The organism is Tropicibacter oceani, assembly GCF_029958925.1.
Classification (GTDB): domain Bacteria; phylum Pseudomonadota; class Alphaproteobacteria; order Rhodobacterales; family Rhodobacteraceae; genus Pacificoceanicola; species Pacificoceanicola oceani.
Genome location: NZ_CP124616.1, coordinates 3486868 through 3602210, shown reverse-complemented (window position 1 = coordinate 3602210; position 115343 = coordinate 3486868). Strand labels below are relative to the sequence as shown.

Below are 115343 nucleotides of genomic sequence, written 5' to 3'. Positions count from 1 at the left end.
ACGGGGCAGGGCCCATAGCCATCCCGCAGGCGCTGCGCGGCTGGCGCTATGCGGCGCAACGACTGGATGTGCACAAGGTCCAGGGCAGCCACGGTCAGTATTTCGTGCCCGAAAACGTCGCCAGCCTGGCCCGCGCCATCCTGTCCCCCGCGCCGCCTGCCGCAGCGGCGCCCCTGCCGATGCCCAGTCCCCGCTGGCGGATCGCGCGGCTGGACACCGCGGCCGTCACGCTGCAGGCCGCGGCCCCGGTTGCTCAGGGCGATCTGGCGGTCGTGCCGGTCTGGCGCAAGGAAGACGGCGCGATCTTTCGTATCGAGGGGGGCGACTGGGTCTTGCCTCTGGACAACGCCCCGACATGGACCTGCCGCATCCCCAGACCGGACAGCCCCGGCCCCTGGGGGCTTTGGCCTGTGCTGTGCGCCATGGACAGCGGCCCGCTGCAATGGCCGCAGCCCCCACAGGACCGCATGGTTTTTCGTTGATTTCCCGGGCTTCAACTGGTTAATTTCCGGTTAACACTTGCGCCACGCCCCGTTTTTTCGACTCCGTCAACAAGGAACAGACCCATGAAAATTGACCTGAGCAAACTTCTGTCGCTGAAAGTTCCCGCTGCGGGTGCCGCCAAGGTTGGCGATCCTGAGCCCCCCAGCCCGGCCCGCGACAAGTAATCCAGACCGACAGCGCCGGGGCGTGTCATCGCCCCGGCCACCTTGGACGCGCCGGGGCGCAAGCCCCTGACGCCCCGCAGCCTGCCTCGTGCTGCGCCGTAGCCCATCCTTCAAGGTAGCCGCCCCGTGCCCGATCACCCCATGATGACGCCCGATCCGGTGGTCTGCGCGGCCATGGATGAGCAGGTCAACGCGCGCCTCATCGCCGCGATCGACTATGTGATGCGCGATGTGCTGGACCAGGGCGGCGCACCGCCGGGCATGGTCGCGACCCCCATGCTGCACGCCTTGCAGGCCTTGATCCGCGAGGCGGCGGTATCGGGCGACACGAACAGGATCGCGGCGCTGTTGCGGGCCAATGGCCCGGCGCTGCGCGGGCAGGGGGTTCCAACCCGCTGCCATGTCGTCCCCTGGGGCGCGCCGGATCTGCCGGCGACGGATTTCGCCCTGCTGCAATCGGCGTTTCAGGATGATATCGGCCTGACTGCCCGCCTCGCGCCGCCGACGCCCGCGCATCTTGACCGGGCTCGCGCGAATTTCGCCGTGCTGCGCGCCTGTCTGCCCGTGCATCTTGCGCCCTGGTGGCAAGAGCTGGAGGCGCTGGTCGCGCTGATCCTGCTGGCCGAAGGCGACGACAAGACGGCGCGCTTTGGCGGGGCTACGGCCTTTGCGGCCTGGGGGGCGATCCTGATCAACCCGGCCAATTCCGCAACCCCGCTGGCCCTGGCGCTGACGCTGGTGCACGAAAGCTCTCATCTCAAGCTGTTTCACGCCTATCTCGAGGACGAGATCGTCCTGAACGATCCTGAGGCGCGGTTCACCAGCCCGCTGCGCCGCGAAGGGCGCCCGATGAACGGCATCTATCATGCGACCTATGTTCTGGCGCGGATGCTGGCCTTTCTGAGCGACCTTGATGGCAGCAAACCCGCCCTGGCGGCGCTGGGCCCCGGCGCTGCCGAGCAGGTCAGGGCCGATCTGGACCACTTGCGCGCCGGTTTTGACGCGGGCCGTGACGTGATCCGCGCGCATGGCGTGCTGACCGCAAAGGGGCAGCGCATCATGGACGAGGCGTCGTCGACGGTCGAGCGCTGTTTCGCCGCCAATGCGGCGGAATGACCACCGCCTGGCAGATCATCTACGACGCGCTGACGCGGCACGGCCAGGCCCCGGTGATCGAACGCCGCGGCCAATGGCGCAGCGGCGCCGCGATACTGCAGGCCATCGCGGCCCGGGCCGAGGAACTGGCGCAGTTGGGGTTGCGCCCCGGCCAGACCGCGCTGATCGTCGTCAGTGACAACCTTGTGGCGATAGAGACGCTTTTTGCCTGCTGGCACATGGGCGCCTCTGCCGGTTTTGTCGATTTTCGCGCCCCGGCTGCGCGCATCACGCAGATGGCCGCGCGCATGCAGGCGGCACTGGTGGTCGGACGGCGGCGCGTGGCCGGCCTGGATATCGCGGTGCAGGCCGCCGAGGCCGCCATGACCGACGCGCCGCCCCTGACCCTGGCAAAGCCCGAACCTGAGCAAACCGCCATCGTGTTCACCAGCTCGGGCACCACGGGCGAGCCCAGGCTGCGCCCCTCGTCGCAGGGCAAACTGGGAAAATCGCTGGATGATTTTTGCCGGTCCGAGGACCACGGCAAGGGCGGCTGCCTGCTTGGCGCGACCTCGTTCGCCTATTCGGCCAGTTGCAACGGCTGGCTTCGGGCGCTGGCCAGTGGCAAGCGGATCGTGGCGCTGGACCTGATCTACCGTCTTGAAGAACTGGACGCCGCGCTGATGCGGCCGGATGTGACGGAATGTGCCTTGCCCCCGGTGCTTATCCGGCGGCTTGCCGCGCTGGGCGATCTTGAAGGGGGGCATCGGTATCCGCAGCTGACGCGGCTTGGGTCGGTGGGCGGACCGGCCGCGCCCCGGGACAAGATCGCCGCGCTGACCCGGCTCAGCCCGCAGTACCGCATGACCTACAGCTGTGTCGGGGTCGGCCTGGTCAGCAGGATCGGCGGCGAGGCGCTGCTGGCAAGGCCCGCGTCCTGCGGCAAACCGGTCGCGGATGTGCGCGTCCGGGTGCTGGATGGCCTGTCGCCCTGTGCGGTCAACCAGATCGGCACGCTGGAAATCACGAACGCCTTTGGCGCAACCGTGCGCCCCGGCGATCTGGGGTGGCTGGACGAGGACGGCTATCTTTACATCGCTGGCCGCATCGAAGGGCTGTTCTGCCGCAATGGCGTGAACTTTCCGGCCGAACGGCTGACGCAGGCCGCGCTGGAGCTGCCGCAGGTCATCGCAGCGGCGGCCATCGCGCAGCGTGATGGCGACGGCGGCGACGTGGTGCACCTGTTCGTGCAATGCCCCCCGTCCGAAACCGACAGCGTCACGCGGCACCTGCGGCAGGGCCTAGCGGCGGCGGAGTTTCCCGATCACCTGCACCTGCGGGATAACTTGCCGGTGACCGTTTCGGGCAAGGTCGATCTGGGGGCGCTTTCCGCCTATCTTGGCACATCCAGAGGGCAGGGGGACTGAAGATGAAGGCCGAGCAATTGCAGGCGCTGGTGCAGAAGGGATTTAGCGAGGTTCTGGGCCGGGATGTCGATGCACAGACCGACTTTTTCGATGCGGGGGGCGATTCCCTGGCGGCCGAAAGGCTGCTGCTGGGCCTGTCAAAGGCACTGGGAGTGGAGCTGGCAGGATGGATGGTTCTGGACCACCCAACCCCAGAGGCGCTGAGCGCGGCGCTTGGGCAGATCGCCTGATCCGGCAGGCAAACGGGCACGTCAGTCGGCTGAAAGGTCGATGTTTCTTGCTCGAAAACGATGCAGATCAAATACACATCGGCGGCATGGCTTTAAACGAGGTCCAGTTTCTGTTGGGCCCAAAGGGCACCTGGCAGGAACAAAGGAGCCACGAGCGCAAGCACAGTCGCGGGACAGCCAATGAAAATGACATCTGTAAACTCGGCCAACGACTGTGGATGCGGCCAGGCGCAGGGCGGCGCATGGACGCTTGACGCGGCGCTAAGGGCCGTCGCTGCCATGACCGCGCCCCTGTCCCAGGTCGAAGATGTGCCGCTGGCCCGGGCGGCGGGGCGCGTTCTGGCAACGCCGGTGATCGCGCGGGCCCCCTTGCCGCGGTTCGACCATGCGGCCATGGACGGCTATGCCCTGCGCCATGCCGATCTGACAGGGCCGGGGCCATGGAGCCTGCCTGTCGATCAACGCATTGCCGCCGGACAGGCGCCAGAGGCCTTGGCTGCGGGCAGGGCCGCGCGGATTTTCACGGGGGCGCCGCTGCCCGATGGGGCGGACACCGTCATCATGCAGGAACATGCGCACGTATCGGACGGGATCTTGCACCTTGACCGGCTGCCGCAGCCCGGCACCCACATTCGCCGCCAGGGCGAGGAAACCGCGAAAGGCGCGGTCCTGCTGGAGGCCGGGCAGCGGCTGGGCGCGCGTCACATTGCTGTTGCGGCCTGCGCCGGGGCGCAAAGCGTGACGGTGCGACGACCGGTGCGGGTTGTGCTTTTGGCCACTGGGGACGAGCTGTGCGATCCGGGGCAAACGCCCGGTCCCGGCCTGATCGTCGATGTGAATACACCCATGCTGACCGCGGCCCTGACCCGCGCCGATGTGACCCTGCTGCGCGCCTGCCACGTGCCCGACAGCCGCGCGGACCATGTTCAGGCCCTGGCAAAGGCCGCCCGCGATGCCGACCTGATCGTGACCACCGGCGGCGTCTCTGTCGGAGAAGAGGACCACATGCGCGCCGCCGTGCTGGCGCTTGGCGGGCAGATCGACATTCCCGCCGTGGCGATCAAGCCCGGCAAACCGGTGACCCTTGGCCGTCTTGGCGCGGCGCATTGGCTGGGGCTGCCGGGCAATCCGATGTCGGCCTTTGTCACCTTCATGCTGTTTGGCCTGCCGCTGCTGTCCGCGCTGTCCGGCTCTGCCCTGCCCACCGCGCGGCGTACTGGCGTTCTGACCCATGACATCGCACGCCGCCTTGGCCGCTGCGAGATCCGCCCGGCCTGCATCGACGGGCAGGACGCCATGGGCCGGCTGCAACTGACGGTGTCCCAGGGCATTCATTCGGGGCGCATGACCCCGCTTGCCCGCGCCGATGGCTGTGTCGTGTTGCCGGCAAGCGGCGAACCGCTGTGCCAGGGCACACAGATTGATTTCCTGCAATTTCCAGAAGGATTCTAACGACCATGGCCAAACTGGGCTACATCCTGTCGACAAGCCGGGGCAGCACCGACCCCTTGCTGGTGGACATCGCCAACCGTCTTGGCGCGCAAGGCCGCGTGGTGGCCGGTATCGTGCAATCGCGTGCGCCTTCGGACCGGGATCATCCCTGCGACATGGATCTGGTGGTGCTTCCCAACGGACCCGAGATCGCGATTGCCCAGCAGTTGGGCACGGCCTCGCGCGGGTGCCGGCTTGATCCCGCGTCGCTCGAGGAGGCATCCGAAGCGGTGCGGCAAAGCCTGATGCAAGGCGCCGACGTGCTGATCGTCAACAAGTTCGGCGCGCAGGAATGCAAGGGTCGCGGATTCTGTCCGGCCTTCGGTCTGGCGCTGGAGCGCGGCATTCCGGTGCTGACCGCGGTCAATGAAATGAACCTGCAGGGGTTTCTGGACTTTGCCGGCGGCCTCGAGACGCGGCTGGACCCCGCCGGCGATCAGGTCCTTGACTGGCTGACCCAGCCCGTGCCGGCCTGAACGCCCGGTCTGCGCATTAAAAAAGCCCCCGAACGCCGGACGTTCGGGGGCCTTTTTCATGGTTTCGTCCTGCTTAGACCGTCGCGCCCTTGTGGCGGATGGCGCTGCCGACAAGGCCGGCCAGAATGCCCACGACGATGCTGATCACATATTCCATGGGCGTGATCGCCACATGCGTCGAATGCGATCCGCCCATCAGGATCGGGGCAATCAGCCCGACGGCTCCGCCGAGGGCGGCGGCCAGTATCCAGTTGCGCGTCATCATCCCCAGCGCCACGCCAAGAATGCCGGGCAGGCCAAGCACGCTGGCGCCAATCGTGCCAAGCAGGTCAAGAGTGCTGATCATCTTCGTCTCTCCGAGGTAAGGCGAGGCCCGGCGCGCGGGCCCCGATCCGGTCAGTCGGCCTTGCCGCCGAGGTAGGTCTTGATCTGCGCCACATCAAAGGCGCTGTCGCGGTCGTCCATCGCCAAGGTTTCGACCACGTGGCGGTATTCTTCGAGATAGCCGGGGGGCAGGTCATGCGCGATGCCCTGGTGGCAGTCGATGCAGGTCATGCCTTCGTCGATGGCCTTTTGGTGGTTCTGGGCGGCGCGGGTTTCCTGAATGGTGAAGTCCATGTATTCGAAGGCGTGGCAGTTGCGGCATTCGCGGCTGTCGCTGGCCTTCATCTTTTTCCAGACGGCGGCGGCCATTTCCAGGCGGCGTTCCTCGTATTTCTCGGGGGTCGAAATGGTGCCAAGGACCTCGTGGTAGACGTCCTTTACGGCCATGATCTTGGCCTTCATCTTGTACTGCCATTCATGCGGCACGTGGCAATCCGAACAGATCGCGCGCACCCCGGAATGGTTGTTGTAGTGCACCGTCTCGCGGTACTCGCCCAGGTTGGTTTCCATGGTGTGGCACGAGGTGCAGAATTCTTCGGTGTTGGTCAGTTCCAGCGACCAGTGGAACCCGCCCCAGAACAGGATCCCGGCCAGGAAACCCGCGATCAGCAGGAAACCCGTGCTCAGGACGCCCGTCGGGCTCCAGAAGGCGGCCCAGATGCGGCGCAGCAGGCCGCGGGGGCGGGGCGTGTCTTTGGTTGGATCGGCCATGATGTCGGTTCCCCGTGTCCTGTTTCAGTTGGAGCCGTTGGACGGCGCAAAGGTGTTGCCCACCAGCGCCGGAGCGTTGGCCTGCGGCACGTGGCATTGGTTGCAGAACCAGCGGGTGCCGGCGACGGTGTCCAGCTGGGTGCCGTTGCGGTCCAGGTAGTGGGTCATCGACAGGGTCGGCGCGCCGCGTTCACCCGCATTGGTCCAGTCGTGGCAGGACAGACACTGGTTGGTGCGCAGGTCGATCTGGTACTGATCCGTCGAATGCGGGATCAGCGGCGGCTGCTGACGATAGTTGCGCGCCTCGCGGCCTTCCATCTGCTGATGGATCTCGTCGGCGGGCAGGGTGGCCTCAAGATCCGCGCCGCGCAGGGTCTGCACCGCGCCGGTGTTCTGTGCCACGACCAACCCGCCGAAAAACAGGGTTGTCGCGAGGGCGGAGAGACCCGCAATAGCCGGAAATTTCATCTGTTTTCTCCGTGTTTGTCGCTCAGGCGGCCTTGTCGGCAACCTGTTCGTCGGTCTTGACGTGATTGTCGAAGCGGTGAGTGAAGGCAAAGACATCGACGGAACAAACATCGATGCAGCGCCCGCAATTGGTACAGTCGGGTGACAGGATAAGGGGCGTTTCGCCCGGTTTGCCGCGCAGCGCAGGCGAGATGACCTGGTTTTCAGGGCAGACGGCAAAGCAGTCCATGCAGTCGTCGCAAGCGGCCCGGTCCACGGCGGATACCCGCAGCAGGCTTTTGCTGCCCAACAGGCCGTAAAAGGCGCCGACCGGGCACAGGTGCCCGCACCAGCCGCGCCGCGCCACCAGCAGGTCAAAGACAAAGATCGCCGCGACCAGCGCCCAAGCAAAGCCCATGCCAAAGACCAGCCCGCGATGCACCATGGTGACGGGGTTGACGACCTCCCAGGCGATGGTGCCGGTCAGGGCGGAGACGGCAAAGACAGCGCCAAGGATCCAGTAGCGGGTGGAGCGTTTGGGCTGCCAGCCCTTTTGCAGGCCCAGCTTGTCGTGCAGCCAGTGTGCCGCATCGGTGACCGGGTTGATCGGGCAGACCCATGAACAATAGACCCGCCCGCCGATCAGCGCATAGACGGCCAGCACGATCAGCGCGCCGATGATGGCGGTCAGCTCGGGCCAATGGCCCGCCGCCAGCCCTTGCATCAGCACCAGCGGATCGGTCAGCGGCAGCACGCCAAAGGTGCGCGACCCGGCGAGGGTTCCAACCACCCACCAGATGCCGAACCAAGGCCCCATGAGGAACAGGAACAGGAAAAAGGATTGCGACAGCCGGCGCAGGATCAGGTAGCGATGCGCGCCCAGCCAGCCCTTGACCTCGATGGCCTCTTGCCCGGTGGGCAGTTTCGTCTTGGCGCTCATTGTCCGGCCCCCGGCAGTTTGAAGGCGGGCTCGAACCCGCCCGGCGCGGCAAGGTTGTCGGTGCCCGGTCCCGGCAGGCGGTCGGGCAGGTCGATGATGCCTTCGACCACAGGCGCGCCCTTGGCGTCCTGTTCTTCCCAGCCTTTCAGGTAATGTTCCGCCGACGACCCGCGCGCCAGCCGCACGGGCAGGACCTTGATCGCGGCCTCGGGCAGGACGCAGCTTTTTTCGCAGACGCCGCAGCCGGTGCATTTGTCGGCATGCACCGTGGGCGCAAAGATCGCGTGATGGCCCGAGCGGTCGTTGTGCGACAGCTCAAGCGTGATGGCCTCGTCGATGACGGGGCAGACGCGGTAACAGACGTCGCAGCGCAGGCCCAGGAAGTTCAGGCAGTTTTCCTGATCGACCAGCACGGCGGTGCCCATTTGCGCGTCGTCGATATTGGTCAGGCCGGGGTCCAGCGCCCCGGTGGGGCAGGCGGCGACGCAGGGGATGTCATCACACATCTCGCAGGGGACGTCGCGTGCGGTGAAAAACGGCGTACCGGTGGCGATGCCGTCGGCGCCCAGTTCCGCAAGGGACAGGGTGTCATAAGGACAATCGCGCACGCACAGCCCGCAGCGGATGCAGGCAGCCAGGAAATCGTCTTCGGGCAGCGCGCCCGGCGGGCGCAGGGCCTCGGCCGGAAGCGCCTTTGCATCGCTGACCAGATAGGCCAGCGCACTGCCCGCCACCACGCAGCCACCCGCCATCCGCGCGGTATCCGTCAGGAACCGGCGGCGTTGGGGCGACATGGGTTTGGAGGTGGCGGACATTGCTTTTTTCCTATGACTTCAGATCAGGCGCGCTCGACCTTGCAGGCGCATTTCTTGAAGTCGGTTTCCTTGGACAGCGGGCAGGTGGCATCCAGCGTCAGCTTGTTGATCAGCTGGCCTTCGTCGAACCAGGGCACAAAGACCAGGCCCTTGGGCGGCTTGTTGCGGCCGCGGGTTTCGACCCGGCTCAGCATTTCGCCGCGGCGGCTGGAAATCATGATTTCCTGGCCACGGCGCAGCCCGCGCGCCTGCGCGTCATCGGGGTGCATGAAGACCACGGCGTTCGGGAAGGCGCGGTGCAGTTCCGGCACGCGGCGGGTCATCGACCCCGAATGCCAGTGTTCAAGCACCCGGCCGGTGCAAAGCCACAGATCGTATTCGTCGTCCGGTTCCTCGGCGGCGGCCTCGTAGGGGGCGGAAATGATCTTGGCCTTGCCATCGGCGTTGCCGTAGAACTTCACCTCGTCCCCGGCGCCGACGTAAGGGTCATAGCCTTCGCGGAAGCGATAGAGCGTTTCCTTGCCATCGACCACGGGCCAACGCAGCCCGCGCGCCTGGTGATATGTGTCGAAATCCGCCAGGTCGTGGCCATGGCCGCGGCCGAATTCGGCGTATTCCTCGAACAGGCCTTTCTGGACGTAGAACCCGAAATCCTTGCTTTCCTGGTTCTCGAAGCCTTCGGCAATTTCCGACACCGGGTAGGCGTTGACCTTGCCGTTTTCGAACAGGACCTCGAACAGGGTCTTGCCCGCCAGTTCCGGTTTCTTGGCAACCAGTTCCTCGCCCCAGGCCTCTTCGACGGTAAAGCGCTTGGAGAATTCCATGACCTGCCAGACGTCCGAGCGCGCCTCGCCGGGGGCATCGACCTGCTGGCGCCAGAACTGGGTGCGGCGTTCGGCGTTGCCATAGGCCCCTTCCTTTTCGACCCACATGGCAGTGGGCAGGATCAGGTCGGCGGCCATGGCCGTCACGGTCGGGTAGGGGTCGGACACGGCGATGAAGTTTTCAGGGTTGCGGTAGCCGGGCAGCCCTTCTTCGTTCATGTTGGGCGCGGCCTGCATGTTGTTGTTGCACTGGACCCAATAGGCGTTCAGCACACCGTCCTTCAGCATCCGGTTCTGCAACACGGCGTGGAAACCGGGCTTTTCCGGGATGGTGCCGGCGGGAATGCCCCAGGCGGTTTCGCAGATCTCGCGGTGCTTTTCGTTCGTCACCACCATGTCGGCGGGCAGGCGGTGGGCAAAGGTGCCGACCTCGCGCGCGGTGCCGCAGGCCGAAGGCTGGCCGGTCAGCGAGAAGGGCGAGTTGCCGGGTTCGGAAATCTTGCCGGTCAGCAGGTGCACGTTGTACATCAGCCCGTTCACCCAGGACCCGCGGGTGTGCTGGTTGAACCCCATGGTCCACAGCGACATCACCTTGCGGTTCGGATCGGCATACTGCTGCGCCAGGCGTTCCAGTTGCGCCACCGGCACGCCGGAAATTTCCGACGCCTTTTCAACGGTATATTCAGCGACCGAGGCGGCGTATTCGTCAAAGGTCATCGGGGTCAGCTTGCCCGAATCGGGGTTGGCGGCGGCCACTTGCAATTCGTGCTCGGGGCGCAGGCCATAGCCGATGTCGGTGTCGGTCTTGGTAAAGTTGACGTGCTTGTTGACGAAGTCCCAGTTCACCGCATCGTTCTGGATGATGTAGTTCGCGATGTAGTTCAGGATCGCCAGGTCGGTCTGCGGGGCAAAGACCATGCCATTGTCGGCCAGCTCGAACGAGCGGTGTTCAAAGGTCGACAGCACGTGGACCTCGGCGCCCGGCTTGGTCAGGCGGGTGTCGGTCAGGCGAGACCACAGGATCGGGTGCATTTCCGCCATGTTGGAACCCCAGAGCACAAAGGTGTCCGCGTGCTCCAGATCGTCATAACAGCCCATGGGTTCGTCGATGCCAAAGGCCCGCATGAAGCCCACAACGGCCGAGGCCATGCAGTGCCGCGCGTTCGGGTCGATGTTGTTGCTGCGCAGCCCCGCCTTCATGAACTTGGCGGCGGCATAGCCTTCCCAGACGGTCCACTGGCCGGATCCGAACATGCCGACCGAGGTCGGGCCCTTCTTGGCCAGCGCCTCTTTCCATTTCTGCGCCATGATATCAAAGGCTTCGTCCCAGCTGACCGGTTCGAATTCGCCGTTCTTGTCATAGACGCCGTTGGTCTTGCGCAGCAGCGGTGTGGTCAGGCGGTCGGACCCGTACATGATCTTGGACAGGAAATAGCCCTTGATGCAGTTCAGGCCGCGGTTCACCGGTGCGTCCGGGTCGCCCTGGGTGGCGACGACGCGCCCTTCCTTGACGCCCACAAGGACCGAACAGCCCGTGCCGCAGAACCGGCAGGGCGCCTTGTCCCAGCGGATGCCGGCCCCGGCGGTCTGCGCAACGGCAGGCCCGGTGGCAAGCGGAATGCCCACGGCGGCGGCGGTGCTGGCCGCTGCGGTGGCTTTGAGGAACGTCCGGCGTGATTCCGAGATGGTCATGTCAGTTCTCCGGCTGGGTAGCGGCGAGCGGGGCCCGCGGCGAGAGGTCTTCGAAATGGTGATAATTGAGCGTCAGCGACAGCACGCCCGGGATCTGGTGCAGCGCCATGATGGTGTCCGAGGCGTAGGCCTCGTCGGTGTCCTCGACGACGACGACAAGGCGCCCGTCGTCGGTTCCGGCGTGGATTTCGACGCCTTTCATGTCCTCGATCCGGGGGCGGGCGGCGGGCATCGCGTCCGGCGCCACATGGACAAGGCATCCGCAGATATTCATGCTGTGATCTCCGATTTGGCGGGTTGGCGGCGCTCGAAGGCGACCGCCCCGGCCGGGCAGGTAAAGGCGCATTCACCGCATCCGGTGCATTGGTCCTGGGTCAGGACCGGCACGGCACGGCCCCCGGTTTCCAGGCGAAAGCGGATCGCGCGTGGTTCGCAGGCGTCTTCGCAGGCGCGGCAGGCAATGCCCTGGTGCGACAGGCATGATTGCCCGATCGTCGCGCGCCAGGGCCAGTTGCCGACCTCGGCTTCGACCAGCGCCCCCGTAGGACAGGCGCGCGCGCAGTCGCCGCAAAAGGTGCAGGCGCCATGGCTGAAATCCAGTTCAGGTCCGCCGGATTTGGCGTGGCGCACGATGCGTTCGGGGCAGGCGCGCGAACAGGCACCGCAATCGTCGCAAAGCCGATCAAAGTCAGGCTGTGCCCCGGGCGGGCGCATGATCGTGCTGCGGCTGCCCCGAAGGGACCCGCGCAGGATATCGCGTCTGCTGTGACTGGGGGCCAAACCGTGTCCTATCCCTGTTGACGCCCCGGAATTCTTTCCTGCCTGCGTATTTCCAAGCCTGGCTGCGGTTTGGTAAACAGGGGGTAAACAAGGGCTGTGTTTCTTGCCCAGCCTTAGTGGATCGTGCCAGCGCGCTGGATGATCTGAATCAAATTTCGAATGAATTCATATATTTATATACGTTGCTGCTTGGGCGGCCGAACAGGCTTGCGGCCCACGCAATATCCTTTGCGGCGCAGGGGTTTGCCGGCATCTCCGCATGCAATCGCACCAGCGCGGCGGGTGGCGCCGGCGCGGGTCAGTCCAGGATATATTCGGCAAAGGTGACCGAAACGCGGGATTTGTCGCCCAGGGCCCCGCTTTCCAGAATGTCGATCAGCAGGGCAAACTGATCGTCCCTTATGCCGGGCACCGAGGTCTCGGCGTCCTCGAGCGCGATCATGCGGGCGATGTCCTGTTGGCACTGAATCCCGTACAGGCAGCGATACCCCGGATCACCGCCGACGAAAAAATCGGCATGACCGGACCCAGGCAAGGGCAGCGTGACAGTCGTCCCGGACACGGCGGTCTGCGGCGCAAAAAGCGAAGGCATCAGGCATGACATCGCCCGCGCGCGCGGAAAGTCATGCAACACGAAAAGATGCCTGCGTTCGTCGCAAGCGGCCAGCGGGATGGTCAGGCAGACCCGGTTGGATTGGCGCAGTCGCAGGATCTGGTCCTGGGCTGGCGCGCCCCCGATGCCGCCGACGTTCAGCCGCATGTCGCGCCGGATCACGATCGGCTGCGCCTTGGGCACAAGCCGGCGCAGGGCTTCGCGCAGACGCGCCGTGGCCGACTGGCCATAGCTGCCGACGCTGGCCCGGCGCAGGGCGGCGTCGAAATCGTCGAAGGGTTGCAGGAACACGCGATAATCCAGGCCGTTGTCGGACAGGCGGAACACCTCGACAAAGCGGGCCAGTTCCCAGTTGGCGACCATGCGCTGACCGCTGCGCATCCGCGAAAAGGCCGGTTTGTCGCAATCCAGCGCGCGCTGCTGTTCCGATCCCAGAAAGCTGCGCCGGGGCAGGTAGGCGCCCAGCAATCCCTCAAGATGATCCAGCTTGCGCCCCAGGTCAGGAAGCGCGCGCTTGGCGCTGTCGGTGCTGTCTTTGCTGCCGGGCACGATTCGCCTCATTTTTCTGCAAGCGGGTGCGATACCCTAGCAGCTTGGGCCGTCCTTGTGTTGGTCCGGGGGTTGCGATCTGTTGTGCGACGGCCGGGTAAAAACCGCGAAGGCAGCCCAATCGGCCGGGCGCAGCAGGCCGGGCGCGCCGCCGATGCCCCCGGTTGCGGGCGGCACGGCCATTGGGCGCCGGGCGGTTTCTGCCAACCGGGCCTGAAGCGTTGACAGGGCGCGCACCGGGTCGGCCTGCGGATCAGCCTCCAGCGCCAACCAGAATGCCGTGATGAGCCAGTGAGCGGCGGAATCGGAGATGTCCCAAAGCGTTCCGATCGAAGCGCCCGCGCCCTTTTCCAGCGCCAACCGTGCCAGGCTTTTGCCCTGGCCGTGGTCATCGCCCGCTATCCCCGAACCGCAGGTCGCAAAGGCCGCCAGATCAATGCCCGCAAAGCAAAAGGCGCGGCTGCCCAGATCGGAAAGATGCAGGCTTTGACCATCGCCGAGCTCCAGCGCCCAAAGGTCGGGGCGGGCTGGTTCGCAGTCAAGATGTGCGGCCACTGACAGATACCTTGGCCGGTCCTGCAACGCGGTGATCCAGCGCGCGCGGGTCATCTGGGGGCCAAGCGCCGCGTGCAGGGGGGCAAAGCGGCCCGGCGGCGTCTGCATCCAGTCAGGCCGGCGGGCAAGCGGGCCGTCGGGCAGGGCCGCCAGATGTACCAGGCCTTTCCCCGGGCGGTCGCCGGACGGTGGCGGCAGATCCGGCGCGGCGTTGCAGATCTGGACCGTTTCGACAAGGCATCGCGCGCCGTCATGCAGCAGGCAGAAGGGCACATAGGCATAGGGTCCGGCTGCGTCGATTTCCAGCCGGGTCGCCCCGTCAAGTTGCGCCGCGAAAGGCGCGATCAGAGCGTCGTTCAAGCGCCGGGCCGGGTCTTGCCACGCATCCGCCGTATCGGTTTGCGTTCGCAGCTCGGCGATCAACCGGTTCACCGTCGCCCGGTCGCAGGCAAGCGCGCGGGTCACTTCGCCCGCCGCATCCACGCAGGTGGCAAAACCCTGGCTTGCTCCCATTGTAAAGCGCAGCCGCACGACCCCGGGCGCCGGGGCAAGCGGCGCTTGCGGCGCGGGCTTGGCCGGGGGCGGTGCCGTTGCGGCCAGGACCCGGTCCAGCATCTGGCGGGCGATGGTCCGCGCAGCCCCGGTGTCGCCGTTGTTTCGGCTGTCGCGCAGCGTCTCGCGGCTGGCGGCCCAGGCGTTTGTCGCGCGGATTTCATGCGGCAGCAGCGGCACCGGCGCCGGAGGGTCGCTGGCGATCGCCCGGTCACGCCGCAACAGCGCGCGGAACCGGACACGGTCTTCCAGGCGGGACAGGGCCTCGGCCTCGGAAAAGCGGCCCTTGTCGATCAGCCGGGCCACGACGCTGTCGGCGATATGCTTTCCGGCCGTCAGAATGGCGCGCAATTGTACCCCGTCGTGACCATGCGCCAAAGCGGCAAGACCGTTCAGCGCCATCTTGCCAAAAAGGATCGCAGCGTCGCCCTGGCCGCCCGCATCGGCCAGCCGGGCCAGTTCGATGATCAGTTCGACCTCCGCCTCGGGCGGCGTCAGACCCAGGTAGGCGGCCATGACCAGGCACAGGTTCTGCCTTGCCTCATCCAGCGCGCCCGGATCGGCGGCGGCAATCTGCTGCCGGGCCAGCAGGAACCGGGCCATCCAGGCGAAGTCCCCGGCGATTGCTGCCAGATCGGCCACTTCGGCCTGCAAAAGCGCGATGGCCGCTTGCTGCGCACCGTTGCGCTGCAGGGCCTCGATCAATTCGCCGGTCAGGTCCAGCCTGCGGGCGATGTCATTTGGCGCGTGCTCCAACAGCATGGCGCGGCCGGCTTGCCACTGGGCGACTTCACCTGTTGTGTCGCCGGCGCGGCGGGCGCGCATGGCCGCGACGCGCAGCAGGATGATCTCGTCCGAGAGGGTGGTCTTTTCGGCGCTGCGGCGGATGTCCTGCATCTGCTCGGCCAGCCGGGTGGCGCGCCAGTCATCCCCCAGTTCCCAGGACAAAAGCGCGTCGTTGCCAAGGACAGCCAACCGCCCCAGCGCATTCTGCGGGTCCTTTGGCAGAGCCTTGACCGCAGCGGCAAAATCGGCGCGAGCCTCGGCAAGGCGGCCCTGTCGCCAGTTCAGGATGCCCATGGCGTGATGCCAGGTCAGGTGGTCTTCGTCCGGATCATCGGCGCCGGGCGGGACGCGGGCGTAAAGAGCGCGGGCCTGATCGAACTGCCCGGTCTCTTCCTTGACCTTGGCCCATTGCCGCAGGACGGTGGTGCAGGGCGCCTGTTCGTCCGCGCAAAGCCGGGCTAGCTTGGCATAGCGCGCATCGGCCGCGCCATAGTCCCCGGTTTGCGCTAGGCACAAGGCGCGGTTTGCGCCGATGTCCAGCCGCAGGCGCAGCGGGACATCCTGCTTTCCGGCGATCAGCCGATCCGCTTCGGTAAAGCATATCAGCGCGGCAGCGGGATTGCCCTGGTGCCACAGGGCGCGGCCCTGTTCGGACAACTCTTCTGCCCGGATGCGCGGTGATCTGCGGTCCTGGCTCATGGGCGGCCCGCCCAAGGGAACCGCAACTCATCGAAACCTTTGTACGCCATGTCGTCCCCCCCTTGCGCCAGAATGAAAGCGGCCGGGCAGCCCCTGGCATGGACAGCCTAGCGGAGGTGGCGATGAAGAACGACGATTTTCGACCCCGGTTGCAGGGGCGCCGTGGCAGCCTTTGCGCGACCGGCGAACAGGCCAGCGCCGGGCGGTATTGGCCTGGGGCCACAACCGGCGCGGGCATTAAAAGGTTGCCAAACAGCCATCAGCCAAGGACTGTGGACCTTGGTGGCACGGTTTTTGCAGCTGCCCGACATTTTGAAGGGAGCATTTTGACATGAGATTTCTTGAACAGACGCGGGCATTGACCCGTCTTGCGGCGATCCCCTTCGCGATCGCAACAACCCGCAACCCGTAATCGCCTTTTTCCACTAGCCCCATGCCAATTTGAATTTGAAATTCCGGCGCAGCGGTTTCGACCCGTCCGCGCATTTTTCAAAGACCCACTGCGGCCCGGTCCGGGATGCCAAACGTCGCAGCCATTTCCCAGGTGCCCCGTGGCAACGCGGGGGGCCGCAGATCGTAAAGGTATCATCATGTCGACCATACGCTCTTTGTTATATGTCATCGCGGCAATCCTGGGCTTGGCCCTTGCTGCAGGGCCGGTGGCGGCGCAGTCCCGGTCCGACATCTTTCACAAACCCTGGACGCCGCTAAGCGCCAGCGAACAGGCCCGCTTTGTCCGGGCGGTCGGTCTTGAGAAAAGCATCGGCGTTCCGGCCGACTGGCTGAGCCTGGGCCAGCAACCGCTGAGTTGGAGCCCGGGGGCCAGCCTGATCCGGGTGCACGGAGATTGGCAACCGGGCGGGTTGTTCCTGTATTTCCTGCGCGACAAGGCGGGGAAATATGCGCAGCTGACCGGGGCCTCTCCGGTGATCCACACGCACAACGCGGCCTATCCGCCCCTGCTGACGGCGCAGACGGTCAGGGATTACATATGGTTCTTCGGCTTTTTCGTGCGTGGCGCCGATGGTCCCTTTCTGCCGGTCGAAACCGCCAAGGATACCTTTTTGCCCAAGGGCATCACCAAGGGCGATTTCGCGGCGGGCTACAAATCCGCCTATGACATACCGCGCCCGATGAAATGCACGCCCGCCAAGGGCAAGCACCTGTTCACCTGCGACGTGCTGATCATGTATTCGAACGCCATGTTCGAGGCGGTGATGCAGGTCCAACCGTCCGGCATGATCGCAATGTCGGGCGATACGCCGGTGGCCGCTGACATGAATTTCAAGATTGCGGCGCCGATCACCCTTGCCGCCGTCGGCAGCAGCTTTCGCAAACCGTCGGCCCCGCCCAAGGCCCCGGCCAATCCGACGGTCAGCGGTCTGCCCGCCGATGCGCAGCGGATCCATGACGCGCTGACCCAGGGCAAGCCGCTGAAGCTGGACGGCACAACGACGCCGTTCCTTGCCGGCATGGCCAGTTCGATGCTGGAACGCTGCGGCCTGCCGCGCAACAGCGCCGCGCGGTTGCGGTTGCAGGCCTTTACCGCCAGTTCCAGCATCACCGCCATGATGGGCGGGGATTACTCGAACAGGAACATCGGCACCGCGATGAAAAGCGCGGCGCAGCAACAGGCGATGTTGGCGGCGGGGGCCACGGTGACCAACCAGCTGGGGTGCGGCGATGCGCTGGACGCGCTGGGCAACCGGATCTCCGAGATCATCAAGGCGAATTCGGCGCAGGGCAGCCGCTTTGTCGACAGTTGCGAGCCGGTCCATGGCCGCAGGTCCTGTACCTGCCTTGCCAACCTGGCGCGCCCGGTGATCCCCGGCATTGCCAGCCGGACCTATCACCGCAGCGACATTGCCGAGTTGATCGAACGCAATCCGATGACGGCGCTGATGGTCGCCATGAGCTGCGGCATCGTCAACTACTGATCTGGCGCCCGCCCGATTGCCTGCCGGTACGGCGGGCGCGGGCGGGGCCGACATCGACTGCCTGACCGGGATGTGTGGCGGCCCGGCAGGACGGATCCGGGTTTTCCGGATCGGCAATCAGCCACGATCACAGGAAAGGAACTTGCCATGCTGGACTTTGGAAATGACCCCGATTTCGAACAGGAGCTGGAGGCGCTGCTGGGCGCACAGGATGAGATGCACCCGATCCACCGTGTCGTCTATCAGGGCGGGGCGCTGGTCACGGCGACAGGATCGACCTCGAACGCCTGTGTCATATGCAGCCCGTCCTCGGGGACGCGCTGTGGCGGCGGCTTTACCCAGTGCGGGTAGGCCATGCGCCCTGAACGGGACATGGCGGTGCGCCGGGCAGGGAACAAGGATCGTGATGACCCCTTTGTGCCTTGCTTTTCTCGCAAGGCACATCGCTTTGCCCGGAACCTGGCGCACGAGACCAGGGGCGGGGTGCTGACCGGCGATGTGGTGCAGGCGGCTGCCCTTGGGCTGTACCTTGGCGCGGTCTTCGACAAGGCGGGCTTTGCCCTTTACGGCAGCTATCGTCAGTCTGGTGCGCGCTATTGCGACTGGATCGCCGGCTTTGGGGGATCGGGCCAGGAGGACAGGCAATGGGATGCCGTCTTTGCCGCGCATCCCCTGCTGCAATCGGAAATGGACGGGCTCGAGCGCCGCCTGCAGGGCGCCTGGTCCGAGTTCGCGCAGCGCATCGACCGGGATCTGAACGCGGTTCGGCGGCATTTCGGACTGCCCGGCGACAGCCGGATCAACAAGGTCGATCTGACCCGATCCGATCCCCATGGCGGTCACCGGACCGTTGCGCAGATCGATTTCACCTGCGGCTCGACGATCTTTTACAAACCGCGGGAGTCGCGGATCGACCGGGAATGGTTCACCGGGCCGGGGCAGTCCGGCCTGTTCGACAGCGTCCTGTTTGCCGATACGCTGGCGCTGGAGGGCTATGGTTATCAGGCGCAGCTTTCGGGCCAGCCCGCGCCAGTGCTGGATCAGAACACGGCCGCCGCCTCGGGCGATCTGTTGGCGGTGGCCTGGCTGTTGAACGCGTCCGACCTGCACGCCGACAATATCGTGTTCGACGGGCCGCGCATCGGGGTGCTTGACCTTGAAACCATTCTGACGCCGATCCTGCGCTACAACGCCGACCACGATGGCCAGTGGCGCGAGGCGAACATCAACACGACGCTGTTCTTCTGCACGGATGTGACGCAGGCCAGCGCGCATTTCAGATCCTCGGCCTTTGGCCATCTGCTGGGCGCCGACGCTGCCCCGAAACAGCCGTTCTTTGCCTATACGCCAGAAGGCGAGGTGCGGCCCGCCCGCCTGCTGCAACACCCTGATCCGGCCGCATACCGGCGCCCGCCAAAGGCGCTGGTGCAAAGGATGCAGGCGCATTTCGTCCGGGCCTGCCGCGATGACCGGAGGCGGCGCGGGCTGATGGATTTTCTGGACCGGGCGGCGCAGGCCGAGCTGCGGTTCGTGCCGCGTGATACGGCGGAATACTACAAGATCCTGCTCGAACTGAACCTGCCTCGCCACCTGCGGGACCCCGGCAGCCGACAGAGCTATGTCAGGCAGCGCCTGAACGAGGCCCACCGCTTTGATCGAAAACAGCAGGGGTCCCAGACCGAACGGCTGGTCGCGGATGAATTCGCGCAGATCATGCAAGGGGACATTCCGATTTTCCGGTTTCGCGCCGATAGCCGCGACCTGATGCTGAGCGATGGCAGCGCCATCGAGATGTTTTCCGGCTCGGCTGTCGGGCTGGCCCGGCAAAAGCTGCTTTGCGCCACCGATCACGAGATCAACGAGCAGGCCGAACTGATCGCGGGCACCTTTGGCTATCGCTTCGATCTGCCGGGGCGTCGCCTGCGACCGTCCTGCCGCGACCCGCTGGCCCGGCTGGCAGAGCGGATCATGGACGAGGCCATTCAACCCGATGACGCGCCGGCCCGCTGGTTCAGCGTGGCAACGGCCGTGCCGCCGCATGGCAATACCGCCTCATTCGGCGATCCGTCGGGGTTCAAGGGCGCGCTTGGCATCTGCCGGGCGCTGGAAAGCTATCTGTCCTGCGAGGCGGACGCGGGCCTTGCGCCGCGGCTTGATGCCTTTCTGACAAGGCAGGCCGACGGCTTTGCCTTTTTCCGCGCCGACAAGGACCAGAACGCCGGCGCTGGGGTCATCGGGCTGGAAGGGCTGGCCGGGGACCTGCTGGCAGCCTGCCACCTGATCGCGCTGGCGCCCGGGCGGTGGGGCGGGCTGTCCGGGTATGTCGACGCGCTGCTGGACGCGCTGGCCAAGGCCGCGCCCGACGCCACCGAGCTGGACGTGATCAGCGGGATCTCGGGCGCGCTTTTGGGGCTGGCGGGGGCGATCGGCCTTTGCCCTGCCATCGCGGACCGGGGCGGCGCGCTGCACGCTGCTCTGGCCGAACGGTTTGTCGCGCTGTGCCTTGCGGGGCTGGATCATGATCCGGGGCAGGGCGTATTGCCCCTGATGGGCGATCTTGGGTTTGCGCATGGGCTGTCTGGCCTTTTGGCGGCTGCGTCGCGGCTGGGCGATCACCCGCAGGGCGCGCGGATATCGCGGCAGGTGCTGACGGCGATGCACGATGCCCGCGCCCGGCACGGGGGCTGGCCGGACCTGCGCTTTGGTACGGCGACCGCGATGAACCTGAGCTGGTGCAACGGCAGCGTCGGTGTCGCCCAGGCCCTGGCCAAAGCCGCAGATGCCAGGGGGGCGGGGGCCTTGCTGGCGCAGATATGGACCGAAAGCCAGTCGGACGCCCTGTTCGCGAACGGCACCCGGTTTTGCTGCGGAGCCAGCGGCGTGCTTGACCTGGCCATAGAGACCGAGACCGCGCATCCCTTTGCAATCGACCCCGCCTTGGTGCAAGGGCTGGAACGCCGCATCGTTTCGCGATGCATCGCGGGTTTTTCCAATGACCGGTTCGACGACTCCTTCGAGCCGCAAACCGCGAACCTTTATTATGGCAAGGCCGGGGTGCTCTACACGGCGCTGCGCACCCGGCACAGAGCCCTGCCAAGCCTGAGCGCCCTTTGAACGCGACGGGCGACTCGGATTCTCGGTGATTCCGCCCGGGTTCCGGGCCAATCTCAGGGTGTTCTGCGGGGCAGGGGGGTGATTCATGCGTCGGGACGGGCTCAGATGCCGCTCAATCGCCGGGCAGTGGGGGCCGCAAGCCCAATGTTTTTTGGCGGTTTTCACTTTTTTCCGTTTTTCTTCAAAAAACTGCTTGCGGAGGTTTGGGAGTAACCGTAGAACCCCCTTCACCGGCGGCGCTGAGGCGCTGCGGGGCACTGGACGGACCGGACGACACGCTGCGAGGCGGAGGTTTGACGGGAAGTTTGTGAGACACTACTGAGGTAATGACGGGCGGGCGCGCCGAGAAGTTAGGGCGCATCCGGTTGATCGTTGTCTCGACGTTATTTGACATCGCGAGTATCTGAAGAGATATGCGGGCGACTTGGGTTCATTTCGATGGACAAATGTCTGCATATCAACGCTGGTAGGGCTTCGGTCCGATGATCCAGTGTCAGCTTCACTGTTTGTAGCGGCTTTCGGTTTCTGATGAAACCTGAAGCACGTTATCAAACAGATGACTTCCAATGCGTGTTGGTTCCTAGCCGGGTCAACATAGGGATCTGCCCCCAAAGCGGTCCTGAGTATTGGAGATGTGCAGAGGTTCGAACGTCAAGGATAAGCTGGTAACAGCTTTTCAACTTGAGAGTTTGATCCTGGCTCAGAACGAACGCTGGCGGCAGGCCTAACACATGCAAGTCGAGCGAGACCTTCGGGTTTAGCGGCGGACGGGTTAGTAACGCGTGGGAACATACCCTTCTCTAAGGAATAGCCACTGGAAACGGTGAGTAATACCTTATACGCCCTTCGGGGGAAAGATTTATCGGAGAAGGATTGGCCCGCGTTAGATTAGATAGTTGGTGGGGTAATGGCCTACCAAGTCTACGATCTATAGCTGGTTTTAGAGGATGATCAGCAACACTGGGACTGAGACACGGCCCAGACTCCTACGGGAGGCAGCAGTGGGGAATCTTGGACAATGGGCGCAAGCCTGATCCAGCCATGCCGCGTGAGTGATGAAGGCCTTAGGGTCGTAAAGCTCTTTCGCCAGGGATGATAATGACAGTACCTGGTAAAGAAACCCCGGCTAACTCCGTGCCAGCAGCCGCGGTAATACGGAGGGGGTTAGCGTTGTTCGGAATTACTGGGCGTAAAGCGCACGTAGGCGGACCAGAAAGTTGGGGGTGAAATCCCGGGGCTCAACCCCGGAACTGCCTCCAAAACTCCTGGTCTTGAGTTCGAGAGAGGTGAGTGGAATTCCGAGTGTAGAGGTGAAATTCGTAGATATTCGGAGGAACACCAGTGGCGAAGGCGGCTCACTGGCTCGATACTGACGCTGAGGTGCGAAAGTGTGGGGAGCAAACAGGATTAGATACCCTGGTAGTCCACACCGTAAACGATGAATGCCAGTCGTCGGGCAGTATACTGTTCGGTGACACACCTAACGGATTAAGCATTCCGCCTGGGGAGTACGGTCGCAAGATTAAAACTCAAAGGAATTGACGGGGGCCCGCACAAGCGGTGGAGCATGTGGTTTAATTCGAAGCAACGCGCAGAACCTTACCAACCCTTGACATCCTGTGCCACACAGAGAGATCTGTGGTTCCCTTCGGGGACGCAGTGACAGGTGCTGCATGGCTGTCGTCAGCTCGTGTCGTGAGATGTTCGGTTAAGTCCGGCAACGAGCGCAACCCACATCCTTAGTTGCCAGCAGTTCGGCTGGGCACTCTAGGGAAACTGCCCGTGATAAGCGGGAGGAAGGTGTGGATGACGTCAAGTCCTCATGGCCCTTACGGGTTGGGCTACACACGTGCTACAATGGCAACTACAGTGGGTTAATCCCCAAAAGTTGTCTCAGTTCGGATTGTTCTCTGCAACTCGAGAGCATGAAGTCGGAATCGCTAGTAATCGCGTAACAGCATGACGCGGTGAATACGTTCCCGGGCCTTGTACACACCGCCCGTCACACCATGGGAGTTGGTTCTACCTGACGGCCGTGCGCTAACCTTCGGGAGGCAGCGGACCACGGTAGGATCAGCGACTGGGGTGAAGTCGTAACAAGGTAGCCGTAGGGGAACCTGCGGCTGGATCACCTCCTTTCTAAGGATGTATCTGGATAGATCGGCTTGCCGATCTCGTGATACACTTAGCAACGTTCCGGTACCTTTGCCGGAACAACATCAGACGAACCTGGGTCGTCCTCATATCTCTTCAGACAAGTAACGCGGGCCGCCGGCTCGTATGGAAATTGCCAGTTTTGCTGCAAGCCTGGCCGCTTTCGGGAGCTTGCGCAGCAAGCCCCTGTCGCGGCGATGCGGTTTTGCCTTGCAAAACTCGCTGGGTCGGTAGCTCAGGTGGTTAGAGCGCACGCCTGATAAGCGTGAGGTCGGAGGTTCAAGTCCTCCTCGACCCACCACCAACTCTCGCGTAGCGACGAGTTGGAGTTGCGACAGTGCATTGCGCAGCAATGTCACGAGAGCAACGCCTTCACCATTTAGGGGCCTTAGCTCAGCTGGGAGAGCGCCTGATTTGCATTCAGGAGGTCAGGAGTTCGATCCTCCTAGGCTCCACCATTCACGACGATTAGATCGATAAGCACCTTTGGGTTCTTATCCGTCCAATCGGACACGCTGCCTTTGCAAGAAGGTCAGCAGTAATTCACATCGTATAGAGAGATAATCAATCAACATTGCTTGATTGGCTGGAGTAACAGTCAATCTCAGTTGGTTCCGCCCCAGGGCGGAAGGCGAAACACGGGTCTAGCCGGCCGGTGGTTTGTATCCCTTCTGAAAAAAGCAATCGTTGTCCAAGTCAAGTACACTAACCACTCATTCATTCCGCACGGAATGACTGAGAAGGTTTTGGGCCGCGAGGCCTGAAACCTAAAGTTCCCGTAAGCATACGGGAGCGGGAAAGTATGCTTTTGGTTCAGAAAGACAGGTGCCTCAAGCGAACCAGCTGGGCACTGCGCAAGACGAAAGCCTTGCTATTTCTGGATCAAATCAAGCGCGAGAAGGGCGTTTGGTGGATGCCTTGGCAGTAAGAGGCGATGAAGGACGTGATACTCTGCGATAAGTCATGGTTAGCCGAGAATAGGCTTTGATCCATGAATCTCCGAATGGGGCAACCCACCTGATACTCGGTTATTATTAGCCCTCGTGGTTATTGATAATCGGGTAAAACAGGTACTTATTACCTGAATACATAGGGTTTTAAGAGCAAACCCGGGGAACTGAAACATCTAAGTACCCGGAGGAAAGGACATCAATAGAGACTCCCCTAGTAGCGGCGAGCGAACGGGGACCAGCCGAGCCTTGAGTGTGAATAGAATGGTCTGGAAAGACCAACCATAGTGGGTGACAGTCCCGTATATGAAGCACGATAGGACGTATCAAGTAGGGCGGAACACGTGAAATTCTGTCTGAAGATCGGGGGACCACCCCCGAAGGCTAAGTACTCCTTACTGACCGATAGTGAACCAGTACCGTGAGGGAAAGGTGAAAAGCACCCCGACGAGGGGAGTGAAACAGTACCTGAAACCGGACGCCTACAAACAGTCGGAGCTTGACTGGACTCTAATGATAATCTGCGCCATGACCGTTCGGAAACGAATGGAGAAAATCATGGCTGACGGAACCTTTGCAGTATTGATGCTCGTACTCGGTCTGACCGACATGAGCCGCAACCACTGCGGCACCGAGAGCGGGTGCCTTGGCAAGTCGGAGACGACGCCAAGGTTTGCGATCTCGGCAGGCCAGGTTCTTGAGCGGCGCGCAAGCGAAGCCAGCGAAATCTATCTGCGCTACGATCTGGGTCACAACCGTGGCCCCTTCGGAAGTGCGGCGGGACTTTCGGTTGGCGAGCATGGTGAGACATGGGTTGGCTTCGGCCAGACCTATACGATCCAGATGCGGAACGCGCCGATCTTTGCGCAATTGCACTCCATGCCGGGTCTGTACCTGGATAATGGAGGGTTCGACCTGGGTGGTCCGATCGAGTTTAGATCGGGGATCGAGGTTGGCTACGAGAACGACCGCGGTTGGCGGTTTGGTCTCAGCTACGACCATCGGTCGAATGCCGGGATCTACGACGACAACCCCGGGATCGAGACCGTGCAGTTCCGTGTCAGTGTTCCTACGCGGTAGGGATGCGGCAGCAAAACATAATCAGCACCTGGAATTGATAGGGGGTTGCCTCCCGGGACATTGCTTTGCAATGCCCTGCCGGCAACTTGCCAATCATTTGCAGGCAAATGATTGTCATTAGTGTCCAGTCTTGTGACGGCGTACCTTTTGTATAATGGGTCATCGACTTGGTCTATCTAGCAAGCTTAAGCCGTTAGGTGTAGGCGCAGCGAAAGCGAGTCTTAATAGGGCGTCGAGTTAGATGGATCAGACCCGAAACCGAGTGATCTAGGCATGACCAGGATGAAGGTAAGGTAACACTTACTGGAGGTCCGAACCCACACCTGTTGAAAAAGGTCGGGATGAGTTGTGCCTAGGGGTGAAAGGCCAATCAAACTCGGAGATAGCTGGTTCTCTGCGAAATCTATTTAGGTAGAGCGTCATCCGAATACCCCGGGGGGTAGAGCACTGGATGGGTAATGGGGCCCCACAGGCTTACTGATCCTAACCAAACTCCGAATACCCGGGAGTACTAGATGGCAGACACACTGCGGATGCTAACGTCCGTAGTGAAGAGGGAAACAACCCTAACCTCCAGCTAAGGCCCCTAATTCATGGCTAAGTGGGAAAGCAGGTGGGACGACCAAAACAACCAGGAGGTTGGCTTAGAAGCAGCCATCCTTTAAAGATAGCGTAACAGCTCACTGGTCTAAACAAGTTGTCCTGCGGCGAAGATGTAACGGGGCTCAAGCCATGAGCCGAAGCTGAGGATGCCGTAAGGCATGGTAGCAGAGCGTAGTGTGACATAGTCTCATGTGTCCTTACCCACTTCGGTGGGATTGGACACAAGAGGCTTTCTGTGAAGCCGGCGCGTGAGCGATCCGGTGGAGAGATCACTAGCGAGAATGATGACATGAGTAGCGACAAAGAGTGTGAGAGACACTCTCGCCGAAAGTCCAAGGGTTCCTGCTTAAAGCTAATCTGAGCAGGGTAAGCCGACCCCTAAGGCGAGGCCGAAAGGCGTAGTCGATGGGAACCAGGTTAATATTCCTGGGCCAGATGGAAGTGACGGATCATGAAGGTTGTTCACCCTTATTGGATTGGGTGGGCCGCTCATTGGTCCCTGGAAATAGCTCCATCATGAGATCGTACCCTAAACCGACACAGGTGGACTGGTAGAGAATACCAAGGCGCTTGAGAGAACGATGTTGAAGGAACTCGGCAAAATACCTCCGTAAGTTCGCGAGAAGGAGGCCCGGTTCCTAGGCAACTAGGGGCTGGGGGCACAAACCAGGGGGTGGCGACTGTTTACTAAAAACACAGGGCTCTGCGAAGTCGCAAGACGACGTATAGGGTCTGACGCCTGCCCGGTGCCTGAAGGTTAAAAGGAGGGGTGCAAGCTCTGAATTGAAGCCCAGGTAAACGGCGGCCGTAACTATAACGGTCCTAAGGTAGCGAAATTCCTTGTCGGGTAAGTTCCGACCTGCACGAATGGCGTAACGACTTCCCCGCTGTCTCCAACATCGACTCAGCGAAATTGAATTGCCGGTCAAGATGCCGGCTACCCGCGGTTAGACGGAAAGACCCCGTGCACCTTCACTACAGCTTCGCACTGGCATCAGACACAACATGTGCAGGATAGGTGGTAGGCTTCGAAGCAGGGACGCCAGTCTCTGTGGAGCCTCCCTTGAGATACCACCCTTGTTCTGTTTGATGTCTAACCGCGGTCCGTTATCCGGATCCGGGACCCTGCGTGGCGGGTAGTTTGACTGGGGCGGTCGCCTCCTAAAGCGTAACGGAGGCGCGCGAAGGTTGGCTCAGAGCGGTCGGAAATCGCTCGTTGAGTGCAATGGCATAAGCCAGCCTGACTGCGAGACTGACAAGTCGAGCAGAGACGAAAGTCGGCCATAGTGATCCGGTGGTCCCAAGTGGGAGGGCCATCGCTCAACGGATAAAAGGTACGCCGGGGATAACAGGCTGATACTGCCCAAGAGTCCATATCGACGGCAGTGTTTGGCACCTCGATGTCGGCTCATCTCATCCTGGGGCTGGAGCAGGTCCCAAGGGTATGGCTGTTCGCCATTTAAAGAGGTACGTGAGCTGGGTTTAGAACGTCGTGAGACAGTTCGGTCCCTATCTGCCGTGGGTGTAGGAGATTTGAGAAGAGTTGCCCCTAGTACGAGAGGACCGGGGTGAACGAACCACTGGTGGACCTGTTGTTGCGCCAGCAGCAGTGCAGGGTAGCTATGTTCGGACAGGATAACCGCTGAAGGCATCTAAGCGGGAAGCCCCCTTCAAAACAAGATCTCCCTGAGGGCCGTGGAAGACCACCACGTCGATAGGCCAGAGATGTAAGCATGGTAACATGTTCAGTTGACTGGTACTAATTGCCCGATAGGCTTGATTTGATCCAGTAATAGCCAGGCTTGGCTATCTGTGACAAACAAAAGCATACGCTCCATAAAGCGTACTGACTTGGACAACACTTGATTGATGAACGCTGCGCCCGGAATTACGAGGGGCGGGAACGGGCATTGCTGCGCAATACCCTGCCTCCCGCTCAAACCAAGTAAAACCCAATCGCGCAGCGATTGGTTTTTACTTGGTTTGGTGGTCATAGCGAGAGCAAAACACCCGGCTCCATTCCGAACCCGGCCGTTAAGTGCCTTTGCGCCGATGGTACTGCATCTTAAGGTGTGGGAGAGTAGGTCACCGCCAAACCTAGTAAAAACCAATATCTCTCTAAACGTGTGATGCCTCACTCCATAAAACTTAACGTGAGGCAAAACAATTGGCGCGGGGTGGAGCAGCCCGGTAGCTCGTCAGGCTCATAACCTGAAGGTCGCAGGTTCAAATCCTGCCCCCGCAACCAGTTTTAGCGAACAACCGTTCACAACAAAGCCCGCCCCTCCGGCGGGCTTTGTTTTTGCCAACATCTCAACAAGTTCGCCCCGTAGCTCAAGGACATGCCCCTCCTGGCCGGCGTCCCAGGACACCACAACCGACTCCACCAGACGATGAAGCTCATCTGACGCAGGACCCGCAACTTCTTCGTAAGCGTTACAAAGGGCCCCCTATCAGACCTATTCCACGCCACACCCAGCACCCCTATATTGGCGTACGCCAATACGGGAGGCAAGAATCGGCCTTACGTCGCCGTACAGCACCCTCTGAGTTGCCACCCGTCTCAAGCATTCCACCACGGTGGTGACGAGACTGGCTTATTGATCCCATAACGCGCCGTCCCTACCTTGCCGCGACGATGTTGGCTCCATTGATCTGCTCTACGCCCGCTGGCAGGAGAAGCTGTTCCAGCCAGTGGATAGCGTCGCCCCGCTCTGAGCAGTAAGCAAAGAATGCCCTCTGTCTCGCTCGAGTAAACGCCACAAAGAATGAGCTAAGCTCTTCGCCACGCGCCGGCGACAGGCTCCACCATGTCTGGGCATCGAGACCGAAAAAGATCATTGTGTGAAATTCTAGGCCCTTGCTCTTGTGGATTGTCATGAGCGGGACCTGATCTTTGCCTTCGAAGCGGTCAAGAACGCCACTCCAATCCGCCGCGTTCTCGACGCATTCTCGCAAGAGAACTTGAAAGCCATCACGCACGCGCCGAAAATCAGCGTCGCGGCGATACTCAGGGTAGGCCTGACGCAGCCTCTCTACTTCGGTGAAGTCGAGAGCCTGAGCCAACAGCCTATCCGCCACTGCTAGATCAGGGAGCTCGTCACGCATCGTCTGTCGCAGGTTCCTGGAGAATGCTCCGATTTCGCGCTGTAAGCGTTCTTGCCCAACCTCGTCTTCGGGACTTATGCCCGTCAATGTTTGCAGGTGTTCCTGCGTCGCGTTCCATGAATCGGGGTCGCGTCCACTTGCTCCCAACCGCAAGAGCGGAAGAAGGTAAGCGGTGCATACAGCCCCTGACGAATTCCGTGCCGAGCGCGCCGTAATCCAATAGTCTCCCGTCGTCGTTCACCCGGGAGGCCAAAATGTCGGCATCAATGGAGATATGGGGCTTCCGCGTCTCAGTCAGCGCGTCAGGGCGTATCAACTGGCCCAACGAGCTGAAGCGCATGGCGACCAAACGGGTTCTCGATGGCCATGAGCGGATCGCCTTGATCGCGAGCGAAATCGGCGCCCATGAGAACCTGGTCAGAAAGTGGTGCATACAGGAGCGACGATCGCGCGGCGAAGACGTCTCCAGGCAGCCTCTGTTCGCCCCCGTCACGATTGTGTCACCGGACCACGAAGAACCGAGCACACGTCCCGCAATGTGTCGGCTGACGGTTGGACAGGCTGTGCTTGAATTTCCCGTGGACGCGCCGCCGGAGAACCTTCGCCAAGTCATTGAAGCCATGAAAGGCGCGCTATGATCTTTCCGGCGAATGGCTACCGAATTTTCATGGCCACGGCCCCTGTGGATTTCCGAAAGGGAATGGATGGCCTCGCCGCTCATGTGACCAATCAATTCGATCTCGACCCTTACAGCGGTGCCTTCTTCGTGTTCCGTTCGAAGTCCGGGGACAAGATCAAGGTGTTGATGTGGGACGGCACGGGTCTGGTGCTCATCCATAAACGACTGAACGGTCGGAAATTTGTCTGGCCAAGCATCTCAGGCGGAACACTGAACTTGAGCAAGACCCAGTTCGAAGCGCTGTTCGAAGGCATTGATTGGCGCAGGGTCGTGCCACCGAGGTTGTCGAAACCCTCGGCATGTTGATTTCCACCCAGAAGTGACCCGGGTAGCGGCCTAATTTCCATTGAGAATTGACCCATGTGACCCTTCCCCCAGCGCCATGCGCAGCGGGGGACACTGGAGTGATACACATGGGACTTTTGAACATCATACGGAAGCTACGGTTACGGGATAAGCTGCCGATCCGTGAGATTGCGCGGCGGACCGGAATGTCGCGCAACACCATCAAGAAGTATCTGAACGCGGGCACGATTGAGCCGCAGTTCGCGACGCCGGAGCGGCAGAGCAAGCTTGATCCGTTCTCCGAGAAGTTGGCCGGCTGGCTGAAGACGGAAGCGGCCAAGTCCCGCAAACAACGGCGGACGCTGAAGCAGATGCATGCCGATTTGGTGGTTCTCGGCTTTGACGGGTCCTACAACCGGGTCGCGGCTTTTGCGCGTGACTGGCGGGCCGATCGGCAGCGGGATCAGCAGACGACAGGCCGCGGCACCTTCGTTCCCCTGTCGTTTCGCCCGGGCGAGGCATTCCAGTTCGACTGGAGCGAGGATTTTGCCGTTCTGGGCGGTGAGCGCACCAAGCTGCAAGTTGCCCACATCAAGCTGTCGCACAGCCGGGCCTTTCTGGTCCGGGCGTATCTGCTGCAAACGCACGAGATGCTGTTCGATGCCCACTGGCACGGGTTCAGGGTGTTCGGCGGTGTCCCGGAGCGCGGCATCTACGACAACATGAAGACGGCGGTTGACCGCGTCGGTCGCGGGAAGGACCGGCAGATCAACATGCGATTCCTTGCCATGGCAAACCACTACGTGTTCGAACCCGCGTTCTGCAATCCGGCTGCTGGGTGGGAGAAGGGACAGGTCGAGAAGAACGTGCAGGACGCGCGCCATCGTCTGTGGCAACTCATGCCAAGCTTTCCTGATCTCGCAGCGCTGAACGACTGGCTGGAACAACGCTGTGTCGCGCTGTGGACTGACATTCCGCATGCAGCGCTGCCGGGCAGCGTTGCAGACGTCTGGGCCGCAGAGCAGGCCACGCTGATGCCATTGCCGCCTGCCTTCGATGGCTTTGTCGAACTGAGCAAGCGTGTCTCGCCGACCTGCCTGATCAGCTTTGAACGCAACCGCTACAGCGTCCCGGCATCCTTCGCCAACCGCCCGGTGAGCTTGCGGGTCTATCCCGACCGGCTGGTGGTTGCTGCAGAAGGACAGATCCTGTGTGAGCATGCACGGGTGATCCAGCGCTCACACCACCTGCCGCCGCACACTATATATGATTGGCGGCACTACCTTGCCGTCCTCCAGCGCAAGCCGGGGGCGTTGCGGAATGGGGCGCCTTTTGCGGAATTCCCTCCAGCCTTCAAACAGCTCCAGGACCTCATGCTTCGCAAGCCGGGTGGTGACAGGGAGATGGTCGATATCCTGGCGCTGGTCCTGCATCACGATGAACAGGCCGTGCTGGTCGCCGTGGAAATGGCGCTGGCCGAGGGTGTCGCGACCAAGACCCATGTGCTGAACCTTCTGCACCGGCTGATCGACGGAAAGACGACTGGTGGTCCGGACATCGACACGCCACAGGCGCTGATCCTGCAGCGCGAACCAGAGGCCAATGTCGAACGCTATGACGGGCTGCGGGCCCGGACCGCAGGAGGCCGCCATGCGTCATGATCCCGCCAGCGGTGCCATCATCATCATGCTGCGCAGTCTGAAGATGCACGGCATGGCACAAGCCGTCACCGACCTGATGGAACAGGGGGCGCCGGCCTTTGATGCTGCGGTGCCGATGCTCGCTCAGTTGCTGAAGGCGGAAGTGGCAGAACGGGAGGTCCGGTCCATTGCCTATCACATGAAGGCGGCACGCTTCCCGGCTTACAAGGACCTCTCGGGCTTCGACTTTACGGCCAGTGAGATCAACGAGGCCACGGTGCGCAAACTGCATCGCGGCGAGTTCATGGACGGGGCGCAGAACGTCGTCCTGATCGGCGGCCCCGGCACCGGTAAAACCCATGTCGCGACAGCCCTTGGCGTGCAGGCCGTCGAGCATCACCGCCGCAAGGTCCGCTTCTTCTCGACCATTGAGCTCGTCAACACGCTCGAACAGGAGAAAGCCAAAGGGAAAGCCGGACAGCTTGCCGAAAGCCTCGTCCGACTGGATCTCGTGATCTTGGACGAACTTGGCTACCTGCCGTTCAGTGCATCAGGCGGCGCGCTGCTATTCCATCTGCTCAGCAAACTTTACGAACGGACCAGCGTCGTCATCACCACGAACCTGAGCTTCAGCGAATGGGCCACGGTCTTCGGTGATGCGAAGATGACAACCGCGCTGCTCGATCGGCTCACTCACCGCTGCCACATCCTCGAGACCGGAAACGACAGCTTCCGCTTCAAAGCCAGTGCCGCCGTCGTGGCGCGGAAAACCAAGGAGGATACTCATGCCTTGACCAAAGCCTGACCCCCGAAACATAACCTAAAGGTGGGTCAGTTCTCGATGGAAAACCCGGGTCACTTCTGGGTGGAAATCAACAATCAGGTCCCACAACGTCTTCGACCGACGTTGCGTCGGAAAACCGCAACAAATCCCGCCCTACACACTCACCCTATAGACCAGATCGCCAACCGTTTGGATGTCGCCCAAACCTGTGTTTGACTTTCTGGCCCTTTCGCTCAACCCTAGGGAAACCACGGTGTTAGAACGAAAGGAGAATGGACATGCCAATTCTCTATGTCCATGGGGTCAATGTCCGAAGCCGGGACAACTTTTTCGCGATGGAGGTCTTTGCGCGCCGCTATCTTGCGCCAGCCATTTCGGACGATCCTGACGGCGTGACGATCGCAGACGCTTATTGGGGCGATCATGCCTTTGATCCAAGCTATGGTGGAGCCTCACGGCCGCGAACGCGCCTGTTGGGCATGGGGGCAGATCCCTTGCCGGATTTGCAGCAAACCGCCCAGGCCGCCATCGACTATAGCGACAGCCTGGACCGCGTGCCCGCAGTTGACAGCCCAGCCCCTCAGGCCGGGGGGCTTGCATCGGGGGGGATACCGGGACCGCAAGATACCGAAGACTTCGATCTTGCCGCCCTGTCAGACCAGCAGCTTGGGGATGTCGTCATCGCCGTTCTGGAGCAAGCTGAAAAGGATCCTGTCGCGCTGGCAAAGATGGCCGTGGCCGTCGACGGCCTGGTGCAGGATGGGACGCTTGCCGCGATCGTTCAACAACATGCCGATCTGACGGACCAATTGAACGCCATCTTTGACGCGGTCCAAACCGCCAGCACCGACACCGATGCCCTGGCCGGCATGGGCATCGCGGATTGGGCGGCCCGCGCCCGTGACCTCGCGCAAGAGGCGCTCTCGCGTGTGAATTCATCCGGGCCTTTCCTGCTTTCGGTGGCGCTGGCAGAGGCGAGGCCCAAGATCAACCAGTTGGTCAGCCAATTCCTTGGCGATGTTTTTGTCTATCTCGACAAGCGCGGCACAGCGGGCGCGCCTGGCATTGTGCCCAACATCGTTCTGGACAAACTCAAGGCCCTTCACGCCATCAAGCTGGAGCGCGGCGGTGAGCCTTTGATTGTCGTGAGCCATTCCATGGGCGGCCAGCTGATTTATGACATCGTCAGCCATTTCCTTCCCAAGGACCCGGCGCTTGCGAATATCAAGATCGATTTCTGGTGCGCCTCGGCCAGCCAGGTCGGTTTTTTCGAAGAGGGCAAGCTGTTCCTCGAGGCCGACCCAAGCCATGTCACCGGCAAGAAGGTTCCCTTTCCGGGCGGCAATCTGGGCTATTGGTGGAATGTCCACGACCAGAATGATTTCCTCAGCTTTACCGGCAGGGACATCTTTGAAGGCATCGATGACGAGGCTTACGATTCCGGCATGTCGCTGATCAAGGCTCATGGCGGCTATCTGGCGCGTCCCAGTTTTTACCGCCGCATGGCCGAAAAGATCACCTCTTCTCAGTCGGACGGCGGATTGGTGTGACGCTGACCCCGGTAAACGGCGACCCGGGTCATTGGCGCGCGCCCGACTGGGACGGCGCGTCACCCGGGACCTTTGCGGTTGTCATAGGCTGCAGCCGCTATCCTTGGCTGAAAGGCGGTGACCGGCTTGGCCCCGCCCCGATGAAGTGGATCAAGGAGGCGCAGGGCCTTGGCCAGCTCTATGTCTCGGCCCTGACCGCGCGGCGGTTCTTTGACTGGATCTGCATGGATTACGACGTGGACGAGGCGCCAATCGTGTCCTGTCGGCTTTTGCTGTCGCCCACCGACGAAGAACGCACCGCCGATCCGGCGATTTCCACGCATGAACTGACGCCGACGCTGGCCAACTGCAAGGCAGCGATCACCGCCTGCATCCGCGATATCAACGCCTTGCCCGAAGCGGCGCGCGAACGATCCCGATTGATCTTCTTCTTTTCCGGCCATGGGTTGCAGTCGACCATCGACCGCCAGATCCTGTTGCCCAGCGATTTTCTGGGCGACGGGTTGCCCAGCTTCAACCATGCGCTGAGCACCAAGAACCTGTTGAACGGGTTGAACAGCATCCGGGTGCCGTACCGCTATTACTTTCTGGACGCCTGCCGGAACGACACGAACGAAATCCGCCAGGTGCAGCCCAAGGGCGACGAGTTCCTGCCAGAGTACCCGACCTATCATTCCTATCCAAAGATCGAGGTCGACGCGCTGCTTTATGCCACGACGGCGGCGCAGCGGGCCTGGCAACCGCGACATCCAAGCGAAGGGCCGACCCTGTTTGGCCAGGCCCTGCTGGAAGGGTTGCGAGGCAGGCCGCATATCCGTCTGGAGGATGAGGGCGGCAAGCCGTCGGTCAAGTTTTTCAACCTCGAAAGCTATATGAATGGCCGCATCGCAGAGTTGTTGAAAAGCCATCAGTCAACAGCCGATCAAAGGGTGCAGCCGGGCGGGTTGCCCCGTCCGCGGGTGGTCACGCAGCTGCGCGCGCCTTACCCGGCGACGGCGCCGCAGGTGCCCATGCCGCCCATGACAGCGCCGGAAATATCCCCGGACCTGTTGAAATCGCTTGGGTCGAAAACCACCGGCGATGCCGATCGGTTGGGGATGCGCTGGCGCAAGGCGCCGGATGATCTGTTCAAAACCCATGATGCAAAGCAGTGGCCGCGTGAAAACACCGCGCAAGAGCGCGCATCCACAGCCCCCGGCCAACCCGCGCCGGGCAGGCCCGTCTATGATCTTCCTGCCATCAACCGTCTTGTGTTGCCGGATCGGCAGGCCGGGGAATGGCGGCAGGACAAGGCCCTGGGTCGGTTCCTGTTCGGCAGCTCCGATGCGGCAACGCTGTTTGCAGGCTCGTTGCAGGTGTCCGCCTTGTCCGGCCAAAGACTGCGGCGCGATGACGGGATGCGGTTGCTTAACGTCGGTCGCAAACATCTGCCGGGGGCAGGGGGCGACCCGGACCAGACCCGCTATGACATCACGTTTGCCTTGGCCCGTTTCGACGCGGCGGGCTATTGGCTGCAGTTGTTTGACGAAAGCGGCACGGGCGCGGGGGCCCTGTTGGCCACGGACGAGACGATGTTCGACGGCGGGCAGGCGACCTATGCGCTGACGGTCGATCTGACCCATGACGCCGATGGCCTGACGATCGGCGCCCTGTCGGCCGCGCCCTTGGCCAGCGGGGACAGCCCGGTTGCGCAGGCCACCCGCCTTTGGCAGCGCGCGCAAAGCGAAAGCGCCGAGCGGGCGGTGTCGAAATTCGCGACCTCGTCGTTGAACCGGCTGTTGCAGGCCGGGGAACAATCGCCTTTGGCCACGGTCATCACCGCGTTGGTCCTGCTGCGCGCCGACCGGTTGACGCTGTTGGGCGATTTGCTGCGCGATCTTCCTGGCCCAAGTGACGGCGCCGTTCTTTGGGCCGAACAGGTCATGCGCCAGCACAAGGACCCTAAACAGGCCGCGCAGGTGGCGGCAGGATCGCTGGCCCGCCTGGCGCGGCGCGATCTGCCCGTCACCGGCGAAGCCCTGAGCCTTGCCGCAACCTTGATGGACCGTCTGTCCCTTGATCTGGAGATCCTGGACGATGCGACCCGCAGGGATTTCCGGACGGCCAAGGCGCGGATCGACGCGTCGTTGGCGTATTTCCGGCCCGGTGGTCTGTTCACGGCCTTTGCCGGGTTCACCGCTCAAAACGCATGGCAGGTGGCCGACGGCAAACTGCCGGGCCGCGGGGCCAAGGCCGCGCCGCCAATCCCCGCCGAGGGCAGGACCGAAGAACAGGAATAAACCCCGCCCAGGGCACTAAATCGGGTAGGCCGGATAACACAGTCGTCAAGACTTGTTCTTTGCGTTGAAGGCCTCACTATGCTTATCAATACAAAACGCAGCCGCACACACTCCGATGTCGGCGCACTGTACTGTTCGAGCTGGATCAATGAGTCTTTCAAACGCCCTTTCCAAGACAGCCAACTCATTGCTTTTGGTTGCTTTTGCCTTTGCTTCCGCACCGGCATTCGCATTCCAGGGCAAGCTGAAGGTCGTGGGCGGTGACGACACGTTGGAAGGGATCCTGACCGGAGCATCGCTGGTTCTGACCGCCGAAAAGGAAGGAAACAAGAACCCGCAGGACATTCTGGCCGCGGCGCAGGCGGATTATGGCCGATTGATCGGCGCGCTTTACCAGGAAGGGTATTACGGTCCCGTCATCCAGATCACCATCGACGGACAAGAGGCGGCGACCCTGCCGCCGCTGACCCGCCTGCCCAACGTGTCGAAAGTGGTCATCTCTGTCGATCCGGGCCCCCGTTTCAAACTGGGCCGGGCCGAGATAACCCCCGTCACCAAAAAGACCCGCCTGCCCGAAGGCTTTCAGCGCGGCGAACCGGCGCGCACGGATGTGATCCGCGATGCCGCCCTGGCGGGCGTCGATGGCTGGCGCGAAAAGGGCCATGCCAAGGCCGATGTGATCGAGCAGGACGTGGTCGCCGATCACGCGCGCTCGCGCCTCGATGTCCTGTTGCGGTTGAACCCGGGCCCCCTGGTGCGGTTCGGCGATCTGGTGGTCGATGGCGAAAGCGCCGTGCGGCAGGACCGCATCCAGGACATCGCCGGCATTCCCAGCGGCGAAGTCTTTGATCCCGACGTTCTGGTCAAATCGGCTGCCCGGCTGCGGCGCACCGGCACCTTCAGTTCCGTCACGCTGCGCGAGGCCGATACGCTGGACGCCAACAACCAGATGGACGTCGAACTGTCGCTTGTCGATGCGAAACCCCGCCGTTTCGGCTTTGGCGCCGAACTGCATTCCGCCGAAGGGTTGGAGCTGTCGGCCTTCTGGATGCACCGCAACATGTTCGGCGGCGCCGAACGGTTTCGGATCGAAGGATCGGTTGGCGGCATCGGCGGTGAAACCGAAGGGCTGGACTATCACCTGAGCGCCAGCCTGACGCGTCCGGCGACCTTCACCTCGGACACCGACCTGTTCATCCGGCTGAATCTGGATCAGCTCGAAGAGCCGACCTATTATTCCCAGCAGGCCAGCCTGGAGGTCGGTCTGACCCGGCAATTCACCGATGAGCTGAGCGCCGAAGCCGGGATTGCCTATCGCTACTCTGACGTCGATGACGATCTGGGGCGCCGGCAGTTCAACCACCTCAGCTTTCCGCTGTCCGCGACCTGGGACCGCCGCAACAATGGGCTGGATGCGACCAAGGGGTCCTACCTGCGGGCCGATCTGATGCCCTATGTCGGGCTTGGCGGCAGCGCTTCGGGCGGGCGCGTCTATGTCGATGGCCGCATCTACAAAGGCCTGGGCGAAGAGCGCAAGGTCGTGCTGGCGGCGCGCGCGCAACTGGGTTCGGTCTTTGGGTCGTCGATCAAGGACACACCGCCGGACCTTTTGTTCCTGTCGGGCGGCAGCGGCACGGTGCGCGGGCATTCCTATCAATCGCTGGCCATCGACGACGGCACCGATGAAACCGGCGGACGGTCCTTTGTCGGCCTGTCCGGCGAGGTGCGCACAACATTCACCGACAAGATCGGCGCGGTCGCCTTTTACGACCTTGGCTATATCGGCGCGAACGGCTTTGTCGACGATACCGGCGGCTGGCACAGCGGCGCCGGGCTGGGACTGCGGTATCAGACTGGCATCGGCCCGATCCGGTTCGACGTGGCAACCCCCGTCACCGGGCCGGATTCCAGCGCGGTGCAGATCTATCTTGGCATAGGGCAGGCTTTTTGATGCGTTGGTTTCTGGTTGCATGCCTTGTGTTCCTTCAGACCCTTGCCGCCAGCGCGCAAGAGGACAAGGACCGCATCACCCGCTATCTCGAAGAGGCGCTGTCCGGTGCTGGCCGTCAGGTCGTGGTCGAAGGGTTCCGCGGCGCGCTGAGTTCGCGCGCGACCATGGACAGGCTGACCATCGCTGATGACGATGGCATCTGGCTGACCCTGACCGACGCGGTGCTGGACTGGAACCGCACGGCGGTTCTGGGCGGCCGGATCGAGATCAACGAACTGTCCGCGGCCCAGATCGACCTGCCGCGCATCCCCTCGGGCGGCGACACCGCCAGCCCCGAGGCCCGCGCCTTCAGCCTGCCCGAGCTGCCGGTCAGCGTCCGTATCGACAAGATCGCCGTACAGCGCGTTGTTTTGGGGGAAACCGTCATCGGTATCCCGGCGGTTGCCGCGATCAACGGCAACATGGAACTGGCCGACGGGCAGGGCAATGCCAACCTGCAAATCACCCGGCTGGAAGGGCCGCGGGGCGAATTCACCCTTGCGGCGGGCTATTCCAACCTGACCAAGGAGCTGAGCGTCGATCTGAACCTGACCGAGGCGGAAAACGGTCTTGCGGCGAACCTTTTGAACCTGCCGGGCAAACCGGCGCTGGAACTGATCGTCAACGGCGCCGCGCCGATCGACGACTATACCGCAGACGTGGTGCTGCGCAGTGGCGGCCAGGAACGGCTGGTCGGGCAGGTCAGCACGCAGGCGGCAGACACCGCCGACACCGATCCGCGCCTGATCCGAGTGGATATCGCAGGCGATCTTGCGCCGCTGTTCGTGCCACAATACCAGGCCTTCTTTGGCCCCGAGGTCGCCTTGAAAAGCCGTATCGCGCTGTATCCCGATGGCCGCGTGACGCTGGACGAATTGTCGGCGACTTCGGCGGCATTGCGGTTGAACGGCACGTTTTCGCTGTCAGCCAACGGCCTGCCCGAAGCCTTCCGGCTGGACGCGGCACTGCTGGACCCGGATGGCGCGCCGGTGCTGCTGCCGATGTCCGGCCCGGAAACCCGCGTGGGCATGGCCTTGATCACCGCCAGTTTCGACAGCGCCAAAGGCGATGCCTGGACCCTGGTCGGAGACCTCAAGGAGCTGCGCCGCGACGAGGTGACCCTTGAGGCGTTGCAACTGGAAACCAGCGGCACGATCCGCAACGGCACCGCGCGGCAGGTCACCGCGCGCATCGACGCATCCGCGCAGGGGGTCGTGCTTACCGACCCGAAACTGCAACAGGCGCTGGGATCCCTGATCGACCTTGGCGCCGATATCGTCTGGCAGGAAGGCGCGCCGATCCGTTTCGAAAACCTTGATCTGGTGGCAAGCGGTCTGAACCTGTCTGGCGATGGTACGCTGGACGGGCTGGACAGCAACCTGACCCTTGATGGCACGATCCGCGCCTCGGTTCAGGATCTGTCGCGGCTGTCGGCCCTGGCCGGGCAGGACCTGCGCGGCGCGATCAAGGCCGACCTCGCGGGGCAGGCGACGCTTTTGACCGGTGCCTTTGACCTGGCCCTGACCGCCACCGGCGACGATCTGTCGGTCGGCATGGCCGATCTTGACGATCTGCTCTCCGGGTCCAGCCAGCTGGACCTATCGGCGCTGCGCACCACCGAAGGGCTGACCATTCGCCGTGCCAACATCGCCTTGCGTGGGCTTTCCGCCAGCGGCGCGGGCAAGGTGGCAACCGAACAAGGCGAACTGACCGTGCAAGGCGCGCTTCAGGCCTCGATTCAGGATCTGTCGCGCCTGTCTGCCCTGGCCAAGCGGGACCTTCGCGGCAGTCTTGACGCCGATCTGGACGGCAAGGCGACCCTGACCACCGGCGCCTTTGACCTGACGCTGTCGACGACTGGCAATGACCTGGCTGTTGGCATTGCCGATGTCGATGACTTGCTGGTCGGACCCAGCCGGCTTGACGTCTCTGCCTTGCGCGATGCCACGGGTCTGACCCTTCGGCAGGCGCAGGTGACCACGCGCGGCCTTTCGGCCAATGGTGCCGGGCGGGTGGCGAGCGGCGACAGCGACGTGACCTTTTCCGCCGATCTGGCCCGCACCGAAGGGTTCGCGCCCAGCCTGACCGGCCCCTCGCGGGTGTCCGGCCGCGCGGTTCAGAATGCCGAGGGCTGGCGCGTGACACTCGACGGAACCGCGCCGCGCGCCATCACCCTGACCGCCGATCTTGACCTGCCGACAAAGGGCGACCCTTCGGCAACCTTCGATGCGCGGATCGGATCGCTGGCCTGGGTGGCCCCCGAACTGGCCGGCCCCGGCAGCATTCGGGGCCGCGCGCAGCGCAGCGGCAGTCAATGGGTCGTGGACACCACCGCCAGCGGCCCGGGGGGCATCACCGCAGATCTGGCGGGGCAGATCGCTCAGGATGCCAAAACCGCGGCCCTGGGCGTCACGGGGCGCTTGCCGTTGGGCCTTGCAAACCGGCGGCTGGGGGCCAATTCGGTGCAAGGGATGGCGCAGGTCGACCTGCGGCTTGATGGTCCGCTGACGCTGTCGTCGCTGTCCGGGCAGATCACCACGTCCGACTCGCGGCTGGCGGTGCCGGCCCTGCGCAATGCGCTGAAGGGCATCGAGGCGACGGTCACCCTGAACGCCGGTCAGGCCGATTTCGACGCGCGCGGCAAGCTGGATTCCGGCGGCACAATCCGGACCGATGGGCGGGTGCGCCTGCAGGCCCCCTTTGTGACCGAGGCAGAGGTCATCCTGAAAGGCGTCAAGATCACCGATCCCGAACTTTACGAAACCCACGCCAACGGCACCCTGCGGCTAAGCGGCAGCGCGCCGGCAAACCTGGCGTTGTCCGGGCAGTTGGTGCTGGACGAAACCGAAATCCGGGTGCCCTCTACGGGCATCGGATCCTATGGTGCCGTTCCGGACATCACCCATCTGAACGAACCGGGCGGGGTGCGCCGCACCCGCAGCTATGCGGGGCTTCTGGACGTGACCGGCGCGGCCGAAAACGGCGGCGGCGTGGCCGTGGGGCTGGATGTTGAAATTGTCGCGCTGAACCGGATTTTCGTGCGCGGCCGGGGGCTGGATGCCGAATTGGGCGGGCAGTTGCGGCTGACCGGGTCCAGCGCGGATGTGATCCCGCAAGGACGGTTCGACCTCATCCGCGGGCGGCTTGATATCCTTGGCAAGCGCCTGATCCTCGAGGAAGGCTCGGCCCGGCTTCAGGGGGACCTGGTTCCGATGCTGCGTCTTGTTGCGCGCACGACTGCTGATGACACGGTGGTTTACGTCACGATCGAAGGTCCGGCGGATTCGCCCGAAATCAAGTTCGAATCCGACCCCGCCCTGCCCGAGGACGAAGTCCTGGCGCGCCTGTTGTTCGGGCGCGGTGTGTCGTCGATCTCGGCTTTGCAGGCGGTGCAGTTGGCATCGGCCGTGGCAACCTTGGCGGGGCAGGGCGGTGTCGGGATCGTCGAAAGGCTGCGCCAGACCACCGGGTTCGACGATCTTGACGTGACCACCGATGAAAACGGCGCCGCGACGCTGCGTGTTGGCAAATACATCAGCGAAAACGCCTATACCGACGTCGAGATCGACAGTTCCGGCCAAAGCCGGATCAACCTGAACCTTGACCTGACCCCGTCGACCAAACTGCGCGGGCAGGTCGGATCGGACGGCGGCACCGGGATCGGGCTATTCTTTGAACGCGATTACTGAGCGGCGCTGCGGCGGTGTTTGCCGTCAGGCGCCCCGTCCGACAGGCCGGTGACGAACTGCGTCAACTCGGCTTCGCAGATTGGCCGGGAATAGTGATAGCCCTGCAGGATATCGCAGCCCAGATCGCGCAGGATATCCACCTGTTCGGGGGTCTCCACGCCCTCGGCGATGGTCTTGATTTCAAAGGTTTCCGCGATTTCGACGATGGCGCGCACCATCTTGCGCGGGCGAAAGCCCTGGTCGACCGGCTGGACCAGCCGCCGATCGATCTTGAGCGCCGAGGGTGAAATCGCCATTAGTGCGATGATCGAGGCATGCCCCGAGCCAAAGTCGTCGATCTCGATATCCACGCCGGCCTCGCGCAGCTGGTCCAGGTGAAAGCGGAAAATGTCGTTTTCTTCCTCCAGCAGGATCGATTCCAGTAGCTCAAAGGCAACCTTGGTGCCATCGCCGGTGATCCGTTCGGCGGCGGTCAGGATATTGGGGTCACGCATCCGGCCCGAGCTGACGTTGAACCCGATCTTGGGGATCACCACCCCCTGCGCGCGCCAGTTGCGCAAGGATTGCTGCGCCTTGGCCAGCATGATCCCGTCCAGTTCCGGCACCATGCGCAACTGGTCGGCCACCTTCAGAAAATGATCCGGCCCCAGGATGCCGCGCGACGGATGCTGCCAGCGCAGCAACGTTTCGACCCCCGACAAGCTGCCGTTTCGGGCGCAGATCTGCGGTTGAAAGTACGGCACGAATTCGTCGTTGTTCAGTGCATCCTGCAACTCGTTTGCCAATTGGCGATCATGCAGGATTTCCGCCTTTAGGGCAGGGGTGAAGAATTCCAGCCGGTTGCGGCCCTTTTCCTTGGCGCGGTACAGCGCCGCGTCGGCAAAGGGCAGGATATCGCTGCCCGTGGCGCCCAGATCATCGACATGGGCGATGCCAAAGCTGACTTCGATCAGGCATTGGCGGTCGTTGAAGGTGATCGGTTCGGCCAGGCCCCGCTGAATCCGTTCCACGATCTTTTCTGCCGCGCGCGGCGAGGTGCCGGGCGCCAGCAACAAGGAAAATTCGTCACCGCCGATCCGCGCTGCCAGATCATCTGCGCGGGTCGCATCGACCAGGATGCGGCCAATCCGTTTCAGAACCTCGTCGCCCGCTTCGTGGCCCAGCGTGTCGTTGATGTATTTGAACCGGTCGCCATCAATGCGGATCAGCACGCAGTCGCGCGGGCCCTGGTCGGCACGGGTTTTCTCCATCCTTTCGGCCAGCGCGCGGTCAAAGAACCGGCGGTTCGGCAGGTCGGTCAGGGAATCGTGATAGGCCTGCCATTCGCTTTTCTCGCGCATCCGTTCGGCCAGTTCATGGGCCTGGCGCAGCTCTGCCTCGCGCTTGGCGTCGGGGGTCACATCGTGAATCGTGCCGATCCAGGTGACCGAGCCGTCATCGCGCACCTCGGGCGTCGCAGAGCCGGCGATCCAGCGAATGCCCTGCACCGGGTGATCCACGCGGAAACGGTGGCTCCACTGGCTCAGGCTTTGGCGCGACAATTCCATCGAGCCCAGATAGCCAGGCTTGTCCTCGGGCAGGATGCGCGCCAACAGCCGCGGCAGGAATTCGGCGGCCGAGACGGTTTCAAGCCCGACCAGCGCCTTGAGCCGCGCACTGGTATAGCGCAGTTCCGTTTCGCCGCTTTGGGTGCGGCGCAATTCGAAAATCCCGGCAGGGGCGTTGTCGGCGATGGTGGTCAGTCGCGCATGCGCGGCCTTGACCGCCTCGGCGGCCTCCTGCGCCTTGAGCTCGGTCCTCAGCTGGTCGGTGATGTCGAACAGGTTGCCGAACCAGATGGTTGATCCGTCGTCCTGTGCCTTGGGGACCGATGTGCACAGGATCCAGCGTTGTCCCTTGTCCGGGTGGTTCACCCGGAACTGCCATTTGAATTCCGTCAGGGTCTGTTTCGAGGCCAGCAGCCTGATTTCGAATTCGGGCAGGTCCTCGGGCGCGACATTGGTCAGGACAACAGCCCCGTCCGACCCCATGATGCTGGCATCGATGCCCAGAAGCTCGGGCAGTTTCGCGCTGAAATACGGCAGGTCATAGCTGCCGTCGGCGGCCTGGCGGAATTCGTACAGGGCACCGGGCGCATTGTCGGCCAGACGGTTCAGGCGGTCGCGCGCCCGGCGGGCGAATTCCGCGGCCTCGGCCAGGCGGCGTTCGTTGTCCTTGAGATGGTCGATGACCGTCAGGCTGCCACAGAGGAGAAAGGGCAACCCCCTGTCCGACCGGTCGATCCGCCGCCCCCGAGATGTCACCCAGCTCCAGCTGCCATCCGCCCGCCTGACCCGAAAGTCTTCGGCGTAAACTTCCGTTTCGCCGCGTTCCAGGTTTGTCAGCGAGGCGATGACCCCCGGGCTGTCCTCGGGGTGGATCAGGGTCCGGAACAGGCCAGCGTTCATCGGCGCGCCGCGGTTCAGCCCCAGAACGTCCGCGACATTCGCGCCAAACCAGGATTCCCCGGTGTCGGGCACCCGAATCCAGGGGACGACATTGCCGCTTTCAGAGGAGACGCGCAGGATCTCTTCGTTCCACTGGGCGACGCTGCGGGCGTTTTGGGCATCGTCGCGGGCCGCACGCGCTTCGGCCACGGCCGTTTCAAGCCGGGCCTCGGTGTGCTTCCAGTCGCCGATATCGCGCATGCTGCCGCAGATCAGGGGATGCAGGTTCATGTGGTCGCGCGGCACCAGGCGCGCGACGGCCTCGTACCATTGCCAGCTGCCGTCCGCACGTCTTGCCCGGAACTGGATATTGTATTCTTCGGACTGCCCTTGTTTCAGGGCCTGCATCGCGTTGACCGCGGGCTGGATATCCTCTGGGTGGATCAATGCGACAAGGGCTTCGCGGTGGGGGGCGATTTCGCCAACCTCATAGCCCAGGATGCGATAGAAATGATCGCTCCACCATGCATCACCGCTTTGCGGATCAATATGCCAGGGGGCGATGCCGCCGCTTTCGGTGGAAACGCGATGCGCCTCTTCGCTGTATTGCAACAGCGATTTGGTTTGTTCAGCCTCGCGCAGGGCCTGGGCCATGGCGCTTTCGTTGACTTTCCTGGCCGAGATATCCAGAAAACTGCCACAGATCACCGGGGCGCTGCCCTTGTCGTCCTGGCGGGTGGCCAGCTGGGCGCTGGACTGAAGCCATTTCCAGGTCCCGTCCTTGCAGCGGATCCGGTAGTCGCCGCAATAGCGGTCGGTCCTGCCGGACAGCAAATCCTCGACGCCCTTGATGGTGCCGCGCAGATCTTCGGGGTGAATGCGATTGCGGATCCAATCGGGGGCAAGATCGACTTCGTCGGGTGAAAAGCCGATCAGCTTGAAGAACCCTTCGTTGGCGCGAAGCTGTCCGGTTCCGGTATCGGCAAACCATAGCGCGATCGCGCTGCTGTCGATCGCGGCCTGTTGCAGCGTGACGCTTTCGACCTGCGGTCCGGTTTGTCGCGAAAAGAAGGGGGCGCCATAGGATCGGGTGCCCAGAATGGCCCTTGGTCCGCTGCCGTCGACGATTGGCTGCAGCGTATAGGCGCCAGCCGCCTCTGCTCCGCCGGTCAGCCAGATGTGGTGACTGCCATCCTTGCGGTCGGGGCCAGCGAACAAGGCACCCGCCTGGCCAAGATGCTTGATGTCGGCCGGTGTCAGAAATTCCGAGGTCGGGATTGGCACATGCGCCGGGATCGCCGCGCCGCTGGTCCGCAGATAGGCCGCATTCACGACCGCATGCGATCCGTCCAGACAGGCAATCCAGGCCGGAAAATCCGACCCGGAGAAAAACCGTTTGAACGCGGCAACCGCATCGCTGTCGATCATCTGTTCGCTTTCATCCCAACTCAGGGGGCGTTCTAGGCCGCAATGTTTGAAGAGGAGCCTAAACACGGGCTTGAAGACAAATACCGTTCAAATTCTGTCGGGATGTGCGGGCTTGGCCAGGGTCATGTGTAACGCCATGAAAGGAAACACGATTTTGCGACGCGTTGTTGGCCTGCGATCCCGCTGGCCGGTCATGCATCCCGATGTTGCTAAAATTGCGCGCACTGATGCCCCTTGTCCGGCGCAGGGTGCGCGCAATTGACGGCGCTGGGCGCGAATGCCATGAAATGGCCCAAACCGCATCAACCAGAGCCGCCCCAGAAGGACCACCACCATGTCGAACCCTGCCTTGTCCTGGATTGCCGTCGACTGGGGCACAACGCACCTGCGTCTGTGGATGATGGATGGGAACGACAAGGTCATCGCCCGGCGCGAGTCAGACCGCGGCATGGGCAGCCTGACCTCCGACGGCTATGAACCGGTGCTGCTGGACCTGGTCGGCGACCAACTGCCCGAAACGCAGACCCCGGTGATCATCTGCGGCATGGCCGGTGCGCGGCAGGGCTGGGCCGAGGCGCCTTATGCCAGCGTGCCCTGCGCGCCCCCAAGCCTGGCCCAGGCGACGCGCGTGGCCACGCAGGATCCGCGCCTGTCGGTCCATATCCTGCCCGGCCTGTCGCAGATGTCGCCGCCCGACGTGATGCGCGGCGAGGAAACCCAGATCGCGGGGTTCCTGGCGTCAGAGCCGAACTTCGACGGCATTCTGTGTCTGCCCGGAACCCACAGCAAATGGGCGCATATCAGCGCCCAAGAGGTGGTGTCCTTCCGCACCTACATGACGGGTGAACTGTTTGCCTTGCTCAGCGGTCAATCGGTGTTGCGTCATTCCATCGGCCAGGGCTGGGATGACGAGGCGTTCCTGGGCGCGGTGTCCGAAATGCTGTCGCGCCCCGCCGGAGTGGCGGCCGAGCTGTTCGGCCTGCGCGCCGCGCAGCTGTTGCAAGCGCAGTCGCCCGACGTGGCGCGGGCGCGGTTGTCGGGCCTGTTGATCGGCATGGAACTGGCCGCCGCGCGCCCTTACTGGCTGGGCCAGGAGGTGGTGATCCTGGGGGCCGCCGGCCTTGCCAAGGCCTATGAGACGGCGCTCAATGGTCAATCGGCCTGGTGCCGCATGGTCGATATCGAAGGCATCACCCTGCAGGGTCTGACAGCCGCCCACGGCCAGTTGACGCAAACCCGCTAAGCGGTGTTTCAAAGGCCGCGCCCGCGGGGGGCAAGGCCCCGGGCGCGGCCTGCTTCTGTCAGGCCCGGACGGCGGCCATGAACCGATCGCGGATCGTCACCGGGTCCATGGTGATCACCGGCATCTTGGCGTTGCCGCTGTCGCATTTCACCACCATCACCGTCATCTTGCCGCTGTCCAGCGCCGCTTTCAGCGCCTTGCCGGTGTCGATGTCCTGGACTTCGACCACGTTTTCACAGCCCGCCGCGCGCGCCATCCCGGCAAGCGAGGTTTTCTTGCCCGTATAGGTCGGCTGATCCCCGGTTGACCCATAAGACCCGTTGTCGATGATCATCAGGATATAGTTGTCCGCGACGTTGTTGGCGATGGTCGGCAGCGTGCCAAGGTTCGTCAGGACCGAGCCGTCACCGTCGATCACCACCACCGGTTTCGGCTGCGCCAGCGCCAGCCCCAACCCGATGGACGAGGCAAGCCCCATGGTCCCCAGCATGTAAAAATTGCTGGGCTGGTCGTCGATGGCGTGCAGTTCCTGCGACGGAATGCCGATGTTGCAGACCACCAGTTGGTCACGAAGAATGGGCGCGATCTCGCGCAGGATTTCGGAACGGATCATTGGTCGCCATAGCCTCCCCAGAAATTGGCGTCGGTCAGGATCGCCACGGGTTTGTTGCACATGAAGGTATATTTGAGGATCGCGTCCAGTTCTTCGACGTCCGACTGGCGGTGAAAGTGATAGGTCGGGATGTTCATCTGCGCCAGCAGGGCCTTGGTGTGTACCGCCATTTCGACCTGGCAGGCGACCGGTTCGCGCAGCTCTCCGCGATAGGAAATCAGCATCGGCAGCGGCATCCGGTAATACTGGATCAGCGTCGCCAGCGTGTTGATCGTCACGCCGATGGCGGTGTTCTGCATGATGATGGCGCTGCGCTTGCCGCCCATCCATGCCCCGGCGCACAGGCCCATGCCTTCGTCTTCCTTGTTGGCGGGGACGTGCATGATATCGGGTCGGTTCTCGATTTCCTCGATGACGCCGGCCAGCTGCTTGCAGGGCACGGTGGTCATGAAACTGATATCGTTGGCGATCAGGTCGTCAACGATCCGGGCGTGAATGCTCAATGCGGTCCCTCCTCTTGGGTTGGTGCAAGGGTGCCCAATGCGCGGCGCGTTGCAAGGGGTTTCGCAAAAGGCAAATTGGTGCTTTGACTTGGTCAAAGACGCGCGGGGGGCAAGGCGATGCAGCAGGCAAAGGATGGCGTGACGCTGGCCGATATCATGGCCGCGCAGGCTGTGCTGCGTGGGGTGGCGGATGCGACGCCGCTGGTGCCGTCGCCCTATATGGCGGCGCGCTGCGGGCAGGACTTCCTGCTCAAGCTTGAAAACATGCAGCCCATCGGCGCGTTCAAGCTGCGCGGGGCGTTGAATGCGGTGGCGAACCTGCCCAAAGGGACCGCTGGCGTGACCTGCTGTTCTACCGGCAACCACGGGCGCGGCGTGGCCTATGCTGCGGCGCAAAGGGGCATTCGGGCCGTGGTTTGCATGTCGTCATTGGTGCCGCAGGCCAAGGTCGATGGCATCCGCGCGCTGGGCGCCGAGGTGGTGATCTGCGGCACCTCTCAGGATCAGGCGCAGGCCGAAAGCCAACGGTTGGTGCAGGCCGAGGGGCTGGTCGAAATCTCGCCCTTTGACGATCCTTTCGTGATCGCGGGGCAGGGGACCATCGGGCTTGAGATGCTTGAGGCGCGGCCCGATCTGGACACCTTGCTGGTTCCGCTGTCGGGCGGTGGTCTGGCGGCGGGCGTGGCCGTGGCGGCCAAGGCGATCAAGCCGGGGATCGAGGTGATCGGCGTCACCATGGATCGCGGTGCGGCCATGCACCTGTCGATTGCCGCAGGCCACCCCGTCGAGGTGGAAGAAGTCCCCAGCCTTGCCGACAGTCTTGGCGGCGGCATCGGCATGCACAACCGCCTAAGCTATCCGATCTGCCGCGATCTTCTGGACGATACGGTGCTGGTCACCGAGGAAGAAATCTACCACGCCATGCAGGTGCTGTTCTTTGAGGATCGCATCGTTGCCGAAGGCGCCTGTGTCGTCGGACTGGCCGCCACGCTGGCGGGCAAGCTGCCCGCACCACGCGGCCCCGTCGGCACCATCATCACCGGGCGCAATCTGGATATGCAGATGTTCCACCGCATCATGGCGGGCGATGATATCCAGCTGGGCGATACGCTTGTGAAAGGACGCCGCTATGGCACATGACATCCGCATCGTGACTGAAACCCAGCTGCGCGAGGTCGTGACGCTGGACCTGACGGTGATCGACATCATCGAAGAGGCGTTCGCCGCCTTGGCCAGCGACACGGTGATCATGCCGCCGATCCTGTCGATGGACCTGCCCATGGTGAACGGCGAGGTGGACGTGAAAACCGCCTATATCCCGGGCTTTGACGGATTTGCGATCAAGGTGTCGCCGGGGTTCTTCGACAACCCGAATGTGGGGCTGCCCAGCCTGAACGGTTTGATGATCCTGTTCTCGGCGCAGACCGGGTTGGTCAGGGCGGTCTTCCTCGACAATGGCTATCTGACAGATATCCGCACCGCCGCCGCCGGGGCGGTGGCCGCCTGGCATCTGGCGCCGGCACGGGTCGAAACCGCCGGGGTGATCGGCACCGGGGTGCAGGCGCGTCTGCAAATGCAGGCGGCGCATCTGGTCCGGCCTTTCACGCGCCTTCTGGTCAATGGCCGTGATCCGGCCAAGGCGCAGTCCTGCGCCGAGGACTTGCGCGCCGCGCTGGGCATCGAGGTGCAGGTTTGCCCCGAGGCCGAAACGCTGGTGCGCGAAAGCCAGTTGGTGGTGACAACGACGCCTGCGCGCACCCCGCTGATCATGGCCGATTGGCTGCATCCGGGCCTGCACATCACCGCCATGGGCGCCGACCAATCCGGCAAGAACGAGATCGACCCAAGGGCGCTGGAGGCCGCCGACCTTTATGTCTGCGACCGGGTCAGCCAATGCGCCGTGGCGGGCGAGCTGGAGGCCGCGCGCGCCGCAGGCCTGATGCCGCAGACCCCGCCGGAACTGGGCCAGATCATCACCGGTGCGGCCAAGGGGCGGCGCAGCCCGCAGGACATCACCATCTGTGATTTGACCGGCACCGGCGCTCAGGATACGGCGATTGCCAGCCATGTCGCCAAAACGCTGGGCGCGGCGGGAACCGCCATCACGGTCTGAGGTGAACCGGGCCCTATCGCCCCGTGACCCGCCCCAGCAGCCGCGCCGCCACCGGCGCCAGCAGGATCACAAGGATCAGCCGGAACAGGTGGTGCGTGACCACAAACGACAGGTCCGCCCCCGCGACGATGGCGATCACCACCATTTCGCCCTGACCGCCGGGCAGGAAGGACAGGAAACTGTCCATCGGGTCGGCATGGGCGACAAGGTGGATCGCCTCGATGAACGCCAGGCTGATCACGGCCAGAAGCAGGGAAAACCCCAGTCCCGCCACAACAAAGTGCCGCAATTCGCGCCCGGTGATCCCGGCGTATTTCACGCCCACCGAAATGCCGATAAAGATCTGCGCCGCCCAGATGATCTCGGCCGGGGGGCGATGCGTGATGATCCCCGACAGCGCCAGCGCCGCGGTCAGGATCATCGGCCCCAGCAGCGAGGCCCCGAACAGGCCGACACGCTCGGCCAGTTTCCAGCCGACCAGCCCGGCGCCGACCATCAGGGCGATTTCCAGCGGGTCAGTGTCGCGGGCCGACTGGCCGGGGGGCGCGGTCAAATCGACCTGCCAGAACCACTGCATCAGGATCGGCGCGATGGTGACAATGACCAGCACGCGGGTGGCATGGATCAGGGACATGGCGCGCACGTCGCCGCCGGCTTCCTCTCCGAACACCAGCATGTCCTGCAAACCGCCGGGCATGGCGCCGTAAAAGGCGGTTGGATGGTTCAGCCCCATGCGCCGCAGCAGCGGATAGCCCAGCCCGCCAATGATGGCGACAAAGACCGGAACAAAGACCAGCGTGCCCAGATAGGACGGGATCTGCGCAACCACCTGGGGCGTGACCGAACTGCCGACGGCAACACCCAGAAAGGTGCGCATGAAGGTGCCAAAGGTGCCCATGCCGCGCAGCGGTGCCCCGGCCAGTGCGGCGATCAGGCAGGCAATCATCGGCCCCAGCAGCAGCGGCAGGGGCAGGCCGATCAAGACGAACAGCGCCGCCCCAAGCGCCGCGATCAGCAGCGTCAGGGCGACGCGTTTTCGCGTTTCAGGCAAGCGTCAGTTCCTCAAGCAACACGGCATACTGCGCGCCATGCTGGTCGCGGTCCAGGGGGGCGCCTTGCGGCACGGGCCGGGGAAAGCTGAACTTGATGACGTTGAGGTTGGCGATGTCGAACCGCTTCAGCGTTTCGGGCGAAACACGGTACAGCTGCGCCACGGCCTCGGTGCTCAGGCTTTGGGTCAACTGCTCAAAGCGGTCCTTTGACCCGCAAAAGATATCGACCGTGACCCAAAAGGGCCCGGCGTTCTTGGATCGGATTTTCGTGACGGTGTCGGCAAGTGTCGTCATGTCAGATATCCTCGGTCACAAGGCGGAAGGCCTGCATCGGATCGTCCAGCGTCAGAACATGGTTCATCGCGAATTCATAGAGCGCGCCGCGCTCGGAATGCGCGGGCGAATAAGGAAAGGCAAAGGTTGGCAGTTCTTCGTCGTCGGTCAGCGGATAGTGCAACAGGAAAGGGTTGATCAGCTTGGCGATCTCGGTCGCGTCCTGCTGGGTCGGGGCGGTGACGATGACAAAGGCGCCCACCTCGGTCGGGGCACCCTGATGTGCCTCCAATGCTCCAAGCGCACTGTCGATGCCGATCAGGCGCAGATCGACGGTATAGGCGTCTTTGGGCAGGTCCATGCCCGCCGCGATTTTCCTGTCAAGGAAAGCCAGCAACCGATCGGCCCAGGCGCGGGCGTTTTCCACATAGCGGCGGTTGCGCAGGGTCGCCATCAGGGTGGTCTGATAGCCCGCGACGCGCGCCGCCTCCAGTTTCACGGTATAGGCGCCGGGGTGCCACTGTGCGCCGGTGACACGCACCGAGGTGTCGTTCAGGGCGCTATAGCCTGCATGCGTCACGTCCAGATAGCCGCCGGGTTCATACAGGATATAGGGGTCGGAATTCTCGTACAGCATATGGGCGCAGACCGAATGCGGAGTGCAGCGCGCGCCCTTGGCCAGCGGCGTCACCTCGAACCCCGTGTCGTCGAAATCCACCACGATCACGCCGCTGGTGGGGTTGGTCGAACACAGCGCGCCGCATTCGCCGACCTTGGCGCCATGCCAGCAGGCACCGGGGTGTTCGCCCCGCGCAAGGGGCAGGGCGGCGATGATGGCGGTGTCGGTGGTCCGCCCGGCCAGCACGATATCGGCGCCGGTGTCCAGCGCTTTCTGAATCTGTTCGGCTCCGGCAAGGGCAACGATATGGCACATGCCGTCGATCTTGTCCGCGTCCAGATCGGGGGCCGGGTCCAGCGCCGTGACCTTGCCCGCATCAAACGCGGTGCGCAGGCTTTGCGGCGATTGTTCCGAATACAGCCGCGCGATGCGCAGGCTCTGGCCCAGCTCGGCCGCCAGTTCCAGCGTGATCTGGTACATCCAGTCGACATGCGGGTCGGCCCCGGCGGTGCCGCAGGTGCCGATGACCAGCGGTACACCGGCCTTGGCGCGGGCCTGCATCAGCACCCGCCATTCCGCCTTGATCGCGCCGCGCGCGTATTTGGAGGTTCCAGAGCCAAGCGAGGCCGGACCGGAATCGGTCGACCCGCCGTCGATGGCGATCAGGTCGGGGGACATGTCCACGCCGCGCCACAGCGCCTCTTCGTCAAAGCCAAGGCCCAGTACGCCGGACGGGATCAGGATGCGCGTAGTCATGTGCGGGGTCCGCTATGGTCGTTGGGGGGTGCGTTCCGCAGCGCCCGAAAGGGGCTGCGAAACGCGGTGTTGCAGGGGCGATCCGGGATCAGTCCGTGATTGCCTGCGGCTTGGTCAGAACCTTGCGCAGGAACATCGGCGCGACAAACCCGGCGATGGCGAAAATCCACAACCCGATCGAGATGGGCGAGCTGAACAGATAGGTCCATTCCCCGTCCGAAAGGACCATGGCGCGACGCAGGGCGTCCTCCATGTGGTTGCCCAGCAGGATGCCAAGAATGATCGGCACCGTGGGGATGTCCAGTTTGCGGAACATCCAGCCGATCAGGCCAAAGACGATCATCAGCAGCAGGTCGAAATAGCTGCCCGACAGCGAATAGATCCCGACAAAGGAAATCATCATCACGCCCGGCAGCAGAACCCATGCGGGCACCGACAGGATGTGCACAAAGATCTTTACCATCGGCACGTTCAGCGCCAGCAGGACAAAGTTCGCAATCAAAAGCGAGGCGATCAGACCCCAGACCACATCGGGCCGGTCGGTGAACAGGGTCGGACCGGGGGTGATGTTCAGCGTCATCAGCAGCGCCAGCAGAACGGCGGTGGTGCCCGATCCGGGAACCCCCAGCGTCAGCATCGGCACCAGCGCGCCGCCCGCGGCGGCGTTGTTGCCGGCCTCGGGGGCCATGACGCCCTTGGGGTTGCCCTTGCCAAAGCCCGCCTTTTCACCCTGCACGGATTTCTCGGCCATATAGGCCAGGAAAGACCCCAGCGAGGCCCCCGCGCCGGGCAGAACGCCCGCGACAAAGCCGATCACCGACGACCGCAGCATGGTCATGGTGCCGCCGACCAGTTCCTTGACCGGGATGGTGACCTTTTCCAGCTTGACCCCGATGGACGACCCGCGCCCGTGGCTTTCGATAAAGACAAAGACCTCGGCCACGGCGAACAGCCCGACGATGGCGACAAGGAAATCGACCCCGTCCATCAGGTGCATGTTGCCACCGGTAAAGCGCGGCATGCCGCTGGTGTTGTCCAGGCCGATCATCGCGATGCCAAGCCCGATACAGGAGGCCAGCGCCGCCTTGGCCTGGTTGTTCGAGGCAATGCCGCCCAGCGTCGAAAACGCCAGCAGGTACAGCGCGAAGTATTCGGCCGGGCCAAACTGATAGGCGATGCGACTAAGCAGCGGGGCCAGCAGCATCAAGCCGATGGTGGCGAAGAGCGCGCCAAAGAAGGACGCAAAGCCCGACAGCACCAGCGCTTCGCCGGCGCGGCCCGCCTTGGCCATGGGATAGCCGTCCAGCGTGGTCATCAGCGCCGGTTCGTCGCCGGGGATGTTCAGCAGGATCGAGCTGATCCGCCCGCCGTACATCGCGCCGTAGTAGACGGATGTCATCAGCACCAGCGCCGAGGTGGCATCAAGGCCCAGCGAAAAGGCCAGAGGGATCAGGATCGCCACGCCGTTCGACGGGCCAAGGCCCGGCAGCGCGCCGATGATGGTGCCCAGAAAGCAGCCGATCACGGCCAGCATCAGGGTAAAGGGCGACAGGGCCACGGAAAAGCCCAGTGCAAGATTGGATAGCAATTCCATGGTGTTATCCCATCAATGCTTTGGGCAGGGGCGACAGCCCGAGGCCAAGGACGAATTTGAAGATGAAGAACAGCCCGATCGACAGGCCAACACCCGTCAGGGCCGCAGGAACGGCGCGCGGGCTGATCTGATAGCTGAGCACCGCGGCACAGATCGCCGTCGGGATCAGGAAACCGCCGGGTTTCAGCGTATAGGCATAGGCCACCATGACCAGCGCCGCGATGGCGATGTTCACAAGGGTTTTCGTGTCAGGCCAGTCCGGTTCCTCGTCCGGGCGGACAAGCATGACCAACCCGCACAGGATCGCCACGACGCCAAGAATGATCGGAAAGGTTTTGGAGCCGACAGGGTCGGCCATGAAGCTGGTCTGTATCTGGAAGGCGCCCGCGATATACGCGAGCGCCCCAAGGATCACGACCAGTCCGAAGACGCGGTCGCTTTTCATCACTGGATCACACCGATTTCTTTGGACAGCTCCACGGTGTCGGCGATCACGCCATCAACCCAGGACTGGAAATCGCCGCCAACCTTGGTGAAGGGGGCCAGACCGTTGGCGGCCATCGCCTCTTGCCACTCGGCGCTTTCGGCCACGGCCTTCAGCTTGGCACCCCAGGCTTCGAAATCTTCGTCGCTGATGTTCTTGGGCACGTAGAGGCCGCGCCAGTTCACCGCGACAACGTCGATGCCCTGCTCCATTGCGGTCGGGATGTCGTCGAACCCGGGGACGCGCTCTTCGGTCAGGACGGCCAGTGCGCGCACTTCGCCCGACTTGATGAAGCCCACGACCTCGGACATGTCGCCGGTCATGCCTTGGGTAAAGCCGCCGACGGTCTGGGTGATCGCATCCGCGCCGCCATCGACGCCGATGTACTTGATCTTGGTGATGTCGTCGAAACCGGACTTTTTCAGGACCTGAAGAACCTTGAGGTGGTCAAAGCCGCCAGCAGCAGAGCCGCCCGCAAAGGCGACCGAGCCGGGATCGGCCTTGATCGCGTCGACCATGTCGTTCAGCGACTGGAACGGGCTGTCGGCCGCAACGACGATCACGCCGGGATCGGCACCGATGGCACCGACAAAGCGGACCTGGTCGGCGGTCATGCCGGCAAAGGCGTTCTGCGCCAGGCGGGTCGTGGTCGCGGACGAGGCGGCAACGATCAGCTCGTTGTCATCGGCGCGCTCGTTCACGACGTGGCTGTAGGCCAGACCGCCGCCGCCGCCTGCCATGTTGGTGACCTGCACGGGTGCATCGACCTGGCCGATGTCGTACAGGATCTTGCCGATCTGGCGGCAGGTGAAATCCCAGCCACCACCGGGGTTGGCGGGGGCAATGCATTCGGCCGCAAAGGATGCGGTGCCGGCAACAGTAAGGGCGACGCTCGTGACGAGCGCCTTCATCGTGGTATTCATGGTATTCCTCCCATTTGGCGGGCGCCCCTTGGACTGGACGCCTTGCACGCAGTAGAGTTGAGGGACAACCTGACAGCAACCTGTCACTGACGGACCAAAGGGGGGAAAATGCGTTTTTTGCTGGTCGAGGACAGCGCCGACCTGGCCGAAACGGTGAAAACGCGGCTGTCGATGGACGGTCACGCGGTGGATTGGGCTGCCACGCTGGCCGAGGCGTCGGATCATCTGGCCGTGGCAGAGTACGACCTGATTCTGCTTGATGTCATGCTGCCTGATGGGGACGGGCGCGAATTTCTGGCCGCGCACCGGCGCGCGCAGCGCACCACGCCGGTGATCGTGATGACGGCGCGTTCGGCCGTGTCGGACCGGGTGGCGATGCTGGACAGCGGCGCCGATGACTACATCACCAAGCCCTTTGATTTCCTTGAACTGTCGGCCCGGGTCCGCGCGGTCCTGCGCCGTCAAAGCGGTCAGGCCGAAAACACCCAAAGCTTTGCCGACCTGACCTTCAATCCGCTTCAGGCCTCGATCCGCTTTGGCGGCGAAGTGCGCGAATTGCGCAACCGCGAATTGCGGCTGTTCGAAATCCTGATGTCGGCCCCCGGTCGCATCTATTCCAAATCGCAGCTGTACGACCGGCTGTTTTCCGTCAGTGAAACCGTCAGCGACAACGCGATCGAGGTCTACGTCGGGCGGCTGCGCAAGAAGCTGGACGGCAGCCGCGCCCGTATCGAAACCGTGCGCGGCGTCGGCTACAGGCTGACCGAGGGATGAGCCGCGACAGGCACGGCTTTTCCATCCGGCGGCGGCTGACGGCGCAATTGCTGGTGGTGGCGGCGGTTCTGGCGGGGCTTTTGTTCTACTCGATCCGCACGGTCGCTGACGTGGCGGTCGAACAGACGCAGGACCGCATCCTGGGCGCCGCGACCCTTGCCATCGCCGAGGAATTGCGCGGCGGGCAGGACGGCATCGTGATCGACATTCCCTATTCGGCCTTTTCCATGCTGGGCGCGCTGGGCAATGACCGGATTTTTTACCGCATCGAGGTGAACGGGGAACTGGCCACGGGCTACGCCGACCTGCCGCTGCCTCCGACGCTGCCGTCCGGGCTGGACCCCGAATTCTACGATTCGCGCTATCTGGGCTATGCGGTGCGGGTGGCGGCGGTCAGCCGCTCGGTTCTGGTGGCGGGCAAAACGGTGCCGGTGTTGATCGTGGTGGCACAGACGCGGTCCGTGCAGGAAAGCATCGTCGCGGGGCTGACCAATCGCGCGCTGCTGCTGGGGCTTGGGTTCTTCGGGTTGGCGGCGCTGCTGGCGGTGGCCATGGCGCGGTCTGTCCTGCAACCGGTGAACGATCTGGCCGGGGCGGTGACACGGCGCGGCCCGCAGGATCTGCGCCCGGTGAAACGCCAGGTCCCCGAGGAACTGGGCCCGCTGGTCAACGCGCTGAACGGCTTTATCGGGCGGCTTTCGGGCGCGTTGTCGCGGACCGAAACCTTTATCGCCGAGGCGGCGCATTACATCCGCACGCCGCTGACCACCCTGCGCGCGCAATCCGAAATCGCCCTGCGTCAGACCGAGAGTGACGAGACCAAGGAACACCTGCGCAAGATCATCCGCCTGGCCGACAACACCGCGCGTTCGGCCAGCCAGTTGCTGGACCATGCCGCCGTGATCTATCGCACCGACCAGCGCAGCGACGAAGCCCTGGCGCTGGACCAGGTGATCGCCGATATCGTCGAGGCCTTTCGCCCCTCGGCCGAAATGCGCGATATCGAGCTGGGCTATCACCGCCCCGATACCGCCGTGACCATCGCCGCCGACCGGCTGTTGATCGAAACCGTGATCCGCAACCTGATCGACAATGCCATCAAGTATTCCGACGAATTGGGCGCGGTCGAGGTGGCGCTGAGCGCCGCCGATGGATTTGCCCGGATCACGGTCAGCGACCGGGGCCGGGGCCTTGGCGGGATGAAGCTGGAGGCGCTGGGCAACAGATTTGAGCGCGGCGGCAATGTTCAGGATGTCATCGGCTCGGGCCTTGGGCTGTCGATCGTGACCGAGGTCGCGCGCGCCTATGGCGGCACGCTGGAGCTGACAGAGCGGAAAGGAGGCGGCGCATGCGCGTGTTTTTCATTGCCCTTGGCCTGATGCTTTGGGGGCTGGTCGCCAGCGCCTTTGAGATCGAGGAAGACCGCTGGTTCCGCAGCGCCGCCGAAACCGGCGCGCTGCATATCCTGTCCTCGACTGACACGGCGGTCTTTGCGCCGCTGATCGAGGCCTATCAGGCGCGCAATCCGGGCGTTTCGGTGCATTATGTCGTGACCAACACGCAGGCCCTGTTCCATGCCATCGCGGACGAACAGGCCGATTTCGACCTGGCGATTTCCTCGGCGATGGATTTGCAGATGAAGCTGGCCAATGACGGGCTGGCCCTGTCGCACCAGTCCCCGGCCACGGCGCGGCTGCCCGCCTGGGCGCATTGGCGCGACCAGCTGTTCGGCTTTACCCAGGAACCGGTGGTCATGGCCCTGTCGCGCCGAGCGCTGGGCGCCGCGCCGATCCCCGAAACCCGGCAGGACCTGATCCGCCTGATGCGCGATCACCCTGATCTGTTTGCCGGGCGCATCGGCACCTATGATCCGGCCCGCTCTGGCGCGGGCTACCTGTTCGCCAGTCAGGACGCCCGGCAGTCCGACACCTTTTGGCGCATGTCCGAGGTCATGGGCGGGCTGTCGCCGCATCTTTATGCCTCGACCGGGGCGATGCTGGACGATCTGCAAGCGGGCAAGCTGATCCTGGCCTATAACGTGCTGGGGTCCTATCTGGCCGACCGGCTGAAAACCTGGCCCGATGGCGAAATGGTGGAATTGCGCGACTATACGCAGGTCTTGCTGCGCACCGCTTTTGTGCCGGTCACCGCGCAGCGGCCCGATCTGGGGCGCGGGTTCCTTGATTTCCTGATCTCGCACGCGGGGCAAACCCTGATCGACGAGCGCACGGGCTTTTCCCGCATAGACGAGGCCGCCCTGGCCGAAGGCCCGCACCTGCGGCCGATCCGTCTGGACCCCGGTCTGCTGATCTATGTCGATCCGCTGATCAAGGCGGGGTTTTTGGATGAATGGGCCGCCGCCGTGCTGCGGCGCTGAGCGTCCTTCTGGACCTTGCGCGCCAAAGCCCCTACCCATTTCGTCAGACACCAGCACACGAGGACCCCATGCCCGACACACAGCGCCGCGCCGCCGATCACCTGGTTGACCTGTTGGTCGCCCAAGGTACGTCCCATGTCTTTGGCGTGCCGGGGGAAAGCTATCTTCCGGTGCTGGACGCACTGCACGGGCGCGGCGACATCCAGTTCGTGACCTGCCGTCAGGAAGGCGGCGCGGCCATGGCCGCCGATGCCCATGGCCGCATGACCGGGCGGCCCGGCATCTGCATGGTCACGCGCGGTCCGGGGGCAACCAATGCCAGCGCCGGGGTGCATGTCGCCTATCAGGACAGCATCCCGATGATCCTGTTCATCGGGCAGGTGGCGCGCGACATGGTCGAACGCGAGGCCTTTCAGGAAATCGACTATCGCCGCATGTTCGGCCAGATGGCCAAATGGGTGACGCAGATCGACGATGCCTCGCGGATGCAGGAATACATCAGCCGTGCCTATCGCGTGGCGCTGTCCGGGCGGCCCGGCCCCGTCGTGATCGCGCTGCCCGAGGACATGCTGTACGACATGATCGACACGCCGCCCGCCCCGCGCCGCGTCGAGGCCCCGCGCTATCAGCCCGCGCCCGATACGCTGGCGGCCTTGCAGGATGCCATCGCCAGTGCGCAGCGCCCGCTGATCATGGCAGGCGGCGGCAACTGGACCGAGGAGGGCATCGCCGCCCTGCAACGCTTTGCCGAAGTGCAGGGCATCCCCGTCACCGTCAGCCTGCGCTGCCAGGCGCTGATGAACAACGACCATGCCAATTATGTCGGCCATTTCGCGGTGGGCAAGGTGCCCTATCTGGCCGAGGCGTTGGAGGACACCGACCTGCTGATCGCCATCGGCCCGCGTCTGGGCGAGATGACGACCAATGGCTACACCAATCCCAAACCACCCGTGCCGAAACAGCGTCTGGCGCATGTCTTCCCCGCACCGGAAGAGCCGGGCCGGGTCTACGAGCCCGAGATCACGCTGATCTCGGACACCGAAAGCTTTTGCCGCGCCGTGGCCGAATGGCCCGCCATCGCCCCGGACCGGTTCCAACAGCGACGCGAGGCGCTGCGCAGCGCCTATGAGGCGTTGAACGCGGCCAGTTCGGTCAACAACGACATGCTGGCGCCGATCTACAAACACCTGTCGGACACCGTGCCGGCCGATGCGATCATGACCAATGGTGCGGGCAATTACGCGGCCTGGCTGCACCGGTTCCACCGCTACCGCACGCCGCGCAGCCAGCTTGCGCCGACCTCTGGTTCCATGGGCTATGGCCTGCCCGCCGCCATCGGTGCCGCTGTCGCCGCGCCGGGGCGCGAGGTCTATGCTTTGGCAGGCGACGGATGTTTCATGATGACCTGCCAGGAACTGGCCACAGCCGTGCACCACGGCCTGCGCCTGACGGTGATCGTGGTGAACAACGCGCGCTATGGCACGATCCGGGTGCACCAGGAACGCGAATTCCCGGGGCGGGTATCAGGCACCGAGATGATCAACCCCGATTTTGTCGCCTTTGCCAAATCCTTTGGGGCAGGGGCGGCGCGCGCCGAGGATCTGGACAGCTTCAAGACCGCCCTTGATGACGCGCGTGCGCGCGGCGGGGTCAACCTGATCGAGGTGGTGCAGGATCGTGCCCTGCTGGCCCCCGGACGGCGGCTGGATTAACCCAGCGCCAGCCGCCGGGCGATGAAGGCGGGCAATTCGGGCTGGCAGCCAAACGGCTCCAGCCGCAGCCCGGCGAAATTCACCGCGTCCAACGCCTGCGGCAGGTCTTCGAGCACATGGCCGCGTTTCAGGGCAAAGAACGGCAGGCAGATCGCCTTGTCGCCCATGTTTCTGGCCATGTCGGCCAGAAAGGGCGGCTGTTCGACAAAGCCGCAGCGGATGTCGCGCAGCGGCATCAAGGCGGCCAGGTGCTGCGCAAAGGCGCGGGTGACTTCGGCGGGCTTGTCGCTTTTGCCTGATCCATGCGCGGCCAGGAACAGGCCGGTTTCCCCGGCCTGCCAACCGGCCTCGTCCAGCACCCGTTGCAGCCACTGCTGCGTGAATTCGGGCAGGTCCGGGTCCAGCCCAAAGGGCGGCAATTGCCGCGCCTGCATCCCGGTCAACCGCTTTGGCAGAACGCTTTTGGTGAACCAGCCATCGGCCATGAAAAAGGGATAGACCAGCGCATCGCGGCTGCCGTCCAAGGCGTCCTCGAGCGCGCCGGGCGCGGCCAGGGTTGCGCCGCGTATGTCCCGCCCCGGCAGGGCCTGGGCAACCGCCCGGGCCAGGGCGCTTATCTCGGTCTCGCCGATCTGCGGATCGGAGGGTTGACCGTGGCTGACGATGACCACGCGGGGCAGGGGGCTGGGCTGGGCGGACATGCGGTGTTCTCCTGTCGACAGCTGGTATCTAGGGCCGCGATCCCCGGCTGTCACCTGCCTTGGGCAAATCGGTCGCTTTCCGACCGGGGGATTTCGCAATCGGATCAGGATATCCGCCGACCCCGGGTCAGACTGATGCGAAAGAGGAGGCCCCGATGAGCGCTGATGACAGGCCCGCCCGCACCCGCGCCGGGGGCCGCAACGCCCGCCGCGCCCTGCGCGCCGCCACCGACATCACCATGCTGCCCGGCCTGCGCCATGCCTTGCCCACCTGCGAGATCCTGCAAGGCGCCCAGATCGAGCGGATCGACAATGCCTCGATGGATATTCTTGAAAACATCGGAGTGCGGTTCCGCGACGCCGAGGCGCTGCGCGACTGGCGACGCGCCGGGGCCAAGGTGGTGGACGAGATGGTCTATCTTGACCGCGGTCTTGTGCGCGCCTTGATCGCCACGATCCCCGCCCGCTTTACCTACCACGCCCGCGATCCCGAAAAGAACGTCGGTCTGGGCGGGCGGCAGGCGGTCTTTGTCCCAATGACCGGCGCGCCCTATCTGCGCGATCTGGACGACATTCGCCGCACCCCGACGCTGGACGATCTGGCGATGTTCCACAAACTGTCGCACATGCTGCCCGCGATGCATTCCACCGCGCATCACATCGTCGAACCCTATGACCACCCGATCAGCCAGCGGCACCTGCGGATCACCTATTCGTCGATGAAACATTCGGACAAGATGTTCATGGGCATGACCACCAGCCCGAAGAACGCCGAAGACGTTCTGGACATGTGCGCCATCCTGTTCGGCAAGGATTTCATCGACACCCACCCGGTCGTGACGGGCAATTGCAACGGCAATTCGCCGCTTGTCTGGGATGAAACCATGCTGGGGGCGATGCGGGCCTTTTGCCGTCGCAACCAGCCTGTGCTGTGCTCTCCTTTCGTGCTGGGCGGGGCGAACACGCCTGCCTCGGTGCCGGCCACGGTCGCGCAGCTGAACGCCGAGGCGCTCAGCGCGCTGGCCTATACGCAGGTGGTGCGGCCCGGTTGCCCGGCGATCTATGGCCACTACCTGTCGACGGTGTCGATGAAGTCGGGCGCGCCGATGGCAGGGACACCCGAAATCAGCCTGATGAACTTCATGATCGGCCAGATGGCGCGGTTCTACGGGGTGCCGTGGCGCACTTCGAACACCCTTGGCGGGGCCAAGACGCTGGACGCTCAGGCCGGCTATGAAAGCGCGACGACGCTGTCGGCGGTCATCCATGCCGGGGCGAATTACATCTGGCATTCAGCCGGTTGGAACGAAGCGGGGATGCATTGTTCGGTCGCCAAGTTCATCGTCGACGCGGAACAATGCGCCATGGCCTACCGCATGGCCGAAGGGCCGAAATGGGATGATTTCGACCAGGCGCTGGAGGCGGTGTCGGACATCGGGCCCGGCGGGCATTACCTGGGGCATCCGCATACCCAGGACCATTTTCAAAGCGCGTTTTTCATGCCCGAGATGTTTGACAACAATTCGATCGAACAATGGATGGCCGAAGGCTCGACCCAAGTCACCCAGCGCGCCCTGAAACAGGCCCGCAAGCTGCTGGAGGCCTACGAGGAGCCGCCTTTGGACGAGGCCGTGAACGACGCCTTGCTGGATTATATCGCCCGGCGCGAACGCGAAATCCCGGCGGCCGAGGCGCTGAACAACAGCTTTTGACCGGGTGCGCGGCGCCAGGACTGTTCGATTTTTCTGCAAATCGCCCTTTGGCGGATACCGCTTGTTTACCGACTGCCTCCAGATTGCTCCGATGAACCGGAACGTTTGGAGACCTTTCATGAACTTTGGAACCAGAACCCTTGCGGCGGCGCTGTTGGCCGTCCTTCCCGGACTGTCCCTTGCGGGGCAGGGCGTCACCGACACGCAGGTCAGCTTTGCCCAGGTGGCGGCGCTGGAAGGGCCGGCCGCCGCGCTGGGGCAGGGGATGCGCACCGGCATGATGGCCGCCTTCGCCGAGGCGAATGCCAAGGGCGGGGTGCATGGTCGCCAGATCATTCTGGACAGCCTGGATGACGGCTATGAACCTGATCGGTCGGTCTCGCACGTCAAGTCGGTGATTGCCGGAGACAACCATCTTGGGTTGATCGGTGCGGTGGGCACGCCGACGGCTTCGGCGACCCAACCGGTCGCGACCGAGGCGGGGCTGCCCTTTGTCGGCCCCTTCACCGGCGCCGGGTTCCTGCGCGATGCCAGCCACGGCAACATCTACAACGTGCGCGCCAGCTATTTCGCCGAGACCGAGGCATGGATTGCCTACCTGGTCGATGAACTGGGGATGAAATCGATTGCCTTGCTGTACCAGGACGACGGCTTTGGCCGTGTCGGTCTGGCCGGTGTCACCGAGGCGCTGACAAAGCGCGGCATGACCCTGTCAGCCGAAGGCACCTATACCCGCAACACCGTTGCCGTGAAAAAGGCGCTGCTGGAAATCCGCAAGGCCGAACCCGACGCCGTGGTCATGGTTGGCGCCTACAAGCCGGTTGCCGAATTCATTCGTCTGTCGCGAAAGCTCAAGTTCGATCCGACTTTTGTGAACATCTCGTTCGTGGGGTCCGATGCGCTGGCCAGCGAGCTGGGCGATGACGGCGAAGGGGTGATCATCAGCCAGGTCGTGCCCTTTCCCTGGGACGAAACCCGCCCGGTGGTGGCGCAGTATCACGCCGCGCTCAAGGCTGTCGATGCGGCGGCGGAACCGGGCTTTGTCACACTCGAAGGCTATCTGACCGGCCGCCTGGTGATCAGGGCGCTGGAAGATGCCGGGCAGGCCCTGACGCGCGACAGCTTTCTGGCGGCACTTGCCGCGCTGCGCGATGTCGATTTCGGCGGTGTCGTGATGCGCTTTGGTCCCGGTGACAACCAGGGGATGGACGATGTCTTTTTGACCCGCATCACCCGGGGCGGCGGTTTCGAACCGGTTGCAACGGCAGCAGGAAACGGCGCCTGACGCAGCGCTTTCCCAACTGAAAACCACGGCCGGCCCGCGATTTGGGCCGGTCCGCACAGCGGACTTGAACGGACAGCCCAGGTGTTCCCATGACGGCAGAAAAGCAAACCAAACCCAAACGTTGGCGCCATCCGCTTTCCAGCATAGGGGCCAAGATCACCCTGGTGCTGATTGCCATGGGCGCAGTCTCGGCGATCTGCGGTGTCCTTGTCACGGTGGTGTTCCAAAGCGTTGCGCAGGACATGGATGACCTGACGCAGGACAAGCTGCCCAAACTTGACCTCAGCATCGAATTGATCAACGCCGCGAACAACACCAAGACGGCCATGACATCGGCGTTGCTGGCCGGGGATCTGGACGCGCTTGCCCAAAGCCGGGACGAGGTGGCAAAATCCACGGCGCAATTGAACAGCCTGATCGGGCAGCTGCCCGCCCAGAACCAGGAGGCGTTTCGCTTAGACGCGGACAATGTCGCGACGACCCTTGATGCCCTTCTTTCGGCGCGCAACGCGGTCTTCAAGAACGATGCCTGGATTGAAACTCAGATCAACCAGCTGCAAAGCCTCAGCAGCAGTCTGCAATCGACCCTGACCGAGATCGCCGACAACGCTTACTTCAACCTTGTCATCGGCGGCGAGGAAACGATTGCCACGATTGATGCGACGCTGGCCAGCCTTGTCGAAGAACAATTCGGCGCCCTTCAAGGCCTGCTCGAGGCCCGCGCCGAGGTCAATCTGCTGTCGGGTCTGGCGCTGGCCATCGGCACCACGCGGGACAGCGGGACCCTGGCCATACTGACCGACCTGTCAAAAGCGTCCTCGGTGCGGCTGGAGGGGATCATCGACACGCTTGCCAGCGGCGAGGTCGTGATCATCGACGTGGCTCCTCTGCGCAGCGCCGCCGAGGCCTTCGAGGCGGCCAGCGCCGCCGGGCTGGCGCAGTCCGAAGGCACCCGCAAGGCGGTTCTGCAGGCGCGCCAGATCGCGGACACGGTGCTGTCCACAGCGGTGGATGACATGGTCTTTACCCTGACCATCGCCGCCGATGAGGCCAGCACCGAAAACGGCGTGGCCATCCAAAGCCTGCTGGACAACGAAGGCGGCTTTTTGAACAAGCTGCTGGAAATCAATGGTTGGATCAGCAGTTTCCAGGTGGCGGCGCTGGATGTGGTGTCAGCCCCCGGCATCGCCGAGGCAACGACAGCCGCGGTTCCCCTGTCCAAGGCCGCCGAGGCGCTGGGCGCCTATCTCGATTTCAACGACGGCGTGCTTGCCGAAAATCTTGGGCAGCTTGTCGCCCTGGCGGATGCGGGGCAGGGCCTGCCGGCTTTCAAGATCACCTCGCTGCGGGCCAATGCCTCGGCGGCGGCGGAATCGGCTGCGACCGCGACCGCGGTGCTTCAGATCGCCGATCTTGCGCGCGATCTTGGCCGGTCCAGCCAGACCCGTATGGAGGCGATGGCCGGCAAGGTTTCGACCGAGGTGACGCAGGCGCAACAGCAGATCCGCTGGCTTCTGGTGGCTTCGGGCGTGGTGTTTGTCCTTGCCTTGCTTCTGACCCGTTTCCTTATCCTCAAACCACTGCGCGCGATCAGCATAACGACTGAACGGCTGGCCCGGGGTGAATTGCGCCCGGTCACCGGTTTTGATCGGGCCAGCGACGAGATATTTCGCATCGCGCAGGCCCTGTCGGTCTTTCGCGATGGGCTGGTCGAAAAGCAGGAAATCTCAAAAACGGTCGAGGCCGAGCGGACCGCCCGCATGCAAGAGCAGGAAAAAGCCGTCAAGGCGATCGGCGACGGGTTGGCGCGGCTGTCCCGGGGCGATCTGACTGCGCGCATCGACGAAGACATGTCCGACGGCTACAGGATACTGCGCGATGATTTCAACGCCACGCTGGAAACCCTGACCAAGACCATGTCGGAACTGGTGCTGGCGACAGACAGCATCGCCAACGGGTCGGATGAAATCGGGCGGGCCACTGGTGATCTGTCGCAAAGGACGGAAAACCAGGCCGCGACGCTGGAAGAAACAGCCGCCGCGCTGGATGAATTGACCTCCAGCGTCAGGGCCGCCGCCGAAGGCGCCCGCACCGTCGAGGCCACTGTTCAGCAGGCCCGCGACCAGGCCGAAAACAGCGAGGTCGTCGTCAGGGATGCCGTGGCCGCCATGACCGAGATCGAGGGCAGCTCGGGCGAGATTTCAAAGATCGTCAGCGTGATCGACGACATTGCCTTTCAGACCAATCTGCTGGCGCTGAATGCCGGTGTCGAGGCGGCCCGTGCAGGTGATGCCGGCAAAGGCTTTGCCGTCGTGGCCGCCGAAGTGCGGGCTCTGGCGCAGCGCTCGTCGGAATCCGCGATGGAGATCAAGTCCCGGATCGACAACAGCTCGCACCAGGTAGAGCGCGGGGTTGACCTGGTGGGCAAGGCCGGCGGCGCGCTGCATGCGATCCTTGACCGGATCGGCCAGATTTCACAACTGGTCAGCGATATCGCCCAGGTCGCGGTCGAACAGTCCTCGGGGCTGGACCAGATCAATGTCGGCATGTCCCAACTGGATCGCGTCACGCAGCAGAACGCGGCCATGGTGCAGGAAACCACCTCGGCCAGCGGCGTGTTGCAGGGCAATGCGACGCGGCTGTCCGAACTCGTTGGCCAGTTCAAGACCGGCGATGCGGCCCGCGTGGCGCCGAGACCAAGAGCAAAGGAACAAGCCGTCGTCAAACTGGACAGCTGGACGCCCGAGCCCCCGGCGGCAAAGCCGCTGAAGGTTTCGGGCGGCCCTGCCGAGCATTGGAGCGATTTCTGATCTGATCAAAGCGCAGGCGCGTCAGTGCCTGTGCGCCCACTTGGGTATTGCGCTGCCTCGCCGGGCCTTTCACTACTGTCGCAGGCCCTGCAAAGCGGGGCAGGGGCATGATCTGACAGGGGGGCGCCATGACGGTGTTTGACGAGGACCTTTTTCTCAAGGGGCTTGAGCAGCGCAAATCCACCCTTGGGGCGGAGTATGTGGACGGCAACCTGGCCGCCGCCGATGATTTCACCCGGCCATTCCAACAGGCGATGACCGCCTGGTGCTGGGGCTTTGGCTGGGGCGACGATGTGATCGATGCCAAGACCCGCAGCATGATGAACCTTTCGATGATCGGCGCGCTGGGCAAGATGCAGGAATGGGAACTGCACTGCAAAGGCGCCCTGAACAATGGCGTCACCAAAGAGGAGATTCGCGCGATCATCCATGTCATCGGCATCTATTGCGGCGTGCCGCAGGCGCTGGAATGCTTTCGCGCCGCACGCAAGGTGCTGGAGGCCGAGGGCGCGCTTTAGCGCAAAGCGGATTTCATGCCGGCCTCGGGAAAGCAGGTGGCGGGCTGGCCCTTGGCCTCTTGCCAGCGGCCGATCGAGCGGCGTGTCTTGAAGCCCGGCAGGCCATCCGCGCCGCCGACGTCGTGCCCCATGCGTTCCAGCGCGCGCTGCATCACCGCCACGTCCGAGCGCAGCAGCCCGCCAACCTGGCCCCATCCACGCTGGAAATCGCCCATGCCGTATTGGATCCGGTCCCCGACATGGCCGACGAACAGGGCGTAAAGATCGCTCATGTTATAGTCCTTGAGCACGTAGAAATTGGGCGTGACGACAAAGGCCGGACCATTGCGCCCCGCGGGCATCAACAAAAACCCCTGTCCGCCCAGCTCGGACGCGGGAAAAGCCTTGCCATTGACGCGGGTGATGCCCATCGCCGCCCAGGCGCGGATGGGTTTGCCCTGGTCGGGTCCTTCAAGCGTGCAGGACACCGAGGCAGGCACATCCACCTCGAACCCCCAGTCGCGGCCGGTCTGCCAGCCGTGCCGCGCAAGGTAATTGCCGATCGAGGCAATGGTATCCGCCTCGGACCGCCAGATGTCGGCGCGCCGGTCGCCATCGCCATCCACCGCGTATTTCAGGAAATTCGATGGCATGAACTGGGGTTGTCCCAGCGCTCCGGCCCAGCTGCTTTTCATGGCGCTTTCAGGGGCATGGCCGGCCTGGGCGATCTGCAGTGCCGCGATCAGCTCGTCCGTGAAATAGGCGGCGCGGGTGCTCATGAAGCCCTTGGTCCCCAGCACCTCGAAGACATTGTTGCGGATCGGCACCTGGCCATAGCCGCTTTCGCGCCCCCAGATGCCCAGGATGATCCGTCCGGGCACGCCGGTGGCGCGTTCGGTCGCCGCCAGCGCGGCGGCGTGGCGTTTGGCCATCTGGCGCCCCACCCGCGTCGCCCCGTCGACCGACCCACGGTTGAAGTATTTCCCGGGCGATCCGAATTCCGCCTGCCTTTGCTGACGCGGGCCGCCGGGCTTTGAGCCGGGAGGCACGAGATCGGGCAGATCCCAGTTCAGCGTCACGCCCTTGAAGGCCCCGTCAAAGATCTGGCGCGACACGCCTTTTGACTTTGCGCGCGGCCAGACACTTTGTTCCAGCCAACCCTGAAACTGACGTTCGACCGCTCGGCGATCCTGTGCCGGGGCCACGCCCGGCAGGGCAATCAACAGACACAGCAGAATGGCGCGCAACGACATGGAAACCCCCGAAAAGACCCGTTTTCCCCATGCTAACCCGCTGGCACGCGCTTGTCCCTTGGGCTTTTTGCGGCGGGCGCAACCTTGCCGGTTTGCGGTTCGGGGCCTGATTTGTGGTCCGGCCAGTCGTTAAAATGCGCGGTAAAAATCCTGGAACAGATCGAAAATTCGACATGCGTCTTCAAGTGTCATTTGCGCGGGCGGCGTTATCGTCTATGAAGCCACTCGATAACGAAAAAAAAGCAGGCGCATGTCCGACCATACCGAATCATCCGGGCAGCAGCCCGACGCGCGCGATGCGCGCGAGTGGGTGAAAGTCCTTTCCAAATACCGTGACCCCAATCCGCTGCGCAGCGCCTTTGAGCTGGCCGTGACCTTGGGCCCCTTCCTTTTGCTGTGGGGGCTGGCCTGGTGGTCGATGTCCGTCAGCTATTGGCTGACCCTTGCATTGTCGGTGGTCAACGCTGCCTTTTTGCTGCGTTTGTTCATCATCCAGCACGATTGCGGGCATGGCGCCTATTTCCGCAACCGGACGCTGGGTGACTGGCTGGGCCGCGTGCTGGGCGTGCTGACGCTGACGCCCTATGATGTCTGGAAACGGTCGCATTCGGTGCACCACAGTTCCGCGGGCAACCTGGGGCGGCGCGGCATGGGCGACATCCATACCCTGACCGTGGCAGAATACCAGGCGCTGTCGCCGCGCAGTCGGCTGATGTACCGGCTGTACCGCCATCCCGTCGTGCTGTTTGTTCTGGGGCCGGGCTATCTTTTCTTCTTGCAGAACCGCGTGCCGCTTGGGCTGATGGCGAACGGCAAATACTGGGTCAGCGCCATGTCGACCAATGCCGCGATCCTCGCGGGGCTTGCGCTGGTCGTCTATTTCGGCGGGCTTGCCCCCTTGCTGCTGATCTTCCTGCCTTCGACCTTGCTGGCCGCGACGGCCGGGGTCTGGCTGTTCTATGTCCAGCACCAGTTCGAAACCACCCTTTGGGACCAGGAACAAGACTGGCAATTGCACGACGCGGCGCTGCACGGCAGTTCGCACTATGTGTTGCCGCGGGTCCTGCAATGGCTGAGCGGGAACATCGGCATTCACCATGTGCACCACCTGCACAGTCGCATTCCCTTTTACCGCCTGCCCGAAGTGCTGCGCGACCACGCGAAGCTGGCCGAGGGCAACCGGATGACCATCCGCGAAAGCCTTGCCAATGCGCGCCTGCACCTGTGGGATGAAAAATCCCGGCGTCTGCTGTCCTTTGCGCAGGCCAAGGCGTTGCTGGGCTAGACCCGCAATGCCTGCGCCGCGCCTCGCGATGGGCGCGGCCTGGCGCTTTGGCGCGCCTGTGCGGTCCATTGTGCCCACTCGCTGTTTCCCCCATTCCCGGAATGCCGTTATAGTGACGATACGCCCCGCCGCGCGCGGGGCGACGCTTGACGCCGGACCATTCAAAGGGAAGAAACGCGCATGAAGCCCATCGAATGGTTGCCCCGCCCATGAGCCCGCACCGCAAAGGCCAGGCCGGATCTTTCCCCACCGCTGTTTTCCCCTCAGGAGGAATCACATGAAGTTTCGCTTCCCCATTGTCATCATCGACGAGGATTTCCGCTCCGAGAACTCATCGGGTCTGGGCATCCGGGCCATGGCGGAAGCCATCGAGAAAGAAGGCTTTGAGGTCCTGGGGGTCACCAGCTATGGCGACCTGTCGCAATTCGCCCAGCAGCAATCGCGCGCCAGCGCCTTTGTCCTGTCGATCGACGACGAAGAATTCAGCCCCGGCCCCGATCTTGATCCGGCGGTGGTGAACCTGCGCAACTTCATCGAGGAAGTGCGCTGGAAAAACGCCGATGTGCCGATCTATGTCTACGGCGAAACCAAGACCAGCCGCCATTTGCCAAACGACATCCTGCGCGAACTGCACGGTTTCATCCACATGTTCGAGGATACGCCGGAATTCGTCGCCCGCCACATCATCCGCGAGGCCAAGACCTATCTCGAAGGCATCCAGCCGCCGTTCTTCAAGGCGCTTCTGGATTACGCCGAAGACGGATCGTATTCGTGGCATTGCCCCGGCCATTCCGGCGGCGTCGCCTTTCTGAAATCGCCCATCGGCCAGATGTACCACCAGTTCTACGGTGAAAACATGCTGCGCGCCGATGTCTGCAACGCGGTCGAGGAACTGGGCCAGCTGCTGGACCACAACGGCGCAATCGGCGCGTCCGAACGCAACGCCGCGCGCATCTTCAACGCCGATCACTGCTTTTTCGTGACCAACGGCACGTCGACGTCGAACAAGATGGTCTGGCACCACACCGTCGCGCCCGGCGACGTGGTGATCGTCGACCGGAACTGCCACAAATCCATCCTGCACAGCATCATCATGACCGGCGCGATCCCGGTTTTCCTCAAGCCGACGCGCAACCATTGGGGCATCATCGGCCCGATCCAGCGCAGCGAGTTCGAGATCGAGACGATCAAGGCCAAGATCCGCGCCAACCCGCTGCTGGCGGACGTCGATCCCGACACGGTCAAGCCGCGCATCCTGACCATCACGCAGTCGACCTATGACGGGGTGCTCTACAACACCGAAACCATCAAGGACACGCTGGATGGCTGGGTCGAAAACCTGCACTTCGACGAAGCCTGGATTCCCCACGCGGCCTTTCATCCGTTTTACGGCACCTTCCACGCCATGGGCCGCAAGCGCGAGCGCACGGACCATTCCGTCGTTTACGCGACCCAATCCGTGCACAAGCTGCTGGCCGGCATCAGCCAGGCCAGCCACGTTCTGGTGCAGGAATCCAAGGACACCAAGCTGGACAGACACCTGTTCAACGAAGCCTACCTGATGCACACCTCGACCAGCCCCCAGTATTCGATCATCGCCAGCTGCGACGTGGCGGCCGCGATGATGGAACCCCCCGGCGGCACCGCCCTGGTCGAAGAAAGCATCAGCGAAAGCCTCGATTTCCGCCGTGCCATGCGCAAGGTCGACGAAGAGTTCGGCAACGACTGGTGGTTCCAGGTCTGGGGCCCCGAAGAGCTGGCCGACGAGGGCATAGGCCGCACCAAGGACTGGGTGCTCAAACGCACCGACGCCGAGGGTGTGCAGCAATCGGACGGCGAAGACAGCTGGCACGGCTTTGGCGACATGGCCAGCGGCTTCAACATGCTGGACCCGATCAAGGCGACCATCATCACCCCCGGTCTGAACATCGACGGCCGCTTCGAGGAAAACGGCATTCCCGCCTCGATCGTGACCAAATACCTGGCCGAACATGGCGTGGTGGTCGAAAAGACCGGGCTTTACAGTTTCTTCATCCTGTTCACGATCGGCATCACCAAGGGCCGCTGGAACACGCTTTTGACCGCGCTTCAGCAGTTCAAGGACGATTACGACAAGAACCAGCCGATGTGGCGCACCATGCCGGATTTCTGCGCCAAGCAGCCGCGCTATGAACGCATGGGCCTGCGCGACCTGTGCCAGCACGTGCACGCGATGTACGCCAAATACGACGTGGCGCGCCTGTCGACGGAAATGTACCTGTCGGATCTGACCCCGGCCATGACCCCGACCGACGCCTATTCCGCGATCGCACAGCGCACCACGCAGCGGGTGCCGATCGACGATCTCGAAGGGCGGATCACCACCAGCCTGGTCACCCCCTATCCGCCGGGCATCCCGCTGCTGATCCCGGGCGAGGTCTTCAACCGCAAGATCGTCGAATACCTCAAGTTCAACCGCGCCTTTGCCCGCGAATGCCCGGGCTTCGAAACCGACATCCACGGCCTGGTTCAGGAAGCGGACGAAGACGGCATGATGCAATACTACGCCGACTGCGTGGCCAACTGAGCGCCCGGCCGGTGGCGGCCAGGCGATGACAAACTGAAAAGGACCGCCGGACCGCACCCGGCGGTCCTTTTTGCGCGGGTCACGTTCCGAAACACCCCTCGACCATTTTCCTTAGGATCAATGCGTATCGGCCGGTCGGCCAGACCGAAACAAGCACCCGCTGCCAGGGAAACGCGATGAGCGCCCTCGTCAGGGAAAGGTCAGTTTTCCTTAGCGGTTGTTCGCGCTGTCCTTGACCTAGCGCTCAAGCCGCCACTCAGAACTGACCTGCTCCGCTGAAAAGTCCGCGATTTGGGGTTAGTCTGTTCCTATCAAAGGAGACAGACGATGAAGCGATCCAGGTTCACGGCAGAACAGATCATCGGCGTTTTGAAGGAGCATCAGGCGGGGCTTGGTGCGAAAGATTTGTGCCGTAAACACGGCGTCAGTGATGCGACCATTTATAAATGGCGGTCCAAGTATGGCGGCATGGAAGTGTCGGATGCGAAGAAGCTGAAGGCGCTGGAGGCCGAGAATGCCAAGCTCAAGAAGTTGCTGGCCGAACAGATGATGGACGTGTCTACGCTGAAGGAGATGCTGGGAAAAAACTTCTGAGGCCCGGTGCGCGGCGTCGCGCCGTGGATTGGGCCATGACACAGAAGGGATACCGGCAGCGGCGGGCCTGCGATTTGGCAGGGATCGACCCGCGTGTGTATCGACGACCGCCAACGCGATCGGAGGACATCAAATTACGGGCGCGACTGAAGGATCTGTCGTCAGAGGGGCGGCGCTTCGGCTATCGGCGGCTGCACCTTCTGCTCCGGCGCGAGGGCTGGCAGGTGAACTGGAAGAAGCTGTACCGCATCTACAAAGATGAGGGCCTCACCGTGCGTAAACGTGGTGACCGAAAGCGGGCCTTGGGCACCAGAGCGCCGATTGCGATCCCGCAGGGGCCGAACTAGCGCTGGAGCCTCGACTTCGTGTCCGACAGCCTATCGTGCGGTCGTCGGTTCCGCATCCTGACCGTAATCGACGACTTCACCCGGGAATGTCTGGCGGCCGTCGTCGACACTTCATTGTCGGGCATCCGCGTTTCCCGCGAGTTGGATCGGATTGCCGAGATGCGGGGGGCTCTGTTGCACAAATCGGCTGAACGCCGAGTTTCCCCTTTCCCCGGGCGGACTTATCCTACGACTTCCGTGACGGGCATGCCGAGCGCGGTGTAGCCGTTCAGGACGGCAATGCGGACCTGGAGTTCCGCGACCTGGCGGTCGAAGTCCCGCGCCATGAGCCGCTGGCCCAGCAACTTCATACAATGCATTTTTGTCTCGACGCGGCTTCGGCGGTGGTATCCGCTCCATCGTCGCCAGAGTGCGCGGCCCAGGTATTTCGCCGCGCGCAAGGCCTCGTTTCGCGCCACGGCTCCGGCGGTGATCGTCTTCCAGGGCTTCGCGTTTTTGCGGGGCGGGATGACGGCATGGGCGCCGCGATCTGCAATCGCATCGTGGCATTTGCGCGTGTCGTAGGCGCCATCAGCCGTGACGCTACCGATTTCCTGGTCCTGCGGGATTTGGTCGAGAAGGTCGGGTAGGATCGGCGCATCACCGATGTGGCTCCCGGTGATTTCGACGGCCCGAACCTCCAGCGTTTCCTCATCAATCCCCAAGTGGATCTTGCGCCAGACGCGGCGTTTAGGGCCGCCATGCTTGCGGGCGTGCCACTCGCCTTCGCCCTCGACCTTGATCCCGGTGCTGTCTATCAACAGGTGCAACGGCCCCTTGGAGCCGCGGTATGGGATGTTGACGGCCAAGGTCTTCTGGCGGCGAGATAGCGTGCTGAAGTCGGGCACCGTCCAGTTCAGACCGACCAGCTGCAGCAGGCTCTCGACGAACCCGGTCGTCTGCCGGAGCGCCATGCCGAACAGCACTTTCATCGAGAGGCACGTCTGTATGGCGGCGTCGCTATAGCTCTGCTGGCGGCCACGCCTGCCTGTCGGCACGGCATCCCAGATCATCTCAGGGTCGAACCAGATCGTCAGCGAGCCCCGGCGCTTGAGCGCTTCATTGTAGGCTGGCCAGTTTCTGGTCTTGTAGGTCGGGGGTATGGGTCTGCTCATGCATCCCAGCTACCACGCTGGATTCACGAGATGAATCCCTCACGCGATTTGTGCAACAGAGCCGCGCACATTGCGAAACGCACTCCTCATCATGAGATGGGGAACACCTTGCAGCCGAAGACATCAACGGAAACGTGTGGCAGAGACCGCGCTTAGCGTAAAGCAAGGTGCCTGTTAAGCTATTTCAAGAAGGCGACCAGGGCCGTTTTGAAACTAGCGTCTTCCTCTTCATTGAAAATGTCGATGACATCGCTCCAGAACGCCGCCGGCGCCTTTCCGGAATGTTTAGCTGTAAAACGGGTTTCTTCGAACAAGGCTCGAATAAAACGACGAAATAATTTCCCCTTTGCGTCGTTTGGACTGATCCCGAGTGCTGATAGCCACACCAGTTCAAGTGTTTCGACTGCCGTGCCAGGATTAGCCCTAAGATCGGCCGTTTCTGCCGCTGATAGTCCCGCTTTTGCTATTCGATCAAAAATGACTTTCAAAGCTTGCAGATCGATCGGCTCTGCTAGTTCCGTATTTTTGCCATTGTACAAAAGCGGGGCCATAATGATGACGGACCGGTCGTCTGTACCGGAAGCTTCCTTGATGTGATGGTTAAGAACCACAAGTTGCACTGCTGCGATGTTGATCAGCGCGACCCAGTTGGTGTGGAATGGAGACGAACCCAAGAACCCCGTCAGTGCGCTGGGGAGCGGTTGATTCAATTGGGTATTGAACAGCGCTTTGAGACGGGGAACATTTTCAGGCTCGATCAGCGCAAGATCGCCTGTCAAAACCCGGACATATTTCTCTAGAGACTTTGCAAAGCTCAACGCTTCTTGCGGCGTCTTGCTGCCTAAAGCATCCAGGATACTCTGGTAGTTCTGCCCTGATGGCGAGATCAGAAAATTGCGGATTTCTTTGTGCTGTGCTTTAAATTCCCAAAAGTAGCGAACAAGGTCGCTACTTGGGATAAAAGTTTTTTTCAGTGCGTCAATGACGATGTTTTGGGCCGCCGAGTGACCATTTCCAGTCATCTTGCGACGCAGGTCGCGGATCTGTGAGATGACCGCTTCGTCCAGCCCGACAATTGCAAAGGGGAAACCATCGCCACGCGACGGCTTGGCCCACATGGCGCCACCCCGTCGGTTCAGGTCGCCCGGATCAAGAGACAGGACGACGTTCATTTTTTCTGCGTCGCTGAATGGCCCCGGGTGCAGTGCGTTATCGGCTGCTTCAAGACTTTTTGCGGACCACCAATGCGCTGGATCGAGTGCGACTGTCTTATCCGAGACGCGGAAACCATGTATCGAACCATCCAGAAACGTCTGGCCATTGTTCGGGACACGCCAGTCCGTTGCCATTCTCAGCGACTGGCCCTTAGTTGCCTGAGGGGAACTTACCAAGGCACCGATGTGAGGATTTGCGATCGCACGGCGGTGATACGGAAACAACTGCGAACCAAGTGCTTTCGGCGCCGGACCGCTTGGGCCAGCGACGTTTGGCTGCCGGGTCCCGGTTTGCATTTTTTCCATCATTTTCTGGGTTTGGATCGCCATGCTCACCCTATGGGCGGCGAGCTCGAAAAGCGGCGCAAGTGTTTGTCGCGCACTGTTGTCGTCGTCTCCGATAAAGTGGTGCGTTGCTCCAAGGTTCACAAAGGCTTGCGTCCCCAATTCGATGACCGCATTCGGTGTGACCAGATCTACTGGCACCTCTCGGTCTGCCACTGAAAACAGGTGGAAGACATCGAAATGATCTGGTGTCATGGAAAGGGTGTCCAGTCGTAAATCGCGCAAGAATGGCTTTGATTCAAGCACCGCTTCGACGATGCGGGTAGCGATGGCCATCTGGTAGTTTTCGAACGATTCCTTTTGCGCTGGCGTTTTTACCTCGAGAAGGAAAAAGCTTCTCAGAACCATTCCTGCCGCGTATTTCTCCCAGGTTATTCCATTCTCCTGAAACCTTTTGCGCAACCTGCCTCTGAATAATTCGTAGATATCGCGATATCGTAGGATTTCCATTGCAAGTTGGCTGGTGACCTCGGGCGGCAGGAAGTCGGGGTCTCCCTGAATGGCCTGGTTTTGCATCAAGGCAAGGGCCCAGGACGCCAGTCGTTCTGAAAACAGGCCGATGACCGAAAACAGGCTGTGAATGGTGGTGTCATCGGTGGTGGCCTGACTGAACGGCGTGTGACGGCTTAGACTTTTCAGTTCTGGGTGGCCGGCAAGCCAGCGGCGCAAATGAAAATGGGCAATCCCAATGCCTAGCGTCGAGTGGGCGATTTTTCTGGCAATGTCCTTTGTGGGCGGGGCAAAGCTTGTCGCCTCTACCGGCGTGTCAAAGTGCTTGAGGTGGATCAGCCATCTTTGTTCGGTATTCGCCTTGCGAATGTTGCCTTCCCGGTCTGTCTTGTGCTCCGCTCCAAAGCGACCGCGTTCGTGCGGTTCGATCTCTATCGACAGGAAGGTCTTCGAGCGATCCGACTTGCCCTTCTCTGGGGCAGTCCGGTCATCAGGATTGGACAGGTCGATGTTTGAATTCAGCTCTACTGCTGGATCCAGTGTTTTTGTTTCGCCGATCCGTATCAGGCGTTTTCCTGCGTCAGACGCCTTCGTGTAGAACATTCGTGGCAATGGTTTTTGCTGCGCGGCAAGGTCAGAGATTGCGGTGGCAGCATTGATCGGAATAGACCTGAACTTGAGGTCAGACGAAGGCAGTGTCGGAGGAGGATCGGCGAAAACGAGACACAGATCGGTATGGTCCTCCGATTGGGGGTCCAAGTGGACTGTAACCGGCTCAGCACCGGCAAGGTCTCCCAGCGGCACGCAGTACAGTTCCTGTTTCGCCTCGAGGTCATTGATTGTACAAAAAACGATCTCACAGATCGAGCTGTCAGGAAGCTGGCTGGCGCAGCCAAGGAAGTTGTTTTCCTTGTCTCGTATCTCGAACAGATCGATCCCTGCCGTCCGGTCTGAAATGGGTCCTGTCGGGGCGTTGGGGGTAAGAAAGCTGACTTGGTCAACGATCAATTTCAATATGGGGTTGGTGCGGAAATCGTCCCGGTCCCATAAAACGATGAGGTTTTCGACTAATTCGAAGAAAGCGCTATTGCTGTTGCCTTTTCCCCGATCAGCCATTCTGACAAGCGTCTTTCCACCATTTCGATACTCCGTCTAGGTTATATGCGCGCGCATGTCGGCCATTAGAACAATTGAGCAGCGCAGCAGCTTCGGAAACACTGCGGCATCAACATTTTTGCAACATCTAAAGCGGTAAATGCCGTCGCTATCCGCCAGAACGGTGCTTTGGCGGGGTTCGCAGGTGATCGGCCTCCATCGGGTCGGAAGGCGCGGCCTCCGTTTGGCTTTCAGCGGATGATGGCTCGGCTGAGGTGGGGCTTTCGGCGTTGATCGGTGCAGCCGGGGCAGGATCGTGATTGTGCGCCGGTTTCGGCGCCCCAAAGTTGGGGGGAGGAGCGTCGGTGTTGACGGTAGAAGACGGATTGGCTTGCCCAAGGTAAAGGCGCCGCCGAACTTCTTCGAACATGGCCTTCTCTTCTTGTTCCTCCTCGCGCAAGCGGTGCGACTCTTCCATGTCGGTGATTTGTGCACCAATCGCGCCGGACGGTGATGCAGCGGGACCTTTGAAAGCGATTTCGTACATCATCTTTATCACTGATTGGCTGATGCCTTCACGCATTCCCTTTTCGGCGTTCGAGCCGCGTGGCGGCACAAAGCTTACTTCCTTCAGGTAGCCTAGGGGAATTGCCGTCATGATCGCATTCACCAGGTCCTTGTCTTCCGGCCTGATGGTTTCGCGGTTCAATGTATTGCGAAACAGGGCTTCGTGCAGCTCACCTTCGGTTTGACTGGTCTTCGTGTCCAGCCGCCGCGCTTCTACGTAGCGTAAGAATCGTCGCAGTCCGGTTTCAACCGTCCCGTCCCCGGAAAAATTGCGGGCAAAGGCGCATATGGAGGCTTGGACTTCGTCCGGCATCGGTTTCAGCGGGTTGCCGTAAAGCGAGGAGTTCGCGCTTAGCGCCGCGAGAAAACCGACAACGAGGATCAGCATGTCGATCGTAATCGCGCCAATGGCGGCACCTTTGGCATTGTCCGCCCCGCGGCGAAAGTCTGCGACAGAGCGGCGAATATCGGTTTCGTCGCTCAGATAGACGCTTTCCAGTTCTGTCAGGTCTGAGATCATCTGACGCACGTCATCTTGACCTCGGTTCGCGATGTTAAGACAACTCCGGGTCTTTCCAGTCAAAAGGCGCAGTTCGGTCTGGTTTGGGGGCGCCGAGCGCGGAGCCGCTCCCGTATCCGCTGTGGTTGTGCACCCACTTTCCACAAAGAGCGCCTTTGCGGCGGCTATGTCAGTACCGCGTTGCGCAATGCTGGACAATCGTGGCGGTTGGCAATTCAGCGAGGCGGCCAGTTCCGCATTTGCACGAACCAGTGATTGCCGCACTGCGTTGCATTCGGCGGTCCATGCCGCCAGCGTGTCATTGTTGGGATCGTTCCTGAAGCTTGTCAGTCGGGATACCAGTTCATCCAACGATGCTGGGCCTGCCGCCCCCAACGAAGAAGCACCGCCATCCAGTGAAAAACGAGCTCGTAGCGCTTCACGCTCGGTGTCGAAACGCTGCTTGATCTCAGTGATTTCCTGTAGGGCAGCGGAATTTCCCTGCGCGTCGACATCGACGGCCTGTTGCGCCAGTTGCAAGGAAATTTCCAACGCCGTTTTTTGTTCGCCAAGCGCTACAAGTTCGGCGGCGGTGGTTGCAAGTTGCGCTTCCAGTTGTTGGATTTCCCCGGCAACTTTGGCCTTGCTAAGAAAAAGTTGGCCTGACACTGTGCCCGGCCGGGTCGCCGGGTCAAAGTTCGGGGGGTTTGCAACACCCGATGACTGTTCGCAATGCGGCGGGCCTTTGAAACCGGTCTCTTCACATTTTAATTTGGCATCCAAAACGGCGATTTCATCACGCTTGGCTTGTAGCTCGGTGGTGATCTCGTCGCTCTGCGCCGTCAGCCCGGTAATCTGTGGTTCGAGTGAGCGTATATCCTGCGCGATTGCGACACCGGCGGTGCTTCGGTTGGTGACTTTCTTGATTTCGTCTGCTTCTTCCTGGTCCAACTCTGCCAGCGCGTCGTTTAGGGCGTCACGACGGGTTTTCGCGGCCGTTGCGCCGGCGGTTTGCTGCTGTAGCAACTGCGCTGACACGGTGTCACGTTCTGCTTGCAAGGTGTCCACTGCCAACTCGGCTTCACGCAAGGCGGAACGGTTTTCCGGGGTTTCCAGCAAGGCCAGAGGCGCGTCACCAAGGGAGCGGCCTGCGTCGTTCAGCATGCCGATGGTTATCTCCTCGATAATCGAAGCGCGGCGCTGAGCAATATCTTCGTCGTCCTGCACCAGCTTGTAATAACTGTCGAAGGAAAAAAGAGAGGAGATGAACAGAGTCACCGCGTATACGGCAAGCAGGAAACCGGTGGTGACAAATCCCCAGAGGTTCCTGATCACGCCTACTGCGATCAATGCCAGAATGGCAAGAGAGAGTGGCAAAAGACCAACCCACCGCGGTGCGATATCGCCGCCGACAGCAAGGTCCATGAAGAACGATCCGATGTCGGCAATCGAAATCTGGAGAAAAACCATGAAGGCAACGCCCATGAGAAGCATCGCGAAGCCGATCATGGTCGCCTTGCCCCAACCTATGGCGTCTCTTTTCTTTACTCCGGTGATTCCGAACTGGAAACGGTCGTCATAAGTGGGTCTGAGGCGCACCAGTTGTTCGCCCAGTTTCAAGGCGATATACAGCATGATGATCTGAATTCCGAAAGTCGTCCCAAGGCTGATAAACCAGCCGACCATATATTCTCCAAAGCTGCTGTTCTGCTGAGAGGCGAAGTCTGCCATGCCGAACATTGTTGTGGAAAAAGAAACGGCTGAAAGCGTTACGGCCCCGACAAGAATCCATGCAAGAGTACCATCGGATCCGCCGGATTTCATGGCTTGATCGGACAACATGCGGCGACCAAGGAAGAAAGCCCCGACACAGATTACAAAAAGCCCTATGACCTGAGGGAAAAACTCGGCTGGTTTATCCCCAAGTGAGCTTCTGAATAAATAAATGGACACAATCATGACAACCGATATGGTGATCAGTATTGCTGTTGAATATCGATCCAAGGTTCCAGGTCTGAACATGCGCGATTCCCACCATTCGTTCGACACGATACCATATCTGCACGGACTGCGCCCAAAAATTCGTTATGAGGAACTGAAGCACATGGGTATCCGTATGGAAATTAAGAGGTTTTGGGTTTCCTTGCCAGTTGTGAGAGGCTGATGGGGCAGTGAAGACTGTAAAAGAGATAGTGCAGGATGCTGCTGAGGTCGCCGAGCGGACGGGCGAATTCCTGCTTGACAGCCAACCGTTGCGAATGGACGAAAGCCTGTCCGAGATTGATCTTGGTTTACTTAGCTTGCCGCCAACCACGCGCTACATATTCAGAAAATGCGTTTTTGAAGTGCCGGTCAAGGGGACGTCCCTTCTGGCAGAACGGGTGGAATTCGAAAATTGCGTCTTTGCTACTTGCAAAAATAATTGGGACGAGGAAGGAGAACTGGATTTCAAGAATGATGCCTGCGCTATGCAATTCGAAGGGTTAAGGGCAAAGTTCCTGAAAATTTCGCTTCTTGGCTCGTACCGCTGTTACAAGGGGGATGAAAGTAGTCAAAGTTCCGCGAGACTGCTGATCGACCTTAGATCCTGCAGCATAGAGCAAGCATTTCAATTCAGTGTTCGACACACTTTCTGGGACGCGGCAGATATGCCTATTCATCCCGGATTGAAACAGGAAATTCCGCATGGAGCCATCTGGTTGGTTTGTGATGGAGCGAGGGTCGAGGGAAAGTGCGACATCGACATTCATGACCTCAAACCAAAGGGCCTGATCACCAGCGAGGGGGCTGGATATATGTCCAAGCAAGGGTCTGGTCGTCTTTATGCCATGCTTTTGTCTTTGGAGGACGCCTCTTTTTCCGACCGGCTGTCTATTGGAGATCAGGGGCTAGCCGCGGACCAGCATGTCGATGTTTCGTCATGGCCGGTGATCGCCGTGAAGGCACCTGGCCTTGTGGTCGGGGGCAGATTGAAGGTGTCCAGAGTCAACTTTCGGCCTTTGGCAGTGAAAGCGAACGGCGATCCTGGCAACGAGAAGCCCAAGCCAGACGACCCTTTGTCCGTGAAGCATCGACCCATTTTCAATCTGACTGGCGGCCAGATCAAGCATCTGGTTTTCAGTGATATGCTGGACAACGCTTTCAAATGGCAACGACCGGGAAAAGGGACCGATGAGGACGGGGCAGCACCTGAAAACGGGATCGTCAATTGCCGCATCGATCTTGCTACAGATCGATTGATCAAGGCCTCGGAAAAGAGATCACAACGCAGGGAACTCCCGGCAAGGGACCGTGGCGACTTCTGGATTCATTTTGCCAGCATACGGCGCGCAGATCACCAGCAGCCTCTTTTTGTGCTGGCCGAAGCATTGGACCGGGCAGGGGAAAGAAAAGTCGCAGATGTCGTGCTGCAACGGGAAAAAAAGTCCCTGATCAGCCATGATCTTCGTCTGTGGTTCGGTCAACGGTTCTGGAAAACAAAGGCGGCGGTGACATTTATTGCGTATTTTATTTCGGTTGGTGTTTTGGCCAGTTTCACGCCGACGTTGTGTCTGCAATACGGTCCTGACCAAGAGCCGTGGTATTGCGGATTGAACAGTTCCAGCGCCACTGTTGCTGCTTTTGTGTTGGTGAGCATCGCAGTCGTTGCCTGGTTTGGGAGGACATACAAAAAGGACGCCGTCGGTTTCATCGAGCTGGTGTTCAACATTTTGGTTCATGCTGCCATGAGCAGCGGTATTCGTCCTTTGAAGCCGCTTGGTGTTCTGTTGGTCATCTGGACCGCAAGTATTCTCGTCTACGAATTGCTGGCGGCAAACGGTTACATCGTCCCTGATCGGCTGGAAGTGACGGCGAGTGGGCCGCGCTGGCACCAGGTCGATATGATTTATCGACAGATGCCCCGGCCGGGAAGCGGTTCTTCTTTTCTGCAAGAAGAGGAAATGAAAACTTCCGGGGCAGTCGGACCCGAGAAGGAGTCATTCTGGTTTGACAAGTCCTTTTCGAAGGTGGCGACCGCACACAGCGGACCTTTCGACCTCAACCGGCTACCCGAACCGCTGACCGAGGACGACAAGGCGATGTTTGGCTGGATTCACACCAGCGACATTCTGCGGGTCTGTCGAAAGAACTGGGTCAACCCTTCGAAGATCGGTCGCGAGGTTTGGGTCGACACCTTGTTTCGAGGACTTGAACAAAGGCATTGTGACGAAAAAGACAGCAACGAAAAGTTGTGCCAGCTACGGGAGGATCCTGACAATCACGCGGTTGAAAACTTGTGGCGTGACAACCTGATCCTGGCTTTTGATCCGGCATTGGTCAACCATGCCTGTACTCGCTTTCTGCCGCCCGAGTATTCTACTTTCAATTCATGGCTTTATGCCGCCGACGTCGTCATTCCGCTGCTGGATCTCAGGCAGGAAAGGGAATGGTCCATTCGTGCGACCCAGGTGGACACTTTGGAGTTTTCCTTCTGGAGCCGGGTTGCCATATTCTTTGAGGCGTTTTTCATTTTGATTGGCTGGCTGATCGCGTTGATCCTTGCCGGCGCTTTAACCGGATTGTCTGACCCGCGGCGCAGGCCGTTTTAAAGTGTGGCGTCCTGCTACAAGATCGGCCCCCAATTGCTGCGCAACGAAAGGCTGTGAAGCTGCTTTTCTTCACGAGGTTGCAAGGCATCGGGATTGGACATCAAACCAGCCATGACTGTCAAGGCGACGGTCGGTAAGGCAAATGCCAAATGGTGTGACGCCCCCATAGAGACGAAGGTCATTGGCTGACCTACGACCGCCGATAGTCCCAACATGTTGCACCATGACATAATGAACTGGCAAAACAGGATCACGGCCAAGTTGCCGATAGCCACCGCACAGAAAAGCCCCACCCCGCGGAACGAAGGGTAGAGGGACATCCGCAGACCCGCATTCAACGCAAGCGCCAACATCGAGGTCAGCATTAGTGCTTGTGCTAGTACGATGACAGGCAGGGCGTCCAATCCCAGGCTGGCCAAAAGGAAAGTAATGGCAAAATCATCCTGGATGGCGGGCACAGCCAGAACTGACAATGGAACATCCCCTGAGACTGGAAAGATCGTCGGATAATTAGGGCACAGTGTGCCAAGTGCGTTCTGCGCCGGGTGAAGGACGAGTGTCTTCAGGACCTCGAGCTTTAGTGGCACCGGGGGGGTATACTCACGGATGTTGTCCCAGAACCCGCAGCCTGTGGCCGCTATGACCTGGCGTGAACGCCGTACCTGCAAAGACAGATCAGGGTGTTCGATGATTAAAAGACCGGTTTCCAGATCCGGTTCGCGGAAAAGCGACGCATCCTTGAAGGACAAAATACGTTCCTGTGGGACTGCGGGTAGCTCAATCAGGGCCTTTGCCTGCAGGGTCCGGAGGGCATTGGTATCGACAACGCTTGGCAGGGCGTTCTTTATCGTGAAGCCTGCTCCGACAAATGCAACGGTCAAAGCCAACAGCACAAAAAGCGCTCCGGTCGATTTCGATTTGAGCCATATCGTTGTATCCGACCATGCAGAGCGTTTAAAAGTATCCTGTCCACGGTACCAGCTTGCCCGAATGGTGCTGAGGGTGGGAACTGAGTTTTGACGCTTCAATCTGCCCTGTTGTGCGCCGGTGAACCAAAACAAGAGACCCGCAACCGTCGCGATCACATATAACGGTATTCCTGTCGTCGCTGTTGCCATGCTGAGACACAGCAATATCAGGCCGCGGATGATCATGGGTTTACCGCTTAGCAAAAGAAAGGTCATCAGGCAGACCCCCGACACAAGCCCCATCGCCACGATGATCACGATCGGTGACATGTCAAAATTGACATAGCTTCCCACCGCGAAGAACGCGGCGACACCGAAGAACTGGAAGAATAGCCAAAGCAGAGAACGCCCCTTTTCAAAGGACAGCATCCATTCCTTGCGTTCAAGCGCCGTGGCCAGAATCAAGGCCAGCAATATTGCCAGCCAGGTCTTTGCCGCCTCGCTGGGTTGCACCCCGCCAATCCCGGTTTCTGGAGTGATGAAAACCAGCACTGCCAAGACCAACGAAGGAATGGCAAGAATCATCGAAGGCAGTTTCTGGGCGGCGACAAGCCAACCGACGATTTGGCGTCGTTGATGCAAGATGCCGGCCAAAACAATAAGGCCAAGAAGTGCCGCTAGGGCGACTGGCGGCCAGTTGTCGGATGCCATTGTCCCAAGCATCCACGCAGTTGCGCTCATGAAAGTGAGGCTTGTTTTGCCAAGTGCAAAAACGGTTACGGCACCAGCAGCGGTGATCACTCCCAAGCCGATCCAGAGCCGGCGTATGCGGTGCCCCAAAAAGCCTTTTCTCAGGGCCCATTTGGTTAAGTCCACGATGCGGCGGGGGGGGATCACAGACATCCAGATCACCAGCAAGGCCAGCATCGCGAGCGCCGCCAGGTGTCGTTCGTAAAGCATCATGTTCAAGGCAAACCGATTTCCGAGGGTTTGCTGTGCCAATCCTACCGAACCCAAGCCCGCTATGATGGTTACGCTGGCCCAGAACAGAAACAGGAAAAATCCACCAGCCATATTGACAAGCAGGGCGTAGATCAGGACCGGAAAGGCAATGGAATACAATGCGATGACGGCGATATGGGCATCGAAAAGCGATGTGGCCTGATCGAAACCGGCAGTGCCCTGTGCCGCTGGGAGGTTTTGAAAAAGCCAGAAAAGCAGAACGGCGATGGTTATGAAAACGAGGGGTTTGAACTTGCGTGGACCGCGCGCCAGACCGAGCAAAGCGGCGGTCCATTTATGAGGCGACATTATCGCGCGGTGATTGCCGCGATCGAATACGAACTGCAGCACGGGCAATGCCAAAAGATACAAGACGGCAAGCCCGAACAGCAGATGCTCGGCCGTTTCCAAACCAATGCTTCTCGTCACGGCAGGGGAAATCGCTGTAAACCACAGCCAGAAGGCACAAGCGAGAAACGTGACACTCACCGGAGCGTTCGGGTTCCGCAAAAAAGCCGACACCACAATTGCAATCATCAGGAAGATCTGTGGCAATGACATAGTCGTCACAAGACCCCATACGGCCGCAAATATCCCCGGAGGATCGGACTGCACGCCCGCAGGCGGCAGGCCTCGCTTAAACTGAGGAGAAAAGGTCTGACTGGTATATCGTCGCTCAGGGTCAAGACCGTCTCGTTCCACTTGGTCAATCTTCAGCCAGTGTTCCCGATCGATGGGGGTCAAAAGCAGCCGATCACCCTGATGCGCCACGGTATACCGCGTCCGACCAAGTATGATGCTTTTCAGCGTACCAAGGCGATCGGTATCGGCGATGGGCCAAGGTTGCCGGCCCAACTGAAAGCATTGCGTGGTGCTTTTGGGACACACGGTGACCAGTCTGCCTCGGTCGGCGCGCAACTGGAAACCCGTCTTGTCCTTTTTTATCAACAGGCTGCTTTCGGCGACATTGTCCTGCCTGACTATAATCGGTGGCGCGGATTTTCCCTGAAGCCAAAGCGAAGCCAACCGGCGCATCGCATCCAACCCACCCACGGAATCCAGCCGGTCGGGGGTATGCGGAACGCGCCCACCAATCAAGACCGATTGGCTTTCCCATGTCGCCAGGCCGGGCTGCCTTGTTCCGTAAACCATAGGTAAATCGAGAATTCTGCGGTTGTCCCGAAACAAGGTCAGGATTTCATGCCCTTGGGTGATTTCAACGCGGTAGGTCTGGCCAGCAAGTTTGAAGACATCCCCGTCCGAAAGCGGGAAATCGATATTGCTCAAACTTTGGTTTTCGTAGCTGAAGGCTATAAGGCGCTGCGATGAGACATTTGCTATCCGCGGGTTGTCAGGAGGGCCAAGTACGACGACATGTCTTTCATCGGCACTGTCTCCGCCTGCGGTCTGGCCCAGTTCGACCAAACCTATGACATGACCCTTTTCGGGTGCGTCCGACGCGGGTATGGTCACGGCCAATTCTAACAGTTCACTGACTGGATCAAGCGCCGCCATTCGGTCAATGTACAAACAGTACCAGAAGTACGGCAGCGCCAGAAACAGCAGCGAAATCGTTGCCATCAGCAATCGGACCGCAAGTGGGGGCCTGTCAGGGATCGGCCGGTTCTTCATAGGTGACCCGCCTCGGACATCGCGCCCAGAATGCCGCCCGTCAGGGCAGGGCAGGGCGACCCTCCGCTGGTGTGGCTTATTGCGCAGGCAAAAGCGTAGCGTGGCTTGCCTCCCGTGTCGTCGACCCAGCCCACGAACCAGTGCGTTGTCAGGTTTTGGCCCCTGCTATCCGTGATCCCCATGGTCGCTGTGCCGGTCTTGCCATGGACACGCGTTTGTACCGCCTTTGCCGCGCCAGACGACGACCCAAAAGATGCCGCGCCTGTTCCGCCGCTTTGCACGACGGCTTTCATCCCAAGGTGCAGCTCACTGAACATGGCCTGAGCATCTTCGGTTTCCGGGACCAGCGGCCCTTGGAGGGGGGGGACAAATCCAACCTTTCCGGCAATGTGCGGTTCAATCCGAGCATTCAGGGCTATGCTGCCCGCTGCGATGGCCATTGTCAGAGGTGAGGCAAAGGCGTTTTGGCCATAGGCATTGATCGCAATGTTCCGTTCGTGGAAATCAAAAAAGGAGGCAGGGCCATCGCTTGTTGCCAATCCGGGGGCGCTTTCCAGTCGCGGAGCTTCCATACGCGGGACAAAGCTTGCCTCTACGGCGATATCTTCGGGCAAGGCCACCAGAGGTTTGGCGCTGTGCAGATCAAGGGCCTTCAGGGTCTGCGCCAACCCGGTGAACGCGCGCGGTTTGAATGAGGAGTCGTACAGCGCATTGATGGTTTGCCGGTTCTCAAAAACCGCCATCTGGCCAAAGAAGATGTTGGATGACCGTGCGAGCGCCTCGCATACGCCGTAGTTGCGACCAGCGGCTGCTTTTTGTGCTGCCAATCCTTGCGAGCGGCAGGAGTTCGCAACGCCCTGATTGTAGTTGAACGGTATTTCTCCGCGGTCGCGAAATGTGAAGGGGGGCGCGACGTTTTGGCGGTTCGACCGAACGGTGGTTTCGGTCTGGTCGACCGCAAAACCGATCTCATTGCGGTAGGTTTTGTCACTGGCACCAAAGACCGACTGAGCAATCAGTGATCGCTGGGCATCCGGGATGCCTTCGTTCAAGCCGATCGCCGACCGAATGAGCGATAGCGCCGAAACGATCTTGATCGACGAACCGGGTTGAAGACGCGCATCCAGTCCGCGCCATACACTTGGCGAGGCAGGGCTGTTCCCTTCGGCGCCGGTGGCCAGAGCCTGCAAGTCCCATATCGGCATCGCTGGATCGAAGAAGGGATAGCTGACGGCCGCGCGCACGGCGCCTGGATCTCCCTGCAGATCCACAAGGACAAATCCCGCTTTGCGGGTTTCATCGAACTGGGCGGGGACGTTGCCGGTTTGAACGGGAAACGTCCGCGTTTGCAAGAGGTCGCGTGATTTCTCCAGTGCAATGCTTTGCAGCGAGGGATCGAACGTCAGCAGCAATTGATCGCGTGTCAATCCGGCGGGAAGGTTTTCCAGAAAGTTCATGTAGCTGCCGTTGGAAAGCCCGGGCAGCCCGATCATCGGTTCAAGGTTCAATTGATGCGCCGCAGCAGACAGGGCGATACCTCCGCTTCCCGTGTTTTCCAACAACGGGTCGTTGACGCGCACGGGGCGCTCTGCTTCCGGGATATCGGGGTCTTCTGAAACCGCAGGGGTTAGGGCGGCATTTCGCGCCAATTCAGCCTCGACAAGATCGACAGAGACACGGCGCACCTGCCTGTTTTCAACCAGTTCAGGCCAGCAGTTCGTACCAAGACATGCCAGATTGAACCTATCGTCGATCCGGCGTCGAAGTGGTTTGGTCGCGCCTGTGCGCGATGGTCCAAGACCTGCCCGCAGTCGGGCGCGCAATTCACCGGGCAATGCCGAGACCTGTACGGAACCGACCACAAGTCGGCTGTCTTCGTTCCATTCGCCAGCCAGGAGTCGCAGGCGATAGGCAAGCGCCTTATCATCGTCAACATTTTCGAGATCCTTGCAGGGCGTGACTCGCAGCCGAACAAGGTTTTCCTGATCATCCACACACAGCGCCTCGAACCTTGCGCTAGGATGTGCATTTTCCGGTTCGAGCTTTGGATTGCGCCCAATGATGTCCAGAATGGCGGTGCCCGAGCGATCATTGAGCAGTCTGAAAGGGCGCATTTCAAACTCGCTGTTGGCCACGTCCGGCCCTGAGATCGCACTCCAGTCGCCAGGGAATGGTGCTGTGCGACGCGCAAAACCGGAAAAGATCGAAGGATCGACTTCGTTGTTGCCCGCCGATTGCGATGCATTCGGATTTGTCTCGGCCAAGTCCTGCAATGTGATGACCCAGGGTGAGCCAATGCAGTTCCCGGCGTCGCTGTCTGAAATGCCGCACTTGGGGCTGAGACCGGCGTCACGCACGGCAACTACGCTGCGGCGCGTTTGATGCAGGGACAGTTCCTTTCGGATTTCGATCCCCGCTCCGGTATCGCGCCACAACAGTTTTTCGGCCACGGCCGGGGGGAGGAAACCGCCTTCGGGCGGTGGGATGCCGGCCTGTTCGCGCGCCAGCCCATGGGCGATTTCACGTTTGGTCAGCAGCTTTACCTGATCGGCATCGGGATCGTAATAGATGTACCCGTGCCTCACCCCACTATGGAACAGCTGGGCAGAGACGCTGTTGCTGGCCCTGACGCTGGCGGTTTCAACCCATGTCTTGTTGCGCCCCGCTATAGTGTCAAACGTTTCAAAAAGCTGAGAAATTAACACGCCGACGGCAAGAAGCAGCCCGATCGACAGGATAAGGGTCAGAAGGCGCATCCTTGTAATCATCTGGCTGCCTCCTTTTCCGGCTGGCTATAGCGGGCAACAATTGGGCCGATGCGAATACAAGTACCATGCTCCAATCGAACTGCGTTGTCTTCTCCGCGCTTCGTTTCGACGTAATGCAGCGCCTTTTTGTTGCCCTCCACCGCCCGCATCGAAAAGAACTGCTTATCCGCAATATTGCCGAACTGGGCTTGGATCGTGTTTTCCCAGAACTCAGCATAGCCCAACAAGTCCAGTTTTCCGCGCCTGTCCTCGACAACCACCTTCGCGGCGATGTCCAACCAGTCCAGGCAGACCTGCCTTTGCTGCGCTTGCTGTTCGGACCTGCTGAGGGTAACCGGAACATGTGGATAAGCATCCTGTTCGCGGCATTCATGCGGGAGTGGAATGCCGACCCATCCCAGGTTCCCGGTCGTGTTGGTATGGGACAGGAAGGCAAAAGAATTTCCCGGCAGGTCAGCTTGCATGGCCTTTAGAGGTTCCATCAAGGACTGGTCCTTGATGCTCAGATCAAAGCGCGACCGGATCGAGACAAGCTGAACGCTGTGATCGCGTCCGACCCGCGTTTCCGTGATATCATCCAGATAGATCTGATCCTCCCAGATTTCCCCGTCACTGTCTGCCGTGGCCACATGGTCACGTTGGGGGGAAAGGGGATAGGGCTTTGGCCGGATGATCATTGAAAGGGTGTGCGCTTGCAGTTCGTGTGCCAACAAGGCCGACGAGGAATGGAAATTGACCAGGCTTTCGCGAACCAATTTGGAGCCGGAGGGGCTGGGCAACAGCAGTCCCAAAACTTCCAGCCTTCCTCCCAGCAGTGCGTCCGGACTTGCCCGCAAGCGCGCGTAGGCGCTATTCGGAGCCAATCGCAAGATCGCGCGATACCCGGCGTGTAGCGTTTCCCGGGCAAGAATACCGCCTGAAACATCCAGTTCCAGAATTCCGGTGGCAGGGTCGATGGGTTTTTGCGGAATGTCGCGCCATTGTTCGCGGGGGTCGCGGCTTTCTGATATCAGGGAAATCGGCTGGCCTGCGGTTGGCAATTTCTCTCCGGAAAGCACGGCTTTTGCCTGGTCGCATATGTTTGTGAAAAATACGCTTGCGCCGCCACCTGCGATGTTGGCGACAGGCGGGAGCACGAGGCATATCGCATCTTGACGAAGCAGGGCCGTAGTATCGGGGAAGTCCACGTTCTGGTCTTCCGGCACACCGTCTTGCGTATTGAGGTCCGCGCCTTTGGGAAGCTCCTTACCATCGGCGTCAAGCCGAAAACTGCGCTTGAGCTTGATCTGCGCAGGCAGCAATGGCGAGCAGCCAAAACAGATGCGGTCCTGCCCCAAATAGATACCGGCAGGAGCGGTTTCTCCGGCGCTGGAAAACACGACGTTCCATTCCGATACGATCACCGACCCATCTTTTTCGTCCGGGGAATAGAGATAGAGCGACACGCTTCCCCTCGGAATTTCGGATTCCCGCTGGGGTACAAACACGGCACTACCCGTAAAAAAACCGCTGCGCCGACCGTCCGGAACGATTGTTTCCAGCACACGTGCTTCGAAGGCGACACCAAGATCGCGAGAATGATTGCGAATTACTGTTTGAATGCGTCGGCGGTCATGGTTGCCAGGCGCGGCGACTTGGGTTCTGATCACAAAATGGGTCATCGGAGCGTAAATCCGGCTGTCCCGATCGACAAACGGAGCTTCTATCACCTGAACAATGGTTTTCAGCGCATCGTCAATGTCCGTGGACCTGCGGCTTGATTGGTCTTCTCTATGGGGAACGAAAACCACAAGCCTTTGACGGTACCACTCTGGAGGCCGTTCGCTGTAATTGTCGCGATGACCCAGCAGCTTGTCATTGTCACTCAGTTTCGGCATCTGTTTCCCCACGTCGAAAAACAGGCAGTGTTTCAAGCCTGTCTACCCGGTCCAGTAAGTGTGCATCTTTGTTGTCGCTTCGTCCTGTTTCTTTCGCGGTGCCAGTGCAGCGGCAAGAATCGTCGATGTGCGAACCGGTGCCCATTTGTTCGCGGCATTGTTCCAGAAATCGTGTTCCGGATGTCGAATGCGATACAGGGCGCGGGCGACCTCGTCGAAAAGCGAAGAACGCAGTTCTCCCAGGCCCAGAGAGAGTTCCCCTGAGCTTCCCTGCATCTGTACTTCTGCTGGAAGAAAAATCGAAGCGACTGCCTTCGTCGACTTGTCCACACCGTTTATGTCGAAGGGAACCAGCCTGAAATCCAGATTTCGGCGCCTTGCCGCAGCGATGGTTTGGGCCAGCCCATCTCGGTTGATGAACTGTTCGATATGGTCTTCGATGTACTCCGGGCTGTAAAGGAACTTGATGGGGTCGTGAAACGTCGCCGGGTGCCTCCGCTCTGGACGTTCGGTTTCTCCGATAGTGAGATCCAGAATGTGGTTTTGGCTGCCCACATTGCCGATCAACGATGCGGCAAGGCCCAATTGTCCGGTTGCCAGAACAAAAGGAACTGGATGCTTGATGGCAATGTCCGCATTTCCAAATGCTTCTATCAAGCGGTCGACATGTTCGGTCAGCGAGCCTCTGGAAAGCTTGATCGTCAGTTCGGGATTTTCGGGCCAGATAAAGACAAAAGTCAAATCCAGCGGATCATCTGAGGATGTGGCCTGCGCCAAGTCGGTCAGAGTGGACGTGATCCCGTTTTGCTGTGTATCCCTGATGAAGTAGTCGGTCAGATGAAACCGGATCCAGATCGTCTTGCCGCCTTTATGGCTCTTACTGGTCCTCGAGACGATCCGTTTCGTCACTTCCGAAATCAACTGTTTTGTTGTCTTTTCCTTCAGATTGGGAACAAGTCGACGCTGCCTTGGTCGCACGTGATCACCAACGACATCCGACTTCACCCAAAGCTCGGCATCGACTGTTTGGTGAGCCGTGACGATCGTTTCAGCTGCAGCTTTGGTCAGGGGGTGGTCATGGTTGCTTGCTGTCTCTTGCGTTGCATCCGCATCGAAATCTGTGGCTCCGGGTGTTCTCCCGCTGGTGCTGTTTGCTTCGCTGCCGCTTCTGACATCACCGGCATCCCAGGCAAAAACGAATTTCAGCCTTTCTGCCTTGCTCTTCAACCCACCTTGCCATTTTACCTTGAATGCATTTTCCGGAAGCAATTCCATGCACTTGTCAAAATCGCGATCATCGAAATTACGACACCCAAAATCCATCGCGATCAGTACGCGAAGGGCCGTCAATTTGTCATCTCCGGCAAGGACTATATGAAAGTCGGGTGTTGGGCTCATTTGCTTCAGGTGCTTGTCTCGGTTGGGATCGCTCCGAATCGAGCGATCCGGAATTCAGCCTGTGCTTGTGTCGGCATAGTTGCATCTATCGTCGATTTGAAAAAGAGCTTTACCGTGACATGCATAGTCGTTGCCCCTAGTGTTTTATCCTGTACTCTAGTGAAAATCTCGATCGGAAATCCGCTCGTAAACGGCCCCACCGTCTGAGAGACAGCCAACGCTTCGCTGATCATGAAACGCTTCGGGGCCTCGGGATCGGTGTCCTGATTGTTCATGATGTAGCGCGCAACCTCTGCGCTGCACCGACAAATGCATACCCTGTCAAAACTCGTGTCGATAACGCAAATGCGTTCTTGCCGTTCCTCAACGCTTTTGATTTCGGCAACCTCCACGATCCTGTTGCCATTCGACGAATCAATCAGGAACAGGCAGGCCTGCATCAAGAGTTCGACATTGTAGCTTCCGAGCTTCTCTGCCAGCGACAAGGCACCGCGGACAACCATTCCCTTTGGGTCCATACCGGCGACGCCATTGACCAGTATGTCACTCTCGTAGAACACCTTGATGCCGTGCTTTTCGGCGGCATCGTCGATCCAGCCGATATAGGGGGAGAACCGGGCTCCGCGCCCGGTTACGATCCAATGGGTATCATCGGGTTTTGGCAGGCCAGCAAGGAAAGCCGACAGTTGGTTCCTGAAGGTTCGGATGCTGTGCGTATCGGCAATATCGCTCCAAAGAATTTCAAGCGCGCGCTGGGAACCGATCGTAACCAAGCGGATCTTTCCCAAATCGGGCATGTTCTCCAAGGCATCGATAAGTTCCCTTGGGAACCAATTGGAATCGTTGTCGTATTGGTCGTCCTGGGCAAACACCACGTTGAATGATCCAACTGTTGCCGATGCCCCATGCTTGGTGAAAGAGATCTTTGCTTCCTCCAGTCTTTCAAGCCCGATACGTTTACGACGGTAATCCTGTCCAGGCATTGCACCATCGAGACCTTTGGCCAAAGAAGGATCGTCAAGATCGAAAGCCAGATCCAACAGGTCGCGATTGTTAGGCAAAACCTGTTCAATACACTCACGGATCGCATTCCCGATCGATACGTCAAGGATGCTGCCTCCAAGGTCGGCCGCCGAGGTATGGCGCCAACGCCGTTGTTCTCCTTCAGTACCCAGTGTCGCGACATCAAGCGTCCGAAACCCACAATCCAACAAACAAACCTCGGCCAGATGGGAGACGGGGATCTCCTGGCCACCAGACCGAACCTTTGCCTCCGTGTGCAAAAACCGCAGGACCGCGGTCGGCTCGGGAATGGTGCACACGGCTTGAACGTAGTTTTCTACGCCTGTCCCGACCAAAAAGACCAGAAGTTCACGCAAGCGTTGTTCCATCGCGACATAGGTGTCCGAACTGACATACCCGGGATGGGTAACGATCATTTGCACCGGAGTGGGGAGCGAACCTGCTGCTGGATCCCCTTGCAAAAGCTGGCTGCTGCTTTCCCTTTCCGCGACAAATACTGCCTCGATGAATCGCTTGCGGCAAATTTCCTGAAAAATGTCACGCAGGTCGAAGGTCTCTCCCTTTAAGGTCAGTGCCGTTTCACCGCGAAAGAAGCGGGTCTTGAAATCGGATACAGTTGCTTTTGCAAACAACTCCTCTGCAAGTGTCGCACGGATTTCGTCCGCACCATACAGGACAGTCATTTCAGCAACTGCCTGGGCGGCTTTGGGAAACCGTTTGCGGATGCCGGCGATTATGAAGGGGGCAGTACCTGCATACAGCATCTCAGCTGGCAACTCGGTGGTTTTGTACAGCCTCGATGACGTTTCCTCGTCAAGGCTATAGAGCTTATTGGCAGGGCGAGAGATATTCAGAATTCTTTGCTTTTTCGAAGACTTGTCCCAATAGGCCATCAAGTGACTGCCCGCTCCGAGATCGAGAGCGATCCTGTGGTCGTATTCAGCATCAAAACTTCGCGTGAGCTCTAACAAAACCGTGCTGGGTCCTGGCGCGAGCTCGACTTTCATTGTTCCCGTGTACAAAGCATTGCCGTTGCGGGTTGTAGCCTTGCGGTCCAAATCAAGCGTCAATGGGGTTTCTGCGTTCGAATTTGCAACAGCGTGAAGCCCCGAAACCGTCAAGGTATTACCGGCTGCGTAGGCTTTTCGTATCTCTTCATCACCGACCAGCTTCTGATGTAGGGCGATCGTCAAAGTCGAGCCTCCCACGACCCTGTACCAACGATACTTCTTCCCTATCCCGTATAGAGACTCGTCGCGCCGAAATCCAAAGACCCTTTTTCTGTCCGCATTTTCGGGCTCAAGGTCCAATCTAAATTTAAAAGGTTGCAAACGGCGCCCAAGGTTTTCCGGAGTAGACCTCGGAGGCTCTGCAATGAGATTGATTTCCGGGTGGCGTCCAGCGGAATGCAACACTGTCCAAAGCGCTTCGGCGTCCTTTACGCAGTCCAAAGAAGCCTTCCAATGCGACTTGTCCTCATTGCTCGTCAGTTCAAAGTCGTGAACTGAATCTTTGGGTCGAAAACGAAAGCGAAAATTCAACTGGGCATTGGATGCATGAGGACAAGAAATCACCAGATCAAACCTGGTGATTTCGTCGTCCGTGCCAACATTGTCCCGCACCTCGGTTGTCAGCTTGCCTGTTGGATCAAAGCGGTTGTGGTTCAGCCCATGAAAGACTGGAGGATATTCTCGACCCTGACCAATCTCCAGCGCGGGCAAATCGCCATCCAGGGCCACGCGAAATTCATGTTGATCCAACCAGATTGCCAACCCCGGCGTGGTGGGTGTCACCTCAAGAACCGGCTGGCCTTGACTCCGGAACTCCAGAACAACGTGACTAAACTCAGTTGGCAGATCGGGGGTTTTGAACCGAATTGTCTTTTGGGTGTCGTCAGGTTCTATTGCGGCCCCATCTGCCTCGACAAAGACTACCTTCTGTTTGTTTCCAGAAACGAACTCAAACTTGACCTTGTCGACCTCTGTGAATAGGAACGGGTTCAGCATCAACTTGCAACTTGCATCCCACTCGAAAACCAGTTGACCCCATCCCGGCATCCCAAATCCTATTCATCAATGGATCTTCAAAAATATCAACATCCTTCTGAAATACTCAAAAGACAGAAGTATACAAAGTATTATTTTTTCGCCAGTTGGCGGGGATTGGAGCTGGATCAGCCTCAAAGAGGCTGAGCAAAGGGGGGGCAACTAATTCACTTTAGGAGTTCAACCGACCCCTCGGCGTCGCTCATTCGCGCAGCACAGGTTGGATGATATCCACTAGCCGTGCGGTTGGCGTTGTTCCGATGCGGTACGTCTTTCTCAAGCGATGCGTTTGTGATTCAGCCGATCGAAGGCGGAAAGACACCGACCAAAGGCTTGACGCGAGTGGCTGGATTTCATGACGTGTTCCCAGTCACGGTACAACCCATCCGAAGGCAGGTCCATACGTTGACACAATCTATTGTAGGTAGCGGGGGCCAATTCGCGAACGACAGCCATATTGCCCAGCACCATGTCCCCGTCAAATCCGCGCTCTTTTTGCGGAAAAGCGCTCATGAGCGCGGGGGCGAATTCCAGCCAGGATGTGACTTCGAGAAGGCTCAGATCGACAAAAATATTCCGTCGGAACAACGCCAGCAACGCACCGCGATACAGTTCATGGATGGGACGCAGAAGATTGCGGTTTTCAAAGCTCAGGCCATAGGCGCAATCCAGCAAAAGAATGGTTGAGATTAGACTCTTGTCCGGCAGATCGATTAGTTGCCCTCTATTCATGTCGGGCAGTCTTTCGAGGATTTCAAGCGCGGGGGCTGCGGCAGCAGCCATCTGGGGTTGAACGGAAATGACCTGATCCAGCAATTGGCGCGCGGAATGATCCGGCATTTCAAATTGTTGGGCTGCCAAGGTGTTACGGAAAAGATTCAGGTTGCTATCGTCCGCCGGTACAGGGAAGTCCGCAGCTCGCAAAGCTTGCCCAAACGATATCATTCCGGGTTCGAACAGTTGCAGGGAAATCCCGGGAACGCGGCGTGTGAACCCGACGGCCAAGCTGCGCCGGGCCCTTTCGTTGGGTTCCAGCTCGTTCAGCAAAAATAGGACCGGTGACGCCGACGGGGCAATCTCATTTTCATCCATTAGAATGGATGAAACCGAATCGTCCCAAAGGCTGGGTTTCAAGTGGTGGCTGGCCTGAGGATCCAGGTTGTCATTAACTGTGAACTGCGGCGTCGAGGGGGTTTTGGTGCGGCAAAACCATGCCGCTTCCTTCATTAGCCAGTGACGCAATTCCTGGAACAGTTTCGGCGCATGAAGCGCCCAGTCGGCCCGTCGGAATCGTACGGTGGTTTGTTCTACAAATACGGATCGGTCTTCGATGCGTTTTGCGAAATGTCCGCGATCTTCTACACCGCTTCTTGCCGTCTGGACATTGGATACAAAAGTCCATTCTCCTTTGTGTCGAACCATCCACGCGCCTTCGCCCTGACTTGCGGATGGTGCGATCAACCCGGCAGCACCGGTGCGTATCGTCATTTCACTTGGCCGTGCCATGCGTTCGAACAAGTCGTCCCAAGCGTCGATCGGTCTCAGAAGAAACTCCAAAGGTCCACCCAAAGCGGCCCCCGAATTGTGCGAAGGCGCCCGCGAGAAAAACGCGGTCTCGGAACGTATCGTTCCCCTGTCGTTGTGTTCAGCACCTTTCAGGCCAAGGGAATGCACCGATCCAAGATTCGAAACGGGCGCACCGGCGGGCAACTGCCCGGACGCGAAATGATTCATGACTGCTGCTCGACTGCCTGTGTTTTGGTTTTTTGTTTCGTCAATCGTAGCGCAGTCGAAGTTTTCACGCCCACACATGTGCAAGATCAACCGAAGAAAAAGGTCGTTATGTGGCGAAATTGGCACGACAGCACCTTTCTCTAAAGCGATGGGTTTTCGCACACAGGACTAGGCCGATTCCGTTAATTTTTTCTATTCTCGTTTGCCTTCTCAGGCCATCGGGCACTTGTCGTAATAGTGAAGAGGTGGTTCCGGAAATCTGAACAGTCGGGGGTGGTCTGCCCCCATCGGGTGGTCCGATTTAATCGCTGTTGCATTGTGGGCCTTGGGCCCATCGGAACGCTGCTTTCAGTCGCAGGTGGCGGTAGCCCAGTGCACTGTGTGTCTTGGCTGTGTTGTAGCGGTTTCGCCATTGTTCCGTCAGGATTTGGGAACCCTTCAAACTATAAGAGCTTTCGCTGTTCAACAGCTCTTTGCGTCGCCAGATGCGTTCGATCTGCTTGTGGTTCACACACCAGCCCGCGTTGTGTAGCAGCCCAGTCACCATGCGATATCCATAGCCCCCGTACTGATCGGCGAGCTCTTTGTTGTTCCGGGCAGACGCTTTTCGTCAGCACGGACTTGCGGAATCTTGCTCTGCGTGGATTCGGGTCTGCCCGAGCGTGCGATAAGCCCGGCGTTCCGAAGTGCCACGCTCCAGCCGGAGATGGTCGACACACTTGCGGCGACGCGGAAGGATCAGTGGGTTCCCTTTGCGGCTTCCGCAAGGTTGAGCTTGTCAAACGTCAGGTCCGATATCACGCGGCGCAGCCGTTGGCTCTCTTTCTCCAGTTTTTTTAGTCGGGCGAGCTGAGACAGCTGCATCCTGCCACAAAGCTTCCGCCATCGATGAACGTCTGCTGCGTCACGCCGATTTGGCGCACCGCCTCGGCAATCGTCGCGCCTTGGCCTTGCAGAGCTTCAACCTGCGGAAGCTTCGAAACGATCTCTTTGGGCTTCTCTCGTTGTTTAGCCATCGCTGATCCTCCAATTGCAGGACAAATCTATTCCATTTGGGGGGCCACTTTCAGGCGGGCTACTACAGTGTTTGAGAATAGAAACGGGAACAACCTGCGGATTTTCAGATTTCGCATCATAGGACCAACAGCTTAGCTGTGTTTTGTGGCGGAGGGGGTGGGCCTGACGTCGAACCTTCTCTGGTCTGCTCACTTGAGGAAAGCGTGGTTACGGGCAGCGCTCCCGAAAAGATCAATTGCCAACGCACCCGAGCACTTTAGCGGCACAGTTCACGGAAGCGCCTGATATGCTTGGAGCGGACATACCCGAGATCTTCGGCAAGAAGTTCACCGGACCCGAGCAATTTCTCGCAATGCTGGTCAACCAGGTCAATGAACTTACCATCAGTTGGGTAGAGATCCTCCAGCATTGGTCGGCGCCACGGATCAGATCCTTGGGCCCGCGATAGCAGCGGCTCTGCATAGCTGACGCCAGGAAGCAGGGCCAAGCATTCTCTATCTGGAAAACAACCCCACCCGGTATAAGTGCCGAGCGGGACTCGCAACTCCAATGGTAGTACAGACCCTGATTCATTGCAGCAGGCGTCCAGTGGCGGCACGAAAGGACTGCCCAAGCCCCCAAACCCAAGTTCACCATTCGCCCATGGGAAAAGGCTTTTCAACGACTGAGATTGCGGCACTAGCGGAGCGCTGGCTTGCCAGTCGGCTATTCCATCAACTCTAATGTGCTGAAAAATGGCGCGGACGGATGGCGAGAAATCAACTGGTGGTAGCGCAGATGGGCGAAACCAGTCACCATTGTATTGGCGTGGAAGCCTAAGCGCCAAGGAATCGCCATGAGCTGTAGAGCAGAGGAAAGGCCCATGCTCATCGGAGGGAGTACACCATTTTTCAGTAGAGAAATCTAAAGAGAGCGCCGTCATAGCCGCCCGTTCCGCGAGTGGACGAAGCGGCACCGCCTCGGCCTCGTTCAAGCTCGCCACCTCACTTGTCGCCAGCCCCGCGCCCCCTGACCCGAACAAAAGGCACTGTTCGCCGGCTCCCATCTGAGAAGTACCCGGCTTTAGAGCCTCACGCAGAAAGCGCGCTGATTGTGAAATACCGATCCAAGTGATGACGTCAGGCGGACGCATCTCCAACCACTTTGCCAATCGCTGCTCAACGATCAATTCGCGCGTCATGTCGAGAACGTGCAAGAACACACTGTCCCGCTCTTGGTTGGTCAAATAGTCCAGTCGGTATCTGCGGCCGGGTCGGAGAGTCTGACCCGCATCAAACGAAAGATGGTTGTTGTCGTCTTTTCTGATTCGAGCCTCTATGCATGCCAGCGATAGTTCGTCGGTTACCGTCGCCTTATCGTAAGATGGTGCAAGCGGGTGACCGTATTCAGCTCCGAGAGCGACCGAGTTGCCGGCCTTGGTTAGCCGAATTGAAAGGTGTACGGATCTCGGTTCAATTCTTTTTACAATTCTTGAACGCAGTGAGAGAAGATCCTTGTTCCCGCAATTACACAGATCGGGCTGCCATCCGAACGTGATGATTGCGAAGCCACGGTCAATAAGAAAATCACATCCGCCAGTAGAAAAACCAGGCGGTGCAAACAAGCGATCGATTTCGCTGTTTCCTCGATTGGCGGGTTCTATGATCCAGCCGCGCATCTCGCCGCCCCGCGGCACAAGGACCTTGACATCAAAGCACAGTATCTCGCGCATCGAGTGGACGGTGACATCGAGACGCGTAGCTCTCCGACTCCGCAACTGTTGATGCACCTCAATCCGCATTGCGGGAACCGCTGCCGATCAACTTCGCTAAACGCTCTAGCTTGGTGGAAATAGCGGCCGCAATGCTTACTTCCAATGCATTGTCACCCAGAAGAAAGCGAAGGGGGTTGCTCCAACCAATTCGCGAACGGCAGTCCTCAGGTAAGGACATAACTAGGGAATACTCATCCTCATAGCTGAAGGAAGATAGCGCCGTACCATCGGCAGAGCAAATTGCCGTCCACGGCTCGTCGCTTCCCCAGAGAAGCTTATCTGGTGCGGCTCTCCACAAGCTCTGCAAACCCGTGTTGGGATCACCAAAGTCGATTGGAAGGCGCTGAGATCTCTCCGTTAGAGGCTGACTTCTATACTCCGCGCACAGCGACAAAAAGGGTGAGCTATCAAAAAAAAGGTTTGGTAGCGCGGCCACGTGTGCGACAATAGTTCGATCAAAGTCGGCGGCATGTGCAATTGAGAAGCGGACTTCTGGATGTGCTTTCGCCACTTGCACCACGTGCCTTGCGTGGGTGAAGTCGGGAACAGGTTTTGTATGAATAATGATAGGAATGTTTGCTCGCGCGGCTAGATCAATAAACGGCGAGCCGATTAATCTAGAAGCGCAGCAATTGGTCGCCCTAGTGTGCAGCTTGAAGCCAAAGTAGCAGCCCTCCCATTCTGAGAGCGCTTCAACCTGCTCTTCGACTCGATTGCAGGGATCAATCGCCAGTACCGGCAAAAGCCTACCTTGCCCGAACACACTGCACTCCCTGAGATGGGACCTATTGATCAGTTCAAAAGGATAACGTTCAATGCCACCTGCCTCAAAGCGACCGTCACGCAAGCTAGCGCTGTCAAAATAGAGCGAAGCTGGCATTGGAAAGCACACGGCATACGCCAAGCCCATCCACGCGACCTTTTTTGCTAGGTCCCGGGCGTTCTGGGAAGTAGGGTACCGGCCGACAGACAAGTTGTACAAGTCTAAGCCAGTGGCATGAGTATGGCAGTCAATCAGAGATCGCGAGTTCACGAGGTCCATTGTTGAATCCGCGCCTACTCAGGTCGCAGCAAAGAAACCTGATTCTTCCCACGTACTTGCTTGGCAAATAGCATAAGCTGCTCCACCGAGGTGCTACGGAATGTAGAGCACCGCGCATCGTGGAGTCGATCGTCGAGCTGATGGTGGCGGCAACCGCCCATACAGCTTGGAAGCGCTACGCAGTTCGAACATTCAGCGTCAGTAAATGGATCGAAATCCAACCACTTCCGCTGTCTTTCGAGATCTAGGTTCGCCAGGTCTGAGATATTTCCAATAATCTCACCTCGGTTTCCCACGTTCTCCCAGCATTTATATAGCTCGCCTTCGCTGCCAACAACGAATTCATCGGGTCGAACCGCTGTGCAAGGTGTGGTGATTGGACCAGGCAGCGCAGGGCCATTGAACCCCATTTCAGCAGCAAGTCTGAGAAATTCGATCTCTTTTTGAGCGAACTCACCGCCCGCAAAGCAGCGCGGCAAGTATGTTGCAGACGGCGAAGGCGCTCCATCATCCACATTCACCAAATGGCCAAGATATATCGTGATCTTGCCGTTCAGACGCCTGCCCTGGAGAATTTCGAGGAGCTCTTTGCAGCGATCATAGTTTGAGGTGTCCGCGTTTACCCGCACAGTTAAGTCGAGAATCTCGCAACTTGCCTCAACATTCTCAAGCACCTGTTTGAATGAGCCCTTTCCATTTGTCTGCGGGCGCATCTTGTCGTGGATGTCGGGTGGGCCATCGAGGCACACCTGTGCGTGCGTAATACCTGCGCTTCGCAGGGCCTGAGCCGTACCAGCGTCGAGAAGGAAGCCGTTCGTGGTCACGTTCGCCGCATACCGAACGCCGTGCTCCAAACTTAGGGCTTGAAGTTTGGCGGACAGTCCCAAAAGCCGGCGTTTCGCAAGCAGCGGCTCTCCGCCGAGCCAGTGAATTTGAAGCGTCTCTAGGGTCGGCATTCGCTCCGAAACGAGATCAAAAAGTGCTTGCTCAACACCAGCACCGATCAACGATACCCGTTTGTCCTCATAGCAATACGGACAGTCAAAATTGCACGCCAAGCTGGTGATAACAGTTAGGCCCAAGTGGCGTCGGTCCGCACACCCTAGGTTGCGGCGGCGCTTGAGGACGTCGATCTCTCGAAGTCGCTCCGGAACCAAGAAATACCATCGGCGAAGCTCGGCCGCGATCTCTGGCCGATTTGCAACAAACTGAGCGGGGTCTTCTAGCAGACCAAAATAATCGTCGAGTTCTAAAGAATATACTGCCCCAGACAAACCGGAGTGAAGATATCCAGAACCTTCAAACTCACAATGTGTTAGAAATCTTGACAGCTTCATCCGCCGGGGCCTCAGATACACGCGGGCTGTCGCCGCCGGTTCGATGTGCGAGAAGCGAAGATCGAGCGCATGCGGGCTTTAGCGCAAGCAGGCGCTCAAGCTGTTCGTCCACGTTGATCGTTCCAGCGCGCAGCAAGCCGTTATCAGTCCTCATTAGTTTGTTCCTCGACCTAGACTCGAAGATTACTATCATACCGGCGCTCTCTCGGTCTACAAAAAACTTGGGAAAGCGAGCCCAGCCTGGAGCGCAGCGATCATCGCAGCCGTCGGGCTGATCATCGAGGCCGTCGCAAACGCCGCGAAAGCGTCAATAATCCGTCTCGACATACACCCCCGAGCAATCATAGGCGACCGCCGCCGCCGTCGCGCCGTTGTTCATGTAGTTGCGCGGGCTCAGGAGTAGCGTCGCTACCGGGATGTCGGTGTCGAGCATGGCCTCTACCACCGCCCCGCTGATCTCCTCGACCACCCGGACGCCGATCTCGCTGCTGTTCGGGGCGGCGAGGAGCGTGAGAGTCAAGACGTTCGTCGTGCTCGCGACCGGGAAACTCGCCCCGAGATCGGTAAGCGTCGGCGCGCCGGAGCCGTCGTTCTGCACCAGCTGCCAGTTCGTGTGGGTGCCGCGCTGGAAGCCGATGCCGATGCAGTTCACCACGGCGGACAACGTCAAGGTCGTGGCCAGCGCCGTGGTCGATCCGTAGAGGCGGAAGAAGCCCATACCGGTCGCCTGCAGCGTCACCAACGAGAGTCTGTTCACATAGGTGAAGCCGCCGAGGCCATCCGCATTGCCGCGCCAGCAGACCCAGCCGGCCGAGCGTTCCTCGGCCGCCGCATCGACGGTTGCGGCGCTGGTCACGCGCCAGCGGCGCATCGAGGTCGAGAGGTTGGTGGTGGCGAGCGTCGGCGTGGAGACGGTGCCGACAGCGGTGCGCGGCATGCCGTTGGTGTTGACGGTCGTGCCGGTGGACGGCGCCCAGGTCGCGATCCGGTTCACCCCGAAATGCGGCTGGAGCGGGAAGAACCGCCCCGAGGGCGGCTGGACGTCGAGCCATCCGGCCCCGGCGCGGTCGCGCGCGTAGAGGGCGAGCTTGCCGGAGGGGGGCGGCGTGGGCACGGCATCGAGCGCCGGGAGCACGACGGGTTCGGGCATCTCGACCCGGCCGCTGGTCCGGTCGATCCGGAGCGCCTCGTAGAAGGCCGAGCCGTCCGGGCTGACCTTGAAGCTGAAATCGTCGCTGCCGAGAAGGCCGATCAGCGCGCGCGCCGACCAGTTGGTCTTGAAGGCAAAGCTGGCGTCGTTGGCGGGCGCGGCCTTGTTGACCGTGGCCTCGATTCCGGCGCCCGCGTTGTTCAGCAGAACCGCGGGCGTGTTGACCGAGAGCCGGTTGTAGCTGTCGGCCGTCGCCCCACCGAGGCCCAGAAGCTGCGCGGTGAGGTTCGCCTGGGGCATGCCGACCTGTGTCACGGCATTGGCGAAGGTGACGGTCGGCGTGTTGACCACCGTCGTGCCATTCGCACCCGAGGTCGCGGGGCCGATGTTGACGACCGTGGTCGACCCCGACGCGCCGCCGGTGCCGAGGTTGACGGTCTTGGTAAGGCCGGTGGTCGTCGCCCCGGTGCCTATGCCGTAGGTCGCGGTGCCCGTGGCCGTGCCGATGGTGGCCGTCGCTGCCGAAACCGTGACGGTGCCCGACGCCGTCAGCGTGCCGGAGAACGTCTTGTTGCCGGTGAAGGTCTGCGTGCCTGCCAGGATCGCCAGTTCCGACGAGGTATTCGGCAGCGTGTAGCTGCGGGTCGTGCCGGTGCTGATACCGGAAAGCGAGAAGACCGCCTTCTTCGTGGCATCGGCGTCGTTGATCAGGCTGAAGACGGCGTCCGAGATGTCGCTCGGCTCGCCCACGACCTCCCATGCAGCGCCGGTCCAGACGAGAAGCAGGCCCTCGTCCTCGACCCATGTCCGCCAGCCGGTGCGCGGTGGCAGGCGCAGCCAGGCACCGTCGGTCCAGAGGGCGATGTTCAGATCCCACGCCGCCCAGTCTCCCGACGCGCCCGAAGCGACGAGATAGCGGTCGCCATCGGCGGGGCTGGCTGGCGGCGCGGTCAGGTCCCGGTCAAGAACGGAAAGCTGGACGAGCCCGTCGAGGATCCGCAGCGCCTCGTTATGGGTGACGTGCTTCTGGGCCTGCGCCGCCAGGATGTAGGGCAGCAGGAGATGGATCGTGGCGTCGGACATGGGTTGGCCTTCAGAACAGGAGCGTGACGGTCTTGGGTGCGCCCCGCCCGACAAGGGCGGAGAGCTGGAAGAGGCGGATGTCGAGCGTGTCGCCGGGACCGAGCGGCGCGCCCCAGTCGGCGGTCTGCTGGGCGGCGGTGTAGACCGCGCTGGTGGTGGCGGTGCTCAGCACCCGCTTCACGGTGGCGCCGTCGAGAATCTCGACCTCGTAAGCTTCCAGTTCCTCGGCCAGCGGCACCTCCAGCCCGCTCCAGCTGTCGGCCGCGAGAGCGCGCGACCGGCGCGTCCAGCGGATCGTGAGATCGCCGGGCGTACGGGGCTTGCGCCACGGCTGTTCGACATGCGCGACGGAGAACGGCCACAGCCCCACACCTGCGGGCGTGAAGGCCTGCGCCACATAAGTTTCGTCGCTGACCGGACGGCTCGCCGGGCCGATGCGCCAGTTCCACGGGATGCCAAGATCGGCTTCGGCGATCGGCAGGGAAGCGAGCGCGGTGTCCAGCACCACGACCCGTGCGCCGGCGGGTGCCGGGTTGCCCATGGCGCCCTCGGTCCCGAGTTGGCCGCGCAGGAGTCGGGTCAGGCGATACCGGCCGGGGGCGATCAGTTCGGCCGCGCCTGCCTGCACGATCTCCCAGACACCGGGCGCGCTCTCGATGGCCAGCGCGTTGGCCCCGCCGAACAGCGTCAGGTCGGTGACGCTTTCGAGGGTGCCGGTCTGCAAATCGACCACCAGCGCGTTTCCGAGATCGAAGCGGGATGTGGGTCCGGCGTAGAAGTCCGAGACCAGCGTGCCGATCCGGGCGCGTGTGCCAAACGTGGTCAGCAGGTCAAAACCGTCCGTCGAGGGACTGCGGTAGACGGCGATCTCACCGGGCCAAGGGACGGCGCGCGCTGCCGCGAAGGGCCGATGCGCGGCCTGGTCCTCGGTCAGCTGCGGCAGGTCGAGCAGTATGGCCTCGGGCGCGCCGAAGACGACGGCCTGCGACAGCGCCGAGGGTCGCGGCGCGCCAGGCGGTTGATCGTAGGCTTCCCGATCCTGGCGTACCGCCTCGATGCCGCGCGCTTCGGCGTCGGCAATCGAGATGAGCCTCAGCGCGACGGACCGGCCGTCATGGGCGAGCGCCACCACATCGGCCGGGTCGAGCGCCAGCCGCGATGGCGGCAGGCGAAACACCGCACTCTCGCGCCCGGTCCAGGCTTCCATCAGCGCGCGGCGGCAGCGACGCTCGGCCTCCTCGGGCGGCACCGCCATGGGGATGCTCTCGGAGGCAATGCGCGTCGCGTCGACGGTGATCCGCCGGGCCTCGACCTGCGCGGCCTCGTAATCCTCGTCGGCGCGGGCGACCTGCCATTTCAGGGCCTGGGGCAGTTCCGTCTCCTGGCCGCGGGTCAGTTCCAGCACGTCGCCCTCGCGCGCGGCGACGAGATCGTCGGGTGTGACGTTTGCCACCGCCGCCCGGCCACGCATGACGAAGCGGATCACGCCCTCGGTCTCGACGGCGTCGAAGCCGAAGTGGCGCGACAGCGTGGTGATGGACGCGCGCGGGCTTTCCAACGCGCCGATGGCATAGCCTTCGACCGCGCCCCAGAGGCCGGTGACGTCGATGCGGGTCCCCGGCAGCCCAGCGCGCAGACAGAGGTGCCGCACGAGGGCCGCAAGGGACACCGCGCCGAGGCGGCCGGTCAGCCAGTGGCCGAGCCGCCAGTTGGGGCCATCGGTCCAGACATCGGTCAGTTCGGGAAAGAACGGATACGGCCGCGCGTCCCAGGTCCAGGCCGCGCATTCGGGCACATGCACCATCCGGTCGCCGTAGACGCTGGAGATCGGATTGTTCGCGGCCTCACCCCAGAAGAGATAGGTCGCCTCGAGATAAGCGCGCTGGATGGTGTCGTCGCGCCAGCCCCGCGAGAAATACGGCGTGAAGCTCTCCGAGGACTTCGGGTCGAAGAAGACGTTGGGCTGGTTGGTGCCCCGGTCGATGGCCGGGCAGCCGAGTTCGGTGAAGCGGATGGGTTTGGACTGCGGCACCCATGCCGTCGGCGTGCCGCTCTCTACCCCACCCGGACGGTTGTAATGCGGGTTAGACCACCAGCCGCGGAGATCCTTGTAGCGGAAGACCCAGGGTTTCCCGGCACCGCCATCGGTGATCGGAGTGCGGACCTGCGCGGAGCGGTTGGCGGCACTGGCATAGAACCAGTCGAAGCCTTCGCCGCCCGCGATGTTCCCCTGCAGGTAGGCCCGGTCGTAGATTGCGGGCCAGCCCTCGGCCGCGTCGGCATGCTCGAACCCGTCGCGCCAGTCGGAGAGCGGCATGTAGTTGTCGATCCCGACGAAATCGACGTTTGCGTCCGACCAGAGCGGGTCGAGGTGGAAATAGACGTCGCCGCTTCCGTCGCCCGGGTGGTGCCCGAAGTATTCCGACCAGTCGGCCGCATAGCCGATTTCCGTCCCAGCCCCGAGAATGGCGCGCACGTCGGCGGCGAGCGCCTTGAACGCGGTGACAGCGGGATAGCTGCTGGCGCCCGAGCGGATGGTGGTCAGGCCGCGCATTTCCGAGCCGATCAGGAAGGCGTCGACCCCGCCCGCCACCGTGCAGAGATGCGCGTAATGCAGCATCATGCGGCGCAGACCCCAGTCCCCGGACGGGCCGGTCCAGAAGACGGTCTCGCCCGAGATCGCGAAGTCGGAGGGGCTGGCACTGCCGAAGAAGGCCGCGACCTGGCTCGACGCCGTGGCCGTCTTGTCCACGCTCCCGGCATAGCCTGCCGCGGGCGAACAGGTGATCCGGCCGCGCCAGGGGAATGTGGGCTGGCCGGTCTCGGCGGCGTTATCGGAATACGGGTTCGGCAGCGTGTTGCCGGGCGGGACGTCCATCAGGAGGAACGGATAGAGTGTCACGCGCAGCCCGCGCGCCTTCATCTCCCGGATCGCCTGCACAACCGCGAAATCGGCGGGCGTGCCGCCATAGACCGGGCGGTCCTGGTTGTCGCGGCTGACCAGGAAGGCATTCGCGCGACTGACGCCATTGACCGACCAGCCGACTGGCGTCGTGGATTTGGCCGAGACCTCGACGCCGGGGCGCAGCTTGCAGGATCCGGCTCGCAGGTCGTCACCGAACCAGGCGACGACCAGGCTGACGCTCTCGACGGCCGGTGCCATGGCCTGGAGCCGATCGAGCGCAACGGCCATGTCGGCGGTGTCGGGCAGCGCGTTCAGGTTTTCGGCCTGCGTCGCGCCGCCCGAGGATTTGCGAATGGCCTGCGTGGCGTAGGTGAACTCACCCGAGGCCGGGATCAGGGTGACGGCGCGGGTCAGCCCCTCGGCGGTGTCGGGATCGGCGAGCGGCCGGAAGACCTCGAAGGAGAGTTGCGGCAGGCGGTTGCCGTAGGTCGAGAGCGCCAGTTCCTCGAAGACCACATAGGCGGTGCCGCGGTAGGCAGGCGTGCTGGCCGCGCCCATCCTCGCGGCGATGAACGGATCGGCGGACTGTGCTTCGTCGCCGGGATACCAGCGCCAGGTGACGCCGGAGAGGTCCATCGACTTGCCGTCAGCCCAGATGCGCCCGATGCCGGTGATCGGGCCTTCACACAAAGCGACGGCGAACGACGCATAGTAGAGATACTCGGTGGTCTTGACCTTGCCGCCCCCGCCGCCTTTGCCGCCGCCTTGGGTGGTGGTCTTGGTCTCCTCGCGGAAATCGGTTGCCCAGATGATGTTGCCGCCGATCCGCATCCGCCCGTAGAGGCGCGGGATGACCGCGCCTTCGGTCGAGGACGTGATGCGCAAGCTGTCGAGCCGTGCCCCTTCGATCCGCTGCGTCGGTGCGAGCGAGGACACGATCCAGCTGTCGACGACCGAGCCGATGGTGGAGCCGATGAAGCCGCCGATGGTCGCGGCGCTGACGCCAAGGATTGCGCCACCGATCGAGCCGCCTATGGCGGCACCGGCAGCGCCGAGAATGAGGGTGGCCATTTCGGGGTCTCAGCGTTGCGGAAACAGGAAGGCGAAGGCGATGCGCCGCCGCCAGGCGTTGGTGAGCGGTTCCTCGATCACGCCGAGCCGCTCATAGGCATGGAGGAAGCTGTCCGGCCCGGTCAGGATGCCGACATGCTTGGCGATGGCGCGGGGCTTCATGCGGAACAGCACCAGCGCGCCGGACTTGGCCTCGGCGGGAGGCACCTCGATCATCATGACGCGCGCGCCCTCGGCCAGCACCTCGCGCGGGCCCGTCTCGCCCCAGTCGCGGCTGTAGGGCGGGATCCGAAACGGCTCAGGACCCACAATCTCGCGCCAGACGCCGCGGGCGAGACCAAGGCAGTCGCAGCCAACGCCTCGAAGGCTGGCCTGATCGTGGTAGGGCGTGCCCAGCCAGGACCGTGCGATGCCAACGACGCGGGTGGGATCGGCAGTGGTTCTCGTGCATCGCGATGAGATGCACTGCCGCCCGTCGTTTCTACTGGAAACGATGTTGGTCACAGCACGCCCCCTTCGTGCCCGCCATCCTTGGTGGCATAGCGCAGGATCGCGTCCTGGCCAGGGATATGCGGGAAGCCGCGGAAGTTGGCGGTGTTGGCGAACTTCGCACCGCAGGTCTCGATCCGCTTGTCGCAGCCTGCGCGGATGGTGAAGGCGTCGCCCTCGGCAATGGCGCGCACCGGCGCTTCGAGCAGGGTCAGGATCGCGATGCCGTCGGTCACGTCGTGGCCCAGAACTTCCGCGCGACGCCCAGTGTTTGCACCGCTGGACCACTCGATGGTGCCGAAGGTGAACCAGCCGGAGGTAAAGCCGCCAAGACCGGAGGCGGTAAAGGCGCGGTCGCGCAGGAGATCGATCACTGCGCCCGCGCCCTTGTAGACGGGATCCTCGAGATCGACGCCGCAGCGCGCATCGCCGAGCGCAGCATCGCAGGTTGCCTGGAAGGTCCGTCCGACCGTCTGGCCGAGCACGTGCGCGAGAGAGCGGACCTCCGCGACGAAGGCCAGCCGCCCGCGCCGGATCTGGCCGATGGCCCCGCGCCGCATCAGCACCCGCTGACCCGTGTCCGCCCAGTTCACGCGCCAGACTTCGACCTCGGCATTGTCCCAGCGTCCGTCGAGGATGTCGGTCTCGGTGATCCGATCCGAGTTAAGCACACCTTCCGCGTCCTGTGCATCCACCGAAAGGTCCGAGCCAGAGCGGACCTCGGAAGCCGTCAGCCCGCTCTCGGGCTCGAAGTCGGTGCCGTCAAACGTCAGCGTCCGGTCGTGATCGGTGAAGCCGAATGTGACGCCGTCGGCTCGCGTGATCCGCCAGCACCAGGCAAGCGTGGTCGTGCCCTCGTCGAGATGGGCCTGCAGCGCGGGCGAGAGGGATTTCATCGGCAGGTTCCCGTCATGCGGTCATCGAGATCTGCGAGCAGGCACGCGAAACGTTGGACGACAAGTATTGGCTGAGGCGGTAACCTGGCCTCGTAACGAGCTTGGAGGCCGGAATGGGACAGTCTTGGAAGGAAAGCGAATATGAAATCACAGATGCCGCCTATCAGGATGCTGTCGACCGAAAGCAGAAGGGGAAACTGATCAGCCGGTCCGAAATCGTAGATCAGTGCAGGCGCGGACTGCCGGACAGGGATTCGGCGTCGATCGGGCCGCATCTTGGGAATCTCACTTCGGCGAGACACGAACTGGGGTTGCCCGTTCTCGAAGAAGTTGCGCCGTTCGCGAATCGCCCCGAAAAGTTGGTCCGATTCTTGAAGAAGAAACATCGCGTTCAGTGATCACTTGTTGCCGCGGAACCCGCGCTCGATCCGGTCGCGCAGGCCGATAAGGCCGAGACCGAGGAACATCAGCCCCGCAGGCGAGGCATCGCCCGAGCCGGCAAGCAGAGCTACGAGACGGGAGAGTTCCCCGAGCGGCCCGGTGGAAGGCAATGCGAGTGAGGCGATGCCGGTGAGCATGGCAAGACATCCCGCCCACCAGGTGAGCGAGTTGGGACGAAGGTAACGCATGGGGTTCAGGTCCTCCGGATCAGCGTAGAGAAGAAAGCGGCCAGCCGGGCTCGCCAGCCGGTCGGCGCGGTGGGTGAAGGGGCGAGGATCTGCGGCGTCGGCGACGGCCCGCGAGCCAATACCAGAGCCTCGTTTTCGGTCAGACGGCGGATCGGCCGGGAGAAGTCCACGCGGCCCGCGCGGTCCACGGACCAGACAGGGATCGTGCCGCCGGGATAGCGGCCATGGCGGAACAGGTCGCGCTCGGCCTCCCGGCGCGGAATGATCGAGGCCGGTCGCCGCCAGTTCAGAAAAGCGTCGGCGGCTGCAACGCGATTGCCGGCGTTCAGATGCCGGGTCAGCGCGGCCTTCGCAATGCCACCGGTATTATAGTGGAAGCTGACCAGCGCATAGAACTCGTGCGGCTCAAGCGGCACCTTCACGGCCCGCAGGACGGCGGCCTCGTAAGCCGCCAGGTCGGCCCGAAAGACCCGGAACGCCTCCCGGATCCCGTCGTCTAGATCGGCGGGCATGCCGCGCGGCTTCTTGGCCGGATTGGGCGGACCGGCCGCAGCCGTGTGGCCGATGCCGAAGGTCCAGACCTGTTTCACATCGAGATAGGGTCCGGGCACGATGCCTTCGTGGCGGACAAGGGCCAGGAGGCCCTGTTCGGTCATTTGCATGGGATCTGTCCTTGTGGGATGAGTGCGCTCAGCGCGCGGCGAGGTCTTCAAGATCTTCGGTCAGCGCTTCCAGCCGCGCGACAATGCCAGAAATCCGCACATCGATGACCGCAATCCGTCGATCCGCATCGACGATCTGGCGATGCACATCCGGCGAGACGGCCTGCAGGTCCGCAACGCGATCCTCAAGCGCAGTGACACGGGTGTTCTGGGCACCTGCCCACCAGATCGCCATGCCACCCTGAACAGAAATCGCGAACGCGAGGCTCACAAATGAAATAACGACACCCGCCTGGATGCCGCCTGTTTGGTCTGCCATCCGGATCTCCCTGGTTCAGCGGCGGATTTCGATGAGAGGAATGGAGGTGATCGAGCCGAGCCGCTCAAGGTCCAGCGTCACGTCGAGTACGTCGGTGTCGAAGCGGACCGGCACGTCAAACTCGAAGCCTGCGGTGACCGCGATGCCGGAGCCCGGAGCGGCGCTGAAGGTGACAACGCCGGTCGTTGTGTCGACCGACCAGCCGCCCGGCTGTTCCGTGCCATCGAGGGCGACGCGAACCGTGCCCGCGACGGGGTTGGTGATTGTCCGCACCCAAGTCTGGCTGCCGGAGGCGTAGCGCTTCACCAACTGAAAGGCGGTCGTCGCGCCGTCGCCGGTGCCGATCGTCTGGTCGGTCGGCGACGGCGTGCAAGAAGGCAGGCACGACTTGTGGTCCGCCCAGTCCTTGAAGCGAAACCCGTGCAACCGCCCGTTGCGGGCTTCGAAGAAGGCGACCACCGCAGCGAGATCGTCGGCGCGGCGGATGCCGTAGGCGACGTCGTAGCGACGGCGCGAGTTGGCCCAGCTGGCGTTACGCTCCTCGTCACCGGAGGCAAGCTCGACGATCTGCGTGCGCCGTTCCGGCCCGCCCCGCGCGCCTCGGCTGATGTTGTCGGGAAACTGGACATCATGGAACGCCATCAAGTTTCTCCTTGGTTCGTGCTCTGGCCCCCGCAACCGGTTCCCACTTGCTGGGTCGCACTCACATGCCCCTCCGCCCGAGCGACACGGCGCGGGCGATATCGGCCGCGACCTGCGTCCGGGACTGCCGGAAGCTCTCGGCATCGCGGGCCATGACGGTGACGTTTACGCCGCCCGCGCCGTAACTCTGCGCCTCGCGCTGGGACAGCACCCGCTCGCCGCGTTGCAGGATCGCCGGGACCTCGTCGTGGCGAAGACCGGCCATGCCGCCGCCATGCATCCGGGGTGCGGCGGCGAAGGCAATGGCCGGGACCATGCGCGAGGGTCCGGCCGATCCGACCATCCCGCCCGCGTGCAGGACGTTCGCGAAGATGCCACCCGCCCCGGAGAACACGCCGGAGAGCGCGTTGGCGATGGGGCCAAGGATGAACCGTCGCGCGGCCAGCTTGGCGAGATCGGCAATGAGCGAGGTCACGAGATCGCGGAAATCCAGCTTGCCGGTCTTCACAAACTCGCCCACGGCGCTCTCGGCCGACTGGAAGGCGCCGACGAGGCTCTGGCCGATATCGCCGCCGATCTCACGCGCCGTGCTGGCGTAGTCCGAGAGCGCCGCCGTGACCGCCTGCCAGCCGGTGACTGCGGTCTCCACATTGGGCTCGGCCGCAGCAGCCGCAGCACCGGCGGCCGCACCGGCATTGGTCGCCGCCTGTCCGGCACCGTCGAGCGCGGTCTCGAACCGTTCCGCTGCACCCGTGGCCTCCGTCAGCGCTTCGGTGCCACCCTCGGCGCTGCCCTGCAAAGCGTCACGCAGGGCCTGCCAGCTCGCGAGTGGCGCACGCGCGCCTTCGGCCAAATCCCGTGCGGCACCGCGATACGTATTGGCTGTGGCCAGTGCAGTATTGGCCGCCCGGGTGAGCCCGAGATCGGGCGCGGTCAGCGGGTTGTCTTCGAAGGCCCGGTCGAACGCCATCTGCGCGGCGGTGGTTGCGGCCGTCGCGGCCCCCTCAAACCGGTTCTCGATCTGGCCCAGCTCAAGATCCGGGATAATCGAGATGCGTCGTTCGGAGCCAAGAGCTTCTAGCCCCTGATTGATCCCGCCGATGAACGTGTTGATCCGCGAGACCACCCCGTTCAGCATCGCTTCGACGCCGTCGATCAGGCTGTTGGCGGCCTGGAATACCAGGTCGCCGATTGCGGCGGGCAGCAGTCCCCAGATCGCCTTGATCGCCTCGTAGGCGCCCTCGAATGTGTTCGCCGCCGTATTTCCGAAAGCCACGACGCTCTCGATGGCGCTCTGCATGCCCGAGGCGGCATCGGCCTTCAGGTCGAAGAACATCGCCGTGGCCGCGGCACCCGCTGCAGCGGCGCCCATGCGGATCCGCTCCCAGACCTCGACGGCGACATCTTTCAGGAGCGACATGGCCTCGCCGAAGCCGCCCGCGCCGGAAACGAGGCGGGTGAATTGATAGACGAGCTCGCCCGCGCCGACGATAAGCGCCCCGATCCCGGTGCGGATCAATGCGCCGCGCAGCGCGACGAGCGCCGTGGCGAGACCGCGGACGGAGAGCGCCGCAGCGGCCATTCCCGCCACCCAGCGTCCCGCGAGAAAGGCCACGAAGGTGGCGGCGTAGGTGGTCAGTCGGCCGATGTTGTCGAAGAGCCCGCGAATGGCGATGCCGAGCGGCCCGGTGCGGCGAGCTACCGCCGCCATGGCGTCGGCGACGGATTCGAGTGCAGGCGCTGCGGCGACGGCCAGCTGGTTCGACAGCCCCCGCCAAATCAGTCCGAGACGGGAAATGGCGTCGTTCGTACGCTCGATCTGGTCGGCATCCTGCTCGGAGACGACGACACCGAAGGCGAGGACATCCTCCGTTGCCTGGCGCAGCGTCGCAGTGTCGATCCGGCTCATGGCGATGGAGCCTTCCTCGCCGAAGAGCTGCCCCGCGACAGCCGCGCGTTCGGCGGCGGGCACGAAGCCCTCGATGGCGGCGTTGATCGCACCGACGCGCTGGTCCAGCGGCAGGGCGATCAGCTCGCTGGCCGAGAGCCCCAGCCGCTCCAACGCATCGGCAGCGGGTCCGGTCCCGGCCGCCGCCTGGCTGAGACGGCGTGTCAGATCCTTTGTCGCCTGCTCGATGCCCGAAATGGAAACACCGGCCAGCTCGCCCGCACGCTCCAGCGTCTGGATCGAGGCGACGGTCGTGCCGAGCGACTGCGCCAGCTTCGCCTGCGCATCGACGGTCTGGAGGCCAGAGCGGATCATCGCCACGCTAGCGGCGGCGGCCGCTGCCACGGCGGCTGCGGCGGCCACACGCACCCTGCGCGAGAAGGCCGCGAGCCGGGTGTTCGCCGCTTCCATTTCTCGGCTGAGCCGCCCGAACCCCCGAGCGCCAGCTTCACCGACACCTTCCAGCTCGGCGCGCACCTGTCGGCCGCCGACGGCAGCAAGTCGGACAGAGACGCGCTTTTCAGCCATTGGAATGATCCATCTGTTCGTTGAGTTTCGCGACCATCACCGCCTCAACGACGGGC

Annotated in this window: 78 protein-coding genes, 3 tRNA genes, 3 rRNA genes and 2 pseudogenes (2 of these 86 only partly in view); 40 read left to right on the top strand and 46 right to left on the bottom strand. The window is 61.7% G+C overall.

Annotated features, from left to right (window positions below; all coding sequences use genetic code 11):
- The 6 genes from QF118_RS17250 to QF118_RS17225 form a co-directional block, all read left to right on the top strand.
- Positions 1 to 482 carry the 3' portion of an alpha/beta hydrolase family protein gene (locus tag QF118_RS17250; protein WP_282300273.1) on the top strand. It extends 568 nt beyond the left edge of the window, so 482 of the gene's 1050 nt are visible here — the last part of the coding sequence; its start codon lies off the left edge, out of view; it ends in the stop codon at positions 480 to 482.
- 312 nt (positions 483 to 794) lie between these two features.
- A complete protein-coding gene (locus QF118_RS17245; protein ID WP_282300272.1) occupies positions 795 to 1784 on the top strand; it encodes an aKG-HExxH-type peptide beta-hydroxylase in 990 nt (329 codons plus the stop codon).
- On the top strand, positions 1781 to 3190 hold the full coding sequence (locus QF118_RS17240) for a class I adenylate-forming enzyme family protein (protein ID WP_282300271.1): 1410 nt from the start codon (positions 1781 to 1783) through the stop codon (positions 3188 to 3190). The genes QF118_RS17245 and QF118_RS17240 overlap by 4 nt, the downstream gene beginning before the upstream one ends.
- A gap of 2 nt (positions 3191 to 3192) precedes the next feature.
- Complete coding sequence (locus QF118_RS17235) at positions 3193 to 3420, top strand: acyl carrier protein (RefSeq protein ID WP_282300270.1); 228 nt, start codon at positions 3193 to 3195, stop codon at positions 3418 to 3420.
- Positions 3421 to 3600: 180 nt separating this feature from the next.
- Complete coding sequence (locus QF118_RS17230) at positions 3601 to 4872, top strand: molybdopterin molybdotransferase MoeA (protein ID WP_282300269.1); 1272 nt, start codon at positions 3601 to 3603, stop codon at positions 4870 to 4872.
- A gap of 5 nt (positions 4873 to 4877) precedes the next feature.
- Positions 4878 to 5387 (top strand): DUF2478 domain-containing protein, encoded by a 510-nt coding sequence (locus QF118_RS17225; RefSeq protein WP_282300268.1) that lies wholly within the window; start codon positions 4878 to 4880, stop codon positions 5385 to 5387.
- A 73-nt stretch (positions 5388 to 5460) separates the two neighbouring features.
- Here the strand turns inward: QF118_RS17225 and QF118_RS17220 are convergent, their stop codons facing one another.
- The 11 genes from QF118_RS17220 to QF118_RS17170 all read right to left on the bottom strand — a co-directional run bounded on the left by QF118_RS17220 (position 5461) and on the right by QF118_RS17170 (position 16220).
- Positions 5461 to 5733: a hypothetical protein gene (locus tag QF118_RS17220; RefSeq protein WP_282300267.1), complete on the bottom strand. Its 273-nt coding sequence runs from the start codon at positions 5731 to 5733 to the stop codon at positions 5461 to 5463.
- A 50-nt stretch (positions 5734 to 5783) separates the two neighbouring features.
- Positions 5784 to 6482, bottom strand: coding sequence for a NapC/NirT family cytochrome c (locus QF118_RS17215; protein ID WP_282300266.1), 699 nt, complete (start codon positions 6480 to 6482; stop codon positions 5784 to 5786).
- A gap of 24 nt (positions 6483 to 6506) precedes the next feature.
- Entirely contained in the window at positions 6507 to 6950 is a 444-nt protein-coding gene (locus QF118_RS17210; protein WP_282300265.1) for a nitrate reductase cytochrome c-type subunit, read from the bottom strand.
- A 22-nt stretch (positions 6951 to 6972) separates the two neighbouring features.
- On the bottom strand, positions 6973 to 7869 hold the full coding sequence (gene napH / locus QF118_RS17205; protein WP_282300264.1) for a quinol dehydrogenase ferredoxin subunit NapH: 897 nt from the start codon (positions 7867 to 7869) through the stop codon (positions 6973 to 6975).
- On the bottom strand, positions 7866 to 8684 hold the full coding sequence (gene napG, locus QF118_RS17200) for a ferredoxin-type protein NapG (RefSeq protein ID WP_282300263.1): 819 nt from the start codon (positions 8682 to 8684) through the stop codon (positions 7866 to 7868). The genes napH and napG overlap by 4 nt, the downstream gene beginning before the upstream one ends.
- Positions 8685 to 8707: 23 nt before the next feature.
- Positions 8708 to 11200: a nitrate reductase catalytic subunit NapA gene (gene napA / locus QF118_RS17195; RefSeq protein ID WP_282300262.1), complete on the bottom strand. Its 2493-nt coding sequence runs from the start codon at positions 11198 to 11200 to the stop codon at positions 8708 to 8710.
- 1 nt (position 11201) lies between these two features.
- Positions 11202 to 11474, bottom strand: a complete 273-nt coding sequence (locus tag QF118_RS17190) for a chaperone NapD (protein ID WP_282300261.1) — start codon at positions 11472 to 11474, stop codon at positions 11202 to 11204.
- Positions 11471 to 11980, bottom strand: coding sequence for a ferredoxin-type protein NapF (napF, locus tag QF118_RS17185; RefSeq protein WP_282300260.1), 510 nt, complete (start codon positions 11978 to 11980; stop codon positions 11471 to 11473). The genes QF118_RS17190 and napF overlap by 4 nt, the downstream gene beginning before the upstream one ends.
- A gap of 298 nt (positions 11981 to 12278) precedes the next feature.
- Positions 12279 to 13142, bottom strand: a complete 864-nt coding sequence (locus QF118_RS17180; RefSeq protein ID WP_282300259.1) for a hypothetical protein — start codon at positions 13140 to 13142, stop codon at positions 12279 to 12281.
- Between the two features lie 36 nt (positions 13143 to 13178).
- The gene (locus QF118_RS17175; protein ID WP_282300258.1) at positions 13179 to 15734 is read right to left on the bottom strand and encodes a CHAT domain-containing protein; all 2556 of its coding nucleotides are present in this window, start codon (positions 15732 to 15734) and stop codon (positions 13179 to 13181) included.
- 237 nt (positions 15735 to 15971) lie between these two features.
- Entirely contained in the window at positions 15972 to 16220 is a 249-nt protein-coding gene (locus QF118_RS17170; RefSeq protein WP_282300257.1) for a hypothetical protein, read from the bottom strand.
- 104 nt (positions 16221 to 16324) lie between these two features.
- On the opposite strand from QF118_RS17170, the gene QF118_RS17165 reads away from it, so the two are divergent.
- The 9 genes from QF118_RS17165 to QF118_RS17125 all read left to right on the top strand — a co-directional run bounded on the left by QF118_RS17165 (position 16325) and on the right by QF118_RS17125 (position 27820).
- Positions 16325 to 17671: a hypothetical protein gene (locus tag QF118_RS17165; RefSeq protein WP_282300256.1), complete on the top strand. Its 1347-nt coding sequence runs from the start codon at positions 16325 to 16327 to the stop codon at positions 17669 to 17671.
- A gap of 147 nt (positions 17672 to 17818) precedes the next feature.
- Positions 17819 to 18022: a hypothetical protein gene (locus tag QF118_RS17160; protein ID WP_282300255.1), complete on the top strand. Its 204-nt coding sequence runs from the start codon at positions 17819 to 17821 to the stop codon at positions 18020 to 18022.
- Positions 18023 to 18025: 3 nt separating this feature from the next.
- Positions 18026 to 20785: a DUF4135 domain-containing protein gene (locus QF118_RS17155; protein WP_282300254.1), complete on the top strand. Its 2760-nt coding sequence runs from the start codon at positions 18026 to 18028 to the stop codon at positions 20783 to 20785.
- A 677-nt stretch (positions 20786 to 21462) separates the two neighbouring features.
- Positions 21463 to 22924, top strand: a 16S ribosomal RNA gene (locus QF118_RS17150).
- Between the two features lie 239 nt (positions 22925 to 23163).
- A tRNA-Ile gene (locus QF118_RS17145) sits at positions 23164 to 23240 on the top strand.
- 81 nt (positions 23241 to 23321) lie between these two features.
- Positions 23322 to 23397: transfer RNA gene (locus QF118_RS17140), tRNA-Ala, on the top strand.
- Positions 23398 to 23824: 427 nt separating this feature from the next.
- A 23S ribosomal RNA gene (locus tag QF118_RS17135) occupies positions 23825 to 27356 on the top strand.
- 198 nt (positions 27357 to 27554) lie between these two features.
- A 5S ribosomal RNA gene (gene rrf / locus QF118_RS17130) occupies positions 27555 to 27669 on the top strand.
- Together the 16S, 23S and 5S rRNA genes with 3 tRNA genes alongside form the textbook arrangement of a ribosomal RNA operon.
- Positions 27670 to 27743: 74 nt before the next feature.
- Positions 27744 to 27820: transfer RNA gene (locus QF118_RS17125), tRNA-Met, on the top strand.
- Between the two features lie 374 nt (positions 27821 to 28194).
- Here QF118_RS17125 and QF118_RS17120 read toward each other — a convergent pair.
- On the bottom strand, positions 28195 to 28680 hold the full coding sequence (locus QF118_RS17120; protein WP_282300253.1) for a 3'-5' exonuclease: 486 nt from the start codon (positions 28678 to 28680) through the stop codon (positions 28195 to 28197).
- Between the two features lie 254 nt (positions 28681 to 28934).
- On the opposite strand from QF118_RS17120, the gene QF118_RS17115 reads away from it, so the two are divergent.
- The 8 genes from QF118_RS17115 (at position 28935) to QF118_RS17080 (ending at position 41576) form a co-directional block, all read left to right on the top strand.
- Positions 28935 to 29318 carry a transposase gene (locus QF118_RS17115; protein WP_282300252.1) on the top strand — a complete coding sequence of 128 codons (384 nt, stop codon included), beginning with the start codon at positions 28935 to 28937 and terminating at the stop codon, positions 29316 to 29318.
- Positions 29315 to 29665, top strand: coding sequence for an IS66 family insertion sequence element accessory protein TnpB (gene tnpB, locus QF118_RS17110; protein WP_282300251.1), 351 nt, complete (start codon positions 29315 to 29317; stop codon positions 29663 to 29665). The genes QF118_RS17115 and tnpB overlap by 4 nt, the downstream gene beginning before the upstream one ends.
- Before the next feature lie 107 nt (positions 29666 to 29772).
- Positions 29773 to 31305, top strand: a complete 1533-nt coding sequence (istA, locus tag QF118_RS17105) for an IS21 family transposase (RefSeq protein ID WP_282300250.1) — start codon at positions 29773 to 29775, stop codon at positions 31303 to 31305.
- On the top strand, positions 31295 to 32089 hold the full coding sequence (istB, locus tag QF118_RS17100; RefSeq protein ID WP_282300249.1) for an IS21-like element helper ATPase IstB: 795 nt from the start codon (positions 31295 to 31297) through the stop codon (positions 32087 to 32089). Before istA ends, istB begins: the two co-directional genes overlap by 11 nt.
- A gap of 257 nt (positions 32090 to 32346) precedes the next feature.
- On the top strand, positions 32347 to 33618 hold the full coding sequence (locus QF118_RS17095) for an alpha/beta fold hydrolase domain-containing protein (protein WP_282300248.1): 1272 nt from the start codon (positions 32347 to 32349) through the stop codon (positions 33616 to 33618).
- Between the two features lie 140 nt (positions 33619 to 33758).
- Positions 33759 to 35897, top strand: a complete 2139-nt coding sequence (locus QF118_RS17090; protein WP_394357066.1) for a caspase family protein — start codon at positions 33759 to 33761, stop codon at positions 35895 to 35897.
- Positions 35898 to 36084: 187 nt separating this feature from the next.
- The gene (locus QF118_RS17085; protein WP_282300246.1) at positions 36085 to 37848 is read left to right on the top strand and encodes an autotransporter assembly complex protein TamA; all 1764 of its coding nucleotides are present in this window, start codon (positions 36085 to 36087) and stop codon (positions 37846 to 37848) included.
- Entirely contained in the window at positions 37848 to 41576 is a 3729-nt protein-coding gene (locus tag QF118_RS17080) for a translocation/assembly module TamB domain-containing protein (RefSeq protein ID WP_282300245.1), read from the top strand. The genes QF118_RS17085 and QF118_RS17080 overlap by 1 nt, the downstream gene beginning before the upstream one ends.
- Here QF118_RS17080 and QF118_RS17075 read toward each other — a convergent pair.
- Positions 41570 to 45430: a sensor domain-containing protein gene (locus QF118_RS17075; protein ID WP_282300244.1), complete on the bottom strand. Its 3861-nt coding sequence runs from the start codon at positions 45428 to 45430 to the stop codon at positions 41570 to 41572. The genes QF118_RS17080 and QF118_RS17075 overlap by 7 nt on opposite strands.
- 334 nt (positions 45431 to 45764) lie before the next feature.
- Between QF118_RS17075 and QF118_RS17070 the strand changes: the two genes are divergently transcribed.
- On the top strand, positions 45765 to 46673 hold the full coding sequence (locus QF118_RS17070) for a 2-dehydro-3-deoxygalactonokinase (RefSeq protein ID WP_282300243.1): 909 nt from the start codon (positions 45765 to 45767) through the stop codon (positions 46671 to 46673).
- 58 nt (positions 46674 to 46731) lie between these two features.
- Here QF118_RS17070 and comE read toward each other — a convergent pair whose 3' ends face one another.
- Complete coding sequence (gene comE / locus QF118_RS17065; protein ID WP_282300242.1) at positions 46732 to 47286, bottom strand: sulfopyruvate decarboxylase subunit beta; 555 nt, start codon at positions 47284 to 47286, stop codon at positions 46732 to 46734.
- Positions 47283 to 47789, bottom strand: coding sequence for a sulfopyruvate decarboxylase subunit alpha (gene comD, locus QF118_RS17060; protein ID WP_282300241.1), 507 nt, complete (start codon positions 47787 to 47789; stop codon positions 47283 to 47285). Before comD ends, comE begins: the two co-directional genes overlap by 4 nt.
- Positions 47790 to 47906: 117 nt before the next feature.
- Here comD and eutB point away from each other — a divergent pair, with 117 nt between their 5' ends.
- Both eutB and QF118_RS17050 read left to right on the top strand, forming a co-directional pair.
- Complete coding sequence (gene eutB / locus QF118_RS17055; RefSeq protein ID WP_282300240.1) at positions 47907 to 48929, top strand: hydroxyectoine utilization dehydratase EutB; 1023 nt, start codon at positions 47907 to 47909, stop codon at positions 48927 to 48929.
- A complete protein-coding gene (locus QF118_RS17050; RefSeq protein WP_282300239.1) occupies positions 48919 to 49902 on the top strand; it encodes a cyclodeaminase in 984 nt (327 codons plus the stop codon). Before eutB ends, QF118_RS17050 begins: the two co-directional genes overlap by 11 nt.
- Positions 49903 to 49915: 13 nt before the next feature.
- Here QF118_RS17050 and QF118_RS17045 read toward each other — a convergent pair whose 3' ends face one another.
- From QF118_RS17045 to QF118_RS17020, 6 genes are all read right to left on the bottom strand, one after another.
- Positions 49916 to 50953, bottom strand: coding sequence for an AbrB family transcriptional regulator (locus QF118_RS17045; protein WP_282300238.1), 1038 nt, complete (start codon positions 50951 to 50953; stop codon positions 49916 to 49918).
- Positions 50946 to 51248, bottom strand: a complete 303-nt coding sequence (locus tag QF118_RS17040) for a DUF4387 family protein (protein ID WP_282300237.1) — start codon at positions 51246 to 51248, stop codon at positions 50946 to 50948. Before QF118_RS17040 ends, QF118_RS17045 begins: the two co-directional genes overlap by 8 nt.
- 1 nt (position 51249) lies before the next feature.
- On the bottom strand, positions 51250 to 52602 hold the full coding sequence (locus tag QF118_RS17035; protein WP_282300236.1) for an acyclic terpene utilization AtuA family protein: 1353 nt from the start codon (positions 52600 to 52602) through the stop codon (positions 51250 to 51252).
- A gap of 88 nt (positions 52603 to 52690) precedes the next feature.
- Entirely contained in the window at positions 52691 to 54196 is a 1506-nt protein-coding gene (locus tag QF118_RS17030; protein ID WP_282300235.1) for a tripartite tricarboxylate transporter permease, read from the bottom strand.
- A gap of 4 nt (positions 54197 to 54200) precedes the next feature.
- Positions 54201 to 54641, bottom strand: coding sequence for a tripartite tricarboxylate transporter TctB family protein (locus QF118_RS17025; protein WP_282300234.1), 441 nt, complete (start codon positions 54639 to 54641; stop codon positions 54201 to 54203).
- A complete protein-coding gene (locus QF118_RS17020; protein WP_282300233.1) occupies positions 54641 to 55603 on the bottom strand; it encodes a Bug family tripartite tricarboxylate transporter substrate binding protein in 963 nt (320 codons plus the stop codon). Before QF118_RS17020 ends, QF118_RS17025 begins: the two co-directional genes overlap by 1 nt.
- Before the next feature lie 108 nt (positions 55604 to 55711).
- Here QF118_RS17020 and QF118_RS17015 point away from each other — a divergent pair, with 108 nt between their 5' ends.
- The 4 genes from QF118_RS17015 to QF118_RS17000 all read left to right on the top strand — a co-directional run bounded on the left by QF118_RS17015 (position 55712) and on the right by QF118_RS17000 (position 60466).
- Positions 55712 to 56377, top strand: coding sequence for a response regulator transcription factor (locus QF118_RS17015; RefSeq protein ID WP_282300232.1), 666 nt, complete (start codon positions 55712 to 55714; stop codon positions 56375 to 56377).
- Positions 56374 to 57756 (top strand): sensor histidine kinase, encoded by a 1383-nt coding sequence (locus QF118_RS17010; protein WP_282300231.1) that lies wholly within the window; start codon positions 56374 to 56376, stop codon positions 57754 to 57756. The genes QF118_RS17015 and QF118_RS17010 overlap by 4 nt, the downstream gene beginning before the upstream one ends.
- Positions 57726 to 58754, top strand: coding sequence for an ABC transporter substrate-binding protein (locus QF118_RS17005; RefSeq protein ID WP_282300230.1), 1029 nt, complete (start codon positions 57726 to 57728; stop codon positions 58752 to 58754). Before QF118_RS17010 ends, QF118_RS17005 begins: the two co-directional genes overlap by 31 nt.
- Positions 58755 to 58822: 68 nt before the next feature.
- Entirely contained in the window at positions 58823 to 60466 is a 1644-nt protein-coding gene (locus QF118_RS17000; RefSeq protein ID WP_282300229.1) for a thiamine pyrophosphate-dependent enzyme, read from the top strand.
- Here QF118_RS17000 and QF118_RS16995 read toward each other — a convergent pair.
- Entirely contained in the window at positions 60463 to 61167 is a 705-nt protein-coding gene (locus QF118_RS16995; RefSeq protein ID WP_282300228.1) for a sirohydrochlorin chelatase, read from the bottom strand. The genes QF118_RS17000 and QF118_RS16995 overlap by 4 nt on opposite strands.
- 155 nt (positions 61168 to 61322) lie before the next feature.
- Between QF118_RS16995 and QF118_RS16990 the strand changes: the two genes are divergently transcribed.
- From QF118_RS16990 to QF118_RS16975, 4 genes are all read left to right on the top strand, one after another.
- The gene (locus QF118_RS16990) at positions 61323 to 62879 is read left to right on the top strand and encodes a trimethylamine methyltransferase family protein (RefSeq protein WP_282300227.1); all 1557 of its coding nucleotides are present in this window, start codon (positions 61323 to 61325) and stop codon (positions 62877 to 62879) included.
- 118 nt (positions 62880 to 62997) lie between these two features.
- Complete coding sequence (locus QF118_RS16985; RefSeq protein ID WP_282300226.1) at positions 62998 to 64164, top strand: ABC transporter substrate-binding protein; 1167 nt, start codon at positions 62998 to 63000, stop codon at positions 64162 to 64164.
- A gap of 89 nt (positions 64165 to 64253) precedes the next feature.
- Entirely contained in the window at positions 64254 to 66974 is a 2721-nt protein-coding gene (locus tag QF118_RS16980) for a methyl-accepting chemotaxis protein (RefSeq protein WP_282300225.1), read from the top strand.
- 128 nt (positions 66975 to 67102) lie between these two features.
- Positions 67103 to 67492 carry a carboxymuconolactone decarboxylase family protein gene (locus tag QF118_RS16975; protein ID WP_282300224.1) on the top strand — a complete coding sequence of 130 codons (390 nt, stop codon included), beginning with the start codon at positions 67103 to 67105 and terminating at the stop codon, positions 67490 to 67492.
- On the opposite strand, the gene QF118_RS16970 is transcribed toward QF118_RS16975, so the two are convergent.
- A complete protein-coding gene (locus QF118_RS16970) occupies positions 67489 to 68724 on the bottom strand; it encodes a lytic murein transglycosylase (RefSeq protein WP_282300223.1) in 1236 nt (411 codons plus the stop codon). The two genes, QF118_RS16975 and QF118_RS16970, sit on opposite strands and share 4 nt — an antisense overlap.
- A gap of 250 nt (positions 68725 to 68974) precedes the next feature.
- On the opposite strand from QF118_RS16970, the gene QF118_RS16965 reads away from it, so the two are divergent.
- The 3 genes and pseudogenes from QF118_RS16965 to QF118_RS16955 form a co-directional block, all read left to right on the top strand.
- Complete coding sequence (locus QF118_RS16965; RefSeq protein WP_282300222.1) at positions 68975 to 70009, top strand: fatty acid desaturase; 1035 nt, start codon at positions 68975 to 68977, stop codon at positions 70007 to 70009.
- A gap of 277 nt (positions 70010 to 70286) precedes the next feature.
- Positions 70287 to 72575, top strand: coding sequence for an arginine/lysine/ornithine decarboxylase (locus QF118_RS16960; RefSeq protein ID WP_282300221.1), 2289 nt, complete (start codon positions 70287 to 70289; stop codon positions 72573 to 72575).
- Positions 72576 to 72902: 327 nt separating this feature from the next.
- Positions 72903 to 73684 (top strand): annotated as a pseudogene (locus QF118_RS16955) (IS3 family transposase); the annotation flags it as partial.
- Between the two features lie 53 nt (positions 73685 to 73737).
- On the opposite strand, the gene QF118_RS16950 reads toward QF118_RS16955, so the two are convergent.
- The 3 genes from QF118_RS16950 to QF118_RS16940 form a co-directional block, all read right to left on the bottom strand.
- Positions 73738 to 74670 carry an IS5 family transposase gene (locus QF118_RS16950; protein ID WP_282299042.1) on the bottom strand — a complete coding sequence of 311 codons (933 nt, stop codon included), beginning with the start codon at positions 74668 to 74670 and terminating at the stop codon, positions 73738 to 73740.
- A 179-nt stretch (positions 74671 to 74849) separates the two neighbouring features.
- Positions 74850 to 77795 (bottom strand): hypothetical protein, encoded by a 2946-nt coding sequence (locus tag QF118_RS16945; RefSeq protein WP_282300220.1) that lies wholly within the window; start codon positions 77793 to 77795, stop codon positions 74850 to 74852.
- A gap of 148 nt (positions 77796 to 77943) precedes the next feature.
- On the bottom strand, positions 77944 to 80799 hold the full coding sequence (locus tag QF118_RS16940; RefSeq protein WP_282300219.1) for a hypothetical protein: 2856 nt from the start codon (positions 80797 to 80799) through the stop codon (positions 77944 to 77946).
- Here QF118_RS16940 and QF118_RS16935 point away from each other — a divergent pair.
- Both QF118_RS16935 and QF118_RS16930 read left to right on the top strand, forming a co-directional pair.
- A complete protein-coding gene (locus QF118_RS16935) occupies positions 80798 to 81004 on the top strand; it encodes a hypothetical protein (protein WP_282300218.1) in 207 nt (68 codons plus the stop codon). The two genes, QF118_RS16940 and QF118_RS16935, sit on opposite strands and share 2 nt — an antisense overlap.
- A gap of 7 nt (positions 81005 to 81011) precedes the next feature.
- A complete protein-coding gene (locus QF118_RS16930) occupies positions 81012 to 83429 on the top strand; it encodes a hypothetical protein (RefSeq protein ID WP_282300217.1) in 2418 nt (805 codons plus the stop codon).
- A 14-nt stretch (positions 83430 to 83443) separates the two neighbouring features.
- On the opposite strand, the gene QF118_RS16925 is transcribed toward QF118_RS16930, so the two are convergent.
- From QF118_RS16925 to QF118_RS16860, 14 genes and pseudogenes are all read right to left on the bottom strand, one after another.
- Positions 83444 to 86920 (bottom strand): hypothetical protein, encoded by a 3477-nt coding sequence (locus QF118_RS16925; RefSeq protein ID WP_282300216.1) that lies wholly within the window; start codon positions 86918 to 86920, stop codon positions 83444 to 83446.
- A gap of 47 nt (positions 86921 to 86967) precedes the next feature.
- Positions 86968 to 89727: a penicillin-binding transpeptidase domain-containing protein gene (locus QF118_RS16920; RefSeq protein ID WP_282300215.1), complete on the bottom strand. Its 2760-nt coding sequence runs from the start codon at positions 89725 to 89727 to the stop codon at positions 86968 to 86970.
- A gap of 8 nt (positions 89728 to 89735) precedes the next feature.
- Positions 89736 to 91616 (bottom strand): hypothetical protein, encoded by a 1881-nt coding sequence (locus QF118_RS16915; RefSeq protein WP_282300214.1) that lies wholly within the window; start codon positions 91614 to 91616, stop codon positions 89736 to 89738.
- A 42-nt stretch (positions 91617 to 91658) separates the two neighbouring features.
- Positions 91659 to 92966 carry a hypothetical protein gene (locus QF118_RS16910; protein ID WP_282300213.1) on the bottom strand — a complete coding sequence of 436 codons (1308 nt, stop codon included), beginning with the start codon at positions 92964 to 92966 and terminating at the stop codon, positions 91659 to 91661.
- A gap of 53 nt (positions 92967 to 93019) precedes the next feature.
- On the bottom strand, positions 93020 to 96043 hold the full coding sequence (locus QF118_RS16905; protein WP_282300212.1) for a hypothetical protein: 3024 nt from the start codon (positions 96041 to 96043) through the stop codon (positions 93020 to 93022).
- A gap of 315 nt (positions 96044 to 96358) precedes the next feature.
- A complete protein-coding gene (locus QF118_RS16900; protein WP_282300211.1) occupies positions 96359 to 97978 on the bottom strand; it encodes a hypothetical protein in 1620 nt (539 codons plus the stop codon).
- Between the two features lie 149 nt (positions 97979 to 98127).
- Positions 98128 to 98832 (bottom strand): annotated as a pseudogene (locus QF118_RS16895) (integrase core domain-containing protein); the annotation flags it as partial.
- A 257-nt stretch (positions 98833 to 99089) separates the two neighbouring features.
- Positions 99090 to 100544 (bottom strand): hypothetical protein, encoded by a 1455-nt coding sequence (locus tag QF118_RS16890; RefSeq protein WP_282300210.1) that lies wholly within the window; start codon positions 100542 to 100544, stop codon positions 99090 to 99092.
- A 58-nt stretch (positions 100545 to 100602) separates the two neighbouring features.
- Positions 100603 to 101628, bottom strand: coding sequence for an amidohydrolase family protein (locus QF118_RS16885; RefSeq protein ID WP_394357065.1), 1026 nt, complete (start codon positions 101626 to 101628; stop codon positions 100603 to 100605).
- Between the two features lie 14 nt (positions 101629 to 101642).
- Entirely contained in the window at positions 101643 to 102965 is a 1323-nt protein-coding gene (locus QF118_RS16880) for a radical SAM/SPASM domain-containing protein (protein WP_282300208.1), read from the bottom strand.
- Positions 102966 to 103272: 307 nt separating this feature from the next.
- Positions 103273 to 105198 carry a DUF2793 domain-containing protein gene (locus QF118_RS16875; protein WP_282300207.1) on the bottom strand — a complete coding sequence of 642 codons (1926 nt, stop codon included), beginning with the start codon at positions 105196 to 105198 and terminating at the stop codon, positions 103273 to 103275.
- A gap of 10 nt (positions 105199 to 105208) precedes the next feature.
- Positions 105209 to 109174 carry a baseplate multidomain protein megatron gene (locus QF118_RS16870; protein ID WP_282300206.1) on the bottom strand — a complete coding sequence of 1322 codons (3966 nt, stop codon included), beginning with the start codon at positions 109172 to 109174 and terminating at the stop codon, positions 105209 to 105211.
- Between the two features lie 9 nt (positions 109175 to 109183).
- Entirely contained in the window at positions 109184 to 109669 is a 486-nt protein-coding gene (locus QF118_RS16865) for an NlpC/P60 family protein (RefSeq protein ID WP_394357098.1), read from the bottom strand.
- A 5-nt stretch (positions 109670 to 109674) separates the two neighbouring features.
- Complete coding sequence (locus QF118_RS16860; RefSeq protein WP_282300205.1) at positions 109675 to 110559, bottom strand: phage/gene transfer agent baseplate hub protein; 885 nt, start codon at positions 110557 to 110559, stop codon at positions 109675 to 109677.
- A gap of 113 nt (positions 110560 to 110672) precedes the next feature.
- Here QF118_RS16860 and QF118_RS16855 point away from each other — a divergent pair, with 113 nt between their 5' ends.
- Positions 110673 to 110957 (top strand): hypothetical protein, encoded by a 285-nt coding sequence (locus tag QF118_RS16855; RefSeq protein WP_282300204.1) that lies wholly within the window; start codon positions 110673 to 110675, stop codon positions 110955 to 110957.
- Here the strand turns inward: QF118_RS16855 and QF118_RS16850 are convergent, their stop codons facing one another.
- The 6 genes from QF118_RS16850 to QF118_RS16825 form a co-directional block, all read right to left on the bottom strand.
- Entirely contained in the window at positions 110958 to 111137 is a 180-nt protein-coding gene (locus QF118_RS16850) for a hypothetical protein (RefSeq protein WP_282300203.1), read from the bottom strand.
- A 56-nt stretch (positions 111138 to 111193) separates the two neighbouring features.
- The gene (locus QF118_RS16845; protein WP_282300202.1) at positions 111194 to 111850 is read right to left on the bottom strand and encodes a lysozyme; all 657 of its coding nucleotides are present in this window, start codon (positions 111848 to 111850) and stop codon (positions 111194 to 111196) included.
- Between the two features lie 28 nt (positions 111851 to 111878).
- Positions 111879 to 112169, bottom strand: coding sequence for a hypothetical protein (locus tag QF118_RS16840; protein ID WP_282300201.1), 291 nt, complete (start codon positions 112167 to 112169; stop codon positions 111879 to 111881).
- Between the two features lie 15 nt (positions 112170 to 112184).
- The gene (locus QF118_RS16835) at positions 112185 to 112811 is read right to left on the bottom strand and encodes a DUF2460 domain-containing protein (protein ID WP_282300200.1); all 627 of its coding nucleotides are present in this window, start codon (positions 112809 to 112811) and stop codon (positions 112185 to 112187) included.
- Positions 112812 to 112872: 61 nt separating this feature from the next.
- The gene (locus tag QF118_RS16830) at positions 112873 to 115287 is read right to left on the bottom strand and encodes a phage tail tape measure C-terminal domain-containing protein (protein WP_282300199.1); all 2415 of its coding nucleotides are present in this window, start codon (positions 115285 to 115287) and stop codon (positions 112873 to 112875) included.
- Positions 115280 to 115343, bottom strand: the end of a protein-coding gene (locus QF118_RS16825; protein WP_282300198.1) for a DUF7697 family protein. The gene runs 65 nt beyond the window's last position; only the last 64 of its 129 coding nucleotides appear in the window; its start codon lies beyond the right edge, outside the window; the stop codon is at positions 115280 to 115282. The genes QF118_RS16830 and QF118_RS16825 overlap by 8 nt, the downstream gene beginning before the upstream one ends.

What these genes read in the sequence shown, in the direction of transcription:
- QF118_RS16885 (WP_394357065.1), bottom strand. Translation starts at nt 101,628, where the DNA reads ATGGACCTCGTGAACTCGCGATCTCTGATTGACTGCCATACTCATGCC.
- QF118_RS16935 (WP_282300218.1), top strand. Translation starts at nt 80,798, where the DNA reads ATGACAACCGATATGGTGATCAGTATTGCTGTTGAATATCGATCCAAG.
- QF118_RS17030 (WP_282300235.1), bottom strand. Translation starts at nt 54,196, where the DNA reads ATGGAATTGCTATCCAATCTTGCACTGGGCTTTTCCGTGGCCCTGTCG.
- QF118_RS16960 (WP_282300221.1), top strand. Translation starts at nt 70,287, where the DNA reads ATGAAGTTTCGCTTCCCCATTGTCATCATCGACGAGGATTTCCGCTCC.
- QF118_RS17095 (WP_282300248.1), top strand. Translation starts at nt 32,347, where the DNA reads ATGCCAATTCTCTATGTCCATGGGGTCAATGTCCGAAGCCGGGACAAC.
- QF118_RS16835 (WP_282300200.1), bottom strand. Translation starts at nt 112,811, where the DNA reads ATGGCGTTCCATGATGTCCAGTTTCCCGACAACATCAGCCGAGGCGCG.
- QF118_RS17040 (WP_282300237.1), bottom strand. Translation starts at nt 51,248, where the DNA reads ATGACGACACTTGCCGACACCGTCACGAAAATCCGATCCAAGAACGCC.
- istB (WP_282300249.1), top strand. Translation starts at nt 31,295, where the DNA reads ATGCGTCATGATCCCGCCAGCGGTGCCATCATCATCATGCTGCGCAGT.
- QF118_RS16850 (WP_282300203.1), bottom strand. Translation starts at nt 111,137, where the DNA reads ATGCTCACCGGCATCGCCTCACTCGCATTGCCTTCCACCGGGCCGCTC.
- QF118_RS17005 (WP_282300230.1), top strand. Translation starts at nt 57,726, where the DNA reads ATGCGCGTGTTTTTCATTGCCCTTGGCCTGATGCTTTGGGGGCTGGTC.
- istA (WP_282300250.1), top strand. Translation starts at nt 29,773, where the DNA reads ATGGGACTTTTGAACATCATACGGAAGCTACGGTTACGGGATAAGCTG.
- QF118_RS17235 (WP_282300270.1), top strand. Translation starts at nt 3,193, where the DNA reads ATGAAGGCCGAGCAATTGCAGGCGCTGGTGCAGAAGGGATTTAGCGAG.
- QF118_RS17165 (WP_282300256.1), top strand. Translation starts at nt 16,325, where the DNA reads ATGTCGACCATACGCTCTTTGTTATATGTCATCGCGGCAATCCTGGGC.
- napA (WP_282300262.1), bottom strand. Translation starts at nt 11,200, where the DNA reads ATGACCATCTCGGAATCACGCCGGACGTTCCTCAAAGCCACCGCAGCG.
- QF118_RS16945 (WP_282300220.1), bottom strand. Translation starts at nt 77,795, where the DNA reads ATGGCTGATCGGGGAAAAGGCAACAGCAATAGCGCTTTCTTCGAATTA.
- napH (WP_282300264.1), bottom strand. Translation starts at nt 7,869, where the DNA reads ATGAGCGCCAAGACGAAACTGCCCACCGGGCAAGAGGCCATCGAGGTC.
- QF118_RS17210 (WP_282300265.1), bottom strand. Translation starts at nt 6,950, where the DNA reads ATGAAATTTCCGGCTATTGCGGGTCTCTCCGCCCTCGCGACAACCCTG.
- QF118_RS17225 (WP_282300268.1), top strand. Translation starts at nt 4,878, where the DNA reads ATGGCCAAACTGGGCTACATCCTGTCGACAAGCCGGGGCAGCACCGAC.
- QF118_RS16925 (WP_282300216.1), bottom strand. Translation starts at nt 86,920, where the DNA reads ATGGCAACGATTTCGCTGCTGTTTCTGGCGCTGCCGTACTTCTGGTAC.
- QF118_RS16975 (WP_282300224.1), top strand. Translation starts at nt 67,103, where the DNA reads ATGACGGTGTTTGACGAGGACCTTTTTCTCAAGGGGCTTGAGCAGCGC.
- QF118_RS17190 (WP_282300261.1), bottom strand. Translation starts at nt 11,474, where the DNA reads ATGAATATCTGCGGATGCCTTGTCCATGTGGCGCCGGACGCGATGCCC.
- tnpB (WP_282300251.1), top strand. Translation starts at nt 29,315, where the DNA reads ATGATCTTTCCGGCGAATGGCTACCGAATTTTCATGGCCACGGCCCCT.
- QF118_RS16905 (WP_282300212.1), bottom strand. Translation starts at nt 96,043, where the DNA reads ATGCTGAACCCGTTCCTATTCACAGAGGTCGACAAGGTCAAGTTTGAG.
- QF118_RS16870 (WP_282300206.1), bottom strand. Translation starts at nt 109,174, where the DNA reads ATGGCCACCCTCATTCTCGGCGCTGCCGGTGCCGCCATAGGCGGCTCG.
- QF118_RS17025 (WP_282300234.1), bottom strand. Translation starts at nt 54,641, where the DNA reads ATGAAAAGCGACCGCGTCTTCGGACTGGTCGTGATCCTTGGGGCGCTC.
- QF118_RS17115 (WP_282300252.1), top strand. Translation starts at nt 28,935, where the DNA reads ATGTCGGCATCAATGGAGATATGGGGCTTCCGCGTCTCAGTCAGCGCG.
- QF118_RS16890 (WP_282300210.1), bottom strand. Translation starts at nt 100,544, where the DNA reads ATGCGCGAGATACTGTGCTTTGATGTCAAGGTCCTTGTGCCGCGGGGC.
- QF118_RS17075 (WP_282300244.1), bottom strand. Translation starts at nt 45,430, where the DNA reads ATGATCGACAGCGATGCGGTTGCCGCGTTCAAACGGTTTTTCTCCGGG.
- QF118_RS16985 (WP_282300226.1), top strand. Translation starts at nt 62,998, where the DNA reads ATGAACTTTGGAACCAGAACCCTTGCGGCGGCGCTGTTGGCCGTCCTT.
- QF118_RS17015 (WP_282300232.1), top strand. Translation starts at nt 55,712, where the DNA reads ATGCGTTTTTTGCTGGTCGAGGACAGCGCCGACCTGGCCGAAACGGTG.
- QF118_RS16965 (WP_282300222.1), top strand. Translation starts at nt 68,975, where the DNA reads ATGTCCGACCATACCGAATCATCCGGGCAGCAGCCCGACGCGCGCGAT.
- QF118_RS16920 (WP_282300215.1), bottom strand. Translation starts at nt 89,727, where the DNA reads ATGCGCCTTCTGACCCTTATCCTGTCGATCGGGCTGCTTCTTGCCGTC.
- QF118_RS17070 (WP_282300243.1), top strand. Translation starts at nt 45,765, where the DNA reads ATGTCGAACCCTGCCTTGTCCTGGATTGCCGTCGACTGGGGCACAACG.
- QF118_RS16950 (WP_282299042.1), bottom strand. Translation starts at nt 74,670, where the DNA reads ATGAGCAGACCCATACCCCCGACCTACAAGACCAGAAACTGGCCAGCC.
- QF118_RS17035 (WP_282300236.1), bottom strand. Translation starts at nt 52,602, where the DNA reads ATGACTACGCGCATCCTGATCCCGTCCGGCGTACTGGGCCTTGGCTTT.
- QF118_RS17155 (WP_282300254.1), top strand. Translation starts at nt 18,026, where the DNA reads ATGCGCCCTGAACGGGACATGGCGGTGCGCCGGGCAGGGAACAAGGAT.
- QF118_RS17215 (WP_282300266.1), bottom strand. Translation starts at nt 6,482, where the DNA reads ATGGCCGATCCAACCAAAGACACGCCCCGCCCCCGCGGCCTGCTGCGC.
- QF118_RS16845 (WP_282300202.1), bottom strand. Translation starts at nt 111,850, where the DNA reads ATGCAAATGACCGAACAGGGCCTCCTGGCCCTTGTCCGCCACGAAGGC.
- QF118_RS16915 (WP_282300214.1), bottom strand. Translation starts at nt 91,616, where the DNA reads ATGCCGAAACTGAGTGACAATGACAAGCTGCTGGGTCATCGCGACAAT.
- comE (WP_282300242.1), bottom strand. Translation starts at nt 47,286, where the DNA reads ATGATCCGTTCCGAAATCCTGCGCGAGATCGCGCCCATTCTTCGTGAC.
- QF118_RS17175 (WP_282300258.1), bottom strand. Translation starts at nt 15,734, where the DNA reads ATGAGCCAGGACCGCAGATCACCGCGCATCCGGGCAGAAGAGTTGTCC.
- QF118_RS16875 (WP_282300207.1), bottom strand. Translation starts at nt 105,198, where the DNA reads ATGTCCGACGCCACGATCCATCTCCTGCTGCCCTACATCCTGGCGGCG.
- QF118_RS17020 (WP_282300233.1), bottom strand. Translation starts at nt 55,603, where the DNA reads ATGAATACCACGATGAAGGCGCTCGTCACGAGCGTCGCCCTTACTGTT.
- QF118_RS17120 (WP_282300253.1), bottom strand. Translation starts at nt 28,680, where the DNA reads ATGCGTGACGAGCTCCCTGATCTAGCAGTGGCGGATAGGCTGTTGGCT.
- QF118_RS17170 (WP_282300257.1), bottom strand. Translation starts at nt 16,220, where the DNA reads ATGCGCGGACGGGTCGAAACCGCTGCGCCGGAATTTCAAATTCAAATT.
- QF118_RS17230 (WP_282300269.1), top strand. Translation starts at nt 3,601, where the DNA reads ATGAAAATGACATCTGTAAACTCGGCCAACGACTGTGGATGCGGCCAG.
- QF118_RS17160 (WP_282300255.1), top strand. Translation starts at nt 17,819, where the DNA reads ATGCTGGACTTTGGAAATGACCCCGATTTCGAACAGGAGCTGGAGGCG.
- QF118_RS16970 (WP_282300223.1), bottom strand. Translation starts at nt 68,724, where the DNA reads ATGTCGTTGCGCGCCATTCTGCTGTGTCTGTTGATTGCCCTGCCGGGC.
- QF118_RS17010 (WP_282300231.1), top strand. Translation starts at nt 56,374, where the DNA reads ATGAGCCGCGACAGGCACGGCTTTTCCATCCGGCGGCGGCTGACGGCG.
- QF118_RS16855 (WP_282300204.1), top strand. Translation starts at nt 110,673, where the DNA reads ATGGGACAGTCTTGGAAGGAAAGCGAATATGAAATCACAGATGCCGCC.
- eutB (WP_282300240.1), top strand. Translation starts at nt 47,907, where the DNA reads ATGCAGCAGGCAAAGGATGGCGTGACGCTGGCCGATATCATGGCCGCG.
- QF118_RS17220 (WP_282300267.1), bottom strand. Translation starts at nt 5,733, where the DNA reads ATGATCAGCACTCTTGACCTGCTTGGCACGATTGGCGCCAGCGTGCTT.
- QF118_RS17080 (WP_282300245.1), top strand. Translation starts at nt 37,848, where the DNA reads ATGCGTTGGTTTCTGGTTGCATGCCTTGTGTTCCTTCAGACCCTTGCC.
- QF118_RS16840 (WP_282300201.1), bottom strand. Translation starts at nt 112,169, where the DNA reads ATGGCAGACCAAACAGGCGGCATCCAGGCGGGTGTCGTTATTTCATTT.
- QF118_RS16860 (WP_282300205.1), bottom strand. Translation starts at nt 110,559, where the DNA reads ATGAAATCCCTCTCGCCCGCGCTGCAGGCCCATCTCGACGAGGGCACG.
- QF118_RS16980 (WP_282300225.1), top strand. Translation starts at nt 64,254, where the DNA reads ATGACGGCAGAAAAGCAAACCAAACCCAAACGTTGGCGCCATCCGCTT.
- QF118_RS17240 (WP_282300271.1), top strand. Translation starts at nt 1,781, where the DNA reads ATGACCACCGCCTGGCAGATCATCTACGACGCGCTGACGCGGCACGGC.
- QF118_RS17000 (WP_282300229.1), top strand. Translation starts at nt 58,823, where the DNA reads ATGCCCGACACACAGCGCCGCGCCGCCGATCACCTGGTTGACCTGTTG.
- QF118_RS17050 (WP_282300239.1), top strand. Translation starts at nt 48,919, where the DNA reads ATGGCACATGACATCCGCATCGTGACTGAAACCCAGCTGCGCGAGGTC.
- QF118_RS16990 (WP_282300227.1), top strand. Translation starts at nt 61,323, where the DNA reads ATGAGCGCTGATGACAGGCCCGCCCGCACCCGCGCCGGGGGCCGCAAC.
- QF118_RS16830 (WP_282300199.1), bottom strand. Translation starts at nt 115,287, where the DNA reads ATGGCTGAAAAGCGCGTCTCTGTCCGACTTGCTGCCGTCGGCGGCCGA.
- QF118_RS16995 (WP_282300228.1), bottom strand. Translation starts at nt 61,167, where the DNA reads ATGTCCGCCCAGCCCAGCCCCCTGCCCCGCGTGGTCATCGTCAGCCAC.
- QF118_RS17090 (WP_394357066.1), top strand. Translation starts at nt 33,759, where the DNA reads ATGAAGTGGATCAAGGAGGCGCAGGGCCTTGGCCAGCTCTATGTCTCG.
- QF118_RS16880 (WP_282300208.1), bottom strand. Translation starts at nt 102,965, where the DNA reads ATGAAGCTGTCAAGATTTCTAACACATTGTGAGTTTGAAGGTTCTGGA.
- QF118_RS16940 (WP_282300219.1), bottom strand. Translation starts at nt 80,799, where the DNA reads ATGATTGTGTCCATTTATTTATTCAGAAGCTCACTTGGGGATAAACCA.
- napG (WP_282300263.1), bottom strand. Translation starts at nt 8,684, where the DNA reads ATGTCCGCCACCTCCAAACCCATGTCGCCCCAACGCCGCCGGTTCCTG.